Origin of the sequence: Streptomyces sp. NPDC058674, assembly GCF_042716505.1 — a bacterium.
GTDB lineage: Bacteria > Actinomycetota > Actinomycetes > Streptomycetales > Streptomycetaceae > Streptomyces.
In genome coordinates, this window is record NZ_JBHXSC010000004.1 from 57,672 (window position 1) to 173,014 (window position 115,343).

103 protein-coding genes and 2 pseudogenes (1 of these 105 only partly in view) are annotated in these 115,343 nt (G+C 72.2%); 75 read left to right on the forward strand and 30 right to left on the reverse strand.

All coding sequences use genetic code 11. The annotated features are described in order from the left end of the window. The first annotated feature begins 49 nt into the window (after positions 1–49). Together ACFWU6_RS03520 and ACFWU6_RS03525 are read left to right on the forward strand one after the other, a co-directional pair. Positions 50–346 carry a DUF4193 domain-containing protein gene (locus ACFWU6_RS03520; protein WP_150517447.1) on the forward strand — a complete coding sequence of 99 codons (297 nt, stop codon included), beginning with the start codon at positions 50–52 and terminating at the stop codon, positions 344–346. Positions 347–358: 12 nt separating this feature from the next. Further along, positions 359–1,285, forward strand: coding sequence for a hypothetical protein (locus ACFWU6_RS03525; RefSeq protein ID WP_383978099.1), 927 nt, complete (start codon positions 359–361; stop codon positions 1,283–1,285). Positions 1,286–1,316: 31 nt separating this feature from the next. Here ACFWU6_RS03525 and ACFWU6_RS03530 read toward each other — a convergent pair whose 3' ends face one another. After that, complete coding sequence (locus tag ACFWU6_RS03530) at positions 1,317–1,772, reverse strand: DUF3093 domain-containing protein (RefSeq protein ID WP_383978102.1); 456 nt, start codon at positions 1,770–1,772, stop codon at positions 1,317–1,319. Between the two features lie 57 nt (positions 1,773–1,829). Between ACFWU6_RS03530 and ACFWU6_RS03535 the strand changes: the two genes are divergently transcribed. The 7 genes from ACFWU6_RS03535 (at position 1,830) to ACFWU6_RS03565 (ending at position 8,513) form a co-directional block, all read left to right on the forward strand. Next, complete coding sequence (locus ACFWU6_RS03535) at positions 1,830–2,414, forward strand: PaaI family thioesterase (RefSeq protein WP_383978105.1); 585 nt, start codon at positions 1,830–1,832, stop codon at positions 2,412–2,414. Continuing rightward, a complete protein-coding gene (dut, locus tag ACFWU6_RS03540) occupies positions 2,414–2,947 on the forward strand; it encodes a dUTP diphosphatase (RefSeq protein WP_383799497.1) in 534 nt (177 codons plus the stop codon). Before ACFWU6_RS03535 ends, dut begins: the two co-directional genes overlap by 1 nt. 1 nt (position 2,948) lies before the next feature. Beyond that, positions 2,949–3,731, forward strand: a complete 783-nt coding sequence (locus ACFWU6_RS03545; RefSeq protein WP_383799494.1) for a DUF3710 domain-containing protein — start codon at positions 2,949–2,951, stop codon at positions 3,729–3,731. A 232-nt stretch (positions 3,732–3,963) separates the two neighbouring features. Continuing rightward, complete coding sequence (locus tag ACFWU6_RS03550; RefSeq protein ID WP_383813138.1) at positions 3,964–6,624, forward strand: DUF4118 domain-containing protein; 2,661 nt, start codon at positions 3,964–3,966, stop codon at positions 6,622–6,624. After that, positions 6,621–7,307, forward strand: coding sequence for a response regulator (locus ACFWU6_RS03555; protein WP_383813140.1), 687 nt, complete (start codon positions 6,621–6,623; stop codon positions 7,305–7,307). Before ACFWU6_RS03550 ends, ACFWU6_RS03555 begins: the two co-directional genes overlap by 4 nt. A gap of 24 nt (positions 7,308–7,331) precedes the next feature. Then, on the forward strand, positions 7,332–7,751 hold the full coding sequence (locus tag ACFWU6_RS03560; RefSeq protein ID WP_383813142.1) for an OB-fold nucleic acid binding domain-containing protein: 420 nt from the start codon (positions 7,332–7,334) through the stop codon (positions 7,749–7,751). A gap of 3 nt (positions 7,752–7,754) precedes the next feature. Next, positions 7,755–8,513, forward strand: coding sequence for a DUF3159 domain-containing protein (locus tag ACFWU6_RS03565; protein WP_383813144.1), 759 nt, complete (start codon positions 7,755–7,757; stop codon positions 8,511–8,513). A 118-nt stretch (positions 8,514–8,631) separates the two neighbouring features. Here ACFWU6_RS03565 and ACFWU6_RS03570 read toward each other — a convergent pair whose 3' ends face one another. Further along, positions 8,632–9,297, reverse strand: coding sequence for a potassium channel family protein (locus ACFWU6_RS03570; RefSeq protein WP_383806457.1), 666 nt, complete (start codon positions 9,295–9,297; stop codon positions 8,632–8,634). Beyond that, positions 9,294–9,962 (reverse strand): potassium channel family protein, encoded by a 669-nt coding sequence (locus ACFWU6_RS03575; protein ID WP_383806459.1) that lies wholly within the window; start codon positions 9,960–9,962, stop codon positions 9,294–9,296. The genes ACFWU6_RS03570 and ACFWU6_RS03575 overlap by 4 nt, the downstream gene beginning before the upstream one ends. Positions 9,963–10,215: 253 nt before the next feature. Here ACFWU6_RS03575 and ACFWU6_RS03580 point away from each other — a divergent pair, with 253 nt between their 5' ends. The 13 genes and pseudogenes from ACFWU6_RS03580 (at position 10,216) to ACFWU6_RS03640 (ending at position 25,244) form a co-directional block, all read left to right on the forward strand. Continuing rightward, positions 10,216–12,267, forward strand: a complete 2,052-nt coding sequence (locus tag ACFWU6_RS03580; RefSeq protein WP_383806462.1) for an APC family permease — start codon at positions 10,216–10,218, stop codon at positions 12,265–12,267. Positions 12,268–12,363: 96 nt separating this feature from the next. Beyond that, positions 12,364–13,695: a class I SAM-dependent RNA methyltransferase gene (locus ACFWU6_RS03585; protein WP_383806463.1), complete on the forward strand. Its 1,332-nt coding sequence runs from the start codon at positions 12,364–12,366 to the stop codon at positions 13,693–13,695. A gap of 347 nt (positions 13,696–14,042) precedes the next feature. Continuing rightward, a pseudogene (locus ACFWU6_RS03590) lies at positions 14,043–14,294 on the forward strand (iron transporter); the annotation flags it as partial. 196 nt (positions 14,295–14,490) lie between these two features. After that, on the forward strand, positions 14,491–15,885 hold the full coding sequence (locus ACFWU6_RS03595) for an alanine racemase (protein ID WP_383806466.1): 1,395 nt from the start codon (positions 14,491–14,493) through the stop codon (positions 15,883–15,885). A 50-nt stretch (positions 15,886–15,935) separates the two neighbouring features. After that, entirely contained in the window at positions 15,936–16,916 is a 981-nt protein-coding gene (locus tag ACFWU6_RS03600) for an ornithine cyclodeaminase (protein ID WP_383806469.1), read from the forward strand. Continuing rightward, positions 16,913–18,355, forward strand: coding sequence for an MATE family efflux transporter (locus ACFWU6_RS03605; protein ID WP_383978108.1), 1,443 nt, complete (start codon positions 16,913–16,915; stop codon positions 18,353–18,355). Before ACFWU6_RS03600 ends, ACFWU6_RS03605 begins: the two co-directional genes overlap by 4 nt. Then, the gene (gene hisC / locus ACFWU6_RS03610) at positions 18,352–19,494 is read left to right on the forward strand and encodes a histidinol-phosphate transaminase (protein WP_383806476.1); all 1,143 of its coding nucleotides are present in this window, start codon (positions 18,352–18,354) and stop codon (positions 19,492–19,494) included. The genes ACFWU6_RS03605 and hisC overlap by 4 nt, the downstream gene beginning before the upstream one ends. Beyond that, a complete protein-coding gene (locus ACFWU6_RS03615) occupies positions 19,491–20,474 on the forward strand; it encodes a PLP-dependent cysteine synthase family protein (RefSeq protein ID WP_383978111.1) in 984 nt (327 codons plus the stop codon). The genes hisC and ACFWU6_RS03615 overlap by 4 nt, the downstream gene beginning before the upstream one ends. Before the next feature lie 196 nt (positions 20,475–20,670). Further along, positions 20,671–21,690 (forward strand): ABC transporter substrate-binding protein, encoded by a 1,020-nt coding sequence (locus tag ACFWU6_RS03620; protein ID WP_383978115.1) that lies wholly within the window; start codon positions 20,671–20,673, stop codon positions 21,688–21,690. 82 nt (positions 21,691–21,772) lie between these two features. Next, on the forward strand, positions 21,773–22,801 hold the full coding sequence (locus ACFWU6_RS03625; protein WP_383806554.1) for a FecCD family ABC transporter permease: 1,029 nt from the start codon (positions 21,773–21,775) through the stop codon (positions 22,799–22,801). Then, on the forward strand, positions 22,801–23,616 hold the full coding sequence (locus ACFWU6_RS03630; protein WP_383978118.1) for an ABC transporter ATP-binding protein: 816 nt from the start codon (positions 22,801–22,803) through the stop codon (positions 23,614–23,616). Before ACFWU6_RS03625 ends, ACFWU6_RS03630 begins: the two co-directional genes overlap by 1 nt. A gap of 342 nt (positions 23,617–23,958) precedes the next feature. Further along, positions 23,959–24,345, forward strand: coding sequence for a hypothetical protein (locus tag ACFWU6_RS03635; RefSeq protein ID WP_383978276.1), 387 nt, complete (start codon positions 23,959–23,961; stop codon positions 24,343–24,345). A gap of 239 nt (positions 24,346–24,584) precedes the next feature. Further along, a complete protein-coding gene (locus ACFWU6_RS03640) occupies positions 24,585–25,244 on the forward strand; it encodes an HAD-IC family P-type ATPase (protein WP_383978121.1) in 660 nt (219 codons plus the stop codon). Between the two features lie 52 nt (positions 25,245–25,296). Here the strand turns inward: ACFWU6_RS03640 and rpsR are convergent, their stop codons facing one another. The 7 genes and pseudogenes from rpsR to ACFWU6_RS03675 all read right to left on the reverse strand — a co-directional run bounded on the left by rpsR (position 25,297) and on the right by ACFWU6_RS03675 (position 27,841). Beyond that, on the reverse strand, positions 25,297–25,533 hold the full coding sequence (gene rpsR, locus ACFWU6_RS03645; RefSeq protein WP_383978124.1) for a 30S ribosomal protein S18: 237 nt from the start codon (positions 25,531–25,533) through the stop codon (positions 25,297–25,299). A 41-nt stretch (positions 25,534–25,574) separates the two neighbouring features. Beyond that, entirely contained in the window at positions 25,575–26,684 is a 1,110-nt protein-coding gene (locus ACFWU6_RS03650) for a CobW family GTP-binding protein (protein ID WP_383978279.1), read from the reverse strand. A 26-nt stretch (positions 26,685–26,710) separates the two neighbouring features. Beyond that, positions 26,711–26,959: a type B 50S ribosomal protein L31 gene (locus tag ACFWU6_RS03655; RefSeq protein WP_383978127.1), complete on the reverse strand. Its 249-nt coding sequence runs from the start codon at positions 26,957–26,959 to the stop codon at positions 26,711–26,713. A 25-nt stretch (positions 26,960–26,984) separates the two neighbouring features. Further along, positions 26,985–27,149: a 50S ribosomal protein L33 gene (rpmG, locus tag ACFWU6_RS03660; RefSeq protein WP_007267663.1), complete on the reverse strand. Its 165-nt coding sequence runs from the start codon at positions 27,147–27,149 to the stop codon at positions 26,985–26,987. 141 nt (positions 27,150–27,290) lie between these two features. Then, complete coding sequence (locus ACFWU6_RS03665; RefSeq protein ID WP_383978282.1) at positions 27,291–27,596, reverse strand: GTP-binding protein; 306 nt, start codon at positions 27,594–27,596, stop codon at positions 27,291–27,293. Positions 27,597–27,620: 24 nt separating this feature from the next. Continuing rightward, positions 27,621–27,764, reverse strand: a pseudogene (locus ACFWU6_RS03670) (DUF6177 family protein); the annotation flags it as partial. Next, positions 27,707–27,841 (reverse strand): hypothetical protein, encoded by a 135-nt coding sequence (locus ACFWU6_RS03675; protein ID WP_383978297.1) that lies wholly within the window; start codon positions 27,839–27,841, stop codon positions 27,707–27,709. The pseudogene ACFWU6_RS03670 and the gene ACFWU6_RS03675, both read right to left, overlap by 58 nt. A gap of 103 nt (positions 27,842–27,944) precedes the next feature. On the opposite strand from ACFWU6_RS03675, the gene ACFWU6_RS03680 reads away from it, so the two are divergent. The 9 genes from ACFWU6_RS03680 (at position 27,945) to ACFWU6_RS03720 (ending at position 40,718) form a co-directional block, all read left to right on the forward strand. After that, on the forward strand, positions 27,945–29,036 hold the full coding sequence (locus tag ACFWU6_RS03680; protein ID WP_383978130.1) for an ornithine cyclodeaminase family protein: 1,092 nt from the start codon (positions 27,945–27,947) through the stop codon (positions 29,034–29,036). A 13-nt stretch (positions 29,037–29,049) separates the two neighbouring features. After that, positions 29,050–30,006: a 2,3-diaminopropionate biosynthesis protein SbnA gene (gene sbnA, locus ACFWU6_RS03685; RefSeq protein WP_383978133.1), complete on the forward strand. Its 957-nt coding sequence runs from the start codon at positions 29,050–29,052 to the stop codon at positions 30,004–30,006. Beyond that, positions 29,996–31,324 carry a hypothetical protein gene (locus ACFWU6_RS03690; protein ID WP_383978136.1) on the forward strand — a complete coding sequence of 443 codons (1,329 nt, stop codon included), beginning with the start codon at positions 29,996–29,998 and terminating at the stop codon, positions 31,322–31,324. Before sbnA ends, ACFWU6_RS03690 begins: the two co-directional genes overlap by 11 nt. Before the next feature lie 38 nt (positions 31,325–31,362). After that, the gene (locus ACFWU6_RS03695; protein ID WP_383978139.1) at positions 31,363–32,754 is read left to right on the forward strand and encodes a hypothetical protein; all 1,392 of its coding nucleotides are present in this window, start codon (positions 31,363–31,365) and stop codon (positions 32,752–32,754) included. A gap of 80 nt (positions 32,755–32,834) precedes the next feature. Beyond that, positions 32,835–33,800, forward strand: coding sequence for a TauD/TfdA family dioxygenase (locus ACFWU6_RS03700; RefSeq protein WP_383978285.1), 966 nt, complete (start codon positions 32,835–32,837; stop codon positions 33,798–33,800). A gap of 10 nt (positions 33,801–33,810) precedes the next feature. Continuing rightward, positions 33,811–36,828: an AMP-binding protein gene (locus ACFWU6_RS03705; RefSeq protein WP_383978142.1), complete on the forward strand. Its 3,018-nt coding sequence runs from the start codon at positions 33,811–33,813 to the stop codon at positions 36,826–36,828. A 58-nt stretch (positions 36,829–36,886) separates the two neighbouring features. Further along, positions 36,887–37,660 carry an alpha/beta fold hydrolase gene (locus ACFWU6_RS03710; protein WP_383978144.1) on the forward strand — a complete coding sequence of 258 codons (774 nt, stop codon included), beginning with the start codon at positions 36,887–36,889 and terminating at the stop codon, positions 37,658–37,660. A 95-nt stretch (positions 37,661–37,755) separates the two neighbouring features. Continuing rightward, on the forward strand, positions 37,756–39,141 hold the full coding sequence (gene lat / locus ACFWU6_RS03715) for an L-lysine 6-transaminase (RefSeq protein WP_383978146.1): 1,386 nt from the start codon (positions 37,756–37,758) through the stop codon (positions 39,139–39,141). Further along, on the forward strand, positions 39,141–40,718 hold the full coding sequence (locus tag ACFWU6_RS03720) for an aldehyde dehydrogenase family protein (RefSeq protein ID WP_383978149.1): 1,578 nt from the start codon (positions 39,141–39,143) through the stop codon (positions 40,716–40,718). Before lat ends, ACFWU6_RS03720 begins: the two co-directional genes overlap by 1 nt. 28 nt (positions 40,719–40,746) lie before the next feature. On the opposite strand, the gene ACFWU6_RS03725 is transcribed toward ACFWU6_RS03720, so the two are convergent. Continuing rightward, positions 40,747–41,652, reverse strand: coding sequence for a LuxR family transcriptional regulator (locus tag ACFWU6_RS03725; protein ID WP_383978152.1), 906 nt, complete (start codon positions 41,650–41,652; stop codon positions 40,747–40,749). Positions 41,653–41,947: 295 nt separating this feature from the next. Between ACFWU6_RS03725 and ACFWU6_RS03730 the strand changes: the two genes are divergently transcribed. From ACFWU6_RS03730 to ACFWU6_RS03765, 8 genes are all read left to right on the forward strand, one after another. Next, positions 41,948–42,178 carry a hypothetical protein gene (locus tag ACFWU6_RS03730; protein WP_383978156.1) on the forward strand — a complete coding sequence of 77 codons (231 nt, stop codon included), beginning with the start codon at positions 41,948–41,950 and terminating at the stop codon, positions 42,176–42,178. Continuing rightward, positions 42,175–43,452 carry an MFS transporter gene (locus ACFWU6_RS03735; protein ID WP_383978159.1) on the forward strand — a complete coding sequence of 426 codons (1,278 nt, stop codon included), beginning with the start codon at positions 42,175–42,177 and terminating at the stop codon, positions 43,450–43,452. Before ACFWU6_RS03730 ends, ACFWU6_RS03735 begins: the two co-directional genes overlap by 4 nt. Before the next feature lie 84 nt (positions 43,453–43,536). Continuing rightward, complete coding sequence (gene gntD, locus ACFWU6_RS03740; RefSeq protein ID WP_383978162.1) at positions 43,537–44,535, forward strand: guanitoxin biosynthesis L-enduracididine beta-hydroxylase GntD; 999 nt, start codon at positions 43,537–43,539, stop codon at positions 44,533–44,535. Positions 44,536–44,572: 37 nt separating this feature from the next. Further along, complete coding sequence (locus tag ACFWU6_RS03745) at positions 44,573–46,450, forward strand: non-ribosomal peptide synthetase (RefSeq protein WP_383978165.1); 1,878 nt, start codon at positions 44,573–44,575, stop codon at positions 46,448–46,450. Then, positions 46,443–47,828 carry a condensation domain-containing protein gene (locus ACFWU6_RS03750; RefSeq protein ID WP_383978167.1) on the forward strand — a complete coding sequence of 462 codons (1,386 nt, stop codon included), beginning with the start codon at positions 46,443–46,445 and terminating at the stop codon, positions 47,826–47,828. Before ACFWU6_RS03745 ends, ACFWU6_RS03750 begins: the two co-directional genes overlap by 8 nt. Further along, positions 47,825–48,931 (forward strand): capreomycidine synthase, encoded by a 1,107-nt coding sequence (gene vioD, locus ACFWU6_RS03755; RefSeq protein WP_383978170.1) that lies wholly within the window; start codon positions 47,825–47,827, stop codon positions 48,929–48,931. The genes ACFWU6_RS03750 and vioD overlap by 4 nt, the downstream gene beginning before the upstream one ends. A gap of 80 nt (positions 48,932–49,011) precedes the next feature. Beyond that, positions 49,012–49,914 carry a RimK family alpha-L-glutamate ligase gene (locus ACFWU6_RS03760; RefSeq protein ID WP_383978173.1) on the forward strand — a complete coding sequence of 301 codons (903 nt, stop codon included), beginning with the start codon at positions 49,012–49,014 and terminating at the stop codon, positions 49,912–49,914. Next, on the forward strand, positions 49,907–50,854 hold the full coding sequence (locus ACFWU6_RS03765; protein ID WP_383978176.1) for an aspartate carbamoyltransferase: 948 nt from the start codon (positions 49,907–49,909) through the stop codon (positions 50,852–50,854). Before ACFWU6_RS03760 ends, ACFWU6_RS03765 begins: the two co-directional genes overlap by 8 nt. A 255-nt stretch (positions 50,855–51,109) precedes the next feature. Here the strand turns inward: ACFWU6_RS03765 and ACFWU6_RS03770 are convergent, their stop codons facing one another. Beyond that, complete coding sequence (locus ACFWU6_RS03770) at positions 51,110–52,339, reverse strand: flavin-containing monooxygenase (protein ID WP_383978179.1); 1,230 nt, start codon at positions 52,337–52,339, stop codon at positions 51,110–51,112. Between the two features lie 316 nt (positions 52,340–52,655). Here ACFWU6_RS03770 and ACFWU6_RS03775 point away from each other — a divergent pair, with 316 nt between their 5' ends. From ACFWU6_RS03775 to ACFWU6_RS03790, 4 genes are all read left to right on the forward strand, one after another. Then, positions 52,656–53,291 carry an ABC transporter ATP-binding protein gene (locus tag ACFWU6_RS03775; protein ID WP_383806491.1) on the forward strand — a complete coding sequence of 212 codons (636 nt, stop codon included), beginning with the start codon at positions 52,656–52,658 and terminating at the stop codon, positions 53,289–53,291. Continuing rightward, positions 53,288–54,091, forward strand: coding sequence for a hypothetical protein (locus ACFWU6_RS03780; RefSeq protein WP_383978182.1), 804 nt, complete (start codon positions 53,288–53,290; stop codon positions 54,089–54,091). Before ACFWU6_RS03775 ends, ACFWU6_RS03780 begins: the two co-directional genes overlap by 4 nt. A 77-nt stretch (positions 54,092–54,168) precedes the next feature. Next, positions 54,169–54,642 carry a MarR family winged helix-turn-helix transcriptional regulator gene (locus ACFWU6_RS03785; protein WP_383806497.1) on the forward strand — a complete coding sequence of 158 codons (474 nt, stop codon included), beginning with the start codon at positions 54,169–54,171 and terminating at the stop codon, positions 54,640–54,642. Positions 54,643–54,703: 61 nt separating this feature from the next. Then, entirely contained in the window at positions 54,704–56,290 is a 1,587-nt protein-coding gene (locus tag ACFWU6_RS03790; RefSeq protein ID WP_383978186.1) for an MFS transporter, read from the forward strand. 49 nt (positions 56,291–56,339) lie between these two features. Here ACFWU6_RS03790 and ACFWU6_RS03795 read toward each other — a convergent pair whose 3' ends face one another. From ACFWU6_RS03795 to ACFWU6_RS03825, 7 genes are all read right to left on the reverse strand, one after another. Beyond that, positions 56,340–56,786, reverse strand: a complete 447-nt coding sequence (locus ACFWU6_RS03795) for a hypothetical protein (RefSeq protein WP_383978189.1) — start codon at positions 56,784–56,786, stop codon at positions 56,340–56,342. A 17-nt stretch (positions 56,787–56,803) separates the two neighbouring features. After that, a complete protein-coding gene (locus ACFWU6_RS03800) occupies positions 56,804–57,886 on the reverse strand; it encodes a hypothetical protein (RefSeq protein WP_383978192.1) in 1,083 nt (360 codons plus the stop codon). Continuing rightward, positions 57,883–59,886 carry a hypothetical protein gene (locus ACFWU6_RS03805; protein ID WP_383806509.1) on the reverse strand — a complete coding sequence of 668 codons (2,004 nt, stop codon included), beginning with the start codon at positions 59,884–59,886 and terminating at the stop codon, positions 57,883–57,885. Before ACFWU6_RS03805 ends, ACFWU6_RS03800 begins: the two co-directional genes overlap by 4 nt. Continuing rightward, a complete protein-coding gene (locus ACFWU6_RS03810; RefSeq protein WP_383978195.1) occupies positions 59,883–60,641 on the reverse strand; it encodes a toll/interleukin-1 receptor domain-containing protein in 759 nt (252 codons plus the stop codon). Before ACFWU6_RS03810 ends, ACFWU6_RS03805 begins: the two co-directional genes overlap by 4 nt. Before the next feature lie 14 nt (positions 60,642–60,655). Continuing rightward, positions 60,656–61,948 (reverse strand): helix-turn-helix domain-containing protein, encoded by a 1,293-nt coding sequence (locus ACFWU6_RS03815; protein WP_383978198.1) that lies wholly within the window; start codon positions 61,946–61,948, stop codon positions 60,656–60,658. A gap of 369 nt (positions 61,949–62,317) precedes the next feature. Beyond that, on the reverse strand, positions 62,318–63,793 hold the full coding sequence (locus ACFWU6_RS03820; RefSeq protein ID WP_383978201.1) for a hypothetical protein: 1,476 nt from the start codon (positions 63,791–63,793) through the stop codon (positions 62,318–62,320). Between the two features lie 228 nt (positions 63,794–64,021). Continuing rightward, entirely contained in the window at positions 64,022–64,471 is a 450-nt protein-coding gene (locus ACFWU6_RS03825; RefSeq protein WP_383806519.1) for an Lrp/AsnC family transcriptional regulator, read from the reverse strand. Positions 64,472–64,608: 137 nt separating this feature from the next. On the opposite strand from ACFWU6_RS03825, the gene ACFWU6_RS03830 reads away from it, so the two are divergent. Further along, positions 64,609–65,610 carry an asparaginase gene (locus tag ACFWU6_RS03830; protein ID WP_383978288.1) on the forward strand — a complete coding sequence of 334 codons (1,002 nt, stop codon included), beginning with the start codon at positions 64,609–64,611 and terminating at the stop codon, positions 65,608–65,610. 183 nt (positions 65,611–65,793) lie between these two features. On the opposite strand, the gene meaB is transcribed toward ACFWU6_RS03830, so the two are convergent. The 4 genes from meaB to ACFWU6_RS03850 are packed head-to-tail and all read right to left on the reverse strand — an operon-like array spanning position 65,794 to position 72,127. After that, the gene (meaB, locus tag ACFWU6_RS03835; RefSeq protein WP_383978204.1) at positions 65,794–66,846 is read right to left on the reverse strand and encodes a methylmalonyl Co-A mutase-associated GTPase MeaB; all 1,053 of its coding nucleotides are present in this window, start codon (positions 66,844–66,846) and stop codon (positions 65,794–65,796) included. A 12-nt stretch (positions 66,847–66,858) separates the two neighbouring features. Beyond that, positions 66,859–69,048, reverse strand: a complete 2,190-nt coding sequence (gene scpA / locus ACFWU6_RS03840; protein ID WP_383806526.1) for a methylmalonyl-CoA mutase — start codon at positions 69,046–69,048, stop codon at positions 66,859–66,861. Further along, entirely contained in the window at positions 69,045–70,901 is a 1,857-nt protein-coding gene (locus ACFWU6_RS03845) for a methylmalonyl-CoA mutase family protein (protein WP_383978207.1), read from the reverse strand. Before ACFWU6_RS03845 ends, scpA begins: the two co-directional genes overlap by 4 nt. Then, the gene (locus ACFWU6_RS03850; protein ID WP_383978291.1) at positions 70,898–72,127 is read right to left on the reverse strand and encodes an ROK family protein; all 1,230 of its coding nucleotides are present in this window, start codon (positions 72,125–72,127) and stop codon (positions 70,898–70,900) included. The genes ACFWU6_RS03845 and ACFWU6_RS03850 overlap by 4 nt, the downstream gene beginning before the upstream one ends. 816 nt (positions 72,128–72,943) lie before the next feature. Here ACFWU6_RS03850 and ACFWU6_RS03855 point away from each other — a divergent pair. The 6 genes from ACFWU6_RS03855 (at position 72,944) to ACFWU6_RS03880 (ending at position 78,933) form a co-directional block, all read left to right on the forward strand. Beyond that, the gene (locus ACFWU6_RS03855; protein WP_383978210.1) at positions 72,944–73,885 is read left to right on the forward strand and encodes a TauD/TfdA dioxygenase family protein; all 942 of its coding nucleotides are present in this window, start codon (positions 72,944–72,946) and stop codon (positions 73,883–73,885) included. Positions 73,886–74,029: 144 nt separating this feature from the next. Then, the gene (ssuE, locus tag ACFWU6_RS03860) at positions 74,030–74,611 is read left to right on the forward strand and encodes an NADPH-dependent FMN reductase (protein WP_383806535.1); all 582 of its coding nucleotides are present in this window, start codon (positions 74,030–74,032) and stop codon (positions 74,609–74,611) included. A 42-nt stretch (positions 74,612–74,653) separates the two neighbouring features. Then, on the forward strand, positions 74,654–75,688 hold the full coding sequence (locus ACFWU6_RS03865) for an ABC transporter substrate-binding protein (protein ID WP_383978213.1): 1,035 nt from the start codon (positions 74,654–74,656) through the stop codon (positions 75,686–75,688). A gap of 5 nt (positions 75,689–75,693) precedes the next feature. After that, complete coding sequence (locus ACFWU6_RS03870) at positions 75,694–76,518, forward strand: ABC transporter ATP-binding protein (RefSeq protein ID WP_383806540.1); 825 nt, start codon at positions 75,694–75,696, stop codon at positions 76,516–76,518. Next, entirely contained in the window at positions 76,515–77,549 is a 1,035-nt protein-coding gene (locus ACFWU6_RS03875; protein WP_383978216.1) for an ABC transporter permease, read from the forward strand. The genes ACFWU6_RS03870 and ACFWU6_RS03875 overlap by 4 nt, the downstream gene beginning before the upstream one ends. A 52-nt stretch (positions 77,550–77,601) precedes the next feature. Beyond that, positions 77,602–78,933, forward strand: coding sequence for an LLM class flavin-dependent oxidoreductase (locus tag ACFWU6_RS03880; protein ID WP_383978218.1), 1,332 nt, complete (start codon positions 77,602–77,604; stop codon positions 78,931–78,933). A gap of 96 nt (positions 78,934–79,029) precedes the next feature. Here the strand turns inward: ACFWU6_RS03880 and ACFWU6_RS03885 are convergent, their stop codons facing one another. Then, a complete protein-coding gene (locus tag ACFWU6_RS03885; RefSeq protein WP_383806559.1) occupies positions 79,030–79,950 on the reverse strand; it encodes an NADP-dependent oxidoreductase in 921 nt (306 codons plus the stop codon). A 47-nt stretch (positions 79,951–79,997) separates the two neighbouring features. Further along, positions 79,998–80,744: a DUF2470 domain-containing protein gene (locus ACFWU6_RS03890; RefSeq protein ID WP_383978221.1), complete on the reverse strand. Its 747-nt coding sequence runs from the start codon at positions 80,742–80,744 to the stop codon at positions 79,998–80,000. Positions 80,745–80,906: 162 nt separating this feature from the next. Between ACFWU6_RS03890 and ACFWU6_RS03895 the strand changes: the two genes are divergently transcribed. The 11 genes from ACFWU6_RS03895 to argF all read left to right on the forward strand — a co-directional run bounded on the left by ACFWU6_RS03895 (position 80,907) and on the right by argF (position 93,212). Further along, complete coding sequence (locus ACFWU6_RS03895) at positions 80,907–81,302, forward strand: cell division protein SepF (RefSeq protein WP_383806551.1); 396 nt, start codon at positions 80,907–80,909, stop codon at positions 81,300–81,302. Positions 81,303–81,807: 505 nt separating this feature from the next. Continuing rightward, positions 81,808–82,962: an ATP-binding protein gene (locus tag ACFWU6_RS03900; protein ID WP_383978294.1), complete on the forward strand. Its 1,155-nt coding sequence runs from the start codon at positions 81,808–81,810 to the stop codon at positions 82,960–82,962. A gap of 5 nt (positions 82,963–82,967) precedes the next feature. After that, positions 82,968–83,336 carry a nucleotide pyrophosphohydrolase gene (locus ACFWU6_RS03905; RefSeq protein ID WP_383813258.1) on the forward strand — a complete coding sequence of 123 codons (369 nt, stop codon included), beginning with the start codon at positions 82,968–82,970 and terminating at the stop codon, positions 83,334–83,336. A 123-nt stretch (positions 83,337–83,459) separates the two neighbouring features. Continuing rightward, positions 83,460–83,945, forward strand: coding sequence for a DUF6099 family protein (locus ACFWU6_RS03910; RefSeq protein WP_383978224.1), 486 nt, complete (start codon positions 83,460–83,462; stop codon positions 83,943–83,945). Positions 83,946–84,137: 192 nt separating this feature from the next. After that, positions 84,138–85,061 (forward strand): LLM class F420-dependent oxidoreductase, encoded by a 924-nt coding sequence (locus tag ACFWU6_RS03915; RefSeq protein ID WP_383810518.1) that lies wholly within the window; start codon positions 84,138–84,140, stop codon positions 85,059–85,061. Positions 85,062–85,076: 15 nt separating this feature from the next. Then, positions 85,077–86,021, forward strand: a complete 945-nt coding sequence (mmuM, locus tag ACFWU6_RS03920; protein ID WP_383978227.1) for a homocysteine S-methyltransferase — start codon at positions 85,077–85,079, stop codon at positions 86,019–86,021. A 38-nt stretch (positions 86,022–86,059) separates the two neighbouring features. After that, on the forward strand, positions 86,060–87,559 hold the full coding sequence (locus ACFWU6_RS03925) for a 3' terminal RNA ribose 2'-O-methyltransferase Hen1 (RefSeq protein WP_383810523.1): 1,500 nt from the start codon (positions 86,060–86,062) through the stop codon (positions 87,557–87,559). After that, positions 87,556–90,153, forward strand: coding sequence for a polynucleotide kinase-phosphatase (locus tag ACFWU6_RS03930; RefSeq protein ID WP_383978230.1), 2,598 nt, complete (start codon positions 87,556–87,558; stop codon positions 90,151–90,153). The genes ACFWU6_RS03925 and ACFWU6_RS03930 overlap by 4 nt, the downstream gene beginning before the upstream one ends. 225 nt (positions 90,154–90,378) lie before the next feature. Then, on the forward strand, positions 90,379–90,837 hold the full coding sequence (locus tag ACFWU6_RS03935) for a hypothetical protein (RefSeq protein WP_383810530.1): 459 nt from the start codon (positions 90,379–90,381) through the stop codon (positions 90,835–90,837). 55 nt (positions 90,838–90,892) lie between these two features. Continuing rightward, complete coding sequence (locus ACFWU6_RS03940) at positions 90,893–92,119, forward strand: arginine deiminase (RefSeq protein ID WP_383810532.1); 1,227 nt, start codon at positions 90,893–90,895, stop codon at positions 92,117–92,119. An 82-nt stretch (positions 92,120–92,201) separates the two neighbouring features. Then, positions 92,202–93,212 carry an ornithine carbamoyltransferase gene (argF, locus tag ACFWU6_RS03945; protein WP_383810535.1) on the forward strand — a complete coding sequence of 337 codons (1,011 nt, stop codon included), beginning with the start codon at positions 92,202–92,204 and terminating at the stop codon, positions 93,210–93,212. Here the strand turns inward: argF and ACFWU6_RS03950 are convergent, their stop codons facing one another. Further along, complete coding sequence (locus ACFWU6_RS03950; protein WP_383810537.1) at positions 93,213–93,635, reverse strand: ATP-binding protein; 423 nt, start codon at positions 93,633–93,635, stop codon at positions 93,213–93,215. It abuts the gene before it with no gap. A gap of 232 nt (positions 93,636–93,867) precedes the next feature. Between ACFWU6_RS03950 and ACFWU6_RS03955 the strand changes: the two genes are divergently transcribed. Continuing rightward, positions 93,868–94,695, forward strand: a complete 828-nt coding sequence (locus tag ACFWU6_RS03955) for an enoyl-CoA hydratase family protein (protein ID WP_383810540.1) — start codon at positions 93,868–93,870, stop codon at positions 94,693–94,695. 4 nt (positions 94,696–94,699) lie between these two features. After that, complete coding sequence (locus ACFWU6_RS03960; protein ID WP_383978233.1) at positions 94,700–97,036, forward strand: bifunctional salicylyl-CoA 5-hydroxylase/oxidoreductase; 2,337 nt, start codon at positions 94,700–94,702, stop codon at positions 97,034–97,036. Between the two features lie 40 nt (positions 97,037–97,076). Here the strand turns inward: ACFWU6_RS03960 and ACFWU6_RS03965 are convergent, their stop codons facing one another. Continuing rightward, on the reverse strand, positions 97,077–97,877 hold the full coding sequence (locus ACFWU6_RS03965) for a PaaX family transcriptional regulator C-terminal domain-containing protein (protein WP_383810546.1): 801 nt from the start codon (positions 97,875–97,877) through the stop codon (positions 97,077–97,079). 4 nt (positions 97,878–97,881) lie between these two features. After that, positions 97,882–99,552 (reverse strand): AMP-binding protein, encoded by a 1,671-nt coding sequence (locus tag ACFWU6_RS03970; protein WP_383978236.1) that lies wholly within the window; start codon positions 99,550–99,552, stop codon positions 97,882–97,884. 120 nt (positions 99,553–99,672) lie between these two features. Between ACFWU6_RS03970 and ACFWU6_RS03975 the strand changes: the two genes are divergently transcribed. Then, a complete protein-coding gene (locus tag ACFWU6_RS03975) occupies positions 99,673–100,971 on the forward strand; it encodes an acyl-CoA dehydrogenase family protein (RefSeq protein WP_383978239.1) in 1,299 nt (432 codons plus the stop codon). After that, entirely contained in the window at positions 100,968–101,366 is a 399-nt protein-coding gene (locus ACFWU6_RS03980) for a RidA family protein (protein ID WP_383810555.1), read from the forward strand. Before ACFWU6_RS03975 ends, ACFWU6_RS03980 begins: the two co-directional genes overlap by 4 nt. A gap of 77 nt (positions 101,367–101,443) precedes the next feature. Here the strand turns inward: ACFWU6_RS03980 and ACFWU6_RS03985 are convergent, their stop codons facing one another. Further along, positions 101,444–102,817, reverse strand: coding sequence for an aminopeptidase P family protein (locus ACFWU6_RS03985; RefSeq protein ID WP_383978242.1), 1,374 nt, complete (start codon positions 102,815–102,817; stop codon positions 101,444–101,446). Positions 102,818–102,988: 171 nt separating this feature from the next. Here ACFWU6_RS03985 and ACFWU6_RS03990 point away from each other — a divergent pair, with 171 nt between their 5' ends. The 9 genes from ACFWU6_RS03990 to ACFWU6_RS04030 all read left to right on the forward strand — a co-directional run bounded on the left by ACFWU6_RS03990 (position 102,989) and on the right by ACFWU6_RS04030 (position 113,365). Continuing rightward, positions 102,989–105,379: a collagenase gene (locus tag ACFWU6_RS03990; protein WP_383978245.1), complete on the forward strand. Its 2,391-nt coding sequence runs from the start codon at positions 102,989–102,991 to the stop codon at positions 105,377–105,379. Between the two features lie 79 nt (positions 105,380–105,458). Then, entirely contained in the window at positions 105,459–106,607 is a 1,149-nt protein-coding gene (locus ACFWU6_RS03995) for an NAD(P)/FAD-dependent oxidoreductase (protein WP_383978248.1), read from the forward strand. A gap of 109 nt (positions 106,608–106,716) precedes the next feature. Beyond that, positions 106,717–107,031, forward strand: a complete 315-nt coding sequence (locus ACFWU6_RS04000) for a (2Fe-2S)-binding protein (RefSeq protein ID WP_383810573.1) — start codon at positions 106,717–106,719, stop codon at positions 107,029–107,031. Further along, complete coding sequence (locus ACFWU6_RS04005; protein ID WP_383978251.1) at positions 107,012–108,541, forward strand: NAD(P)/FAD-dependent oxidoreductase; 1,530 nt, start codon at positions 107,012–107,014, stop codon at positions 108,539–108,541. Before ACFWU6_RS04000 ends, ACFWU6_RS04005 begins: the two co-directional genes overlap by 20 nt. A gap of 126 nt (positions 108,542–108,667) precedes the next feature. Then, the gene (locus ACFWU6_RS04010; protein WP_383978254.1) at positions 108,668–109,594 is read left to right on the forward strand and encodes a dihydrodipicolinate synthase family protein; all 927 of its coding nucleotides are present in this window, start codon (positions 108,668–108,670) and stop codon (positions 109,592–109,594) included. An 18-nt stretch (positions 109,595–109,612) separates the two neighbouring features. Further along, positions 109,613–110,617: a proline racemase family protein gene (locus ACFWU6_RS04015; protein WP_383978257.1), complete on the forward strand. Its 1,005-nt coding sequence runs from the start codon at positions 109,613–109,615 to the stop codon at positions 110,615–110,617. Further along, positions 110,614–111,639: a proline racemase family protein gene (locus ACFWU6_RS04020; protein WP_383978260.1), complete on the forward strand. Its 1,026-nt coding sequence runs from the start codon at positions 110,614–110,616 to the stop codon at positions 111,637–111,639. The genes ACFWU6_RS04015 and ACFWU6_RS04020 overlap by 4 nt, the downstream gene beginning before the upstream one ends. Further along, on the forward strand, positions 111,636–112,598 hold the full coding sequence (locus ACFWU6_RS04025) for an ornithine cyclodeaminase family protein (protein WP_383809300.1): 963 nt from the start codon (positions 111,636–111,638) through the stop codon (positions 112,596–112,598). Before ACFWU6_RS04020 ends, ACFWU6_RS04025 begins: the two co-directional genes overlap by 4 nt. A 56-nt stretch (positions 112,599–112,654) precedes the next feature. Continuing rightward, positions 112,655–113,365, forward strand: a complete 711-nt coding sequence (locus ACFWU6_RS04030; protein WP_383809297.1) for a GntR family transcriptional regulator — start codon at positions 112,655–112,657, stop codon at positions 113,363–113,365. A 39-nt stretch (positions 113,366–113,404) separates the two neighbouring features. On the opposite strand, the gene ACFWU6_RS04035 is transcribed toward ACFWU6_RS04030, so the two are convergent. Beyond that, positions 113,405–114,328, reverse strand: coding sequence for an NADP-dependent oxidoreductase (locus tag ACFWU6_RS04035; protein ID WP_383978263.1), 924 nt, complete (start codon positions 114,326–114,328; stop codon positions 113,405–113,407). A 328-nt stretch (positions 114,329–114,656) separates the two neighbouring features. Between ACFWU6_RS04035 and ACFWU6_RS04040 the strand changes: the two genes are divergently transcribed. Then, positions 114,657–115,343, forward strand: partial view of an ABC transporter substrate-binding protein gene (locus tag ACFWU6_RS04040; protein ID WP_383809292.1) — the start only. It continues 1,059 nt past the right edge of the window; only the first 687 of its 1,746 coding nucleotides appear in the window; it begins with the start codon at positions 114,657–114,659; its stop codon lies beyond the right edge, outside the window.

Sequence of the window (115,343 nt, forward strand, 5' to 3'; positions counted from 1 at the left end):
CGTTACGTGCGCTGAGACACCGCTAACACCCAGAGGGGGAGAGCGAACAATGGCAACGGACTACGACACCCCACGCAAGACCGACGACGACGTCGACAACGACAGCATTGAAGAGCTGAAGGCCCGACGCAACGAGAAGTCGTCCTCGTCCGCCGACATGGAGGAGTACGACTCGGTCGAGAGCATGGAGCTCCCCGGGGCGGACCTCTCCAACGAGGAGCTCGCCGTCCGGGTTCTGCCCAAGCAGGCCGACGAGTTCACCTGCATGAGCTGCTTCCTGGTGCACCACCGCAGCCAGCTGGCGCGTGAGAAGAACGGTCAGCCGATCTGTCGCGACTGCGACTGAGAGGCGTCGGCCGTGGCTGGCTCCACACCGTTCCGGAAGCGTCGCTTCCGGAAGGCCGGTGAACCGGCGGAGACGCAGGTGGCGATCACGGGCCCGGAGACGGGTCCTGGAGTTCCCGGCGGCTCCGCCCCAGAGGCGGCAGCCGTGCCCGCCGACACCGCTCCCGCGGTGCCGTCGGACACCGAGACCGACGAGGGGTCCCGGCACAGGTCCGGGGCTCGTCGGCTGCTCTCCGTCAAGAGCGGTGTGCGCAGGGGCGGCGAAGGCCTCAGGGGCGTCGTCCTGTACATCGCCGAGCGCATCATCGAGAACGCACCGCGCGTTCCGGTTCGGGACCTCGCGACCCTGCGCGCGCAGTTCCCGGGCCTCGGCCCCGACCAGCTCGCCGACAAGCTGATCTCGGGCGCCGCCAACGCCACCTCGACCGTCGGCGCGGGCATCGGAGCGGCGGCCATGCTCCCCGTCCCGCCCGCCATGCCGGCCGAGCTGGCCGCCGAGGTCACCGGGGTCGCCGCGATCGAGCTGAAGCTCATCGCCGAGCTCCACGAGGTCTACGGCCAGCGGCCCCCCGGCACGCTCAAGGACCGCAGCCTCGCCTACCTGACCGCGTGGACGGAGGAGCGCGGCGTCGACCTGACCAAGCCGACGACCTTGAACGCGGCGCTCGGCGGGCAGATGAAGCGCGAACTGCGCCAGCAGATCATGAAGCGGATGTTCCGCAACCTGCCGAACCTCATGCCGTTCATGGTCGGCGCGGCCGTCGGAGCGGTCATGAACCGCCGCGACACCCGCAAGCTCGCCGACAAGGTGCGTAAGGACCTGCGCGACCGCGCCGTGCCGTGGAGCGCCCTGGAGGACCTCCCGCCCCTGGAGCGCCCCACGGAGCCCCTTCCCGAGGCCACCAGGGCCGCACTCGAGGGCCCCGCGGCGGAGGGCTGAGCGGGCGGGCGCCCCCGGGGCGCCGGCGGAGCTAGGCCTTCGCCGCGCGGATCGCCGAGGCCAGTGCCTGCGGTTCGCGGGTGGAGACGTAGACGTACGGCGTCGGGTCGGCGGGGTCGGTCACCTCGACGCGCACCGCCGTCGGCACGTAGCTGCGCATGAGCATGAAGGCGCGGGTGTCGGCCTTGTACGTGCGCCAGGCGCGGGACTCCTCCGCGTCCAGGACCTCCGGCTCGCCCAGGGCCGCCACCGGGATGCGCGCGTCCCCTACCGCCAGCGCGCCGTTGACCACGCGCACCCGCGCGGAGCCGTACGAACTCACCAGCAGTCCGGCCAGCGCGGTGCCCCCGACCAGACCGGCCAGCAGCGGCATCGTGCCCAGCGGCAGCAGCATCAGCGCGCACGCCAGGCCGACGAGCACGGCGATGCCCCACCAGGAGCGGGGGGCGGTCAGACGTTCGTCGTGGTGCGCGGAGGAGAGCTGCATGGTCCAAGCCTGCCACGAGGCGACCGGCGGGTAGCCGCGCGGGTAAGGTCTGCGGCTGTGAGTGGACGAAACACAGCGTTGACGCCCCCGGCCGATGCCGCCGCACCGGTCCGGCACCCCGGGGCCCCGGCGCCCGGCGAGCTCCTCGGCGCGCACTACGAACACTGCTTCGGCTGTGGCGGGGGCCAGCCGCACGGACTCCATCTGGAGGCCCGGGCGGGCGAAGGCGTGCGCGTCACCGCCGAGTTCACCGTCCGGCCCGCCCACCAGGGCGCTCCCGGCCTCGCCCACGGCGGGGTGCTCGCCACCGCGCTGGACGAGACGCTGGGCTCGCTGAACTGGCTGCTGCGCGTCATCGCCGTGACGGGCCGGCTGGAGACCGACTTCGTGCGGCCGGTGCCCGTGGGCACGGTGCTGCACCTGGAGGCCGAGGTCACCGCCGTGGCCGGGCGGAAGATCTACTCCACCGCCGTCGGCCGGATAGGCGGCCCGCAGGGCCCGGTCGCCCTGCGCGCCGACGCCCTCTTCATCGAGGTGAAGGTCGACCACTTCATCGACAACGGACGGCCCGAGGAGATCCAGGCGGCGATGGCCGACCCGGACCAGGTCAGGCGCTCGCGCGCCTTCGAGGTGAATCCCTGATGTCCCAGAACGACGCCACCGTCGACGTGCTGATCCGGCGCGTGGACCCCGAAGTGCCCCTCCCCGCCTACGGCCACCCCGGCGACGCCGGCTGCGACCTGGTGACCACCACGGCCGCCGAGCTCGCCCCCGGCGAGCGGGCCGTGCTGCCCACCGGGGTGTCCATCGCCCTCCCCGACGGGTACGCGGCCTTCGTGCACCCCCGGTCGGGCCTGGCCGCCCGCTGCGGCCTCGCCCTCGTGAATGCCCCGGGGACGGTGGATGCCGGGTACCGTGGAGAGATCAAGGTGATCGTGGTCAATCTCGACCCTCGCGAGAGCGTCCGGTTCGAGCGTTTCGACCGCATTGCCCAGCTGGTTGTCCAGCGGGTCGAGAAGGTGCGCTTCCACGAGGTCGCGGAACTTCCCGGCTCGGCCCGGGCCGAGGGGGGTTTCGGCTCCACCGGCGGTCATGCGGCCGTGGCCGGATCCGGCACTGGTCAGCAGGGTGGGAATGGCTACGCTTCGGTCGTAACCGACCGGGAAGGACAGTGACGTGTTCGGACGTCGCAAGAAGAACGACTCCGCCCAGGACGGCGGCGCGGCCGAGCAGGTCGACGGCGCGGGCGTTGATGAGCGTGACGACGCCGACGAGCAGGACGGCGCGGTCACGCCGCGCCGGATGAACCTGCCCCCGGCCCCCCGGCCCGACGGCCCCTGGGACGTCTCCGAGGTGCTCGGCAACCCGGAGGACGGCCGCGTCGACCTGGGCGGCATCCTCGTGCCCGGCGTCGAGGGCATGGAGCTGCGCGTCGAGGTCGCCGGTGACGCGATCGTGGCCGCGACGGTGGTGCTGAACGACAGCGCCGTACAGCTGCAGGCCTTCGCGGCGCCGAAGAAGGAAGGCATCTGGGGCGAGGTCCGCGACGAGATCGCCACGGGCATCACCCAGCAGGGCGGCATCATCGACGAGGTCGAGGGTCCGCTCGGCTGGGAACTGCGCGCACAGGTGCCCGTACCGCTCCCGGACGGCCAGACCGGCGCCCAGCTGGTGCGCTTCGTCGGCGTCGACGGCCCGCGCTGGTTCCTGCGCGGCGTCATCTCCGGCCAGGGCGCGGTGCGCCCCGAGTCGGCGGGCGTGCTGGAGCAGATCTTCCGGGACACCGTCGTCGTCCGCGGTGACGGCCCGATGGCCCCCCGCGACCCGATCGTCCTCAAGCTGCCGAACGACGCCCAGATGGTGCCGGACGGCGTGCAGACCGACGAGCAGGAGGGCTCCCGCTTCGGCGGCGGCATGGGCCAGCTGGAGCGCGGACCGGAGATCACCGAGGTCCGCTGAGCCGGAGGCCCCGTCGCGGACGGGGCAGGCGCACGTACGGCCGGTGGGCCCCGCTCCTTCGCGAGCGGGGCCCACCGGCCTTCTGCGGGTACCGGCCCCGTGCGGCCGGGGCGCGGAGCCGGCCTCGGTGACGGGGCGGGTGCGTCAGGGATGCGTCAGGGTTGCGTCAGGGATGGGCGCCCGGCCCGCCATCGGTGCGTGAACTGCGCGGACGTCCCCGAGAATGGGGCCCATGGGACGCGGCAAGCTCAGGATCTACCTCGGCGCGGCGCCCGGTGTGGGCAAGACGTACGCGATGCTCTCCGAGGGCCACCGGCGGGCCGAGCGGGGCGCCGACGTCGTCGTCGGCTTCGTCGAGCACCACGGCCGGCCGCGCACCGAGGTCATGCTGCACGGCCTCGAGGAGGTGCCCCGCAAGGAGCTGGCGTACCGGGGCGCGGCCTTCACCGAGATGGACGTGGACGGACTCCTCGCCCGCGCCCCCGCCATCGCGCTCGTCGACGAGCTGGCGCACACCAACGTGCCCGGCTCGCGCAACGCCAAGCGCTGGCAGGACGTGGAGGAGCTGCTGCGGGCCGGCGTCGACGTCGTGTCCACCGTCAACATCCAGCACCTGGAATCGCTCGGCGACGTGGTCGAGTCGATCACCGGAGTGCGGCAGCGCGAGACCGTACCCGACGAGGTGGTCCGGCGGGCCGACCAGGTCGAGCTGGTGGACATGTCCCCGCAGGCCCTGCGGCGCCGGATGGCGCACGGCAACATATACAAGTCCGACAAGGTCGACGCGGCCCTGTCCAACTACTTCCGCCCCGGCAACCTCACGGCGCTGCGCGAACTGGCCCTGCTGTGGGTCGCCGACCGGGCCGACGAGTACCTCCAGCAGTACCGGGGCGAGCACGACATCCGCTCCACCTGGCAGGCCCGCGAACGCATCGTCGTCGGGCTCACCGGCGGGCCGGAGGGGCGCACGCTGATCCGGCGGGCCTCCAGGGTGGCCGCGAAGGGCTCGGGCAGCGAGATCCTGGCCGTGTACATCGCCCGCAGCGACGGTCTCACCGCCGCCTCGCCGAAGGAGCTCGCGGTCCAGCGGACGCTGGTCGAGGACCTCGGCGGAACGTTCCACCACGTGATCGGCGACAACGTCCCCGACGCCCTGCTCGCATTCGCCCGCGGGGTCAACGCCACCCAGATCGTGCTCGGCTCCAGCCGCCGCCGCTCCTGGCAGTACGTCTTCGGGCCCGGTGTCGGCGCGAGCGTCGCCCGCGACTCGGGACCCGACCTCGACGTGCACATCGTCACGCACGAGGAGGTCGCCAAGGGGCGCGGACTGCCCGTGGTCCGCTCGGCGGCCCGGCTCGGACGGCCCAGGATCGTCGCGGGCTGGATCGTCGGCGTGCTCTTCCCCGCCCTGCTCAGCCTGGTGCTGACCCATGTCGACGCGGACCCCGGGCTCGCCAACGACATGCTGCTCTTCATGGCGCTGACGGTCGCGGCGGCGCTGCTGGGCGGGCTCTGGCCGGCGCTGGCCTCGGCCGCCGTGGGCTCGCTGCTGCTGAACTACTACTTCGCGCCGCCGCTGCACCGCTTCACCGTCTCCGATCCCAGGAACATCGTCGCCATCGCCGTCTTCTTCGGGGTGGCGGTCTCCGTCGCCTCCGTGGTGGATCTGGCCGCCCGGCGCACCCACCAGGCCGCGAGGCTGCGGGCCGAGTCCGAGATCCTCTCCTTCCTGGCCGGCAGCGTGCTGCGCGGGGAGACCCGGCTCGACGCGCTGCTGGAGCGGGTGCGCGAGACCTTCGCCATGGAGTCCGTCGCCCTGCTGGAGCGGGCGAACGACGTCGAGCCCTGGAACCGGGCCGGCAGCGTCGGCCCGTCTCCGGCCGCCCGGCCCGAGGACGCCGATGTGGACATGCCGATCGGGGACCACATGGCGCTGGCCCTGTCCGGGCGGGTACTGCCCGCCGAGGACCGCCGGGTACTCGGCGCCTTCGCCGCGCAGGCCGCCGTGGTGCTCGACCGGCAGCGGCTGGTCGGCGAGGCCGAGGAGGCCCGCCGGATGGCGGAGGGCAACCGGATCCGGACCGCGCTGCTGGCCGCCGTCAGCCACGACCTGCGCACGCCCCTGGCGTCCATCAAGGCCTCCGTGAGCTCCCTGCGCTCCGACGACGTGGAGTGGTCCGAGCAGGACCGGGCCGAGCTGCTGGAGGGCATCGAGGCCGGCGCCGACCGGCTCGACCACCTCGTGGGGAACCTGCTGGACATGTCCCGGCTCCAGACCGGCACCGTCACCCCGCTGATCCGGGAGATCGACCTCGACGAGGTGGTCCCGATGGCGCTGGGCGGCGTACCGGAGGACAGCGTGGTGCTGGACGTGCCCGAATCGCTGCCGATGGTGGCCGTGGACCCGGGCCTGCTGGAGCGCTCCGTGGCCAACGTCGTCGAGAACGCCGTCAAGTACAGCCCGGCGGGACAACCGGTCCTGGTGGCGGCCAGCTTCCTCGGCGACCGGGTCGAGGTCCGGGTCGTCGACCGGGGGCCCGGCGTCCCCGACGAGGCCAAGGACCGCATCTTCGCCCCCTTCCAGCGGCACGGGGACGCGCCGCGCGGGGCGGGCGTGGGCCTCGGGCTCGCGGTCGCCCGCGGTTTCGCCGAGGCCATGGACGGCACCCTGGCCGCGGAGGACACCCCCGGCGGCGGACTGACCATGGTGCTCACCCTGCGCGCGGTGACGCGCGACCGCGGCGCCCCGGCAGGCGCCGGCGGGGCGGCTGCCGCGGGGGCCGGGGCGGCCGCAGGGGGCGGGGCCGATCGGGCCCGGGGGAGCGCCGTCACCGACCCAGTGGACAACGATCACGACCGTGATCGGACGCGACAGGAAGCAGGACCTCAATGACCCGGGTGCTCGTGGTGGAAGACGAGCCGCAGATCGTCCGAGCCCTCGTGATCAATCTGAAGGCGCGCAAGTACGAGGTCGACGCCGCGGCCGACGGGGCGACCGCCCTGGAGCTCGCGGCCGCCCGCCACCCCGACGTGGTCGTCCTCGACCTCGGCCTCCCCGACATGGACGGGGTCGAGGTGATCAGGGGACTGCGCGGCTGGACCCGCGTGCCGATCCTGGTCCTGTCCGCCCGCCACAGCTCCGACGAGAAGGTCGAGGCCCTCGACGCGGGTGCCGACGACTACGTCACCAAGCCCTTCGGCATGGACGAGCTGCTGGCCCGGTTGCGCGCCGCGGTCCGGCGGGCCGAGCCGGCCGCCGGATCCGGCGGGGACGAGGTGGTCGTGGAGACCGACGGCTTCACGGTGGACCTCGCGGCCAAGAAGGCCGTACGGGAAGGACGCGACGTCCGCCTCACGCCCACCGAGTGGCACCTCCTGGAGGTCCTGGTCCGCAACGGCGGCAAGCTCGTGAGCCAGCGGCAGCTGCTCCAGGAGGTGTGGGGGCCTTCCTACGGCACCGAGACCAACTACCTGCGCGTGTACATGGCGCAGTTGCGCCGGAAGCTGGAGGCCGACCCCTCGCACCCGCGCCACTTCATCACCGAACCGGGCATGGGGTACCGCTTCGAGAGGTAGCCGGGGCGCCGGTACGCTTCCTGTATGAGTGCTGAACCGCGTCCCGAGAAGCCCGTGAAGCCGGTGAGGCCGGCGGGCCGGTTCCGCCGGATGATAGAGCGGCTGTCCACCTCGCAGGACGAGCTGCATTCGGCGGAGCTGCAGGAGGACGCAGAAGCCGCGGGCTGCCTGCGGATCTGCGACTGTTCCGACCGCCAGATAGTCAAGGTGACCGGCACCCTGCGTACGGTCACCCTGCGCCCCCGGGCGGGCGTGCCCGCGCTGGAGGCGGAGCTGTTCGACGGTTCCGCCGCCCTGGACGTGGTCTGGCTCGGCCGTCGCTCGATCGTGGGAATCGAGCCCGGTCGCCGCATGATCGCCTCCGGACGCGTTTCCATGTCCCATGGCCGTCGGGTGCTCTTCAACCCGAAGTACGAACTCCGACCGCTCGGACAGGAGCACTGACCGGTGACGTCTTTCGACAAACCGACCACCCCAGAGCCCGCCGGCCCCCCTGCCACGCCCCCTCCGCCCTCCGAGGACCAGAGTGCGGTGACCCAGGCGGCGCTGTTCGACGCCTTCGGGGGCATCCGGGGCACCGTGGAGACGATGCTCCCCGGGCTGCTCTTCGTCATGATCTACACGATCAACAAGGACGTGAAGCTGTCCGCCATCGCGGCCGGCGCGCTCGCGGTCCTGCTCGTGGTCGTGCGGCTGCTGCGCAAGGACACGGTGAAGCACGCCTTCAGCGGCGTCTTCGGCGTGGGCGTGGGCGTGGCCTTCGCCCTCTTCACGGGCAGCGCGAAGGGCTTCTACCTGCCCGGCATGATCTACGGCGTCGGCCTGGGCGCGGCCTTCACGATCTCGGCGCTGGTCGGCTTCCCGCTGCTGGGCGTGATCCTCGGGCCCGTCTTCAAGGAGAACCTGTCCTGGCGCACCCGCAACCCGGGCCGCAAGAAGGCGTACGTCAAGGCCAGCCTGGCGTGGGGCCTGATCTTCCTCGCCAAGTACGCGATCCTCTTCCCGCTGTACTGGTGGGGTGACGCGACGCAGCTGGGCTGGGTGCTGATCGCGCTGAAGCTGCCGCCGATGGTGCTCGCCGTCTACTTCACCTGGCTCTTCCTGGCGAAGGCCCCGCCGCCGATCAATGTGATCGCGGAGTGGGAGGCCGAAGAGCAGGCCGAGAAGGCCGCCAAGGCCGCGGCGGCCCGGGAGCGCGGGGTCTGATCCCGGGCCCGGGGCGCGCGTACGGCACGACGAACCCGGGCGCGCGTACGGCACGACGAAGGGGTGGGACGGCCGGTCGGCCGTCCCACCCCTTCGTCGTACGCGCGGCCCCGGGGGGCTACGGGCGGCGGGCCTGGAGGAGGATCTCCAGCTGCTCCTCGCGGGCCTGGGCGGCCACGAAGAGCAGCTCGTCGCCGGGCTCCAGGGTCTCCTCACCGTGCGGGGTGAGGACCCGGTTGCCCCGGATGATCGTGACCAGCGAGGTGTCCTCGGGCCAGCTGATCTCGCTGATCTGGGTGCCCGCGACCGAGGAGTCGGGCGGCAGGGTCAGCTCGACGAGGTTGGCGTCGCCGTGGCTGAAGCGCAGCAGCCGGACCAGGTCGCCGACACTGACGGCCTCCTCGACCAGGGCGGACATCAGGCGCGGCGTGGAGACGGCGACGTCGACGCCCCAGGACTCGTTGAAGAGCCACTCGTTCTTCGGGTTGTTGACGCGGGCCACCACGCGGGGGACCCCGTACTCGGTCTTGGCGAGCAGCGAGACGACCAGGTTGACCTTGTCGTCGCCGGTCGCCGCGATGACCACGTTGCAGCGCTGGAGCGCCGCCTCGTCCAGCGAGGTGATCTCGCAGGCGTCGGCCAGCAGCCACTCGGCCTGCGGGACCCGTTCCACCGAGATGGCGGTCGGCGCCTTGTCGACGAGGAGCACCTCGTGGCCGTTCTCCAGCAGTTCGGCCGCGATGGAGCGGCCCACCGCGCCTGCGCCGGCGATCGCGACCCTCATGCGTGTGCCTCCTCAGGCCCCTCGGCGAAGGCCGCCTCGACCTTGTCGATCTCGTCCGTGCGCATCATCACGTGGACGAGGTCGCCTTCCTGGAGCACCGTCGCGGACGTGGGCAGCACGGCCTCGCCCAGGCGGGTGAGGAACGCGACACGGACGCCGGTCTCCTCCTGCAGCCTGCTCACCTTGTGCCCGATCCACGCGGCGGAGGCGTGCACCTCGGCGAGCTGTACGCCGCCGCTCGGGTCGCGCCACAGGGGTTCGGATCCCGACGGCAGCAGCCGGCGGAGCATCTGGTCGGCGGTCCACCGCACCGTGGCGACGGTGGGGATGCCGAGGCGCTGGTAGACCTCGGCGCGCTTGGGGTCGTAGATGCGGGCGGCGACGTTCTCGACGCCGAACATCTCCCGGGCCACGCGGGCGGCGATGATGTTGGAATTGTCACCGCTGCTGACGGCGGCGAAGGCGCCCGCGTCCTCGATCCCCGCCTCTCTCAGGGTGTCCTGGTCGAAGCCGACACCGGTGACGCGGCGGCCGCCGAATCCGGCTCCCAGACGGCGGAATGCGGTGGGGTCCTGGTCGACGACCGCGACCGTATGCCCCTGCTGTTCCAGGGTCTGCGCGAGGGCGGAGCCCACTCTTCCGCAGCCCATGATGACGATGTGCACGGCCGTCCTTCCGGCTGTCAGCGCTCGCTGGTTCCCAGCCTCATTGCATGCTCTGGCATAACAGGGTCTCAGACCATGGCCCAAGCTACACACGGGCGGTCACGAGTGTGACCTCTTGCGGTGCGGTCGGGGTCGCAGGTGGGCGCGGCCGCAGGTGCGGTCGGAGGTGCGGTAGGGGAGGAATTGCGGCGGGATTGCGGACGGAGGGGGTGGGGGTTCGTCAGCCGGATTCGGAACGCTTACGATCCTCTCCGTGTCCAAACTGACCGACGTGCCCAAACGGATCCTGATCGGCCGGGCGCTACGCAGCGACCGCCTCGGGGAAACCCTCCTTCCCAAGCGGATCGCCCTACCCGTCTTCGCCTCCGACCCGCTTTCCTCCGTGGCATATGCCCCGGGTGAAGTCCTGCTGGTCCTGTCGATCGCGGGCGTGTCGGCGTACCAGTTCAGCCCCTGGATCGCCCTCGCGGTCGTCGTGCTGATGTTCACCGTGGTGGCCTCCTACCGGCAGAACGTCCACGCCTACCCGAGCGGCGGCGGCGACTACGAGGTCGCCAACACCAACCTCGGGCCCAAGGCGGGTCTCACCGTCGCGAGCGCCCTGCTCGTCGACTACGTCCTGACGGTCGCGGTCTCGATCTCCTCCGGAGTCGAGAACCTCGGCTCGGCGGTCGATTTCGTCATCGAGCACAAAGTGCTCTCGGCGATGATCATGATCGTGCTCCTCACACTGATGAATCTGCGCGGCGTGAAGGAGTCCGGAAATCTCTTCGCCATCCCGACCTACGTGTTCGTCGGCGCCGTCTTCGTCATGATCGCCTGGGGCGCTTTCCAGGGCATCGTCCTCGACGAGACGATGAAGGCCCCCACCGCGGATCTGGAGATCAAAGCCGAACACGAGGGCATCGCCGGCTTCGCGCTGGTATTCCTGCTGTTGCGGGCCTTCTCCTCCGGCTGTGCGGCCCTGACCGGCGTCGAGGCCATCAGCAACGGCGTCCCGGCCTTCCGCAAGCCCAAGAGCAAGAACGCGGCGACCACCCTCGCCCTCATGGGCGCCCTGGCCGTCACCATGTTCTGCGGCATCATCGGCCTGGCCATGGCCACCGACGTGAAGATGGCCGAGAACCCCGCCACCGACCTGCTCGAGAACGGCGTCGCGGTCGGCGCCGACTACGTCCAGCACCCGGTGATCTCCCAGGTGGCCGAGGCCGTCTTCGGCGACGGCAGCTTCCTCTTCATCGTGCTCGCCGCCGCCACCGCGCTGGTCCTCTTCCTGGCGGCCAACACCGCGTACAACGGCTTCCCGCTCCTCGGCTCGATCCTCGCGCAGGACCGCTACCTCCCGCGCCAGCTCCACACCCGCGGCGACCGGCTGGCCTTCTCCAACGGCATCGTGCTCCTCGCGGGCGCCGCCATGCTGCTCGTGTGGGTCTACGACGCCGACTCGACCAAGCTGATCCAGCTCTACATCGTCGGCGTCTTCGTCTCCTTCACGCTGAGCCAGATCGGCATGGTCCGGCACTGGAACCGCCACCTCGCCACGGAGCGCGACCCGGTCGCCCGCCGGCGCATGCACCGCTCCCGCGCGATCAACACCTTCGGAGCCTTCTTCACCGGCATGGTGCTGGTCGTCGTCCTTGCCACCAAGTTCACCCACGGCGCCTGGGTCGCCCTGCTCGGCATGGTGATCTTCTACGGGACGATGTCCGCGATCCGCAAGCACTACGACCGGGTCTCCACCGAGATCGCCGCCGCGGACGGCCCCAGCGACGACAGCGTGCGCCCCTCCCGGGTCCACTCGATCGTCCTGGTCTCCAAGGTCCACAAGCCCACGCTGCGCGCCCTCGCCTTCGCCAAGCTGACCCGCTCGGACACCCTGGAGGCGCTCAGCATCAGCGTCGACCCGGCCGAGACCAAGGCCCTGCGCGAGGAGTGGGAGCGACGCGGGATCAACGTCCCGCTCAAGATCCTCGACTCCCCGTACCGGGAGATCACCCGCCCGGTCATCGAGTACGTGAAGGGCCTGCGCAGCGAGAACCCGCGCGACGCCGTCAGCGTCTACATCCCGGAGTACGTCGTCGGCCGCTGGTACGAGCACCTGCTGCACAACCAGAGCGCGCTGCGGCTCAAGGGCCGGCTGCTCTTCACGCCCGGCGTGATGGTCACCTCGGTGCCCTACCAGCTGGAGTCCTCCGAGCTCGCCAAGCGGCGGGCCAGGAAGCGCCAGGACTGGAACGCCCCCGGAGCGGTGCGCCGCGGCCCCGTCGACACCCCGCGCCCGCCGAAGAAGCCGACGGCGAAGTAGCGGCCCGACGGGTTGGCGAACGGCCGGACGAGATCCACGTAAACTGGTGGGTCGGTCGTCCGGCCGTTCCCTTTTCATTATTGGAGTCTCCCCACCATGACCGAGCAGATCGAGAAGCAGTCACTGGTCGGGGAGGAGTACGAGGTCGAGGTCGGCCCCGTCGCACACGGCGGCCACTGCATCGCCCGGACCGCCGAGGGCCGGGTCCTGTTCGTCCGCCACACCCTGCCCGGCGAGAAGGTCGTCGCGAAGGTCACCGAGGGCGACGTCGACTCGCGGTTCCTGCGCGCCGACGCGATCACCGTGCTCGACGCCTCCAAGGACCGCGTCCAGGCGCCGTGCCCGTACGCCGGCCCCGGCAAGTGCGGCGGCTGCGACTGGCAGCACGCCAAGCCCGGCGCCCAGCGCCGCCTCAAGGGCGAGGTCGTCGCCGAGCAGCTCCAGCGGCTCGCCGGGCTGACCCCGGAGGAGGCCGGCTGGGACGGCACCGTCATGCCGGCCGAGGGCGACAAGCTCCCCGCCGGAGAGGTCCCGCAGTGGCGCACCCGGGTGCAGTTCGCCATCGACGAGGACGGCAACGCCGGTCTGCGCAAGCACCGCTCGCACGACATCGAGCTGATCGACCACTGCATGATCGCCGCTCCCGGCGTCAGCGAGCTGGGCATCGAGAAGCAGGACTGGCCCCAGATGGCGTCGGTCGAGGCCATCGCCGCCTCGGGTTCGAACGACCGCCAGGTGGTCCTCACCCCCCGGCCCGGCGGCCGCCTCCCGCTCGTCGAGCTGGACAAGCCGGTCTCGGTGCTGCGCGTCGAGGAGAAGGACGGCGGGGTCCACCGGGTCCACGGCCGCCCCTTCGTGCGCGAGCGCGCGGACGGCCGTACGTACCGCGTCGGCATGGGCGGCTTCTGGCAGGTCCACCCGCAGGCCGCGGACACCCTGATCAAGGCCGTCATGCAGGGCCTGATGCCGCGCAAGGGCGAGATGGCCCTCGACCTGTACTGCGGCGTCGGCATCTTCGCGGGCGCCCTGGCGGAGCGGCTCGGCGAGACGGGCGCGGTGCTCGGCATCGAGTCGACGAAGCGCGCGGTGGAGGACGCCCGCCACAACCTGGAGGACTTCCCCCGGGTCCGCATCGAGCAGGGCAAGGTCGAGCAGATCCTGCCGAAGACCGGCATCACGGAGTGCGACCTGGTCGTACTGGACCCGCCCCGCGCGGGCGCGGGCAAGCAGACGGTCCGCCACATCGCGGGCCTCTCGGCCCGCCGCATCGCGTACGTGGCGTGCGACCCGGCGGCGCTGGCGCGGGACCTGGGCTACTTCAAGGAGAACGGCTACAAGCTCCGCACGCTGCGGGTCTTCGACCTGTTCCCGATGACCCACCACGTGGAGTGCGTGGCGATCCTGGAGCCGGTGGCAAAGAGCTCCTGACCCGCAGGCTTGTCGGTGCGCATCACGTGCACTACGGGCGTTACGGGCGATATCTTGACGCTCGTGGCGCTCGCCCGCCCTGCCTCCTGACGCGACGTCAGCGGTGTGGAGCCGTCTCCTGAACCATTCTGTGCAACCGGTCGAGGCGCCCGCACCGCCACCCAAGGCGGCTTTCTGTACGGGGTGGCGGTGCCGGACGCCAGCCTTGGCGGCGCGAAGTCAGAACTGTTCGGCGGTCACGCCAGGTAGTGACCCTTGGTGCGGCCACAGGTGATCGTCCTCGCCTCAACCGGTCAGGAGGACAGCACCTGCCCCGCCAGCCGATGTCTCGCCCCCTCCGTAGCCACAGCTGGGCGACGGTGGGCTGGGAGACGGTGGTCGAACGTGACCCCGAGGTGATCGTGATCAACGACTACGGGGACACCACCGCGGACCAGAAGAGGACGTTTCTGAAGTCCTATCCGCCGCTCGCCGGCGTCTCGGCCGTCAAGAACGACCGGATCGTCGTCCCCAACTACGCCGAGCTGGTGGAAAGCCCGCGCAATCCCGCGGCCATCGCCTCGCTCGCCGCGGACCTGAGGGCATTTTCTCGCGGCTGACCAGCAGAGTGACGTCGGCCGCCGCCGCCGCAGCAGCAACAGCACGCGGGCCGCGGTGCCGGCCAGCCTCTGGATCGGCCCGCACCGGGCCAGGTGCCTGATATGTAGCAGCTTCTTGCCGTTTGCACCCCTGTTGCGTGGGGCTCTCCACGGGCAGCTATTGAAAATGAGTGTCATGTTCGTATAGAAATACTGGGTGCTCATCTCACGACAGGTGCTGGAGCGCCCGATGGCCGGAGTCCGGCCCTTCGCGCTCACCGCACTCCGACATCCCACGGTCTCCACGCTGCTGGCGGATCACCGAGCCCTGCTGGCCGACCTTCTCGACGGCCTGGGGTCACCGCTGCATGTAGTGCTGCCCGAGATCTTCGAGGAGAACGTCGTCCGACTCCGCCGGGCGTTCGCCGAGGCGGGCGCAACCGCCGACATCCTGTTCGCCAAGAAGGCGAACAAGGCTGACTGTTATGTCACTTCGGCCGCTGCCCTCGGTGTCGGGATGGACGTGGCCAGCACCCCCGAACTGGTCAAGGCCCTGGCCGGCGGAGTGCCTGGACACCGGATCGGCATATCCGGCCCGGAGAAGGACGACACGCTGCACGCTCTCGCGGTTCAGCACGGCTGCCTGGTCGCCGTCGACTCGATCAGCGAACTCCGTCGGCTCGCGGCCACCGCGCGGTTCGCGCGGCGGCAGGCCGCCGTGCTGCTGCGGTCCCGGACGGTCGGCCAACCGGGAAGCCGCTTCGGACTGTCCGCCGCTGACCGGGAGGCCGCTGTCGGTCTGTGCGCGGAACTCGCCGCCCACATCAGTCTCCGGGGATTCTCCTTCCACCTGAACGGCTATTCCGCGGCGGAACGTGCGACGGCGGCGAACGAGATGATCGAGCACTGCCTCGACGCCAGGCGGCGCGGCTCGCTCCGCGCGGAACTGGTCGACATCGGCGGCGGGTTGCCGGTCCGCTACGTCGAGCCGCGGCTCTGGGACGAGTTCCTCGAACAGAACGAGCCGGCCCACTACCACGCGGCCAGGGACTTCAAGGACTTCTATCCGTACGGCGGGCAGTCCGCGACCCAGGCGGTGCAGGCGATCATGGCGCACCCGGTCGACGGTGGCGAGAGCCTGTCGGCGAAGGCGGGACGCAACGGCATCCGGTTCGTCGTCGAGCCGGGCCGGGCCCTGTTGGACCAGGCCGGATTCACCATGTACCGCGTACAGCAGGTCGACGACCGACGGGACACCGACGGGTACGCGATCGTCACCGTCGCGGGCAGCAGTTTCAGCCTCTCCGAGCAGTGGTTCAACAGTGACTATCTCCCCGACCCGCTGCTGATGTCCGCCCAGCCCGCCGCCGACGAGATGTTCCCGGCCTGCGTCGCAGGCTCGACCTGCCTGGAAAGCGACCTGGTGACCTGGCGGAAGATCGGCTTCCCGCGGCCCGTACGGCGCGGTGACCACCTGCTCTACCTCAACACCGCCGGCTACCAGATGGACTCCAACGAGTCACCGTTCCATGACGCCGCACTGCCGTTGAAGGCCGTTCTCCGGATCGGTGGCGACGGGGCCCCGCCGCGCTGGCGTCTGGACGGCATCTGATGCGACCTCGAACCAATCTGATACGACCGCCGACGAAGGAGAAGCCTCGCATGTCACAGAGTTATGCCCCACCCGGGCAGTTGTGGTTGTTGCCGCAGTCCCAGCAAGAAGGACTGGACCTCGACAACCGACAGGTGATCACGGTCGTCGAGCAGGCCTACCGCGCGTTGGCCGAAGGCGGATCGAACAACCCGGTCAAGACGATCATCGACGATCCCGACCACCACTCGCTGAGCTATTCGATGGTGGCCAGGGACGCCGGCAGCGGCACCGTCTGCTTCAAGGCCGTCTACGAGTTCGACCCGCGCCGCAACCGGGACGGTTACCGGTTCCACTCGTTCGTCTTCCTCGTCGACGACACCACCGGGGCACCCATCGCACTGATGGACGTGGTGAAGCTCGGACCGCTGCGGTCCTCGGCCACCACCGCGCTGTTCGCCCGCGCGGCCTGCCCCGACGCACGAACCGCCCTGGTCGTCGGCACCGGCGTCCAGGGGCAGGCGGCACTGCCGATGCTGCTCGCGGCCTTGCCCAAGTTGGAGCGGTTGCAGGTGTTCGGCAGCTACCCCGATGGTCTGCGCGCCGTCCAGGAAAGCGTCGACGGCCGCGAGGTCGAGATCGTGAAGGACCTCCGGCAGGCCGCCGGTGAGGCGGACATCGTGATCGGCGCCGCCGGCCTGTCCGTCACGAAGGAGGTCCGGCGTGACTGGATGAAGCCGGGCTCGGTCGCCGTACTCCTCGGGTACGGCGTGCACGCCGACGTGTGCCACGGCGCGGACTACAGGATCGCCACCGATACCGCCCAGATGCACGCCACCTGCGACGACCTGCGGGGCGCGGACGGCAGCCTGCCGTCGGTGGACGCCCAACTGCCGGACATCCTGCTCGGCCTCGCACCTGCCCGCCGCCATCCGGACGACGTGGTCTTCGCCTACAACAGCGGTATGGCCGTCACCGACGCCGCTCTGGGCCGGTACATAGCCGATCTCGCGCTGGCGGGCGGGCGCGGGGAAAAGGTCAGATTCTGGTGAATACCGAAACGACCGACACGACCGACACGACGGGCACGACGGAGACCGGCGTCCGCTGGTGGGTCAAGAACTCGCGGACGCTGCTCAAGCTCGCGTTCCCGCTGATCCTGACCAACTTCGCCTACGTCGCTCTGACCACGGTGGACATCGTCATGCTGGGCAGGCTCGGCGCGGTCGAGATCGCCGCCGCCGGTCTGGCCATCGCACTGTTCAACCAGCTGCGTACCACCGGGACGGGCCTGGTCACCGGAGTCAGCAACCTGGTGGCCGAGGCGCGGGTGCGGGGCGACCGGGAACGCGTCGGCGCGCTGCTGTTCGCGGGGTTCTTCTGGGCGACCGTGTGCGGTGTGGTGTTCTGCGCGGTACTCCTGCTGATCGGCCCGCTGCTCGTCCTGCTGGGTCAGGACCCGGCGGTGGTCGACAAGGCAGGCGAGTTCCTGATGGTCCTGGCACCGGGCATGCTGCCCTGCCTGTGGTTCCAGAACTTGCGGCACTTCACCACCGGGCTCAAGCGGCCCGGCCCGCTCCTGGCCATCACGCTGGCCTCGATCGGCGCGACCATCGGCCTGAACTACATTTTGATCTACGGCGAGTTCGGCCTGCCCGCCTTCGGATTCGTCGGCGTCGCGATCGCCACCGTCACGGTGTTCCTCCTGTCCTTCCTGGCGTTCGTCGCGGTGATCCTGCGCGACAGCGTCCTGCGCCCGTACCTCACCTCGCCCGACGCGTGGCGCTGGAACGGGGACGCGGTCCGGTCCGTCTGGCGCCTCGGCCTGCCGATCTCGGGTACCTACGCCTCGGAGGCCGGGTTCTTCAGTGTGCTCACGCTGGTCATCGGCTCCCTCGGCGTCGGCGCCCTGGCCGCCCAGACCGTGCTGAACCAGATCGTCTACATCGTCTTCATGATCTCCGCCGGTCTGTCGCACGCGGCGTCCATCCACATCAGCGAGGCCGACGGCGGCAGGGACTATGTGACGGCACGCAGAATGGGGCTCCTCGGCACGGCCTGGGGCGTGGTCGCGACGCTGGTGGTCGCCGTCGTGTACCTGGCCATCCCGAACACGATCGTGTCCCTGTTCATCTCGGCGGAGCACGCCGGCAACTCGGACATCGTCGCCCTGGCCGTGACCGGACTGCTGATCGCCGCCCTCATGCAGGTCTTCGACGCCATGCAGAACATCGGCAACGGCATCCTGCGCGGCATCGGCGACACCGCCGGGCCGTTCCGGATCTCCCTCGTCGGGTACTGGCTGATCGGGCTGCCCGCGGGCTACCTGCTCGGGGTGAGTGCCGACTGGGGCGTCGAGGGCGTCTGGATCGGCCAGACCATCGGCCTCGCGGCCACCGCCGCCATCCTGCTGTTCGCCTTCCTGCGCCGCGTCGACCGGCTCCACCGAGCGACGTCCAGCGCACCCGCCCCGGAACCGGAGTCGTCATGAACCATGCCCTCGCACCGGCCGCTTCGGCCTCCCTGATACGCAGGGAAGTGGCGGGCCTGCCCCTCTACGATCCCGGCGCCGACCCGGCCGAGGTGGCCGCCCTCAGCGGCTCCTCCCGCGTGATCAAACTCTCCAACAACGAGAGCCCCTTCGGTATCTCTCCGGCGGTCGCCGAAGCCGTGCGCCTGGGCCTGGCCGACGGCGTCTCCCGCTACCCCGACCCCACCGGCAAACGTCTGGCCGAGGCCATCGGCAAGAGCCTGGACGTGCCTGCCGAGCGTGTCGTGCTCGGCAACGGCTCGGAGAACATCCTGGAGCTGCTGTGCCGGGCCGTACTCGATCCCGGTGACCTGGTGGTCACCCAGGCGCCCGGGTTCAGCCTGCACGAGACCTTTCCCCGCGTCATGGGCGCCCGGGTCGAAAAGGTACCGGTCACCGCCGAGTTCGGGTTCGACGCGGACGCCTGGCGTGACGCGCTGGCCGCAGGCCCGAAACTCGTCTTCCTCGCCAACCCGTGCAACCCCACCGGCGCGATGCTCAGTGCCGGCCAACTGGAGCACGTCGTGGCCTCCACCCCGGAATCGGCCCTGCTGGTGCTGGACGAGGCGTACGGCGAGTTCGCCCGCTCCAACCCGGAGTACCCCGACGGGCTGGAGGCCCTGCGCGGCCGGGACAGGCCGTGGATCGTGCTGCGCACCTTCTCCAAGGCCTACGGTCTGGCAGGGGTCCGGGTGGGGTACGGCATCGCCTCCGACCGTGCCCTGATCCACGCACTGGACCGGGTTCGTACTCCGTACAACGTCAACCAGCCGGCCCAGGAAGCCGCCGTCGCCGCGCTGGGCGACCACGCGCACCTGGCGAACACGGTCCGCCGGACCGCTCTGGAGATCGCCAGGGTCACCGACCGGCTGCGCGGCGCGGGACTGGGCGTGGTCCCGTCCTCGACCAATTTCCTCTTCATCGACACCGGCTGCCGCTCGGACCGGGTCGCCCGGGAGCTGCACCGAGCCGGAATCATCGTCAAGGCGTGGCGCGAGCCGGGATACGAGAACTACATCCGAGCCTCACTGTCGACCCCCGCAGACAACGACGTCTTCGTGCGGTGTCTGACGGAGACATGCGCGAAGGACAAGCCGTGATCAAAACCAAGATGTCTGACCTGATAGGGCGAACCCCCCTTCTCAAACTGCAAGTCGTGGAAGGCGGGGCAACCGTCCTGCTCAAGATGGAGCAGTGCAACCCCACCGGCACCGCCAAGATCCGGATGGCCAGGAACATGGTGGACGAGGCGGAGGCGGCAGGGCTGCTCACCTCCGGCGGGTGGCTGGTCGAGTCCACCTCCGGCAACACCGGACTGGGCCTGGCCCTCATCGCCGCCGAACGCGGATACAAGTTCACCGCCGTGGTGGACAACCACTCCAGTGCGGACAAGCTGCGCGGCATGCTCGCCTACGGTGCCGACATACTCAACGTCGCCGGGGACGAGGAAGGGCTCGCCACCGCCGAACGCGACCTCGTGGCCGAGCGGCTCGCGGCCGACCACGGCGCGTACTGGACCGCGCAACACCGCAATCAGGGGAACCCCAACGGCTACCGGCCGCTCGCCCGCGAACTGCACGACGACCTGGGCGACGACATCCACTACCTGTACGGGGCCGTCGGCACCGGTGGTTCGCTCTGCGGAACCGGCCGTGTCCTGCGCGAACGCATCCCGAACCTGCAGATCATCGGCGTCGAGCCGGTGGGGTCCGTCGTCTTCGGCGGCAAGGGCGCGCCTTACCACCAGTCCGGCACTGGTACGCCCGAAGGCTCGGAGATCGGCGGTGTCGTTGACTACGACCTGATCGACGAGGGTGTCAAGGCCAGTGACTCCGAAGCCTTCGAGACCTGCCGCTACCTGGCCAGGAACTTCGGCATCCTGATCGGCGGTTCGGCGGGGGGCGTGGTCTACAAGGCCCTGGAGCAGGCGCAGAACGCGGGGCCCGAGACCACCATCGTCGTGCTGGTCTGCGACGGCGGCGACAAGTACCTGGACACCGTGTTCAACGACGACTGGATGGCGGCCAACGACCTGTTCGACGCTCATGTCGTCCACCGGCTCGCCGCGATGCTGCGGTAGCGCCCGACCCGACCGAACGGCCGGCATGCCTGGCGCATCCGGTCGGTCCCACCGAAGTGCGGTCCGCGACGCTTCGCGGCCGCCGCCGCGACGCGCCGTCCCTCCTGCGACGTGCCTTCGACCGGCTCCGCCAGGCGGTCTGCCTGAGCTGCCAGGACCCTTCTGCCCTCTCTCATGAACTGGTATCTTCTTGCTAATGAAAACGATAACCATAACGATGACGGCCTTGGCGGTGCTCGCAGTTGCGGGGTGCACGGCCGATACCGCCACCGATGCCGGCGAGCGGGCAACGACGACGGGGACGGGTGCGACGACCTATCCGTTCACCCTCAAGAACTGCGGCACCGATGTGACCTACAAGGCCGCACCGAAGAAGGTCGTCACCCTCAACCAGACCGCCGCCGAGATCCTCATCCACCTGGGCGTGGGTGACCGGATCGTCGGGTCGGGCTACGAGATCGAGAAGACGCCGGACGCGATCGCCGAGCAGTACAAGAAGATTCCGCGCCTGTCCCCGCCCGGGCAGGAGATCAAACACGAGAAGCTGCTGGAAGCGCAGCCGGACTTCGTCTACGGCTCCTTCGCGAGCATGTTCACCGCCGAGCAGTCCGGCGATCGGAAGCAGCTGCACGACCTGGGCGTGCCGACCTACCTGACCGAGTTCGACTGCTCGTCCCACGAGAGTGTGGCGGGCGCGAACTTCGAGATGATGCACGAGGAGTACCGCCGGCTGGGCAAGATCATGGGCGTGCCCGCCGCCGGGGAGAAGCTGGCGACCGAACAGCAGGCCGTGGTGGACAAGGCGCTGGGCGCCGTAAAGAAGCGGGACACTCCGCTGAAGGTGATGTGGTTCTACTCCACCTACGAGGGGACTCCATGGGCAGCGGGCCCCGGTGGTCTGCCGCAGCACATCTCGGACCTCGTCGGTGTCCAGAACATCTTCGCCGACGCGAAGACCAAGTGGGCCGAGGTCAGCTGGGACGAGGTCGCCGCCCGGAATCCCGACGTCATCATCCTGGCCGACCTGACCCGAGGCGAACCCAACGACACCGCCGAGGAGAAGACCGACCTGCTCAAGAAGGACCCCCTCACCAGCAAGCTCGGCGCGGTGAAGGGCGACCGGTTCATCTCCATCCCCGGCTCCCACATGGATCCCGGCTACGGCAGTGCGTCCGTGGTTCCCGCGCTGGTCGACGGCCTCAACAGGCTCGGCTGACCCGCCGACCACCATGACGACTCATTCACACAAGCCCGCAGCGCCCACCGGGAACACGATCACCGGCCGTGAAACCGTTCCGGTGCGCCGGCGGCGCGCCCCGACGGGGGTGCTCTTCTTCCTGGCCGTGTCCGGACTGCTGGTGTCGGTCGTGGCCGCATCGCTGTTCGGGAGCGCGGACATCCGCCCCCTGGATGTCGTCTCCACGATCCTCCGGCATGTCGGTCTGGGGAGTATCGCCCCCACCCCGCCCCTGCCGGGGCTGCTCGACGCCCTGATCTGGGAGTCGCGCTTCCCGCGGGTGCTGCTGGCCGCCGCCGTCGGCATGGCCCTGGCGGTCTCGGGTACGGTCCTGCAAGCGGTCACAAGGAACCCCCTGGCCGACCCCTACCTGCTGGGAGTCTCCTCCGGCGCCTCCACAGGCGCGGTCGCCGTGCTCCTGCTGGGCATCGGCGGAAGCATCTCCCTGTCGACCGGGGCCTTCGTCGGCGGCCTGGTCTCTTTCGGCCTGCTGCTGCTCCTGCTCGGCGGAGGGCGCGTCGCCAGCCCGTCCCGCGTGGTGCTCACCGGCGTACTCGTGTCCCAGTTCTTCGCCGCGGTCACCTCGGTCATCCTCATGGTCAGCGGGGACGCGAACTCCACCCGCGGCTTCACCTACTGGCTGCTCGGCACCCTCGGCGGCGCCCGGTGGGAAGGGGTGACCGTCACCGTCGTGATCATCCTGATCGGGGTGGTCGCCGTCCAGTTCTTCGCGCCCGCCCTCGACGCCTTCACGTTCGGGTGGGACTCCGCCGCCGCCCTGGGGATCAACGTCACCGCGGCCCGCATCTGGCTGATGGTGCTGACCTCGGTCATCACGGCGGCCGCCGTGGCCGCCTCCGGCGCGATCGGCTTCATCGGGCTGCTCATCCCGCACGCTGTCCGCATCCTGACGACCCCGACGCACCGCACCCTGCTTCCCCTGTCCGCGATCGTAGGCGCCATCTTCCTCATCTGGGTGGACGCGTTCGCGCGGACGGCGTTCTCGCCCCACGAACTGCCCGCCGGCGTCATCACCGCACTTCTCGGCGCGCCCGCCTTCGCGCTGATCCTGAAGCGTCTGGAGTCCTGATGGGCCGCATCACCACCTCCCAGCTATCCTGGTCGGTCAAAGGCCACCGGCTGCTGGACACCATCGAGATGGCGGCGGGCGACGGAAAGACCGTCGGCCTCCTCGGCCCCAACGGCTCGGGCAAGTCGACACTGCTGCGCCTGCTCGCCGGACTGCGGCGCCCCGACACCGGAACCGTCCGCTACGACGACACCGGTCTGCACGACCTCGGCCGCAGGGTGCTGGCCCGACGGCTCGCCGTCGTCGAACAGGACGTGTCCGCCCACAACCACGTCAACGTCCGCCAGGTCGTGGAACTCGGCCGCACACCCTTCCGCGGCCGCTTCGACGCCCTGACCGAGCGCGATCGACGGATCGTCGACGCGGCGCTGGAACGCACCGACATCACCGACAAGCAACACCAGAGCTGGCACACCCTCTCCGGAGGGGAGAAACAGCGCGCCCAACTCGCCCGCGCCCTCGCGCAAGAACCCCAGGAGATCCTGCTCGACGAACCCACTAACCACCTCGACATCCGCCACCAGCTCGAACTCCTCGACCTGCTGACATCACTGGACGTCACCTGCGTCGTCGCTCTGCACGACCTCAACCTCGCCGCCCGGTACTGCGACCACATCGTCGTCCTCGACCACGGACAGGTCGCGGCAGCGGGCGCCCCGGAGGCCGTGCTGACCCCGGACCTGATCCGGTCGGTCTACGGCGTCAACGTGCTCGTCGACCGCGAACACACCACCGGCGCCCTCCGCATCACCTACCTGGCTGCCACAGCCACGCGCACGACTGCCGCACAGGCGGTGCGACTCGACGCTCCGTAGAAGCCGGTTCCCTCAACCCTGGCCAGCTGTACCACTCGCAAGGAACCCTTCCCGGTCCCTGCCCGACACCTCCACCGGAGAGGTGGCCCGGCTGGTGGTCGGCGGAGCGGTCCTGGCCTTCGTGGCACTGCGGCGCCTGCTGGGCCGGCCCCGGATCACCTTCGGATCCTCCGGACTGCTCGGCGTGGTGACCGTCTTCACGGGTCTGCCGTTCTTCCGGGGCGCCCTGCGCACGTTGCGGCCGCAGCAGCCCCGGCACGGACACACTGGTCACGGCGGCGACCGTCATCCCCCTGGTCCTCCGGGAGAACGTGGTGGCCCTCACCGTCCTGCCGGGCCCCGATCCAGACCGTCGCCACCCGCTTCACCCAGCGCTTCGTCCCGGTCTCCTTCGCCTTGGCCGCGCTCACCTACGTCGCCACCCGCGACGCACGCAGCGCGATGACCATGCTGCTGATCGCCTGCCCCTGCGCGGCCGGGCTGGCCCCCCCGACCGCGATCAGCGCGGCCATCGGCAACGGCGCCCGCCGCGGCACCCTCATCAAGGGCGGCACCCATCTGGAGGGCATCGGCCGGGTCACCGCGGTCGTCTTCGACAAGACCGGCACCCTCACCTTCGGCAAGCCGCTGGTCACGAGCGTGGTGACCCTCAGCGAGAGGGACACCGCCGACGAGGTGCTGAGCCTGGCAGCCTCCGGCGAACTGCACGCACGCCACCCCCTCGCCTAGGCCATCGTCGCCCGCACCGAGGAACAGCACCTCCACGTGCCGATCCACCAGGCGTGCGAGGTCGTCCTCGGCATGGGCATGCGGGCCGAACTCGACGGAACCCGCCTCCTCGTCGGCAGCCCCGCCCTCCTGCGCCAACACGGAGTCGACCTCACCGAAGACGCCCGGAACTGGACGGACCGGCTGCGCGCCGGGGTGAGACCGTCATCTGCCTTGCCCGCGACGAGGACCTCATCGGCATGCTCGGCGTTTCCGACGCGGTACGAGCCGGCGCGGAAACCGTCGTTCAGCAGCTGCGCGACCTCGGGGTCTCCCGCCTGATCCTGCTCACCGGCGACGCACAGGAGACGGCCCAGGTCGTCGCCGACACCCTCGGGATCACCGAGGTGCACGCCCACGCGCTCCCGGAGGCCACACTCCAGCTCATCCGCGACCTGCAGGCTGAAGGCCACACCGTGGCCATGCTGGGTGACGGCACCAACGACGCCCCGGCTCTGGCGCTCACGGACGTCGGCATCACGATGGGCGAGCACTCCTCCCACGTGGCCCTGGAGACCGCCGACATCGCCCTGGCGGGCAACGACCTGCGCCAGGTCGCCGCCGTCGTGGAACTGAGCCGTCACACCTTGCGCGTCGTACGTCAGAACTACGGGCTCGCGATAGGAGTCAATCTCCTCGGCCTGGTCGCGGGCGCCGGAGGTTCCATGAATCCCGTTCTCCCGGCCCTGCTGCACAACACCAGCAGCATCGCCGTGGTGGGCAACTCCGCCCGGCTGGTCAACCACACTCCGCACCTGCCCCGGGTGGGTGACGACGTCCTGCGGCGGGCCCCGCTGGAGGAGCGCCGCGTAGCCCACGGGGATCCGGCAGGGCGAGCCGACGACGAGCCTGAACCGTAAGGTTTCGCCGATCCGGCCGTCCCGCGACTCCTCGGCCCGACGTGGCTGTGCGCTATCGGCTGGCGTACGGGAGCAGGGCCATCTCGCGGGCGTTCTTGATGGCCAGGGCGAGCTGGCGCTGCTGCTGGGCGGTGACGCGGGTGACCCGTCGGCTGCGGATCTTGCCGCGGTCGGAGATGAACTTGCGCAGCAGGTCGGTGTCCTTGTAGTCGATGTACGTGATCTTCGCTGCGTCCAGCGGGTTGGGACGGGACTTCAGGGGCTTGCTCGGGGAAGGGCGCCGGGCCATCGGTGTTCCTCAGGGGTGTGGGACGTGAAGGGGGCGGTCGGTCAGGCGACCGAGTCGAGCAACGGACCAAAGGCGGCGGGGAGTTGTTTCCAGCCTTCCCGTCCGGCTGTGTACTCGGCTTCGGTCAGGAGGCAGGAGTCCAGGAGCTGTTCGATGCCGTCGCGGTCGAGGCCCGGTGAGGTGAAGACGAGGTGCTGGCAGCAGTCGCCGTGCTCCGGGTGCCAGTCGAGGGCCGCCGCGGCCTGACGCATGGCGGGGACCAGGTCCCAGGCGGCGTCGGGGAGGGAAGCCAGCCAGGGACCGGCGCTCTCCACGCACAGCGCGCCGCCTGCCGCGTCCCACGCCAAGAGGGTGTCGGGCCGGTCGGCGAGCCAGAACCGGCCGCGGCTGCGGGCGGCAGCGCAGCACAGGTCCTCCAAGGCCGCGTAGAGCCGCTCGGGGTGGAACGGCCGACGGCGCCGCCAGACCAGCGTGGTGACTCCGGCTTCGTCGGCGTCCTGGGGAAGGAGCGCGCAGGCGGGATGCTGGGCGGCTGCGGCGCTCTCCACGTCGAAGCCGGCGAACGCCAGGCGGGTCAGTTCGCTGGAGCCGGTGGGCACCTGGCGGGCGGTCGGGTGCAGTTGGGCGAGCAGGGCGCGGTCCTCGTCGTCGGCCTCCTCGCTGTCGGCGATCGCGAGGACCGGCGCGTACTCGAGCTGGCGGGCCCAGGTGTCCCCGACGGTCCGCCGGTCGGTGGCCGCGGCGGAGAGTCCAGCCTCGCTGAGGTCGTCCCCGTTGCCGAGGCAGGGCAGGACGAGCGCGGGGTCGACTGCGGTGATCACGTTGGTGAGTTCCAGTGCGTCACCGGCGTGGGCGGCCACGACCTCGGCCATCGCCCGGGGCTCGACCGAGTCCCACAGTTCCACGACGGCCAGGGTCAGCCCGCCGGCGGCCAGCCGCTCCAGCTCGGGGACCAGGTCCTCGCGCAGTGCGCAGCAGGCGCAGTCGTTGACGAGCGGAGTCTCGTCGGCGGATATCGCGCCCCCGGAATCGCGCAGCGTGCGCAGCACCGTACCGCCGGGAGCGGAGGTCAGGTCGTGGTGCAGGGCGATGCTCCCGGGCACGGCGCGCAGCAGGTGCTCGACGGTCTCCTTGCGCGCGTCGGCGTGCATGCCGCCGACGATCACGACGGGGAGGGTCACTTGGGCCCTCCGTAGCGGCGCTCGAAGCGCTCGACGCGGCCGGCGGTGTCCAGGACCCGCGCGGTGCCGGTGTAGAAGGGGTGGCTCTGTGAAGAGATCTCCACGTCGATGACGGGATAGGTGTTGCCGTCCTCCCACTCGACCGTCTTGTCACTGGAGGCGGTCGAGCGCGTGAGGAACGCGAAGTCGGCGGCCTTGTCGCGAAAGACGACGGGGCCGTAGGAGGGATGGATTCCAGGCTTCATGGGGTCGCTCTCTCTGGGGGCTTGCTCAGCGCTCTTCGCGGAAGTCGACGTGCCGGCGGACGACCGGGTCGAACTTGCGCAGCACCATCCGGTCCGGGTCGTTACGCCGGTTCTTGCGGGTGACGTACGTGTAACCAGTGCCGGCGGTGGAGCGGAGCTTGATGATCGGGCGTACTTCGTTGCGTGCCATGGCAGCAGTATACGGAAATGGGAATCATTTTCAATAACAACCCGACTCTCCCCTGGGGGAGGGGCGGACCCGCGAGTGATGTGCCCATGAGAGGCCGGGCCGGACGGTGCCGTGGCTGCGACCACCGTCCGGCCCGGAGTTTCAGGCCGCCTGAGGGGCGGCGGCTTCGTGCTCGCAGACGTCGTCGATCCCGTACGTCTCCCAGTCCGGGAAGTCGTCCCCGGCGGGCACGGCCTCGCCCGGGGAGAGCAGGCAGGCTTCGAGCGCCGCCCGCAATGAGTCGGCGCGCAGGCCCGTGCCGATGAAGACGAGCTCCTGGCTCTGTGCGGTGTCCGGCCCGCGGGCGCCCGAGGGCTCGAAGCGGGCGACGGCGCCGGCCTGACGGGCGTCGCCCCGCGCAGGTGGCGCAGGAGCTGCTCGAGGGCGGTGCAGCTGTCGGACGACCACCGTCCAGGTGGAGCGGGGGGCGCGCTCGTAGGCCAGCTCGGTCAGCTGTCGCCGCGACCAGGTCGCACCGGCGGGCTCTGATGTTCCCCAGCCGGTCGGCGGTCCGCCGGTCAGTGCCTGCCAGGCGGCTTCCAGCGCGCCGCCGAGGAGGGCAGGGAGAGGCGGCAGTGCGGCGGGGTGACGATCTGCAGGGACCGGTCGCTCTCCACGGTGGCCCGGCGAGGCTGGAGGGCGCCGGTGCTCATGTTGTTGCGGCGCACGTTGGTGGCCAGCGAACGCCATGGACGCAGGGCATTTCACCGGAGAGGCTGATCGCATGGTCGGCAAGACGAATCCGGGGGCAAGTTGATGGAGCATCACATCAAGGGTGGGAAAGGGCATTCGGAAGGTTCCGGATTCCACAGCTCTCATACGCTCTTCTATCTGACCCGTGCCGAGGTCGCGCAGGCGCTTGAGCAGATCGATGTGGTTTCCGTCGCGGCCGACACGCTGCGGGCGCACGGCCGGGGTGACACCACCGTGCCGGACGAGGCCTATATGGGCTGGACTACTCGAGATGGCCACAGTGCTCGGAATCTCAACATGCCCGGATTTATTGACGGTCCGGAGCAGGCCATCGGAACGAAAATCATCAATGCGTCCCTTGGAAACATCGCGCGGGGGATACCGCGTGCCGACGGCATCACGCTTCTCTTCGATCCAGAAACCGCGCACCCTTACGCGATGATGGACGCCGCCCTGATCAGTGCGACCCGCACGGCTGCCGTGTCCGTGGCCGCGATCGAGGCGCTGGCGCCCCGGCCGGTCGAGGTTCTGGGGCTCATCGGCTGCGGGACCCAGAGCGACACGCACCTGCGGCTCCTGCTGTCCCGGCATGCAGCCCTGCGTACCGTCCAGGTCTACGACCGGGACCCGTCGTACGCCGCTGCCTTCGCGGAACGCCACGGTGCCGTCGCCGCCGCGCACGGCGTGAAGATCACTGTCATGTCCGACGCCGAACATGCGGTCCGCGGCGCTGACGTGGTCATTCCCCTCACCACGGTGACCGAAGGGTACATCCGGCATGCCTGGTTGCGGCCCGATGCCGTCGTCGTCCACGTGTCCCTCGACGACCTGCTCCCCGAAGTGGTGCTCCAGGCGTCCCGCCTGGTCGTCGACGACTGGAACCTGGTTCGCAGTGACCCCCGCCGCCTGCTGGGCCGCATGTACCGGCAAGGCTCGCTCTACTGGCACGGCGACACGCCTCCCGGTCCTGCTGCGAAGGCCGTGGACGGGGAGCTGGGTTCCTATCTGAACGGTGAGGTCCCGTCCGGCGGCCGTCCCGGTGAGGGCGTAACCGTCGTGAACCCGTTTGGAATGTCGGTCCAGGACGTCGCCCTCGCGCACCGCGTGGTCGCGGCTGCCCGGGAACTGGGTTCCGGTACCCATCTCGCCAGGTAAGTGTAGGGGACTTGTGATACACGCATCCATTGCCGACGCGGTCGGCAACACTCCTGTTGTGCATTTGGCGCGCATGTTCCGCGAGGAGCATTACGAGGTATACGCCAAACTTGAATACCTCAACCCGCTCGGCAGTATGAAAGACCGGGCCGCCCGCCACGTCATCGAAGCCTGGCTCGGTGACGGCACAGTGAAGCCGGGCGGCCACATCGTGGAAAGCTCATCAGGGAATTTCGGAATTGCCCTGGCCGCTCTCGCCCCGCTCTACGGCATCCGCGTCACCTGCGTTCTGGACCCGAACGTCTCCTCCGTCAACCTGAAAATTCTTTCCAGCCTCGGCGCGCGCATCGACATGGTGTCGGCGCGGGACCGGATGGGCGGCTTCCTGGAGACCAGGCTAGCGCGCGTCCGGGAACTCACCGTCGAGGATCCCAGTGCCGTGTGGGTCAACCAGTACGCGAACGACCTCTGCTGGCAGGCGCACTACGCACACACGGCACGGGAGATCATCGAGCAGGTCTCCGGGCCGCTGGACGCACTCGTCATCGCAGTGAGCACGACCGCGACCCTCCAAGGAGTCTCCCGCAGGCTCCGCGAGCAGTGGCCCGACCTCAAGGTCATAGCGGCCGACGCCTACGGATCGGTGGTCTTCGGCGGGACTCCGGCACCGCGCCACCTCCCGGGGCACGGCTCCAGCATGCGGCCGGAACTGGCCACCCGGTTCGACCCGGACGACGTGGTCCACGTACGCGAGGAGGACGCCGTCGCAGGGTGCCGTGCGCTGTTGCGGACCGAAGGCATCCTCGCCGGCGCCTCGTCGGGCGCCGTGGTCAGCGCGATCCGCACGGCGGGACCCGCGCTGCCCGCCGGCTCACGCGTTCTGACGATCCTGCCGGACCGCGGTGAACGCTACATGGACCTCGTCTACTCCGATGACCCGACTCCCCCCTGGACCGGCCATGTTGCCTGACATCGCGTCCCCGTCCCCGCTGTGGTCCGGCCCGGACTTCCAGCCCGAAGAGCAGGCGGAACGGGTCTCCGACGCGCTCCGTGGCCTTCCGTACACCAGTGCCGAAAGCATCGCTCTGCACCCGGTCGTCGTGTCCACTGAGGAACACGACTCCCACTATCGCGTCGTGTCGCAGTTCACCCGGCTGCTGGAGCGCACCTGCTGGGAGGGCGGCACCACTCCGTACGACCTGTTGAACCGGCTCGGTGCTGTCCCGGAGCGGCACCGACTGCTGACGGACAGCCCTCGGGAGCGCGACTGGGCGGCCTGCATGTCGCGCACGGACGCCGTCGTCAGCGGTGGCGTACTGCGCGTCCTGGAGTGCAACATCGGCGGTGCGATCGGCGGACCCCCGCACATCCAGATGATGACGGAGTGCCACCGCGACGCCTTCCGCGGGCCGCAGGGCGCCCCGCTGTACGACGCTCCCGAGCCCTTCGCGGCCCGCCACGCGCTCTACGCCCGAGCCTGCTCGGAGTTTCCCGGCGGTCCGCCGGGGGTGGCACTGCTCGGCAGCATGCGCGACCCCGACTACCCCGGGCGCCGGTTCTTCGACCTGGAAGTGGACTACCTGCGCGCCCGCGGGATGGCGGCGGACTTCGTGGAACCTGAGCAGCTGCTGGGTCCTGACGGCGGGTTGCGCCACACGGTGGTCCTCAGTCACTTCATGCAACTCGACTGGGACCGGCTGGGCATCGGCCTGGAGCCGGTTCTCGAGGCGCAGCGCAGGGGAGCGCACCTGTTGGCGCCCGAATCGGCCTTCCTCCTCCAGAACAAGACGGTCCTCGCGTGGATGTCGCGCGGACGCCCCTGGATGAGCGCCGAAGACCGTGCGTTCCTCGACCGGCATCTGCCCTGGACCCGGGAGGTGGCAGACGAGCCGGCTCGTTACCACGGTGAGGCGGTCGACCTGCCCCGCCTGTTGCGCGAGCGCCGGAACGAGTTCGTCCTCAAGCCGGTAGCGGACTACGGCGGCCACGGGGTGGTCATGGGGTGCGAGAGCACCCAGCCGGACTGGGACCGGGCCGTGGACCGGGCTCTCGCCGAGGGCGGACACGTCGTCCAGGAGTACGCGCGTCCCGACTCGGTAGTGGTGCCCCATTACCGAACCTCGCTACGCCGTCGCCAGGACGTCTCCGTCCGGCCGGTGTACGGCTTCAACCTCTTCGACGGCAAGCCCGCCGGTTGTCTGGTCCGCCATGCGCCCGACGACGTCGGCGGGGTGGTCAACGCCGGCCTCGGCGCCTCCATCAACGTCCTGATGCACGCGGCGAATTGAACTCCCCGACGATCACCCCCTACAGATGGACGGAGCGGATGGATCTGATCGCGACAGACGTCGCGCGCACGCTCGACGACACGTTTCTCGCCACGAGCCGCTCGCGGCGGGAGAGCCACGAACGTGCCGAGCGCCTGGACCGCCACATGGGCATGGACGCGGACAGCACGGAAGGGACGTATCGGCATCCGACCGCTCCCGTCCCGCTGCGGCCGGTCCTGCTCACGCAGCAGGCGGCCGGCGCCATGGTGGCCGCGACCCGACGCCTCGTACGGCTCATCTCAGAGGTCGGCGAACGCCGTGCCCCGGACTTCCCGGCCCTGGTGGAGCGGCTCGGGTACCGGCGCCCGCCGTGCAGCGTGCTCACCCACCGCGATTCGTGGAACCGCTGGGCCTTCTCCATGGCCAGGCCCGACATCGTGGTCAGCGGCGGCCGCCCTTGGTTCGTCGAGTGCAACCTCGACAGCGCCGTCGCCGGCATCGAGCACCTGGCGGCGATGGACGGCTTCTACTGGAAGGAGTCGACCTTCGCGCCGCTCGCCCGCCGAATGGGCCTGACGTCGATGGACAACTTCGGGCCGCGCAGGGAAGTGGTGCTGCGTGCCACGCGTTCGCGTGGCCGGCCCAAGCCCTCGGTGGCCGTCCTCGGGCACCGGCGCGGACCGGGATTCGGCGGGGAGGAGTACTTCGACGACGTCATCACCGATTTCGCCCGCCACGGACTGCCCTGCCGGTTCGCGGTCCCCGACGAGCTGGAGCACGACTCACGCGGGCTGACCTTCCAGGGCAGCCCCATCGACGTGGCCCTGCGCATGTTCACGATCGTCAACGCCCACGAGGACCCGGTGGACGTCACCGCGATGCGGGAGGCCGTCCGGCACGACACCACGCTGATCCTCGCGCCCGAGGCCGGCGCCGTCTACACGAGCAAGAAGATGCTGGCCTGGCTCAGCGAGGACGCGGACCTGCTCACCGCCCGCGACGGCGCGTTCGTGCACCGCACGGTGCCGTGGACCCGGGAGCTGACCGACGGCGCGGTGTCCTGGCAGGGGAAGCGGAAGCCCCTGCTCGACCTGGTGCTCGAGGAACGCGAACGGTTCGTCCTCAAGCCCGCCGACCAGTTCGGTGCGCGCGGCGTCGTGGCCGGGCGCGATGCCACCGAGTCCGAATGGCACTCGGCCGTCTCGGAAGGACTCGCCGACGGAAACCACGTGGTTCAGGAATTCCATGCACCGGACCCCTTGCCGCAGTCGGTTCGGCTGCCCGGCTCAGAGGAATCCGGCGTGATCCGGACGGCAGGCGTGTTCAGCCCGCTGGTCATGGGAGGGAAGGGGGCCGGAATCCTCGTCCGGCAGAGCCCCGACCCCTCCACCGCCATTGTCAACACCCCTCGCGGAGGCGTGATGAACACCGCCTTCGTCTGCCCATGAGCATCGAAGAACGACGGAGAGCAACCGTGATCTCGAGCAAGTTCGCTGGCCTGGTGTCACCCGCAGGTGAACCCGTGGAGATGCCGGAACCGGTCCGCAGGACCGTCTACAACAAGGAGCAGCTGCCCCTCGTCTTCGAGGCTACTCCGGAGACCGACATCAACGCGTGGATCAAGGAACACCGGGAGGAACTCCGGGAGGACCTCCACCGCCACGGCGCCCTGCTGTTCCGCTCCCCGGTCCGCCCCGATTTCGACGGACTCGTGGACGCCTTCGGCGGCCGAGCGGTGGAATACCAAGGTGGCGCCGCGATCCGCAGCCGGGTGAGCGAGAACACGTACACGGCGAGCGAATACCCCGAAGAACTGGACATTCGCCTGCACAGCGAATTCTGCTATTCCAACGACTGGCCGATGCTGCTCTTCTTCCAGTGCGACATCGCGCCCTCGGACCGGGGCCAGACGCCGCTCGCGAACAACCGCGCGATCCTCCGTGACCTTCCGGAGGACATACGCCGGCAGTTCGCGGAGCGCGGGCTCCTCTACGTCCGGGGATACGGCTACAACCGTACGTGGCAGCGCTCCTACGAGACCGCCGACCGCGAGGCCGTCGAGAAGCTCTGCGCGGACGAAGGCCGGCGCGTGGAGTGGATCGGCGGGGACCAGCTGCGCACGTACGAGAACCGGCCGGCCATCGCCAGCCACCCGTACACCGGCGAGGACGTGTGGTTCAACTACGCGCACGGATTCCACATCTCCCGTATGGACAGCGGCATCCGCGAAGCGCTCTCCACCTCCCCGGACGACTCCGATGAGCAGCTTTGGCCGAATAACGTGTTCTGGGGGGACGGCTCCGAGATCGACGCCGAGACGATCAGCGTCGTCAACGACGTGGTGGAGCGCCACTCGGTCCAGTTCGACTGGGAGGTCGGCGACACCCTCGTCGTGGACAACATGCTCAGTGCCCACGGCCGCCGTCCCTTCAGCGGGCCGCGCCGCATCCTCCTCAAGACCGCTGAGTCCTACCTCTCCCTGCGAAAGAACTGAGGCGCCGACCGTGACGGAACTCCCCGGCGTCCTCGCCCACGACGACACCGCAAAGGCCCCCCTGTACGAACTGGGCCCCTTCCAGCAGGCAGCGCTCGGTACGGCCGACCGCGAGCTCGCCCTGCACGTCCGCGTGCCGGGCGCCACGGTGGCCGGCCTGCGTGACTCCCTCTACCGTGCTGCGGCCGGCAACCCGGTCCTGACCGCACGCCACGAGTGGCCGCAGGACACGAGCACTCCCCTCCAGCGCTCCCACCGCATCACCCGACGGCAGACCGCCGAGGGCCACGGCTGGGAACTGTCCGGAGGCACCCTGAGAATCCGCATCAGCGGAGGCTGGGACGGGCCCGAAGTCAAGATCACCTGCTCGACTGGCTTCGCCGACGCTGCCTCGCTCGGACTGCTGATGGCCGACGCCGAGGCCTTGCTGGCCGGCGGCCCGGCCCAGGCAATCGCCCGTGCCGACTACCTGGCGGTGGCCCAGCGGCACCGGTCCATGGTCCGCCGCGGCGAACTCGCCCAGGAGGAGCAGTACTGGGCCGCCCGACGCCCCGCAGAGAACGCCGGCAGGCCCGGCGTGACGGACCTCGTTCCCGGCGGGACCGACGAGTCCGCAACCGACCGCGCCAGCGAACGGTGCGTACTCGACCGGCAGACGTACCAGGCGATGGAGAAGCTCGCTGCGGACGCCGGATGCAGCGTCTCCGACGTGGCCTGCTTCGCGCTTGCCGTCGTCGTCCACCGCCTGGGCATCGACCCGGACGAGTTCGGCATGGCCGCGGACGCACGCGAACTCCTCGGACTGGGTGAGGTCGCCGGCCCGTTCGGCCAGGTGTTCAGGCTCGGCGGAGTCATCGATCCGCACAGCAGCGGGGCCGCGGCCCTGCACCGCTGGGCACAGCGCCTGACCGAGGCCCGCTCCATGCTCGGGGTTCCGGCGCTCGCGCAAGGATCCGGCCGGCCCCACCTCGTCTTCGACGCCACCGAAGAGCCCGCGCTCCCTGACGGCTGGTACCAGGCGTCCTGGTTCCACCCGGCCGGTGACACCCTGACCTGCTCGCTGCGTCTGGCCCCTGGCGGCGGCGCGCTCCAGATCGACTCCACCGCAGCTGCGCCGCGGATGCGGCTGACCGCCCTGCTGCACGCCTGGAGCGGGCTCCTTGCCGACCTCGCCGCCCGGCCGGACGTCGACCTGTCCCGGCTGGCCCTGGTCCCGGCAGCGATGCAGGAGCAGATGGCGGAGGGGATGGCGCGCCGGCTCCGCCGCCGGGCGGCCCAGCCGCTCGCCGAGCGCTTCCGGCAGCACGTGAGGGAGACCCCGGACGCCACTGCCTTCCGCAGAGGAGCGGAGCAGGCCAGCTACCGGGAACTCGGCGCGCGTGTCGCCGCCGTGGCCGAGGCGGTCGGCCCCCTGGGGCAGGGCGCCGTGGTCGCGGTCCTCGCCGAAGCCGAGCCGGATCTGCTGGCCGCGCTCCTCGCGGTGGACGCACTGGGCGGGGCGTTCCTGCCGCTCTCACCTCACGAGCCCGTGGCCCGTCTGGCTGAAGCGATGCGGCACGCCGAGGCCGGTGTGCTCCTGACCGGCTCGGGCGCGCCGGACATCGAGGTGCCGCAAGGGTGCCGAGTGCTGGCGCTCGCCGATGTCACGGCCGAAGCCGCCGCAGACGGCCGGCCCGGCCCGGCCGGTCCCCGGATCGACAGCCAGGCGCCGACGGCAGGCCCCACTGACCCCGCTTACCTGCTGCGGACGTCGGGCTCCACCGGAGTACCGAAGCTCGTGGAGATCAGCAGGAGCAGCCTGGCCAACTACCTGCGCTGGTCCGCGGAGGAGTTCCTCCCGCAGCGGACCGTGCTACCGGTGCTCTCCAGCCCGGTGTTCGACGCGTCACTGAAGCAGACACTGGGCGTGTTGTACGGCGGCGGGTGCGTCACCTTCCTCGCCGCCGACCGGCTCGACCTGGATGCCGTACGCGACGAACTGCGCACCTACGACGGCCAGGTGGCACTGAACTGCGTACCCAGTTACGCGTCTGCTCTGTTGAGCGCCTTCGAGTCGGGCGCGCCTCGGGTGCTTCCGGAAATCGCCCACTTCCTCCTCGGCGGCGAACCGCTCGACGCCAGTTTGGTCCAGCGCATCACCGCGCTCTTCCCGGGCGCCCAGATCTGGAACCTGTACGGGCCGACGGAGACCACGGCCACCGCCACTGCCGGACGCGTCCACCCGGGCCGGACCGTGCACGTAGGCACCGCCATCGCCGGCGCGGCCATCGCGGTGGTCGACGAGCAGGGCCTCCCACTGCCGTACGGGGTGCGCGGCGAGGTCGTCATCGGCGGCCCCGGGGTGGCCCGGGGGTACCGGACCGGGGCGGCCGGGACATCGCCCTTCAGCCACCTCGACCTGGCCCGCCAGGTGTTCCCCGTCTACCGCACGGGCGACATCGGGGTGCTCGACGAGGACGGTACGCTGCGGGTGTCCGGACGCCGGGACAACCAGATCAAGGTCAACGGCTGGCGCATCGACCTCGGTGAAGTGGAGCGCGTGGCGCTCGGTGCCGAGGGAGTGCGCGAGGCAGCAGTGGTGCTGGACGCCCGCGACGAACCGTGCCTGCGGGCGTTCGTCACCGGCACGGCCTCGGCCGACCTGGTCCTCGCGGCGTTCCAGAGGCACCTGCCGCGCCCGATGATTCCCAAGTCCGTCACGGTGCTGCCGGCCTTCGACATCCTTGTGAACGGGAAGACCGACCGCAAGGCGCTGCTCCGGCGCGCCGAGCGGCACGAGGAGGCCGTGCCCGAGGAGTACACCGCGGAAGAGCGCATCGTCGCCGGAGCCTGGCGCGAACTGCTCGACCAGGGATGGCCGCGGCCGGACGACGACTTCTTCAGCGTCGGCGGGCACTCGCTCCTGCTGGCCCGCCTCGTCAACCAGCTGCGCTCCCAGGGCCATGTGGAGCTCTCGCTCCAGCAGGTCGTGCGGCAGCCCACCGTGACGTCCATCGCCCGGCTCATCGACGCGTCGCGCCGTGGGTGAGTCATCGCTGCGGACACGGGGCAGCCTGGTCCGACTCCGTGACGGAGCGGGCAGCCCCGTGCTCTTCATCCACCCGTCGAGCGGCAGCATCGGTGGTTTCCGCAGGCTGCTGCCGCACCTGGCAGCCGGCTATCCGGTGGCGGCGTTCGAAGCGAGCGGGTCCGGACCGGCCGACGGGTGCACGGTGACCGAGCTGGCCGAGGCATACCTGGCCGAAGCGGCCGAGGCGGCCATGGCGGACGGCGCCACCCTGGTCGGCTGGTCCTTCGGGGGCGCCGTCGCCGTGGCGATGGCCGGCCTCGCGGAACGGGCGGGCCGACCTGTCCGGGGCGTGGTGCTCCTGGACAGTGCGACGCCCGACGTCCTCAAGGCGCGGCCGCGTTCCACGGTCGAGGAGTATGCGGGCCTCTTCGGGGTGGCCCCGGAGTTGCTCGAAGGCGTGACGGAAGGCGATCCTGCCGACCGCGTGCTCGAAGCCGTCGCACGTGCCCTTTCGCCCCGGGGCGGGATTCCGTACACGGCCGACGACCTGAGGCCGTACGCGGAGCTCCACACCCGGCACGTGCGCACGTTGCACTGCGGTCCACCGCTGCGCCCGTGCACCGCGCCGGTCACGCTGGTCCGAGCGGCAGCCGAACAGGGCTGGGGCACCGCACCCGGTGACCTGGGCTGGTCAGCGCTCCTCGGCCGTCCCGTACGAACGCGCTGGACACCCGGCACGCACCAGTCGATGACCGAACCGGACCACGCCGCCGGACTCGCAGCGCTGCTCCACGAACTGTTCACCGGGCAGCGCGGCGCACTGCCCGGTGGACCTCCGGGCGGGCCGTAGCCGACATGGCTGCCGCCCGAATCCCTGCGCTTTTGCGCCCATTGCCGTCCCCACCGGCCGCCTCGCCCCGAGCCGGTTTTCGAAAGGAACGCTCGATGCTGGATGTTTCCGCACCCGTGGCAGACACGACCGCCAGGGCGGCCGTCCGCCCGCAGGACGTGCACGCCACCCTGGACCGTCACATGCTGACCGACGGCTTCTCCTTCCCCCTCGACCTGGAACGAAGCCACGGCTGTTGGTTGGTGGACGCCGCCACCGGTGAGTCGTACCTCGACCTCTACACCTTCTTCGCCTCCAGCCCGCTGGGACTCAACCCGCCGCAGCTGGTGAACGATGCCGAGTTCATGCAGCAGTTGGCGGCCGTCGCAGTGAACAAGCCGGCCAACTGCGACCTGTACACCACCCACCTCGCGGAGTTCGTCGAGACCTTCGCCCGCGTCCTCGGTGACCCCGAGCTGCCGTACCTGTTCTTCGTCGAGGGCGGTGCGCTAGCCGTGGAGAACGCACTGAAGTGCGCCTTCGACTGGAAGAGCCGGCACAACGAGGCCCGTGGACGCTCCGCGTCCTTGGGCACGAAGGCGCTCCACCTGACCCGTGCCTTCCACGGCCGCAGCGGCTACACGATGTCGCTCACCAATACCGACCCGGACAAGACGGACCGCTTCCCGAAGTTCGACTGGCCGCGGATCGACGTGCCCGCAATCCGTTTCCCCCTGGATGCACAGGAAGAGGCGCGCCTGGACGCGGCGGAGGCACACGCCCTCGCCCAGGCCGAGGCCGCGTTCCGTGCCCACCCGCACGACATCGCGTGCTTCATCGCCGAGCCCGTCCAGGGCGAGGGCGGTGACAACCACATGCGGGCCGGGTTCCTCCAGGCCATGCAGCGCATGTGCCACGACCACGACGCGCTGTTCGTCCTCGACGAGGTTCAGACCGGGGTCGGCGTGACCGGCAGCGCGTGGGCCCACCAGCAACTTGGCCTGGCCCCGGACGTGGTGGCGTTCTCCAAGAAGGCCCAGGTCGGTGGCATCATGGCCGGCCGCCGTGTGACCGAGGTGGCCGACAACGTCTTCGAGGTCAGCAGCCGGATCAGCTCCACGTGGGGCGGAAACCTCGTCGACATGGTCCGCTCGCGACGACTGCTTGAGGTCATCGAGAGCGAACGGCTCATCCCGCGGGCCACCGCCCTCGGCGAGCACTTCCTCACCGGCCTGCGCAAGCTCGCCGACCGCCACCCCCGATGGGTGTCGGCAACCCGCGGCCGGGGACTGCTCTGCGCGTTCGACATGCCCAGCACCGGTGAACGCGACGAACTGCTGCGGCGACTGCGGGACGACGAGCGGGTCCTGATGCTGGCCGCCGGTCCGCTCGGAGTGCGGATACGCCCGTCGCTCGCGGTCACCGAAGCCGAACTCGACCTCGCGTTGAGCGCCCTGGACCGGGTGCTGGACACGATGAACCCCCTGGAAGGATCAGAATGATGGCGGACCTGCCGAACGAGGCCCTGACGTCGGTGGTGGCCGGGCAGCGCGCGAGCGCCGGACCGGCAGGGGCCGGAGCGCGCACATACCGGTCGGTGAACCCGTCCCGGCTCGACGAGACCGTGGCGCAGGTGGACCTTGCCGACGCGCCGTACTTCGCCGGTGCCTGCAAGGCTGCCCGTACCGCGCAGGAGCGCTGGGCCGATGTGCCCGCTCCGGTGCGCGGCAAGGTGGTCGCCGCCATGGGGCGCCTGGTGGAGGCGAACGCGGATCGGCTCGCCGCTCTCGTGACCAGGGAGACGGGCAAGCCGTACGCCGAGGCGCTCGGCGAAGTGCAGGAGATCGTCGACACCTGCGACTTCTTCGTCGGTGAGGGGCGCCGCCTCTACGGGCAGACGGTCCCGAGCGAGATGCCGGACAAGCAGCTGTTCACGTTCCGCGAGCCCCTGGGAGTGGTCGCGGTGATCACCGCGGGCAACTTCCCGGTCGCCGTACCGGCCTGGTACATCATCCCCGCCCTGCTCTGCGGCAACACCGTGGTCTGGAAGCCCGCGGAGTACGCGGCTGCCACCTCGGCGGCGCTCTTCGACCTGCTCGTCCACGCCGGAGTGCCGGACGGCGTACTGAACCTGGTCTTCGCCGACGGCGAGCAGACCTGGAACGGTCTGGAACAGGCACTCGAGGCGGGAGACCTGAACAAGATCGGGTTCACCGGATCGACCGAGGTCGGCAGCAGGATCGGAGCGCTGGCCGGCCGGTACCTGCAGAACCCTTGCCTGGAGCTCGGCGGCAAGAACCCGCTCGTGGTCGCCGAGGACGCGGATGTGGAGCTCGCCGTGACAGGCGCGCTCTTCTCCGGGTTCGGCACGGCCGGCCAGCGCTGCACCTCTCTCGGAACGGTGCTGGTGCACTCGTCCCTGCATGACCAGTTCCTGAGCCGCTTCACCGCCGCCGTCGCCTCGTCCACGATCGGCGATCCACGGCGCGACGTGCTCTACGGCCCTCTGATCGACCAGCGCTTCGCGGACCGCTTCGAGCAGTACCTGGGCTGGCTCGAACCGCACCACACCCCCTGCGGATCCACGGACCTGGGCCGTATCACCGCGGCCCGGCCGCGCGATGGTTTCGTCGGAGACCTGGAATCCGGTCTGTACTACCACCCGACGATCGTCGACGGGGTTCGGCCGGACGACCGGATCTTCCAGGAGGAGACGTTCGGCCCGCTGGTCGGCGTCATGAGCTACGACCGTCTGGACGAGGCGATCGAACTCGCCAATGCGACCGGCTACGGACTCTCGGCCGCGATCTACACCAAGGACGCCGCGACCGCGTTCCGCTTCCGGCGCGGTGTGCGGGCCGGGATGGTCAGCGTGAACAACTCCACGTCCGGTGCCGAGGCGCATCTGCCGTTCGGTGGCAACGGCCGCTCGGGCAACGGTTCGCGGCAGTCGGGCATGTGGGTCCTCGACCAGTTCACCCGCTGGCAGGCGCTCAACTGGGACTACTCCGGACAGCTCCAGCGGGCCCAGATGGATGTCACGGACATCACCGGCGATCCGGACTTCCGCCTCGGCTGACGGCCGGGCGTGCGGGGAGCTGCCACCGTCAAGGCTGGGAGGGGGCGTCAGCCGTGGCCGCAGGTGCGCCGGCGGGCCTGCGCTGGAGCCCCATGGACCAGCCGAGCTGGAAGCGGCTCGTGGCCCCCGTCTCCTGCATGATCATGGCGATGTGCTTGCGCAGTGTCCTGACGGACATGCCCAGACGCCGGGCGGCGACCTCGTCCTTCAGCCCGTCGGCGAGGATCTCGACGATCCTGACGTGGATCTCCTGGGTGTGGGTGTGCACGTTCAGGTAGCCGTCAGCCGTACCGCTGTACGGCTGTGCCCCGTTCCAGAACCGGTCGAAGAGTCCGAGCAGGAAGGCCACCATGGCCGGCTGCCGGACGATAAGGGCCGACGTCGGATCGTCCGGCGCGGCGAGGAAGCAGATCTCGCGGTCGAAAATGATCATCCGCTCGAAGAACTCGGGCATCGTCCGTACCTCGGCCCCGAGGCGGGACACCTGCTCCACGTACAGCTGAGTGGAGGGGTCGAACCGAGTCGTGTGCTGGTACAGGTTGCGCACCTGGACACCGCGGCGCAGCAGTTCGAGATCCCGCGGCAGCGCTTCGGTCAGTACGTGGGCCGGCTGGGCACCACCCGGCTGGGCGGTGAGGACTTCGAGCGTGCACTCCCGAGCGGCGGCCGAGATGTGGGACAGCACGGTGTCGAGGTCGTCGACCCACTCCACCTGACCGTCACTGCTCTGTTCGCGGCGACTGTCAGTGAACACGCCTGACAGCTCGTCGAGTTCGGCGCGGAGGGTCTCGATCTCCCGTTCCTGGCGCCGGAGCGCCGCTTCGGCGGGTCCGAGGAGCCGGGCGGTCGCGAGTTTGGGGTCTGCGGCGACCACGACTTCGTCGTCACCCACGGTGCAGTTGCGCAGGAGTCGCAGGGCGAGGAGGTCGGCCACCAAGGTCCCTGCCTCGTGCGAACTCAGCCCGGTGTCCCGAACCAGCCATTCCGGATCATAGCCACCCCTATTGAGGATGGAACGGTACGCGGCAGCGTGGGCGTCGCTCCATGCCGGAGTAAGAAATGTCCCTTCCTTATCCTTCTGCCCCGGCATATTCCCCCCACATTTTCTGACGTGCAGCTTGCTGATCACCAGCATACGTGGCCAGCACACGCGTTCATCGAGCAGTCTTTTCTCATCACCAAAACGAACGACAGGGGCCCGTCCAGGCCCTTGCAAGGGGGACCACTCCATGCCCACCGACCGTAGGTCTCGCCCCACCCAGGGCCTTCTCTTCCTCATTGCCGGCGCCGTCGCACTGGCAATCACGGGTACTTCTGCCCTCGTGCCGTCGTTGCGCACCGTCACCGCGGAGACCGCGACCTCCCGCACCACACTGGCTCACACCGGATGGGGCTACTCCGCTTCCGTGGTGGACCCGGTGGTCTCCGGGCCCGAGGACCACACGGGCTGGGGCAGGTGACCCAACCCGCGAGGCCGCGGGAAATCGAGGAGGAGACCGGGCGGCAGCGGGGTGCTCCGGCCCCGCGCCTGTGGAGGGTCATCGGGCCGTTCGGAGTCTCCTTCCTCGCGGACGGGCTCGCCACCGTGACGCTGCCCCTGCTGGCCTTGAACGCAACCCGGGTACCGATCGCGGTGGGGCTCGTCGCCTTCTGCCGCAGTGCTCCGTGGGCCTTCATCGCGCCGTTCGCAGGAGTCCTGGTCGACTACTGGGACCGGCGCAGGGTGCTCGTCCTGGCGAGCGCGGTGCGCTGCGCGGTGCTGGTCTGCGTCGCCGCGATGCTCGCGTCCGGCAGCGCGGGGCTGTCCGCGGTCATCGTCACGGCCCTGGTGCTCGGGATCTGCGAGGTCGCCTACGACACGGCCGCGCAGACGGTCCTGCCCTCGGTCATGCCGGGGGACCGCCTGAGCCGTGCCAACGCCAGACTTTCCGCGGTCGAAACGGTGAGCGCCCAGTTCGCCGGTCCTGCGCTCGCGGGAATCCTCGCGGCGCTGGCATTGGCTCCCCTCACCCTGAGCACTGCCGTGGTCTATGCGGCGGCGCTGCTCCTCGTACGAGGGCTGCGCATTCCGCGCCAGGACGCCCCGGCTGGCGCGAAGGTCCTCCCGGCCATCCGCGAAGGCTTCAGGTTCCTCTGGGACCACCGTGCCCTGCGCACACTGACCTGGGGGACCGCGCTGGGCGCGACGGCGTTCGCGGGGTGGTTCGCCCAGTTCACGCTCTACGCCGTCGCCCCCGGGCCAATGGGCTTGGGTACCCGCGAGTTCGGCCTGGTCCTGGCCGTGTCGGCAGCCGGCAGCCTGGCCGCCGCACTGGCCGTCCCCGTGCTCCATCGGCTGATCGCCGCACGGTTCCTGCTGACGATCGCCATCGTCTTCATCGCGACGGGGATGCTGCTTCCCGTGTGCCTCCCGGGACCCGTGGCCGCTGCCGCGGGCCTGGCCCTGTACGGCGCAGCCGTCGTCGTCTGGAACGTCCTCAGCGTGACCTACCGGCAACAGCAGGTGCCCGACCGGCTGCTGGGCCGGGTCACGGCGGCGTACCGGACCCTTGCGTGGGGTGCGGCGCCGCTGGGTGCACTGGCCGGCGGTGTGATCGGGCAGTACTTCGGTGTCCGCACCAGTCTGGTCGTCTTCGGATTGATGCCGTTGTTCCAGATTCCCGCCCTCCTGATCCTTCCCCTGGGCCGGGCCGAGAGGCAACTCGCCCCGGCACCGGACGACGCGAGGCTCTGAGGCCCTACCGCCCCTCGCGTGCGGTCCGTGCCCCGTTCTTTCCTTCCTCCTTCACGTCCTTCCCTCGCGCCACTTGGAGACCGCGTGCCCAAGCTCGTACTCGACCCGCAGGAACTCGACGAAGTCAACGCACTCGCGCGACGCACGCTCGACCGTTACGGAGCGGCGGACGACGTCGAGTTCCTGGTCGACGCGGCAGCGATCGCCGCCGAACTGCCTGCCAGCATCCACCACTTCCTCAACCGCTTCCGCCGAGAGGAACTCGGTACGTGCATCATCGGCGGTCACGAAGTCGACGGCGCCGGGATCGGACCGACTCCCGCTCACTGGGACCACGGGGGAGACCCGCGGCGGACCGAGGTGTTCGACACGCGGCTGGTCCTGTACTCGGCCGTCATCGGGGAGGTCTTCGGCTGGGCGACCCAGCAGAACGGCCGCATCATCCACGATGTCCTGCCCATCCGGGGCAACGAGCACAAGCAACTGGGCTCGGCCAGCAAGTCCGTCCTCGAGTGGCACACGGAGGACGCCTTCCACGAGCACCGCCCCGACTTCGTGGTGCTCGGCTGCCTGCGCAACCCCGACGGCGCTGAGACCACGGTCGCGGACACCGTCGGCCTCGACCTGGACCCCGACCACGTAAAGGTCCTGTTCGAGGAGCGGTTCACCATCCAGCCCGACGAGTCGCACCTGCCGGCCAGCAACACCGTCCAGGCCGACCAGGACTTCGCGCGCATCGAGGCGATGCTGCACCGTCCCAAGCCGCTCGCCGTCCTCTTCGGCGACCCCGAGCGGCCCTACATCCGTGCGGATCGGTCCTTCTGGGCGCCGGTCGAAGGGGATGACCAGGCCGCCCGCGCGCTGGAGGCGCTCACCGAGGCGATGGACGGCCGCCAGCGTGACGTCACGCTGGAGCCGGGGGACTACTGCTTCATCGACAACCACGTCGTCGTGCACGGCAGGAAGCCGTTCACCGCCCGCTACGACGGCACCGACCGCTGGCTCAAGCGCGTATGCGTCACCCGGGACCTGCGCACCTCGCGTGAGGTGCGCAGCAGCCTGCTGAGCCACGTCGCTCACTGATCGGGTCGCGACAGGAAGAGGGGAAGGAAGGCAGGCCATGGACACGAGTGACGCCGCAGTGGCCGGCGCGCAGGACGTGCTCGCCGGATTCGCTGCCCAGGTGGCTGCGCAGCCGTCCGCTGTCGCGCTCGACGGGGGCCCGTCCCGCCGCATGACGTACGGCGAGCTGTACGGTGCCAGCGAGGCCCTGGGACGACGGATACTCAAGGCCGGTGTGGTACCCGGACAGATCGTGGGCCTACTGTTCGATTCGGGGCTCGATTTCACCGTCGCGGCCCTGGCCGCCCTGAGGGCCGGCGCCGCCTTCCTGCCTCTGGACCGCAGACAGCCCGCGGAGCGCCTGGCAGCGGTTCTCGCCGAAGCCGCCGCGGAGGTGGTGATCTGTGATCCCGGGAACGGGGCTTCGGTCCCGGACGGCTGCCGCATCCTCCGCAACGACGACGGCGTCACGGAACCGGACGCCGCAGAGGTGCCCCTTCCCGAGCCTGACGGGGCCGCGCTGGCCTACGTCTTCTACACCTCGGGGTCGACCGGGCGGCCCAAGGGCGTGGCCGTCGGACGCGCGGAACTCGCGGCCTTCGCCCGGGCCTTCGCCGACCGGCTGCCCCTGCGGGGCGACGACGTCGTGCTGCAGATCGCCGCTCTCGGCTTCGACGTCGTCATCGAAGAGATATTTCCCGCCCTGATCGCCGGTGCCACGATCGCGTTCGCCCACGAGAACGGCCCGCTGGCCCCCCACGAGCTGACGCGCCTCATGGAGCAGCGCGGTGTGACGTCCGTCGAACTGACGACGACGTACTGGCACGAATGGGTGCGCCAGCTATACGAAGACGGCCGCCGGCCCCCGGCGGCACTGCGCCGCGTACTCGTCGGCAGCGACAGGCTCGACCGCGGCCTCATCGGCCGGTGGCTGCACTGGGGAGTCCCCCTCATCCATGTGTACGGAACCACCGAGACGGTCGTGACGAACACCATGCACGTCGTTGGCGGCGAGGCCGTCAGCGATCCGGACCGCCCGGTACCCGTGGGCACGCCGCTCGCCCACAGCGCGGTCCACGTCCTCGGCAGTGACCTGCTGCCCCTCGGGTTCGGCGAAACGGGGGAGATCGCGGTGAGCGGCGCCCTGGCGCGCGGGTACCTGGACGCGCCCGAGCTCACCAGGGACCGCTTCGTCGAGATCAGGACCGGGCCCGAGGGAGCCGGCACGCGCGTCTACCGCACGGGTGACCGCGGACGGCTCCTCCCCGGCGGAGTGCTGGAGTTCCTCGGACGGGAAGACGCACAGATCAAGATCCACGGCTACCGGCTCGAACTGGGCGAGGTCGAAGCCGTCCTGGAGCGGCTGCCCTGGGTCGAGAGGGCCGTCGTCGTCAAGGCGGCCGGAGCGGAGGTCCCGCGCCTCCTGGGATACGTCAAGCGGGCCGGAGCCCCAGATGCGCGTGCGCTGACCGCGCGGGAGAGCGGGCAGCTGGCCGACCACTGCCGCGGCGCCCTGCCGCCCCATGCCGTCCCTGCGGAGTTCTTCGCCTGCGGCACCTTCCCGGTCACGGTCAACGGAAAGGTCGACCGCGTCCTGCTGGCCGAGACGGACGCCGACCGCGCCGCCGTGAGCGTGAGCGCATCGCCCCCGGACGGCCCGCTGCTGGATCCCGTCTGTGCCGACGTGGTCCGAGCCTGGCAGGACGTGCTAGGCCGCACCGGCCTCGACCCCGGCCGGGGGTTCATCGCGCAGGGCGGAAGCTCCTTGGCCGCCATGCGGGTCATTGCCAAGCTGCGGGCCCGGTTCGGGGTGGCCGTGCCGCTGACCCGGCTGCTGCGCGCACGTTCCGCCGGCGAGCTCGCCCGCTTCATCGAGACGGAGCAGGCCGCCGGCACCGGCGGCCCGACCAAGGAGCTGACGGAACACCGTGGCTAGTCAGGCAGCACCGCTGTCCACCATCCAGGAACGCCTCTGGTTCCTCTGGCAACTCGATCCGTCCGCCACGCACTACAACATCAGCTTCGGCTGGCGCTGCGCGGGACGGGACGCCCGTGCCGTCGAGCACGCCGTACGCGCGGTCTTCGCACGCCACGAGGTGCTGCGCGGCGCGTACCGTACGAACGCCACGGGGGTCCCGAGCCGGTTCACCCTGCCTGCCGACCAGGTCCCCCTCAGGACCGTCACCCTGCCCGACGGGGCGGCGGCTGCAGCGGCCGTCGACGCACTGATCGCGGCGAACCACGCCGAACCGTTCGATCTCGGCGTCTCATCGGCCAGGATCGTGCTCGCCACCGAGCCCACCGGCGCCTCGCACGTGCTGTGGACCTGTCATCACATCGCCGTCGACGCCTGGTCCATCCAGCTGATCGGGGCCGACCTCGCAGCACTGCTGGGACCGCATCCGCAGGAGCTGCCCGCACTGCCCGCCACGTACGCCGAGTTCGCTCACTGGGAGTCCTCGGTACGCAGTGACCCGGCCGCCACGTCCGCGATCGCGCGCCGGGCCCGCACTGCGGTGGCGGGGCCCGCGACGACGCCCTGGGGGACACCGCAGGCTCCCGATGCGTCCGGGGCACCCGCAGGCGAGGTGCACGCGACCGTCGGGGGGCAGGACTTCGCCAACCTCACCGCACGCGCTTCGGCCGAGGGCATCACCCTGTACGGGCTGGGCCTGGCCGCCTGCGCGATCGCCCTGTCGGAGTGGTGTGCCACCGACGAAGTGGTCGTCGGCGCGAACATCGCCAAGCGGCACCTTCCCGGTCTGGACTTGGTGGTCGGCATGTTCGTCGACCCCGTGGTCCTCCGGCTGCCCATCGACCGGCACGGCTCCCTGAGGGACGCCGTGGAGGGTGTCTGGGACCGCTTCCTCGATCTGGTGGAGGACTCCGACGCCTCCCACCTGGACGTGGTGCGCACAGCGGCCGGGATGCGCGTGGACCGGCATGGTCCGCTGTTCGACGTCATCGTGACCTCCTCCGAGGAAGAGCAGTCCCTGCAACTGCCGGGAATCGTCCTGGAACCGACTCCCGCGCCCCCGCCGACCGCGGTCAAGTTCGGGCTCAGCGTGGAGTTCGTCGTCTCTTCCGAACGGCTCCGCATCCACCTCATCCACCCGGACACCGGCCGCGAGGCGCCCGCCGCGGCCCGGTTCGCCGACCGGGTGTGCAGCCTGCTGCGCGCCATGGCGGCGATGGGGCCGGACACCCCGGTCCCCTACCCTCCGGCACCGACGCGGGCCGGCGGTCGCTTCGCCGCACTCGTCGACGAGCCGGTGTCCCGGGCAACAGCACCGACCGAAGGGATCACTCCGTGAAGCTCCGCCGCGCCCCACTCGAGGACTGGCTGCGCGACCACTACTTCGACGCCCGGATCGACATCAGCTCGAGTGGGGTCGAGCCGTACGCCATGACCGATCTCTTCCGGTTGACGGCACTCGAGCCCGAGGACCTCGCCGACGTGGCGTTCCGGGACAGCAGGTCCTGCGGCGCCCCGGAACTGCGCGCCGCGATCGCGGATCGGTGGGGCGACCGGGACCCCGGCAGGGTCATGGTGACCTCAGGCTCGGGCGAGGTCCAGTACATGGTGCTCACGACCATCCTGCGCCCCGGTGACGAAGTGGTCGTCGTCGAGCCTGCCTACCACACGCTGGTGGGCATCGCGGAAGCGATCGGCTGCAAGATCGTTCCCTGGAAGTTGCGTTGGGAGGACGGCTTCGCACCGGATCTGGACGATCTCGCCGGGCTGGTGACGCCCCGGACCCGAGCCGTCATCGCCAACTTCCCGCACAACCCGACGGGGATCGGCGTCAGTCCGCAGGAACAGAGCCGCATCGTCGAGATCGCCCGGGTACACGGCGCCTACCTGATCTGGGACTCGGTGTTCGCGGACATGACGTACGACCACGCGACACCCCCCAATCCCGCGATGTCCTACGCACGTGCGATCTCCTTCGGGACGCTGTCGAAGGGGCTGGGCCTGCCCGGCCTGCGGGTCGGCTGGTGCTTCGCCCCCGAGGAGCTCATCGAGGAACTCGTGGTCCTGCGCGACTACACGACCCTGGCGCTGTCGCCCCTGGTCGAGACGGTTGCCCTGCACGCGGTGCGGGGCGCGGAGGCCCTGCTGGAGCCGAGGATGCGCCTCGTGCGCGAGAACGTGGAGCGGGTCGCCGCCTGGGTGGACGATCACGAGGACCACGTCGGCTGGGTACGTCCGCACGGAGGCGCCGTGGCCTTTCCCCGGCTGCACGGAGTCGACGACGAGGTCTTCTGTGACCGGCTCATGCGAGACCACGGCGTCCTGCTGGTCCCGGGCAGCTGCTTCGGTTCGCGGGGCCACGTCCGGCTGGGTTTCGGCGTCCCGGCCGACCAGCTCGACGACGGTCTCAGTGCCATGTCCAGCCTCCTGCGGCAGGGCTAGGGCGTGGTCATGCGACAAGCCGCTCCCGGCCCCGGCTCCCGCAGGCCCCCAGCACCTCAGCGAGATCAAGGAGTCCGCCCATGACGGACAGCACCTTCGAAGCGGTCGCCTGTGTCACCTCGACACGCGATCCGGACCTGTGTGAAGACGACAGGGTCCTGCTCGCGGCACTCCGGGCCCGCGGCATCGAGCCGGCGATCCTGCCCTGGGACGACCCCACGGCCGACTGGAGTTCGTTCGCCCTGGTGGTCGTCGTATCGCCCTGGGACTATCCGGACCGTTCGCCGGGGTTCTTGAAGTGGTACGAGCAGGTGTCCGCGGCAACGGCGATCGCGAACTCGGTCGCAGCCGTCCACGGCAACCACCACAAGGGCTACCTGGCGAAGCTGGCGGAGGCCGGCGCTCCAGTCGTACCCACCGTGGTGGTCCGGGACCCGGCCGAGGCCCGTGCCGTTGCGGAGCGGCACGGCTGGTCCGAAGGCGTGGTGAAGCCCGCCACGGCGCTGGGGGGACGCGGCGTGGCCTTGCTGTCGTCCGTCCGGGCGACCCACTTCGGTGAGGCCCCGGGCACGGGCGAGTGGTGTCTGCAGCCGTTCCTCCGCAGTATCCGCACCGAGGGCGAGTTCTCCGTCGTCTGCATCGACGGCCGACTCAGCCACGCGCTCGTCAAGCGTCCACCCGAGGGCGACATACGGGTGCACGAGGGCTACGGGGGTACGCACGAGCCGCATCTGCTCACTCCGGAGCTCAGAGAGGTGGCGCAGGCCGTGATCGACGCGGCGGACTGCCGTGACGAGCTGTACGCCAGGGTGGACCTGATCCGAGCGGACGACGGACGGCTCCAACTGATCGAGCTGGACCTGACGAGTCCGTGCTTGTTCTTCTGTCACCGGCCCGAGGCCGCAGACGACTTCGCGGACGCCGTGGTCCGCAGGATCACTCAACACGGTCGGACCAGGGATGGCGGGAAGAACGATGACTGACACTCTCAAGCAGGCAGACCTCCTCTCCATGCGCCAGTTCGGGCGGGCGGAACTCGAAGGCTTCTTCGAGCGCGTCGCCATGGTGGCCAGGCGCTCGCGCCGGGAATCGCTGCGTTCACTCGAAGGACGCATCCTGGTGAGCGCCTTCTACCAGAACAGCACGCGCACCCGGCTCTCCCACGAGTCCGCGATGCTGCGCCTGGGCGGTCGGGTTGCAGGCTTCGCCGACCCGGCTTCGACCAGAGCGGGAGACCATTTCCAGGAGTCTTTGGGCGACATCGCCACGATGCTCTCCAACTACGGCGACGTCATCGTGCTGCGGCACCCGCAGACCGGAGCAGCCGAGTCGTTCGCCGCTCACGCGAACGTGCCGGTCATCAATGCGGGCGACGGCTGGGGCGAGCACCCCACCCAGGCGCTCGCGGACCTGTACACGGCCCGCGAACACTGCGGCCGGCTCGACGGAACGACCTGGATCCTGAGCGGTGATCTCCGGATGCGCACGATGCGATCGGTGTTGCTCGGCCTGCGGCACTACGCGTGCACCGTGCTGCTCGCGCACCCGGACGACATGAGCCCGGACCCCGCGCTCATCGAAGAGGTGAGGGCCTCCGGGTGCACGGTTGAAAGGATCTCCTCGATCGCGGAGGGACTGCCGCGGGCCGATGCCGTGTACATGGAGCCCGTGGTGCAGCCCGACTACGGCGTGGGGCGACACCTCGCGGAGGCTGACAAGCCGTCGACGCCCGCCGCCTACAAGGTCGACCGCGCGATGCTCGAAGCAGGTGCCCGCCCCGAACTCCTGGTACTGCACTCGCTGCCACGCCTGGACGAACTGTCGCTGGACGTGGACGCCACTGCGCACAACGGGTACTGGCGGGAGGCGACGAATGCCGTCCACATCAGGATGGCGCTGCTGGAGGAGATTCTGGGCGGGTGACCGGTCCCGGGCTTTGACGAAGCCTGTTCTGATGACGCACCACGTGGAGTGCGCGGCGATCCCGGAAGCCGCTCCACAAGGGCTCTGATCTGCAATCTGCCTAGGCCGATCGGGTGCCTCCGGCGCGCCCGACGTGTTTCCCGGCATACACGACGCGGCCCTGGGCGTCGGACGGCTCCGGCCCGGCCTGCCGCAGTGGCGGAGCCGGGTTGACGCCTGCCGTCAGGGGCCGGTGGACCGAGCGCCGAGGCCCCGTCAGCTCGGAGCGTGTCCTCTGTGGAGCGTGTCGGCGGTGCGGTCGCCGACGCGGGGGGCGGGGAGGGGGGCCCGCGCCGTCTCGCGTCGTAACGCGTGGGCGATGGCGCGCGCCTCGATGCCCGCCTGGCGAAGGACGCCGGTGAGGGGATTGGTGTATCCGGCGAAGTACAGGCGTGGGGCGTCGGGGTGGGTCTGTGCCCCTACGGCGAGGGGATGCCCGTCCTCGTCCAGTACGCCCAGGGGCCCGACCAGGTCGTGCAGGTGGGGCCGGTACCCGGTGGCGGCGATGACCGTGTCGGGTCGCAGCAGGGTGCCGTCGGCCAGTACCACGTCGGGGCCGTCGAACGCCCGGACGGCCGCGACCGGCTCGATCCGCCCGGACCGGACGGCGTCCACGAAGCCGTGGTCGAGCACCGGGTTGACCCCTTCGCGGGCATTGCGGGTGTACAGGCCCGTGCGGGGCCGCGGCAGTCCCCGTGAGGTCAGGTCGGGCACCGCGAGGCGTTGTGTGAGCAAGGAGGTGCGGTCGCGCCATGCGAGCGGGAGGACCTCCGTCAGCCGGCCGACCGCATGCCATCGGGCGCTGGAGCGGGGCAGGATGTTGGGCGGGGTGCGGACTGCGATCCGCACCCGTCCGGCTCCGGCCCCGGCCAGGGAGCCGGCGATCTCGGTACCGCTGTTGCCGGCGCCGACCACCAGGACGTCCCGCCCGCAGTAGGGGGCCGGAGACCGGTAGTGGGCCGAGTGCAGCAGCGTGCCGGTGAACGTCGAACGCCCGGGCCAGCCCGGGACAGTCGGGGTGTGGCAGCGGCCGGTGGCCACCACGACCGCACCAGCAGCCACTGGATCGTCGGGAGTGTGGACCAGCCACTGTGCTCCCGAACCCGGCTCGGCCCGCTCGATGCGCTGCACCGGGGTGGTCACCCGGACCGCGAGTCGGTGGTGGGCGACGTAACCCTCCAGGTATCGCACGTAGTCGTCCCGGCTCACCCACGGACCTGCTTGGCGCGGCACCGACAGCCCGGGGAGGCTCGAGGTGCCGGGGGTGGTGTGCAGGCGCAGATGGTCATAGCGCTGCGCCCAGCTCGCTCCTACCCGGTCCGACCGTTCCAGGATCACGGCCGGAATGCCGGAGCGGCGCAGTAGCGCGGCGGCCGCAAGACCGTGGGGGCCGGCTCCGATCACGATCGTGGGAGCGCTGATGTCGTGCTGCGGTGTCGGGGGCATCGCCTCCTACAACGGCGGACTGCGGCTCGCGTCACGCTCGACGGGGAGGTGCGATGCCTGTGGAGCGGCGACGTCCGCTGTTCACCGGAACAGCGGGTGGCCGCCGTTACACGGCTGGTACGGGCTCGTTGAACACCGGGCAGCAGCGTGCCGCCCTGCGCAGGGGGCCGCCGCCCAGAGCCCGGATCGTCCGGCCCAGCGCAGCTGAGCGGCCATGAGCCGGACAGGCCAGGGGACATGAACCTGCGCGGCCCCGGCCCCTGGGTGGGCTCCGGGCGGGCTCGCTCCGACTTGTCCGATCTTTCGAGGGGCTCATGTGCAGGCAGTAACGACGCGCCACCCGCCACGGCTGCACATCAGCGGAGTCTGCAAGGAGTACGGCGGCAGGCAGGTCCTGCGCGACGTCGACCTCGACGTGCCCGCCGGGACGCTGGTGGGAGTCGTCGGCGAGAACGGCGCGGGCAAGAGCACTCTGCTGCAGATCGCCGTAGGAAGCCTCGCGCCCGATCGCGGAACGGTGACAAGGACCGGGGCGGTCGGCTACTGCCCACAACGGGCGGTACTCAATGATGCGTTCACCGTCGGACAGCATCTTCGGTTGTTCCAGCTGGCCTACCGGCTGCCGACGCTGGAGCGCGTCGGGGAGCTGATGGAGCTGCTGGCGCTGACCGGCTGCCGGCGACAGCCGGTCGGCGAACTCAGCGGCGGAACGCGACAGAAGCTGAACCTCCTGATCGCTCTCATGCACGATCCGCAGTTGCTGGTCCTGGACGAGCCCTACCAGGGCTTCGACTGGGACACCCATCAGCGGTTCTGGTCTCTGGCCGCCGATCTGCGTGATCAGGGCCGGTCGATCGTCGTGGTGTCACACCTGCTGCACGACCTGCACCACTTCGATGCGATCGCTCATCTGCGCCAGGGCCGTCTGCACTTCGAGGAAGCCGACCGTTGAGACTTTCCTGGACGGCGTTCACCGAACTGCTGCGCTGCACCCTGCTGGGCCACCTGCGCAACCGGCTGGCCCTGGTTCTGGCGGTCGCGTTCATCCCCCTGTGGATCGCCGTGGCACGCCTGTGCACCTCCGACCAAGTGGTGCGCATCTGGCTGGACGCCATCAGCGCACCCGTCTCCGCTCCGGCCAGCCAGTTGGGCCAGGTGGCCAGTGCGCTCGGCGCCATCACCATGGTCGCCGGCTTCATCACCTTCACCGAGACCTTCCAGTCCCGGCAGATGGACCGCCGTCTGCTGCTGGCCGGATACCCCCGGCTGCCGATGCTGCTGGCCAAACTCGCTGCCGTCGCCCTCACCGCCGCGCTGCTGGCCCTCTACACGACGATCCTGCTGTGGATCTCCCTGCCCGTACGCCACGCAGGTCCCCTGGTGCTGGCCCTTGCGGGTGCCGGCCTCGCCTACGGCGGCATCGGGCTTCTGCTCGGCTCTCTGGTCCGCGGCGAGCTGGAGGGCTTCTTCCTCATCATCATGCTCAGCCTGGTCGACACCGGCCTGCAGAATCCCGTCTTCAACACGCTCATGGATGTGGCAGGCGTGTCCGCGCTCCCCCTGTACGGCGTGAACCAGCTGGCGCTGAGCGCAGCCCTCACCCCACACGTCCCCTGGTCCCACGGGCTGCTCTCCCTCACCTGGTCAGCAGCGACGGGCGCCCTGGCGCTGCTCGTCCTCCACACCCACCGCCCTTCCCGCTCCCCGCGGTCCCGCAGGACACGGGTCCAGGCGTCGTCGTCCGCTGGGTAGGCCCGCTCCGTGAGGGGAGGCGGTCGAACCATTGGGTATCTTGACATAGCTATATGGTCATACTTATACTGCTCGGTATGGCCACCCCCAGCGCGTCCGAACAGGACATCCGGCAGATCGCGTCCGCGATGTCGGCCGTCCTGCCCGCGCTGCACCGGGCACTCGACCGGCGGCTCGCCCAGGACTTTCCGCACCCCAAGCCGCCCGAGAGCCAGCTGGCGCTCCTGCGGCTCGTCGGCGAGCGGGACGGCGTCACGGTGCGCGAGGCCGCCGACGTCCTGCTGATGAAGCCGAACAACGTGAGCGCCCTGGTCACACAGCTGGCCGGCCAGGGGCAGCTGGAGCGCAGGCAGGACCCCGAGGACAAGCGGGTCGCGCATCTGCACCTGACGGCCGAGGCCCGGCTCCGGCTCGCCGAGGTCGGGAGCCTGCTGGACGGGTATGTCGTGGAGGCGCTGCACACCCTCACCGACGGGGATCTCGACGCCATCGGGTCCGCCCTGGGCGCCCTCCAGAGCCTGGCGCGGCACATTCACCCCGCAGCCCACTGACGGCCGGCGCGTACCCCCCGTCCGTCACACGCTCGTCTTCACGAGGAAGCAAGGCACCTCCATGTCCTCCACTGTCGCGGACAGCTCACCCCTGCCCGCACACAGCCCGTCCGCCGCTCCCGCCGGCCGCCGTTCCAACCCCTGGCTGACGCTCATCGCCGTCGCCTTCGGTCTCTTCATGGTCGGTCTGGACGGCTCCGTCGTCTCGATCGCGAACCCCGAGATCGGCCGGGACCTGAACGCGTCCACCGCCGACCTGCAATGGGTCACCAACTCCTACCTGCTGGCCCTGGCCGCCGCGCTGATCCTCGGCGGGAAGCTCGGTGACCGCTTCGGCCGGCGCACCTTCTACCTGGTCGGAGTCGTAGGCTTCACGCTCGCTTCGGTCGCCATCGGCCTGGCCGGGTCGATCGAGGGCGTCATCGCCTTCCGAGCCGTACAGGGCCTCTTCGGCGCGCTGCTGATGCCCAACACGCTCGGGCTGCTGCGCGCGGTGTTCCCGCCGAAGAAGTTCGGCATGGCCGTGGGCATCTGGGCGATGGTGTCGTCCGTGTCCACCGCGCTCGGCCCCATCGTCGGCGGTCTGCTCGTCGAGCACGTCAACTGGGAGTCCGTCTTCTACATCAACGCTCCGATCGGTGCCGTCGCGCTCGTCTTCAGCGCACTCGTGCTGCCGCAGAGCAAGAACGCCTCCGGCGACCAGCGCTTCGACGTCCCCGGTGTGATCCTGCTCGCGCTCGGCCTGCTCGTCGTGGTGTTCGGCGTGGTCAAGGGCGAGACGTGGGGCTGGAGTTCCGGCTCGACGCTGGGGGCGCTCGCCGCCGGCCTCGTGATCCTGGTGGTGTTCGGCTGGTACGAGACGCGCGTGGAGCATCCGCTGCTGCCCATGCGCCTGTTCCGCAGCCGCGCGCTGACCATCGGCACGATCATCACCGCGATCAACTTCTTCGTCCTGCTCGGCGTGATCTTCTTCGTGATGCTGTACCTCCAGAACGTACGCGGCTTCACCCCCGTCGAAGCCGGCGTGCGCACCCTGCCGCTGAGCCTGGCGTCCGTGGTCGCCTCGCCGCTGGGCGCGAAGCTCACCGAGAAGTTCGGCGCCGGGCTGACCATGCCGCTCGGCATGGTGCTGCAGGCCGGCGCCGCCTTCGGGATGCTCACGTGGGGTGTGCATTCCCCGTACACCGCCATGTGGCCGCCCTTCATCGCTCTCGGCCTCGGCGTGGGCATGGTCATGGCCGCCTCGTCCGACGCCATCGTGGGCAACTCTCCGGTGGAGGACGCCGGTGTGTCGGGAGGCCTGCAGGCCACCGCGCTGCAGATCGGCGGGGCCCTGGGCACCTCGGTACTCGTGTCCCTGATCAGCAGCCGGGTCGGCTCGACCCTGCCCGGCGAACTCGGCTCCGCCGGGGTGCCGGCGCCCCTCGCCGAGGGCCTGTACGAGGCCAAGGACGCGGTGGCCATGGGCATCTCGCCGGTCTCCGCCGACATGCCGGGGCAGCTGAGGACCGCGGTGATCGAGGGCAGCGGCCAGGCCTTCATCAACGGCGTGCACACCGCCGCGCTGGTCACCGGAGTGCTGTGCGTGATCGGTGCCGCTCTGGCCGCGGCCGGCGTACGGCGCAAGCCCGAGGGCGCGTCGCACTGAGAACGACGGGGCAGGCGCCGGCGCCGCCCCTGTTCGGCGAGGCAGCGGCTCAGTCCTGCACGGGGAGGCCGGGGCTGTGGACATGGAAGGCGAGCCCGGTGATCCGGCCTGACTGGATCACCGGGCCGTGCTGAACTCCGCCGTTGATGTTGTTGTGTACGGGGACCGGAAGGACTGCGGGCACGTTGACGAGCTGCTGGAGAGAGGTCAGCACGTCGCGCAAGTCGTCGCTGGTGGCGGAGCCCGTCTGCAGAAGCCGGTGCAGGTGGACGTGCCATCGGTCTGTGATCTCACGGGTGGTCTGCGCGTCGTCGGCACCGCCGGCAAGCAGTCTGGCCCGTGCGGTGTCCAGGTCGGCGATCGTGGCACCGCCCGCACCGGTACGCGAGAAGAGCCGTCCGACGAGCTCACGCGCCTGCACCCAGGAGTCGGTGACCATGAGTGAGACCAACGTGCTCGCTCCCGACGCAGCGAGAGCAGCGATCTCGGTGTCCATAGGATTCCCCCTGAGGGTCAGGTGCCGGGTGTGGGCCGGGTTGCGCCGCCGGTGCTGTCCTGCGGCTCTCCGTTGTCCGGGGTGAAGGCCGCCGGCGGGTCGAATCGGCGCACCAGGTCGTCAGCAGTCTCCTGCTGGTCCTGGTCCCTGATGGCGTCCGCGATCTGTTTGGCCAGCAACCTGCGCTGGGTGTCCCCGTCCTCGAAGCCGAGGGCGTTGAGTGCCTCCGCGAGGTGGTCCGCTGCCGTCGGCGCCCGCTCGAAGGCGGCCGCCCGCCAGTCCGAGGGCTCTGTGCCTCCCTGCTCCTCACGCGGCTCAGCGATGAGGTCCCGCAGTCGTTCAGGCACGTCGGTGTCGTTGACCGCGGACGTGAGCCGGGCGAGCAGGCCGAGGTCTTCCACGGTCCTCTCCACCTGTTCGTCGTTCTTGGCGAGCCACCAGACCACCGCGCTGCCGGTGTCCTTGAGTACGTCTTCGCCCAGGTATGTGCGCTTGCTCTGCTCGTACTTCCGCTGGTGTTCCCAGACTGCCTGGTCCTTGCGTACCCCGGCGAGGCTGTCCAGGCGCTCCTGGTCGTGTTCGTGCAGGGTGAGCCGCACATCCTCCGCCATGGCCTGGAGCTGATTCGTGCTGTCGGGCAGCAGCGAGCTGAGCGCACCGCTGAGCTCATGCTGAACCAGTGAAACCCGCCCGGGCTCGCGCTGCTCGGTGATTGCTCGGGCACGGTCCAGTACGGCTTCGACGGCGAGGCCCGCCGGGTTCAACACGCGGCCGTGACCGGACGCGTCGGGGGCGTACCAACGAACGGTCGCGGAGAACAAGAAGTCGTAGTCGGCCCATTGACTGGGCATTGCCACACGGCTGACGTGCTGTTCGGTGCGCTCGATGGGAGGCGCGGTGAGGTGTTCCTCGAAGGCGACCGGCACGGAGCTACGGCGCAGCGCGGCGACTTTGAAGGCCACGGCCGGGGCCACGACGAGGACCACCATCAGGGTCGGCCATGCCCACAGGGGCCACTGTTCCGTCAGCCCGAGGATGGTAAGCACCAGTCCGCACAGGATGGTGAGGAAGACGGTTGTCGTCTTGCGGCCGGTGGTCACAGTTCGGTCCCCCTGGATGGTGCCGCCTGCGGCGGCGTGAACGGCCGGCTGAGGCTCTGAGCTGAGCAGATCTTCTGCAACAGCAGGTCGGTGGTGAGCGCGGCGCGCGAGGACCCGCCCGGCGCAGTGCGTTCGGCGTCGCGAGCGCTCGTGTACAGCGCGGCGAAGGCCGCGCCGCGCCGTCCCTCGCACTGGTCGGCGGCGCCGACGAGGAGGTCGAGCAAGGAGTCACCCCGGTGTCCGGCATCAACCGCCGTGTGGATCCAGCGTTCCGCGTACGGTTGCCATGTCGGCCGCGGCAGCCCGTCCAGCACGGCGCGCCAGCAGGTGGTCAAGGAGGACTGCACTCCCTTCTCGTCCACCAGGGCGCGTCCGTTGTCGTACGGCTCGGTCAGCGCCCCGGCGACGCCGACCCGCAGGAAGATGTCGAGGTCGGCCCGGGAGAGTTCGGATCGCGCCAGGCGGTGGAGCAGTCTGCGGCGCAGTCGGTGACTCGTCCCGACCAGGTCACTCAGCGCCTGCAGCGCACCGGGGGTGGCGGGCTCGCGGTGCGCCAGGTAGTACAGCCGCAGCATGGCTTGGTCGGGGTGGCCGGCTGCAATGACGTCGGCGCAGACCCGGACCAGGACCTGGGCATACTCTCCCTTGAGCTGCTTGTTGGCGCACCACTGGTAGATCCAGCCGCGGAAGTTCCTTGCGTGTGCGGGATCGCCGAGACCGCAGGTGAGTGCTTGGACGGCGGCCTCCAGCCCGGCCCTGCTCGTGGCCGTCGAGCCCCAGACCTCGGCCAGCGAGGCCAGACCTTCCGCGCGCCCGGTCCGCAGATATTCCCCAGCCAGCTTGGCCACCAGGTCGTCGCGCAGTTGCTGGGTGATGTGCGGGCCGCTCAGGGCCACGCTGCGCGCGGTCCAGGTGCCCAGATGCTGACGCAGGTCGGGCAGGTGGTCCCAGAAATGGGTTCGGACCGCAGAGTCGTAGTCGAGCTCCCTGAATCGCACGTGACCGTCCGGTCCGGCACCGGCGGAGATCTCCTCCAGGCGCTCGGCGAGATCCTTGCGCTGGAGCAGGGGAAGCTCGTCGGGTGACGGCCCGACGGTGCGCACCAGGAGTTGAGCGGTGTGGTGGACGACGTCGGCGTGAGCGCCGTGGAGCATGGCGACGGTGATCAGCAGTGCCCGCTGGGAACTCTCACGTAACGTGGCGACGAGGCCGGCGACCTCATTCCGCCGGTCGGACTGAGCCTTTCGGGCAGTTGCGCACCACTGAGTGAATCCGTCGCCCGGCGCGGCGGCCTCGCGGGCCCGCCGTACCAGGTCGGCGAAGTCCGCGATCTCCCGCAGCGGTCTCTGCTCCTGCACGAAAGCCGTGACCGTGGGATCAGGAGTCAGATACTGCTCGCTCGGCACACCATGCATGCGAAGGTGCCGCCGCAGAACCGACTCACGGCACGGCTGCTGGATCTCGACCCTGTAGTGCTGGAGGTCGGAGTCAAGGCTTCCGCCGTGAGGCATGACGACCACGAGATGTGCGCGCTGCTCGTGCACGGCCTTGCGGAGGGCGGAGAGGTCCGCCCGGGCGGCGGCCCATCGGACGGCGTCGGCAGCCGACAGATCCAGCAGCAGCCGGTCGCCGGCGCCGACCAGCTCCGGGTGCGTGAGGGGAAGTTCGCCCTCCTCGCCCGGCAGGAGTTCCCGGAGGGAACCCATGGGCTTGTGGTGTTCGCGCAGGAGTACACGGGCCGCGCACGTCCGTCCGCTGCCGGGTGGGCCGTCCAGGATCACGGTTCCGGTGTCGGCCAGTTCGGAGCGGGCCTTCCCCATGCCGGTGGGGGCGACCAGCACGCGCCGCAGCCACGCGAGCTGGTCGTCGGCGACGCGCCGGAAGGAGGACCTGCCCGAGCCCCGCTGGTCGGCGCCGATGGTGATGTACATGTCCCCGGTCCCGTTGTGCAGGGGGCCGTTCGTGCCGGTGACCCACGTGGTGCCGTTGCGCTCGCTCACCGGCCGCCGCCCTCGTGCTCGTCGGGTTCACCGAACCGGTGTCGGATGTCGCCCTGGTGGTTGCCCTCGAAGTACGTCATGCCGTTGCCGGAGAAGTGCCGGCCACCCGACTCATGGCGGGAGTTCTGGTAGATGTCGCCCAGACCCGCGTGGACGGGACCGCTGGAGCCCTTGACGACGGCGCCGCCCACGTCTCCGGTGAAGTCACGGCTCTGTACGGCGGTTCCGCCCACGTCCCCGATCGAGTTGGTCACGGAGCCCGCCGCAAGTGACCGGGTGGTGTCCCGATCCACGTCGCGCAATCCCGGGACCAGGTCGGCCACCACGTCATCGAGGCGTTTGAGACCTGCCTGGGTGTCTTGCGTACTGAACGGGACGGACTGGATCTCTGCGAGCCGGGCCAGTTCGTCAGGCAGATCGCCCTTGGTCAGGCGGTCGGTCTTCCTCCCGTCCAGTACGGGGACGACGGGAAGCTCACAGGCGAACGCCTCCAGGATCTCTTTGCGTACCCAGTCCTCGGGATCGCGCAGCCGGGTCTGGAAGTTCGTCCAGTCCGGGCCGATGACAGCCAGGAGCACCGCGCTGCGACGCAGACCGGCCAGCAGTTCATCGGGATAGACCTGGCCCGGAGCGATGGACTTCGATGCGCGGAAGATCTGGTCGCTGCCGAAGCGGCGCGAAAGCTCTTGGTCGATCAGTGCGGCGGTCTTCTCGCCGTCCCCTGTCCGGTAGTTGATGAAAACGTCGTCAGCCATTTCGGAGCCTCTGTTCAGGAAGGGAAGGGGCACGTCAGGGTGCCGAGCCGCGGAGCAAGCCGGCGTACGGCAGGGTGATTCCGATGCCTGGCCAGGAGGCGGGCGAGGCGCTGGAGATCGGTCGTGACGGTCGCGGACCGGACTGCGGCCACGCCGTCGAGAAGCGGAGCCGTCAGCGCACTGGCGTGGCTGATCTGACCGTCCGACGCATAGGCCAAAGCCCGGCGTACGCCGAACCGCACCTGGGTGCGGATCGCGTCGTGGGAGACCAGGGCGAGCTGCCGGTCCAGCTCCTCGGCGGCCTCCCGCGGGCGACCGAGGTCGACCAGGCACCAGCCGGTGACCATGCCGACCGAGTCGGGCAGGTGCATGCTGCCGATCACCGGTGCGTCGGCGCGGCCGTCCTGGTGGGCGAGGAGCGTACGGGCGCGGTCCAGAGCACGCAGGCAGGCGTCACGGTCGCCGGCCAGCGCATGGCCTTGAGCCTCACGTTGCGCCGCCAGTCCGCGGATCCGTGGCGGCAGCGTGCCGCTTTGGGCCCGCTGCGCGAGGGCGATCGTCTGCGCCGCGTCGTCCTGGTACAGCGTGATCAACGCTCTGCGGACCAGTGCGTAGCCGCCCAGCGTGCGGTCTCCGCCGGCACGTGCCAGCTCCACCGCGCGCTGTGTCCACCACAGGGCCGCACGCTCGTCCCCTGTCTCCTGCATCAGCCAGCCCACGTATTCGGCATACCGGGAGCCGAGCGCCAGTAAGTCCCGGCGGGTGCCGTCGCCGGCGTGCGCGGACAGTTCCCGCAGCGTGTGGGTTTGTGCGATCAGGCCGGGAAGCAGGAACGCGGGCTCGACGCTCTGCCCCAGACGCCGGTAGTGCGTGAAAAGGGAACGGGAGGCTTCCAACATGCCCGCTCCCGCCGCCGGGGCGACCGGTCCCGCGCCGTCCATGCGCCATCTCATCAACGAGGCGGCGCCGGCCCCCACGACCTGTCGTCGTCCCACGGCCTGGAACCAGCTCGGGCCGTCCGGTGACAGCTGCATGGTCCACTCCTCCTCACTGATTCCGTCGGGCGTTTGCGCAGGCGGCGTGTCGGCAACGGGTGTGGTGGCCAGGGCGACAAGTGCTCCGTCGGCCCGTAGGGCGGCGTCGCACAATCGGACGAGGTCGCGGCTGGGTGCCTTGATGCCCCGTTCGACCTTGCTCAGCTGCGCCTTGCTGTAGTGCACGGCGGCAGACAGTGCGGTGAGGCTGAGTCCCGCGGCCAGACGACGCTTCCTCAGCTCCTCGCCCAACCCGGTGAACGGCTGTGGCACGGAAACCTCCCAAACCGTCCGGCCAGGTGCGGGCGTTCACAGAAAGCGTGCGGCAGCCCCAGCCGGACGGACAAGGTGATCGGTGATGTTTCCCGTTTCCTTCTCCGCAGGTGAGGCTGGCTACTCCCGTGCAGCGGATCCCGTTCGGGGATGCCCACGCGCGATGTGCGCAGCCCGTGACGGGCATGCCGGCTGGTCTGCGTTGCCTGGCCGAGGGGGACGAGTGCCCGCTGAGCCTGCGGCTCCCCGCGCCCTGGGCACGGGGAGCCGGTGGGCAGCCGCAGCCGCAGTTGGAATTGGCGGTACCCGTCGGTCATCGGGTCGGTTCGCCTCGTGGAACGGCGTACCGGTAGCGGTGTTCCGCCGGGTTCAGCCCGGGGCCGGACCGGGGACGGGCTTCCTGCGCCGACGAGCCGCGGCCGAGGAGAGGAGGACTGCCGAGGCGACGGCAACGGCCCAAGGGGCGCCACTCGTCGAGTGGGCCGGGTCCGCGAGCATGCTCGCTGCGGTCAGCGCCAGGAACGCGCCGGCAGCCAGCGGGCCGCTGCCGGGCGGCATGGGGTCCGCAGTGCGCCAACGTCGGCGCGGGACCCACAGGCGCACCAGCTCCGCGGCCATGGCCAGGGCGGTGCAGCGGGTCGCGAGCCTGAACCACGAGGGGGCCGAGGCATCCACCTCGCCCACTCCCATGACCGCGGTCATCCCGAAGAACACGATCGGCACGAGCCAGCCGAGGCTTGCCCTCGCACCCGCGGGCCTCGGGGCGTCCATGCCGGTGGGGCCGGTCGGCCTCGGCTCGGGAGCGTAGGTGGATTTCGGGGAGGCGGCGGATTCCGGCGTGCGGGGGGCCGGGACCGGGGCGGTTTTCGGCAGTGGGGCGGGGGCCGGGGGCCGGACCGCGCCGAGGGCGCGGGACTGGGCGCGCCGGGCGCGCAGGCCGCCACCGCCGTACCGCTCGATGTGGGCGGCCAGTTCCGCCTGGAGGGCGAGCAGCCGCTCGGCCATGGCGTCGAACTCGGCCCTGCGCAGCGCGGCTCCCCGCGCCGAGTCGCGTGCGGTGGCGGCGAGCCGCGCCAGGCTCTCGGTCAGGATCTCTTCCGCCTCCGCGCACTCGGCTTCGGCGGTGCGCGGGACCTCGGCCGCCTCGCTGCGGAGCCGGTTCCGCTCGCTCTCGATGATGTCGCCCACGCGGCGCCGCTCCTGCGGCGGCAGTTCGCGCGGGGCGCCGGCCTCCGCGCGGGCGAGGGCGGCTCGCCTCCACTCCATCAGCGGTCGCCCGCGGTGCTCACCGATGCCGTTGATGTGGACCTTGGGCCCCTGGGAGCGATGGATGTGGAGCACGTCGCCGCCGCGACCGTTGGGGGCCTTGCCCCAGGACACGCGCTCGAAGTCGGCGGCCGTCCGGACGCCCTGCGCCGAAAGGGCTCCGATCAGGCCGCTTCCGATGCCGTTCACCTGGCCCGGCGTCAAGCGGGTCTGTCGGAGCGCTCGCTGGATCGACTCGCGGCGCAGCACGGCGAGCGCCACGCGCTCCCGGTGTTCCCTCTCGCCGTCCAGGGCCTTCAGCCCGCGGGAGAGGGAACGCTCCTTGCGGATGCGCCGCTCCTGGGCCCGTTGCAGGGCCCTGCCGTGCCGCCGCTCGGCGCGGCCGCGTTCCCGGGCCTCGCGGTTCAGCCGCCGCCGGTCGGCGGTCTCGAACGACCGGCGCTGAGCCAGTAGCCGTCGGTGGGCGCGGATCGATTCGATGAGCCGGCGCCGCTCGGCGCGGGTCGCGGCGGGCGCGGGGTCGTCCTTCGGCGGGCCGGCGGGGGGCCGTGCCCGCCGGGCGGTCGTACGCTCTGTCAAGGGAGGCTCACTCGGAGACGGGGTGCCCGGGGCCTTGGCCCGGCGGGAGTGTGGGGACGAATCGTAGTTCGCCCCGCAGCCGGTGGGCTCACCGGGCCGATACCGGCAGTTGCCCCGGCGAGAGACCGCGTCCGTCCCTTGGGTGGTGGCGCCGCGGGGGCCGAGTTCCGTCATGTACGGCTCGAGGCGCCGGCTGCGCCGGCAGGTGTCGCGGCTCGTCCTCCGGCATCAGACCGGGAGCCCCGTCGGCTCCTTGATGCGTTTCATGATGATCTGGGAGTTGACCTCGGTGACCCCGGAGAGGGCCGTCAGCTGCTCGATCCACAGGCGTTCGTACGCGCGCAGGTCCGCGACCGCGATGCGGAGGAGGCAGCCGGGGCTGCCGAAGAGGCGGTAGGCCTCGATGACGTCCGGGATGTCCTGGAGGGCGGCCTCGAAGCCCTCGACCGCCTCGCGGTCGCGGCGGACCTCGACGGAGACCAGGACCTCGAAGCCGCGGCCGACCGCCTGCGGGTCGATCACCGCACGGTAGCCCTGGATCACGCCGTCCTGTTCCAGCTGGCGCACGCGGCGCATGCAGGGCGAGGGGGTGAGCCCCACGCGCTGGGCGAGCTCCTGGTTGCTGAGCCGGCCGTCGGCCTGGAGCTCGCGCAAGATATCTCTGTCGATCGCGTCCATTGCGCAATTATCATGCAGTCAATGTGACAGGAGCGGTCAAAGCGGCAATCGCATTGCGCGTAGATCCTCCTATCATTGCTCACACTGAGACGTATGTGCGAAGCGCCATGCGCGGACGAGGGAAGGCGGCCACGGCCATGGGACGGATCGTCGTCATCAGCACCGGCGGGACCATAGCCAGCCGCTGGCAGGGCTCCGGCTTCGCCGCGGACGCCGACGGCAGCGAGGTCGTCGCCACCGCGCCGCTGCCCGAGGGCGTCACCGTCGAGCTGGTGGACCTGTTCAGCGTGAACAGCCCGCGGCTGACCACCGCCCACCAGCTCACGCTGCTGCGCACCGTGCACGAGGTGCTCGCCGACCCGGATGTGGACGGCATCGTGGTCACCCACGGCACCGACACCCTGGAGGAGTCGGCCTTCCTCGTCGACCTGCACCACCACGACGGGCGGCCCGTGGTGTTCACCGGGTCGCAGCGGCCCATGGGGACCGCGGACGGGGACGGTCCGGGGAACCTGTACGACGCCCTGCTCGCCGCCTCGACCACGCGCGGGCTCGGTGTGCTCGTCGCCTTCGCGGGCCGTGTGCACGCCGCGCGGGGGACCGTGAAGACGCAGGCCGTTGCGCTGGACGCCTTCGCCGATCCGTCGGAGGAACTGCTCGGGAAGGTCGGCTTCGGCAAGGTCACGGTGCTGCGGAAGCCGGAACGGCCGCGGGCGCTGCCGCTCCCGGCGATGCCGGAACTGCCGCCGCGCGTCGACATGGTCATGCACCACGCCGACGGCGACCCGGTCCTGCTGAACGCCGCCGTCGAGGCGGGAGCGCGCGGCATCGTGCTGGTCGGGACCGGGGCGGGCAACGCGACGCCGGAGATCGTGGAGGCGGTCGCGGCCGCCGTCGCGCGCGGGGTGCTGGTCGCGCTGACCACGCGGGTCGCCGCCGGGCCGGTCACCGAGATCTACACGCACGGCGGAGCCGTCGACCTGGTCGCGGCGGGCGCCGTGCCGACCGGCACGCTGCGGGCCGGGCAGGCGCGGATCGCGGTGCTGTCGGCGCTGCTGGGCAGTGACGATGCCGCGGAGCGGACCGGGCTGCTGCGGCGGGCGCTGGGGGCCGCCGGGTCGGTGCTGGTGGGGGCGTAGCCCCTGCCCTCGCCGGGCCGGGGCCGGGTCTTCGGGGCTCCGCCCCGGACCCCGCGCCTCAAACGCCGGCGCGGCTGGGTGTGGGGCCCCTTGCGTGATGCCGCGGCGTCGTTGCACGGGGCTCCGCTCCGGACCGCGCGCCTCAAACGCCGGCGCGGCTGGAAGTGCCCCCGGGCCGTCGGATCAGCCCCGGGGCGGTGGATGTGACGCCATGTGCTCGGACTGCCCCGAGCGGGGCTCCGTCGCGGGCGAGGGGCCGCCGAAGGCCGACAGGATGCGGTCCGCCGCCGAGGTGGCCGTCACCTCGCCCGCGCGCACCGCCGCTTCCAGGGCCGGGGCCAGCTCCCGTACCGCCGGGTCCGCGCGCAGCCGCTCCAGCAGTTCCTCGCGGACCATCGACCAGGTCCACTCCACCTGCTGGGCCGCCCGCTTCGCCGCCAGCCGCCCGCCCGCCTCCAGCAGCGTCCGGTGCTGCTCCAGGCGGTTCCACACCTCGTCCAGGCCCGCCGACTCCCGGGCGCTGCACGTCAGTACCGGCGGGGTCCACGCCGCGTCGGCGGGGTGCATCAGCCGCAGAGCGCCCGACAGTTCGCGGGCGGCGGCCTTCGCTTCGCGCTCGTGCGGGCCGTCCGCCTTGTTGACCGCCAGGACGTCCGCCAGCTCCAGCACGCCCTTCTTGATGCCCTGGAGCTGATCGCCCGTACGGGCCAGGGACAGGAGGAGGAAGGAGTCCACCATCCCGGCGACCGTGGTCTCCGACTGGCCCACCCCGACCGTCTCGACGAGGACCACGTCGTACCCCGCCGCCTCCATGACGATCATGGACTCGCGGGTGGCGCGGGCGACACCGCCCAGCGTCCCCGCGGACGGCGAGGGGCGGACGAACGCCGCCGGGTCCACGGCGAGGCGCTCCATCCGCGTCTTGTCGCCGAGGATGGAGCCGCCCGTGCGCGTCGAGGACGGGTCGACGGCCAGGACCGCGACCCGGTGGCCCAGCCCCGTCAGCATCGTGCCGAACGCGTCGATGAACGTGGACTTGCCCACCCCCGGCACCCCGCTGATGCCGATCCGGCGGGCACGGCCCGCGTGCGGCAGGAGCTGAGTCAACAGCCGCTGCGCCAGGGCCCGGTGGTCCGTCCGGGTGGACTCGACGAGGGTGATGGCGCGCGCGACGTACGCCCGCTTCCCGTCGAGCACGCCCTTCACGTACGCGTCGATCTCGATCTTCGGCGGCATGCCCCCGGCCGCCTACAGCTCGTGGCCCAGGTCCGCGGCCAGCCGCGTCACCAGGTCGTGGGCCGCGTCCGGGATGACCGTGCCGGGCGGGAAGACCGCCGTCGCGCCCATCTCCAGCAGCGTGGGCACGTCCGCCGGCGGGATGACCCCGCCCACGACGATCATGATGTCCTCGCGGCCCTCCTCCGCCAGCTGCTCGCGCAGCGCCGGTACGAGGGTCAGGTGACCGGCCGCCAGCGACGAGACGCCCACCACGTGGACGTCCGCCTCGACGGCCTGGCGGGCCACCTCCGCCGGGGTCTGGAACAGCGGGCCGACGTCCACGTCGAAGCCCAGGTCGGCGAAAGCCGTGGCGATCACCTTCTGGCCGCGGTCGTGCCCGTCCTGGCCCATCTTGGCGACCAGGATGCGCGGACGCCGTCCCTCCGCCTCCTCGAACCGGTCGACGAGCGCGCGCGTGCGCTCCACGGACGGGGACTCGCCTGCCTCCATGCGGTACACACCCGAGATCGTACGGATCTGGCTGGCGTGGCGCCCGTAGACCTTCTCCAGGGCGTCGGAGATCTCGCCCACGGTCGCCTTGGCGCGGGCCGCGTCCACCGCCAGCGCCAGCAGGTTGCCCTCGCCGCTGCCGGCCGCGTTCGTCAGCGCCCGCAGGGTGTCCTGGGTGAGCGCCTCGTCGCGCTCCTCGCGCAGCCGCCGCAGCTTGGCGATCTGCTGCGAGCGCACGGAGGAGTTGTCGACCTTGAGGACGTCGATCTGCTCGTCGGTCTCCACGCGGTACTTGTTGACGCCGATCACCGGCTGCCGGCCGGAGTCGATGCGCGCCTGCGTACGGGCCGCGGCCTCCTCCACGCGCAGCTTCGGGATGCCCGCGTCGATGGCCTGCGCCATGCCGCCGGCCGCCTCGACCTCCTCGATGTGCTGCCAGGCCCGCCGCGCCAGGTCGTAGGTCAGCTTCTCGACGTACGCGCTGCCGCCCCACGGGTCGATGGACCGGCAGGTCCCCGACTCCTGCTGGAGCAGCAGCTGCGTGTTGCGGGCGATCCGCGCCGAGAAGTCCGTCGGCAGCGCGAGCGCCTCGTCCAGGGCGTTGGTGTGCAGCGACTGGGTGTGGCCCTGGGTCGCCGCCATCGCCTCGACGCACGTGCGCGTCACGTTGTTGAAGACGTCCTGCGCGGTCAGCGACCAGCCCGAGGTCTGCGAATGGGTGCGCAGCGACAGCGATTTGGCGTTCTTCGGATCGAACTGCTTGACCAGGCGCGCCCACAGCAGGCGGGCGGCGCGCAACTTCGCGACCTCCATGAAGAAGTTCATGCCGATCGCCCAGAAGAACGACAGGCGCGGCGCGAAGGCGTCCACGTCCAGCCCGACGGCCTGCCCCGCCCGCAGGTACTCCACGCCGTCGGCGAGGGTGTACGCCAGCTCCAGGTCGGCCGTGGCCCCGGCCTCCTGGATGTGGTAGCCCGAGATGGAGATCGAGTTGTAGCGCGGCATCTTCTGCGAGGTGAAGGCGAAGATGTCGGAGATGATCCGCATCGAGGGCTTGGGCGGGTAGATGTAGGTGTTGCGGACCATGAACTCCTTGAGGATGTCGTTCTGGATGGTCCCGGCGAGCTTGTCGGGGGAGACCCCCTGTTCCTCCGCCGCCACGATGTACAGCGCGAGGACGGGCAGCACCGCGCCGTTCATCGTCATCGACACCGACATCTTGTCCAGCGGGATTCCGTCGAACAGCTGCCGCATGTCGTAGATCGAGTCGATCGCCACGCCCGCCATGCCGACGTCGCCGGTCACGCGCGGGTGGTCGCTGTCGTAGCCGCGGTGCGTCGGCAGGTCGAAGGCGACCGAGAGCCCCTTCTGGCCGGAGGCGAGGTTGCGCCGGTAGAAGGCGTTCGACTCCTCGGCCGTGGAGAAGCCCGCGTACTGCCGGATCGTCCAGGGCTGGTTCACGTACATCGTCGGGTACGGGCCGCGCAGGTACGGGGCCACGCCCGGGTAGGTCCGCAGGAAGTCCAGGCCCTCCAGGTCCCGCCCGGTGTACAGCGGCTGTACGGCGATGCCCTCGGGGGTCTCCCACAGCAGGTCGCCCGGGGCGGTGCCGGTTGACTCCTTCACGGACGCCCGCCACTGCTCCTCGGAGCCGGCCGAGGGGCCGGCGCCGTCCAGTGCGAGCCCGGAGAAATCGGGGATGCTGCTCAAGACGTCACTCCCATCCGGTCGAGTACCGAGGACAGCACGGCGACCGCGTCGCAGCCCGCGAAGACGTACGCGTCCACGGCCTCCGCGGCGGTGCCGGGCTTCCCGGCGAGGAACACCGTCGTGGCGCCCGCGGCGCGGAGTGCGGCGGCCACCGCCGCGGCCTGCTCTTCGTACAGTACGTCGCTGGAGCAGATCACGGCCGTGCCGTCGGCGCCGCTCGCCGCGTAGGCCGCGGCGGCCGTCTCCGGGGTGACCGACACGGGGTCGTGCACCGGCTCGACGCCGCCCGCCTGGAAGAGGTTCGAGGCGAAGGTGGCCCGCGCGGTGTGCGCGGCCGCCGGGCCCAGCGCGGCGAGGAAGATCCTCGGCCGGGCGCCGGTCGCGGCCAGGTGGGCGTCACTGCGGGCGCGCAGCACCTCGTACGCCTCGTCGCGCCGGACGCGGGGCAGCCCGCCGGCCGGCACGGGGGGCGCGCTCTCGCGTACGACCGGCTTCTCCGACAGCAGCGGGAACTCGCTGACCCCGGTGATCGGCTCGCGCCGGGTGGCCAGCTTCTCGGACCGCGCTGCCCAGGTGGCGGCGAGCCGGTCCGCGACCAGACCGGAGCGCAGGGCGGCGGCCTGCCCGCCCGCCTTCTCCAGGGTCTGGAAGAACTCCCAGGCGGCGTGAGCCAGTTCGTCGGTGAGCCGCTCCACGTAGTAGGAGCCGCCGGCCGGGTCGACCACGCGGGCCAGGTGCGACTCCTCCAGCAGGATCGTGGAGGTGTTGCGGGCGATCCGGCGCGCGAACGCGTCCGGCAGGCCCAGCTCGTGGTCGAAGGGGAGCACGGTGACCGAGTCCGCGCCGCCCACGCCCGCCGCCATGCAGGCGACGGTGGTGCGCAGCATGTTCACCCAGGGGTCGCGGCGGGTCATCATCACCGGCGAGGTCACGGCGTGCTGGCGCTGGGCGCCCGCGTCGCGGGCCCCGCAGGCCTCGGCGACCCGCGCCCACAGACGGCGGGCCGCGCGCAGCTTGGCGATGGTCAGGAACTGGTCCGCGGTGGCGGCGTAGCGGAACTCCAGCTGGCCGAGGGCGGCCGCGGTGTCCAGGCCGCCGTCCGTGAGGGCGCGCAGGTACGCCACTGCGGTAGCCAGGGACAGGCCCAGCTCCTCGGCGGCCGAGCCGCCCGCCTCGTGGTAGGGCAGCGCGTCCACGGTCAGGGCGCGCACGTCGAGGTAGCCGGAGGCCTCCCGGGCCAGCTCCACCGCGCCGGCGGCGTCCAGGACCTCACCCGTACGGGCCTCGTGGCCGAGCGGGTCGGCGCCCAGGCGGGCGCGGACGTCCCCGGGGGCCACCCCGCGCTCGGCGTACAGGTCCAGCAGCGCGCGGGCGGCCCCGGCGTACGCGGCGCCGGCGTCGAGGGAGACCGGCGCGAGGTCGAGGTAGACCCCCTCCAGGGCGCGGGGGAGCGCCTCGGCGGGGATGCCGCCGGGTCCCATGGCGAGCCAGAGGGAGGTGACCCCGTTCTCCAGGTCGCCGAGGATCGCCTCGTTCACCCGTACGGGGTCGGTGCCCAGGTGCCGCTGGCGCACGTCCCAGCCGTTTGCGGCGTTCCCCTCGGCCCTGCCTCCCCGTACGAAGGGGGCGAAGCCGGGGAAACCGGTGTCGGGTGCCGTCTCGGGCGCGGTGTACAGCGGACGGGTGGTGAGCCCGTCCTGGAGCGTGGTGGACAACGCGTCTTCCGCTGCCTCGCCGGAAACTTCCTTGCCCGACTTGCGCAGCACGCCCTCTACCAGGCGCTGCCACTGCTCATGCGTCGCGTCAGGGAATTCGGCGGCCAAGGAGAGCCCGTCATCAGGCAGGACCGTCATGGCTCGAATGCTAGGGCGGTGCTGTGTGAACGACCAGAACCACCGGATGTGATCTCCCCCTCCCATGTGAGCCGGGAGGGGTCTCGAAAGAGCGGACCGAGCAGTACGGTCGCGGCCGCACCCGGCAGTACGGCGGGCCCCGCGTGCGGCGGGACGATCCTGCCGGGATCGCCCGGGACGCGGGAAAGGACGGCGGCGGCGTCGCGGATCTCGTCGAGGTAGCCGTCGTGCAGCACGCTGGACAGCTCGGTGACCACCATGACGGCCGGGTTGAACACGTCGAGGAGCAGCGCTGCGGCCCGGCCGACGTGCCGGGCGCGCTCGCGCAGCAGCCGGTCGGCGCGGGGGTCGCCGGCGGCGGCCGCGTCCACGAGCAGCGGCACGGAGGGGTCGGGGACGATCCCGCGGCGGACGGCCTCGGCGCCGAGCGCGGTGTCGGAGGCGGTCGCCTGGAGGCAGCCGGTACGACCGCAGGCGCAGGGCGCCTCGGAACCGGGGACCGGGAGGTGCGCGACGTCGCCGGCGGCGGCACCCGGGCCCTGGTGCACGGTGCCCTCGATGCCGAAGGCGGCGTCGACGACGTTGCCGATGAAGAGGTGGACGAGGCTGCGGCGGGCCTCCGGGCGGCCCAAGAGGATCTCGGCGTGGGCGACGGCCCGGGCGTGGTTGTCGACGGACACGGGCAGGCCGAGGGCCTCGGAGAGCTCGGCGGCGAGGGGGCGGTCGCGCCAGCCGAGGGCTTCGTGGCGGACGACGGTCCCGTCGCCGGGGCGGACCCAGCCGCCCAGCGCCGCGCCGACGCCGAGGAGGGGTCGGCCGGTGCCGAACTCGCCGAGGAAGCGGGAGAGCTGCGCGGCGATGTCGCGGGGCAGGCCGGGGGAGCGGGGGTCGCGGTGGGGGAACGCGTGGCGGGCGAGGAGGCGGCCGCGCAGGTCGACGAGGCCGAAGGTGGAGAGGGGCACTCCGATGTGCAGGCCGGCGGCGACCGGGCCGCCGACGGCTCCGGTGTGCAGGTCGAGCGGAATCCGGGGGCGGCCCACGCCGTCGGCGGGGCCGGGCAGCTCGCGCAGCAGACCGGTGCGCAGGAGGCCGGTGGTCTGCCGGGACACGGCGGCGGGGCTGAGGCCGCTCAGCCGGGCGATGCCGCCGCGGGCTACCGGCCCGTGCGCCAGCACCGTGCGGAGCACGGCGGAGGCATTGTCGGAGGCCCGGCTGTCACCGGCCATGTGGGTCACGCAGGTCTCCTCGGTCGGGATGGGGTGACGGGCCGACGGCCCGGGGGCCGGGGCCCGCGGGGCAGGGGGGCACCCCCCCCCGATGATGCCGGAGCTGCGGCGCGCGGCGGGTGCGGTGCGGTTCCGTGCGGTTCCGGGTCGGTGGGTGGGGCGGGCGGAGGCGGGGTCCGAGGGCCGGGAGGTGTGCGGGGGCGTGGCGGTCGCGTTGCGGGACCGTGAAATCAGGCCACGGGTTTCGGCCGCCGGGGGCGGGCTGCCGCCGGGTCGGTGGGACGTAAAAGGCAAGGTCAGAACTGATGGGAGGGGTGTCCGAGGGGAGGGGGGTGGGTCGCCCGGCGGGGTCGTCGACGGGGGTTGACCGTCGGCGGGGGCGCTGACAGGCTCCGAGCCATGACCGCGATCGAGCACCTCGTCCCGCGGCTCCACACCCCCGGCCGCTGTACCGCGCCGGGCGAGTGTCCGGGCCGCTGTCCGGCCCCGCGCCGAGCCTGAGCTCCGCCGCACCCCTCCGCCGCCGTGTGCCACGGACCCGTTCTCCGGGGTCGCGCCGCACCCGTCCGCCGCCGTGTGTCACGCCCCGCTCCACGGGGCTCCGCCGCACCCGTCCGCCGCCTGCGCCACGGCCCCCGGGGCCTACCGCGGCGGGCGCTCGTGACGTCGTGACCCCCGCCGGGGGGCCGCCGCGTCTCCCCGGTACCCGACGCCCGCGTCCCCGGCTCCTGCGACCGCCCCGTTGTTCCCGCCCCACGCGTACCCCCATTTCTTCCCCTGCGGAAATAAATACGCCGCCCTGCCCGAGGAGTCCCCATGGCCACCGCCACCCAGACCACCACCGTCACCCGGATCGGCGGCCGCATCGGCGCCGAGATCGGCGGCGTGCGCCTCGGCGGCGACCTGCCCGCCGCCACCGTCGCCGAGATCCGCTCCGCGCTCCTCGCCCACAAGGTCGTCTTCTTCCGCGGCCAGGACCACCTCGACGAGGCCTCCCACGAGGCCTTCGCCCAGCTGCTCGGGGCGCCGGTCGCGCACCCCACCGTGCCGTCCGCCGACGGCCGCTACGCCCTCGGGATCGACTCCCACCACGGCGCCCGCGCCAACCAGTGGCACACCGACGTCACCTTCGTCCCCGCCTACCCCGCCTTCTCCATCCTGCGGGCCGTCACGATCCCCCCGTACGGTGGCGACACCCTGTGGGCCAACACCGCCACCGCCTACAGCGGTCTGCCCGAGCCGCTGCGCGCCCTCGCCGACGGCCTGCGCGCCGTCCACTCCAACGAGTACGACTACGCCGCCCTCAGGCCCGACGCCCTCCCCGAGGCCCTGGCCCAGTACCGCGAGGTGTTCACCTCGACCTCCTTCCTCACCGAGCACCCGGTGGTCCGCGTCCACCCGGAGACCGGCGAGCGGACCCTGCTCCTGGGCAACTTCGTCCAGCGCATCAGCGGCCTCACCGGCCGTGACTCCAAGGTCCTCCAGGACCTCTTCCAGGCCCACATCGAGAGCCCCGAGAACACCGTGCGCTGGCAGTGGCGCACCGGGGACGTCGCGATCTGGGACAACCGCGCCACCCAGCACTACGGCGTGGACGACTCCGACGACCACGAGCGCACCCTGCGCCGCGTCACCGTCGACGGCGACGTCCCGGTCGGTCCCGACGGCGAACCCTCCCGCCTGATCAGCCCCGAGGCGGTGCCGGCCCCCGCCTTCGGCATCCCCTCCGGCGCCTCCGCCGCCCAGTCCGCGCTCTGACCGGCCGCGACCGCCGCCGCCGCCGAGCCCGTCGCCGAGCCCACCGCCGAGTCCGCGGCCTGACCGGCGACCGCCCGCCACCCGCCGCCGTACCGCCCCACCGCCCCACCGACCCGCTCCCCGTACGACGCCCAAGGAGCCCCCGTGCCCCAGTTGCTCGCCATCACCGGCAGTCCCTCCGTCAACTCCCGCACCGCCGTCGTCGCCGACCACGTACTGCGCCGCCTCTCCCACTCCGGCTTCGAGACCGCGCACCTCTCCGTGCGCGACCTCCCCGCCGCCGACCTGCTCGCCGCCCGCCGCGGCGAGCCCGAGATCCGCCGGGCCGTCGACGCCGTGGCCCGGGCCGACGGCATCGTCATCGCGACCCCGGTCTACAAGGCCTCGTACACCGGCCTGCTGAAGGCCTTCCTCGACCTCCTCCCGCAGGACGGTCTGGCCGGAAAGACCGTCTTCCCGCTGGTCACCGGCGGCAGCCTCGCCCACGTCCTGACCATCGACTACGCCCTGCGCCCCGTGCTCGCCGCCCTCGGCGCCCGCCACGTCACCGCCGGCCGCTTCGTCCTGGACTCCTCCGTCGAGCGCGGGGCCGGCCCCGACCGGCTGCGCCCCGACGCGGAGCTGGACCTCTTCCAGGCCGTCGACGAGTTCGCCCACGCCCTGCGCAGCGCGCACGGCGCCCCCCTCACGGCCCCCCTCACCGCCTCCCTCACCGCCACTCCGTAACGACGCGACCCCCTCCGCACCCCGCACCGACAAGGACCCGCCATGCCCGCAGCCCTCACCTCCACCACCACCTCCCGGCGCCAGTTCCTGACCCTGCTCGGCATCTCGGCGGCCGCGGTGAGCTGCGGCACGGCCACTGCCGAAGGCGGCGGTTCGGGCCCGCAGGTCACGTCCCTGAAGTACCAGGGGTCGGTCGGCGCGGTCTCGCTGCCCGAACTCGCCGCGGACCTCGGCTTCCTCGGCAACGTGACCCTGGACTGGGTCGGCAACACCATCAGCGGCCCCCAGGACATCCAGTCCGCCGCCACCGGCCAGACCCACTTCGGCAGCGCCTTCAACGGCGCGGTGATCAAGCTCGCCGCCAGCAAGGCCCCCATCAGGGCCGTCATCTCCTCCTACGGCTCCGACCAGCACTCCTACGGCGGCTACTACGTCCTGGAGGACAGCCCGATCCGCTCCGCCCGGGACCTGATCGGCAAGAAGGTCGGCATGAACACCCTGGGCGCCCACTACCAGGCGCTGCTCGACATCTACCTGAGCCGGGGCGGCCTCTCGAAGGCCGACGCGGGCAAGGTCGAGCCCCTGGTCGTGCCGCCCGTCAACACCGAGCAGTCGCTGCGGCAGAAGCAGATCGAGGTGGGGGTGCTCACCGGCGTGCTGCGCGACAAGGCCCTGGCGACCGGCGGCATCCGCCCGCTGTTCACCGACGTCGGGCTGCTCGGCCCGTTCAGCGCCGGCACCTACATCATGACCGAGCGGTTCATCAAGCAGAACCCGGACACCGTACGGACCTTCACGACCGGCGTGGCCAAGGCCATCGAGTGGTCGCGCACCACCCCGCGCGAGGAGGTCATCGCCCGGATGACGCAGATCGTCAAGAAGCGCGGCCGCAACGAGGACACCGCGACCCTCCAGTACTGGCACTCGTACGGGGTTGCCGAGACGGGCGGCCGGATTGCCGACGCGTCCTTCCAGCTCTGGCTGGACTGGCTCGGCGAGCGCGGCGAGGTCAAGCCGGGCCAGCTCAGGGCCGCCGACCTCTACACCAACGAGTTCAACGGCTTCGGGAAGGGCTGACCGGCATGGCGAAGATCGTGTTCGAGGGAGTGGGCAAGACCTTCCGGACCAGGCAGAAGGGCCGCGGGGAGGCGGAGTTCACCGCCCTGGACGGCATCGACCTGGAGATCGAGGCGGGGGAGTTCGTGGTCGTCGTCGGCCCCAGCGGCTGCGGCAAGTCCACGCTCCTGGACCTCCTGGGCGGGCTGAGCCGGCCGAGCTCTGGTCGCATCCTGCTCGACGGCGAACCGGTCACCGGGCCGGGGCTCGACCGCGGCATCGTCTTCCAGCAGTACGCGCTGCTGCCCTGGCGGACGGCGCTCGGCAACATCGAGTTCGGCCTGGAGGCCACCGGCGTACCGCGCCGCGAACGCAAGGCCCGGGCCCGCGAGTTCCTCGACCTGGTCGGGCTGACCGGCTTCGAGGACCGGCATCCGCACGAGCTGTCCGGCGGCATGCGCCAGCGCGTGGCGATCGCCCGGTCCCTCGCGTACGACCCGGACGTGCTGCTGATGGACGAGCCGTTCGCGGCGCTGGACGCGCAGACCCGCGAGTCCCTCCAGGACGAGCTGCGCCGCATCTGGCAGCGCACGGGGAAGACCGTCGTGTTCATCACGCACGGCATCGAGGAGGCCGTCTACCTCGGGCAGAAGGTTGCCGTCATGACCTCCCGCCCCGGCCGCGTCAAGGAGGTCGTCCCGGTGGCCTTCGGCGACCGCGGCGCCGGCCTCCAGGGCGAGGACCTGCGGTCCAGCCCCGAGTTCGCCCGCTACCGCCACGAGATCTGGACCCTGCTCCACGACGAGGTGGCCCGCGCCCAGCAACTGGAGAAGGAGGAGGCGACCGTATGAGCACCGCAGCCACGACCACCGCCGACCAGGACACCGCCACCCCCGCCGGCACCGAAGCCGACACGACCACCCCCGCCACCCCCGCCGCCCCGGCCACTGCGGCGGAGACGGCCACCGGCACCGCCCCCGCCGAGCAGGAGGCGGTACGGTCCGCCGCGCCGCCGGACGCGACACCCGCCGGGGCCGCACAGGCACAGGGACAGGCACAGGCACAGGCACCCGCTCCCGTCCCGGCCCCCGGGGCCCCGCGGCCGCGCCCGGCCCGGGCGGCGGCGCGGTGGCTGCGCGCCGCCGCCCTGCGCTCCGCGGCGCTCCTCGCCCTGCTCGCCGTCTGGGAGACGGCGCCCCGGCTCGGCCTGGTCGACGCGACCTTCCTCCCGCCGGTCAGCGAGGTCGCCGTGGCCTGGTGGGAGCTGCTGGGCAACGGCCAGCTCGGCACGCACGTGTCGGCCAGCCTCGTCCGCTCCTTCGGCGGCTTCGGGATCGCCGTCGCCGTCGCCGTCCCGCTCGGCCTGCTCATCGGCTGGTACCGCCCCGTCGCCGCGCTGCTCGGCCCGCTGCTGGAGGTGTTCCGCAACACCGCGGCCCTCGCCCTGCTGCCCGTCTTCGTGCTCCTGCTCGGCATCGGCGAGACCTCGAAGGTGTCGATCGTCGTCTACGCCTGCGTGTGGCCGATCCTGCTCAACACCATCAGCGCGGTCTCCAACGCCGACCCCACCCTCGTCAAACTGGCCCGCTCGATGGACCTGTCCACTCCGAGGCTCTTCCAGAAGGTCATCCTCCCGGCCTCGGTACCGGCGGTGTTCACCGGCATCCGCCTCGCCGGAGCCGTCTCCATCCTGGTCCTCGTGGCCGCCGAGATGATCGGCGCCAAGGCGGGCCTCGGCTACCTCATCAACGCCTCGCAGTTCAACTTCGCCATCCCGCAGATGTACGCGGGCATCGTCACCATCTCCGCCATCGGCGTGGCCTTCAACCAGCTGCTGGTCACCATCGAGCGCCGCCTCAGCGTCTGGCGCGTCCCGGCCTGACCCCCCCGCCCGACGGAACGCCCCGCGCCGCAGACGAACCCAAGGAACAGACATGACCGCATCCCGGACCCTGCACCTCAACGCCTTCCTCATGAACGCCGGCCACCACGACGCCGCCTGGCGCCACCCCGGCAGCACCCCCGAGCGCGTCACCGACCTGCGCTACTTCCAGGAGCTCGCCCGTACCGCCGAGCGCGGCAGGCTCGACTCGATCTTCTTCGCCGACGGCCTCGCCCTCTGGGGCAAGGCCCGCTACAACGCCCTCGGTGGATTCGAGCCCCTGACCCTGCTCTCCGCCATCGCGGCCGTCACCGAGCACATCGGGCTCATCGCGACCGTCTCCACCACCTTCAACGAGCCCTTCCACACCGCGCGGAAGTTCGCCTCCCTGGACCACATCAGCGGCGGCCGGGCCGGATGGAACATCGTCACCTCCGGCACCGTCGACGAGGCCCGCAACTTCAACCAGGACGAGCACTTGGCGCACAACCTCCGCTACGACCGCGCCCGCGAGTTCCTCGACGTCGCCACCAGGCTCTGGGACAGCTGGGAGGACGACGCGATCGTCCTCGACAGGGAACGCGGCGTCTACGCCGACACCGACAAGCTCCACCCCGCCGCCCACCGCGGCGAGTACTTCGGCGTCGCCGGCCCGCTCAACGTGCCGCGCTCCCCGCAGGGGCACCCGCTCCTCGTCCAGGCCGGATCGTCCGAGGACGGCAAGGAGTTCGCCGCCCAGTACGCGGAGGCCGTCTTCACCGCCCAGCAGACGCTGGCCGACGGCCAGACCTTCTACAAGGACCTCAAGTCCCGCCTCGCCCGGTACGGCCGCGCCGAGGGCGACCTGCTCGTCCTGCCCGGCATCGCCCCCGTCATCGGGTCCACCGAGGCCGAGGCGAAGGCCCTGGAGCAGCAGCTCACCGACCTCCAGGTGCCCGAGTACGGCCTCGCCCAGCTCTCCGGCATGCTCGGCACCGACCTGACGGGGCACCCCCTCGACGGCCCGCTGCCCGAGCTCCCCGAGGAGCGGGACATCAACGGCAACAAGAGCCGCTTCACCCTCGTCGCCGAACTGGCCCGCCGCGACGGGCTCACCCTGCGCGAGCTGATCGCCCGCCTCGGCGCCGGCCGCGGCCACCGCGTCTTCGCCGGCACCCCCGAGCAGGTCGCCGACCAGCTGGAGCTGTGGTTCACCCAGGGCGCCGCCGACGGCTTCAACATCATGGCCCCCGTCCTGCCCACCGGTCTGACCGACTTCGTCGACCACGTCGTACCGATCCTCCAGCGCCGCGGCCTCTTCCGCACGGAGTACACCGGCCGCACCCTGCGCGAGAACTACGGACTGGCCCGCCCTGCCAACCGGTACGCGCGGGAGGCCGTATGAGCGAGCGCGCCCCCGACGCATCCCTCGCCGGCGACGGTTGACGGGGCCCGCGCCCACCCCTCCTGCGGAGGGCGGGCGCGGCAGCCCGTCAGTCCGTCAGACGGTGAGGACGATCTTGCCGCGGGTGCGCCCCTTCGCGCTCAGCTCCCACGCCTCGGCGGCGTCCGCGAGCGGCAGGGCGTGCGCGATGTTGACCGTCAGCCTGCCCGAGTCGGCGAGCTCGGCCAGGAAGGTGAGGTCGGCGGTGTCCGGACGCACCCACAGCTGGTGCGCGCCCTTGGCCGCGGCGTCGTAGTCGGCGATGGACACCACCCGGCTGCGCTCCTTGACCAGCGACTGGAGCAGCTCGATGACGTCGTCGCCGTGGAAGTCGAGGCCGGCGTCCACGCCTTCGGGCGCCAGCTCGCGAATCCGGTCGGCCATGCCCTCCCCGTACAGGACCGGCTCGGCGCCGAGCGAGCGCAGGTAGTCGTGGTTGTGCGCGCCCGCCGTGCCGATGACGCGCAGGCCGAGGGCGACCGCGATCTGCACGCCGAAGGAGCCGGTGCCGCCGGCGGCGGAGTGGATGACGACGGTCTCGCCGGCGGTGAGGCCGACGCGGGTCAGTGACTGGTACGCGGTGAGCCCCGCCAGCGGGAGGCCCGCGGCCTGCTCGAAGCTGAGCTCGCGCGGCTTGCGGGCGAGGGCGCGGACGGGGGCGGAGACCAGCTCGGCGTAGGTGCCGAGCTCGACCCACTCCTTGCGGAGATAGCCGTACACCTCGTCGCCCACGGCGTGGTCGAAGGTGTCGGGGCCGACGGCCTCGACGGTCCCGGCCACGTCCCAGCCGGGTATGACGGGGTGGCGGACCTCCAGGATCGGGTCGAGGTATCCGGCGGCGATCTTCCAGTCCACCGGATTGACCCCGGCGGCCTTGACGCGGACGAGGACCTCGCCCGGCCCGACCTTGGGCTCGGGGACGTCAACGAGCTTGAGATGCGGGGCGGTTCCGTATGCGTCGTACGTGATGGCCTTCATGATCCCCGGCAACAGCGCGTCGCGCGCCGCTATTCCCGGGGCACGTCTCAGGCCGGGAGGGTGTTGCGGTGCGAGCGCCGCCGGGCCGCGCTGAAGAGCGCCTGGATCTGCGTGCCGGACTGCTCGACGCGGTCCAGCGGGGAGGGGAAGGGCAGCCGTACGTCGTGGTGTCCGCGCCGCTCTTCGAGCCGCAGGGTGATCCCGTAGCGGTCCATGGCCACCGGCAGGGCGCGCAGTACCGCGGCGCTGGGCAGCCGATCGACCAGGCGCAGGAGCAGGGTGACGAGGTCCCCGTGGTCGTCGAGGAGGTGAGTGAGCATGCCGGCCTCGTACGGGGCGAGGGGGTCGGGGCAGGCCGCGTCGAGTTCTTCGAGGCCGATGTACGAGAAGCCGTCCGGCGTCTCCAGGACGGCCTGGCCGTACTCCACGCAGGTGCTGTCCCCGGTGGCCGTCTCCGCGTAGGGGGTGAGCAGCCGCCCGAGCACGGTGACCCGGGCGCGCACCCGGTCGCGTACGGGAATGGGGGCCACATCGGTGAACTCCAGGCGAATCCGCGGCCGTTCGTCCTCCAGAGCGGTGAGCGGGCCGCCCGTGGCGGGGGCGGCGGGGTGCAGGTGCAGCCGGCCCAGGACGTCCGTGCCGTCGAGGTGGCGCACCTCGGTGCGTCGGCCGTCGACGACCACGGTCATGGAGTGGGCGGCGGCCAGGATCGAGCGGACCCGCTCGGCGTCGGTGGGCCGGGTGGCGGGCGCGGGGTGGACGGCCGGGTGGGCGGGTGCACCGGAGTTGCGCATGCGGATCTCTCCATTGTCCCGAGGCGACTTGGTTAGGTATGCCTAACCTAACCTAACTCGACTCGGGGGTGTATCGGGTGCAGTCGTGTCGTTGTTGGGCTGAACGGGTGAAACGCGAGAGGATGGGGGGATGCACATGAAGCGCAGGGCCGAGGCGGTCCGGTGAGCAGGTACGACGTCACCGACGAGCAGTGGGAGGGGCTCGCGCAGGTGGTCCCCCTGCGCAGTCGCAACGAGTGGCCCTCGCGGGTGGACCACCGGACGATCCCCGCGGCGCCCGGGACGTCCGCGGCGGAGCAGCGCCGCTTCGTGGTGATCCGGGTGCAGGTCTTCGCGGATGCCAGAGAGGTGGCCGAGTACCTGATCGCGCAGATTCCGGTGCTGCTGGACCTCACCGGTGCCGACGGCGAAGTGGCCAAGCGCATCCTGGACTTCAGCAGCGGCGTGGTCTTCGGACTGGGCAGCGGGATGCACCGGGTGGACCGCAACGTCTTCCTGCTGGCCCCCGTCGGGACCGAGGTCGAGGGGATCGCGGCCGCCGCCGTCCCCCGATCGTAGGAAGGTCGCCGCGACGTAACGGTTCGCCGGGCCCCCGGGGGGTCCGGCGGCCCGTACCGTCCGGCGCATGGACGCCACCCTGTACCCGGCGCCGGGCCCCGCCCCGGCCGCCGAAGCGCCACCCGCCACCCCCACCGCCGCTCCCGGGCCCGCCGCAGACGTCGGGCGTGCCGCCGCCCCGGCGGCCGTTGCCGGGTCCGCCGCCGCCGCGGCCGGGCGTGCCGCCGACTGGGCGGCCGCCCCCGGGCCCGCCGTCGCTGCCACTGCCGCCGGGCCCTTAACCGGCCCCGCCGCCGTCGGGACTTCGCCGGCCGGGGGTGTGGCCGCCCCCGTGCCCGCTCCCGCTCCGGCTCCCGCCGCCGTCGCCCCCGGAGCGCCTGTCCGCGCCGCCCTGCCGGCCGGCGGGGCGTCCGCCGGGGTGGAGCGCCCCGCGGAGGAGGCGGGACCCGTTCCCGCGGTGCCCGCGCAGGGCGGGCCCCGGGACGGCGGGGGCGGGGCCCGGGCCGTGCCCGGCGCCGCGGGGGCGGGCACGGGCGTCCGGCACCGGCCCGTGCTCACCGAGCTGCGGCTCTCCGCCTTCGGTTCGCACCGGGCGGCCGCCTTCCCCCTCGGACCCGTCACCCTCTTCGCCGGTCCCAGCGGCAGCGGCAAGTCGCAGGTCCTGGCGGCCTACGCGGCCTTGGCCGCGCTCGGCTCCGGAGCCACGCTGGACGAGGCCTTTCCGGACCCCTCCTCCCGGGTCCCCGAGCGAGCCGTGCCGGACGCCCAGCAACGCCTCGGTTTCCGCGTCGGCTGCACGGTGGACGGCCCCGTCGGCCCGGTCCGGCTCGACCTCGCCGTCCAGGCGGAGCCCGCGCTGCGGATCGTCGGCGAACGGCTTTCGCAGGACGGGCGGATCCTGCTGTCCACCGCCCTGCGCGACCCCGCCCGGAGCTCCGTGCAGGCGGCCTGGCTGACCGGCGGCGCCATCGGCGTCACCCGGGCCCCGCTCCCCGACGACCGCCTCGGCACGGCGCTGCTTCCGCTGCGCGTCGCCGGCTCCACCGCCGGCCAGCGGCAGGTGCTGGCCGCCGCCGAGCAGGTGGTGGTGGCGCTGCGCTCGGTGTTCCCCTGCGACCCCCGCCCGGACCGGATGCGCGCGGCCGTCCCGTCCGGGGAGGGCCGGCTGCTGGGCGACTGCGCGAACCTGGCGGACGTGCTGCGCCGCACCCGCCACGAATGCGGCACCCGCCACGCGCTGTTGGCGGGGGCGGCCCGGGCCGGCTGCGCGGGGCCCGTCTCCGGACTGGAGGTGAAGGCCCGCGCGGACGGGCGCCTCACCGCCGTGCTGGACCGGGGCCCGGACCGCCGCCCCACCGAGCTCGGCCGCCTCGGCTCGGGCGAGCTGCGCTTCCTCGCCCTCGCCCTCGTCCTGCTGACCGGACCCGGGGTGCTCGCCATGGACCCGGCCGCCGAACTGCTCTCCGCCCGGCAGGCGCTGACCGTGCTGGCCGATGACCTCGACCGGGGGCTGGACCGCCGCCAGAGCGCCGAACTGCTGCGCTTGGCCCTGCTGTCCTGCGGCCGGGGCCACGTCCGGCTGGTCGGCGCCGTGGGGGAGTCGGCCGCCCCCGGGGCCCGTGGGCTCGACGGCGTCTCGGTGGTAGACCTGACCCCATGAACGACATGCCCGAGCCGCACGACGACGAGCGGCTGTACCGGCTCCAGCGACAGCTGGCCCGCTTCGCCGCCGCCCGGAACTGGGGCCCCTACCACACGCCCAAGAACCTGGCCGTGGCGCTGAGCGTGGAGGCGGCGGAGCTGGTCGAGATCTTCCAGTGGCTGACGCCCGAGCAGTCCGCGAAGGTCATGGAGCAGCCGGACACCGCCCACCGGGTGGCCGATGAGGTCGCGGACGTGCTCGCGTACCTCCTGCAGTTCTGTGAGGTGCTCGGGGTGGACGTGCTGGACGCGCTCGCAGCGAAGATCGAGAGGAACGAGCTCCGCTTCCCCGTGACGGGCCCTCAGATGCCAAATCGTCACTCTTCGGAGTGATGGACTCGTCCACAATCACGTTTCTGTCCACAATTTCCGAATACCCCTGGCTTTACTGGCCCGTTGCCCTCACTCTGGGTAGTGATGGGAACGGCGGGATGTCGTGCGGACGGGGGACGGCATATGGATGCGGTACGGCTCATCGCGGCCGGCCGGCACGCGCTGGCACAGAGTGGGGCTGCGTGGGACATCGTGGGCGAGGCCTGGCAGGCCCAGGCACTCGCGCAGGGCGTGGGAGGCTACTTGGCGGTCACCGGACCGCCGGAGATGAGAGCGGAGGCACGAGGACTGGGTGAGGCGGGGAGCAGAGGGTGCGGGGTGCTCGACCGGGCCGCGCTGCAAGGTGAGGGCAGCGCCCCCGAGCAGCCGCCGAGGGCGGCTCAGCTGACCGGGGTGGTGGATGTCCGGCAGGCGCTGCTCGGGCTCCAGGCCCTGCTCGGAGAAGTGGGCATAGCCCTGGTCGGGGTGGCCTGCGGGACGGACGACGAAACCCTGTACTGGCAGTGCATCGAGTCGATCGACGCGGCCGACGAGTCGAGCGACCGGGTCCGGGCGATCCTGCGCCGGATGACGGTCCGGGAGCGGGGCTCCGCCTCGGGCGTGGCCTGAGGCGACCACCCCGGGCCGCCCGCACAGGTCCCGCCGCGCGCGGCGGGACCTGTGCGGTGTGGTCAGTGCGACCAGCCGGGGGTGCTCCGGCCGTCCGCGGTGCGGTCCGTGCCGGGCTGAAGGTCGGCGTCGAGCTGCGACAGGTCGGCGTCGAAGATTCACCCGGCCGGGCGGGAAGGGCAGGATGGGGGCATGGATCTTCGCATTTTCACCGAGCCCCAGCAGGGTGCGAGCTACGACACCCTCCTGACCGTCGCCAAGGCCACCGAGGACCTGGGCTTCGACGCGTTCTTCCGGTCCGACCACTACCTGCGCATGGGCTCGGCGGACGGGCTGCCCGGCCCCACCGACGCCTGGATCACCCTCGCCGGCCTGGCCCGCGAGACCGAGCGCATCCGACTCGGCACCCTGATGACGGCCGGGACCTTCCGGCTGCCCGGCGTGCTCGCCATCCAGGTGGCCCAGGTCGACCAGATGTCCGGCGGCCGGGTCGAACTGGGGCTGGGAGCAGGATGGTTCGAGGAGGAGCACAAGGCGTACGGCATCCCCTTCCCGGCGGAGCGCATGTCCCGGCTGGAGGAGCAGCTGGCCGTCGTCACCGGCCTGTGGGCCACCGAGGTGGGCTCGACCTTCGACTACGCGGGCAGCCACTACCGGGTGGAGAACTCGCCGGCGCTGCCCAAGCCCGCGCAGGCCAAGGTGCCCGTCCTCATCGGCGGCCACGGCGCCAAGCGCACCCCGCGGCTCGCCGCGCGCTACGCGGACGAGTTCAACATGCCGTTCGCGTCGATCGCGGACACCGAGCGGCAGTTCGGCCGGGTCCGGGAAGCCGCGGAGGAGGCCGGCCGCAAGCCCGAGGACCTCGTCTACTCCAACGCCCTCGTGGTGTGCGTGGGCAAGGACGACGCCGAGGTCGCCCGCCGCGCCGCCGCCATCGGCCGTGACGTGGAGGAGCTGAAGGCGAACGGCCTGGCGGGCTCCCCGGCCGAGGTCGTGGAGAAGATCGGCGCCTACGGCGCCGTCGGCTCCTCCCGCGTCTACCTCCAGCTCCTCGACCTCGACGACCTCGACCACCTGGAGCTGATCTCCGCCCGGGTCCTGTCCCAGCTGGGCTGAGGGGGGACGGCACCGATGACGCGCGCGTCCGGCCCCCTCGCCGAGGCACTGGCACGGCGGACCGTGATCCTGGACGGCGGGCTGGGCAACCAGCTCGCCGCCCAGGGCTGCGACCTGTCCGGGGGGCTGTGGACGGCCCGGGTGCTCGCCGAGCAGCCGGACCAGGTGGCGGCCGCCCACACGGCGTACGCGCGGGCCGGCGCGCAGGTGCTGACCACCGCGAGCTACCAGATCGGCTACGAGGCCTTCGCCGCCCGGGGGTACGACCGCGGCGCGACCACCGCGCTGCTGCACCGCAGCGTCGACCTCGCCGCCCGCGCGGCCGAGGCCGCCGACCACGACGTGTGGGTGGCCGCCTCGGTGGGGCCGTACGGGGCGGTGCTCGCGGACGGCTCCGAGTACCGCGGCCGGTACGGGCTGACCGTGCGCGAGCTCGCCGCCTTCCACCGCCCCCGCGTCGAGGCCCTGCTCGCCGCCGGGCCCGACGTCCTGGCGCTGGAGACCGTCCCCGACCCCGACGAGGCCGAGGCCCTGCTCACCGTGCTCGCGGAGACGGGCGCCCCGGCCTGGCTGGCCTACACGGCCGCCGGCGGCCGCACCCGCTCCGGCGCGCCCCTGTCCGGGGCCTTCGCGCTCGCCGCCGGGTCGCCGCAGGTCATCGCGCTCGGGGTCAACTGCTGCGACCCGGCGGAGGTCCTGCCCGCCCTGCGGACGGCCGCGGCCGCGGCCGGGGCGGCTGCCGGGGCCGTCCGGACGCCGCTCGTGGCCTATCCCAACGACGGATCGGTGTGGGAGGCGGCCACCGCCACCTGGCACGCCCCGGCCGTCCCCGCCGGCTGGTCCGCGGCCGCCTGGCACGACGCCGGAGCCCGCCTCATCGGCGGCTGCTGCCGCATCGGACCCGACCGCATCGCCGAGCTGTCCGCCCGCCCGCCCGGAATCCGGGACCGCGGAAAATAGCAGGCAGACAGGGACGGCCACCGGCAACAATCGGCCGTGTGTTCCTGACGATCTCCACCACCGGCTCCCCCGAACGACCCGCCACCGACCTGGGCTTCCTGCTGCACAAGCATCCCGGCAAGGTGCAGGCGTTCTCCACCTCCCACGGCACCGCCCACGTGTTCTACCCCGAGGCCACGGCCGAGCGGTGCACTGCGGCCCTGCTGCTGGAGGTGGACCCCGTCGCGCTCGTGCGGCGCGGTCAGGGCAAGGGTCGGGGCGGAGCGCCCGACACCGCACTGGCGCAGTACGTCAACGACCGGCCGTACGCCGCCTCCTCCCTGCTCGCCGTCGCGCTCGGCGGGGTGTTCCGTTCCGCGCTCAACGGCCGGTGCACCGCCCGGCCGGACCTTCCGGAACAGACCAGGCGGCTGCGGATCGAGATCCCGGTACTGCCCGCCCGCGGCGGCGCCGACCTCGTGCACCGGCTGTTCGGTCCGCTCGGATGGGACCTCGTACGGGCCGAGCCGCTGCCGCTCGACGAGCGGTTCCCCGAGTGGGGGGACTCCCGGTACGTGCGGCTCGTGCTGGAGGGGGAGCCGGCGCTCGCGGACGCCCTGCGCCAGCTCTACGTGCTGCTGCCGGTGCTCGACGACGCCAAGCACTACTGGATCGCCCCGGACGAGGTCGACAAGCTGCTGCGGGCGGGGGAGGGCTGGCTCGCCGCCCACCCCGAGAACGCCCTGATCAGCTCCCGCTACCTCGCCCGCCACAAGCGGTTGACCCGGGACGCGCTGGAGCGCCTGGAGCTGGTCCGGCTCGCCGAGGCCGACGGCAGTGAGGTCGAGGACCTCGACAACGCCGTCGATGAGGACAGGGACACGGAGGAGCGGCCCGTCCCGCTCGCCGTGCAGCGGCGCGAGGCCATCCTCGCGGCCCTGCGCGGTGCGGGTGCCCGGCGGGTGCTGGACCTCGGCTGCGGCCAGGGCCAGCTGGTGCAGGCGCTGCTCAAGGACCCCGCGTACACCGAGATCGTCGGTGTCGACGTCTCCGTGCGGGCGCTGAACCTCGCGGCCAAGCGGCTGCGCCTGGAGCGGATGGGGGAGCGGCAGAGCTCCCGCGTCCGACTGGTCCAGGGCTCGCTCGCCTACACCGACAAGCGGCTGGCGGGCTACGACGCGGCCGTGCTGAGCGAGGTCATCGAGCACCTGGACCTGCCCCGGCTCCCCGCCCTGGAGTACGCCGTCTTCGGCTCGGCCCGTCCCCGCACGGTCCTCGTGACCACGCCGAACGTCGAGTACAACGTCCGCTGGGAGACCCTGCCCGCCGGGCACGTCCGCCACGGCGACCACCGCTTCGAGTGGACCCGCGAGGAGTTCCGGGCGTGGGCGGGGCAGGTCGCGCAGCGGCACGGCTACGGGGTCGGGTTCGTCCCCGTCGGCGACGACGACCCCGAGGTCGGACCGCCGACCCAGATGGCGGTCTTCACCCGGTCCGACACCGGAACCGACAGCACCGCGACCGGCACCGACACCCCGAAGGAGGGCGAGGCAGCATGACCGACACCACCGACACCACCGGCACCACAGACACCACCGACACCTCCGCGGACACCGCCCGGCACCGCGTACTTCCCGTCCCCGACCTGTCCCTCGTCGTCCTGATCGGGGCCACCGGATCGGGGAAGTCCACCTTCGCCCGCAAGCACTTCAAGGCCACCGAGGTGATCTCCTCGGACTACTGCCGCGGCCTGGTCGCCGACGACGAGAACGACCAGGGAGCGAGCAAGGACGCCTTCGACGTCCTGCACTACATCGCCGGCAAGCGCCTGGCCGCCGGCCGCCTCACCGTCGTCGACGCCACCAGCGTCCAGGCCGAGGCGCGGCGGCAGCTGGTCGGGCTGGCCCGCGAACACGACGTGCTGCCCGTCGCGATCGTCCTCGACCTCCCCGAACAGGTCTGCGCCGAGCGCAACGCGGCCCGCCCCGACCGGGCCGGCCTGCCCCGCGCCGTCATCCAGCGGCACCGCCGCGACCTGCGCCGCTCGCTGCGCGGCCTGGAGCGCGAGGGCTTCCGCAAGGTGCACGTCCTGCGCACCGTCGAGGAGGCGGAGACCGCCGAGGTCGTCCTGGAGAAGCGGTTCAACGACCTCACCCACCTCACCGGTCCCTTCGACATCATCGGTGACGTCCACGGCTGCGCCTCCGAGCTGGAGACCCTGCTCGCCAAGCTCGGTTACGAGGACGGCGTCCACCCCGACGGGCGCACCGCCGTCTTCGTCGGCGACCTCGTCGACCGCGGGCCGGACAGTCCGGGCGTCCTGCGCCGCGTCATGGGCATGGTCGCCTCCGGCGCCGCCCTGTGCGTGCCCGGCAACCACGAGAACAAGCTCGGCCGCCACCTGAAGGGCTCCACCGTCCAGCGGACCCACGGACTGGCCGAGACGATCGAGCAGCTGGAGCAGGAGCCCCCGGAGTTCGTCGAGCAGGTGCGGGAGTTCATCCGCGGTCTCGTCAGCCACTACGTGCTCGACGGCGGCCGGCTCGTCGTCTGCCACGCCGGCCTGCCGGAGAAGTACCACGGCCGGACCTCCGGCCGGGTCCGCTCCCACGCCCTGTACGGGGAGACCACCGGGGAGACCGACGAGTTCGGCCTGCCCGTGCGCTACCCGTGGGCCGAGGACTACCGCGGCAAGGCCGCCGTGGTCTACGGCCACACCCCGGTCCCGGACACCGCCTGGATCAACAACACGATCTGCCTCGACACCGGAGCCGTCTTCGGCGGGAGGATGACCGCCCTGCGCTGGCCCGAGCGCGAACTGGTCGACGTACCGGCCGAGAAGGTGTGGTACGAGCCGGTCAAGCCGCTCGCCGCCGAGGCGCCGGGCGGCCACGACGGCCGCCCGCTCGACCTGGCCGACGTCCACGGGCGCCGGATCGTCCAGACCCGGCACCTGGGCAACGTCACCGTCCGGGAGGAGAACGCGGCCGCCGCCCTGGAGGTCATGAGCCGCTTCGCGGTGGACCCCCGGCTGGTGCCGTACCTGCCGCCGACGATGGCGCCGACGGCCACCTCGCGCGAGGAGGGGTACCTGGAGCACCCGGCCGAGGCCTTCGCCCAGTACCGCAAGGACGGCGTCGCCCAAGTGGTCTGCGAGGAGAAGCACATGGGCTCCCGGGCCACCGTCCTGGTCTGCCGGGACGCCGGCGCGGCGCGCGAGCGGTTCGGCGTCGACGGCCCGACGGGTTCCGTGTACACCCGTACCGGGCGGGCCTTCTTCCGCGAGCCCGAGGTCACCGAGGAGGTCCTCGCCCGGCTGCGCGCGGCGGTCACCGACGCCGGGCTCTGGGAGGAGCTGGACACCGACTGGCTGCTGGTCGACGGTGAACTCCTGCCCTGGTCGCTGAAGTCGGGCGGCCTGCTGCGCAGCCAGTACGCCGCCGTGGGCGCGGCCTCCCGCGCCGTCTTCCCCGACGCGATCGGCGCCCTGGAAGCCGCGGCCGGCCGGGGCGTCGACACCGGCGTGCTGCTGGAGCGCCAGCGCGGCCGGGCCGCGGACGCGGCCGCCTTCACCGAGGCGTACCGCCGCTACTGCTGGAGCACCGACGGACTGGACGGCGTACGGTTCGCGCCGTTCCAGCTGCTGGCCGCGGCCGGCCGCTCGCTGGCAGCCGTGCCCCACGACGAGCAGCTGTTCTGGCTGGACCGCCTCGTCGCCGCGGACGAGGCGTCCGGGACCGGGCTGCTGCGCCGCACCGGACGCGTCCTGGTGGACACCGGGGACGAGGAGTCGGTGCGCGCGGGCACCGACTGGTGGTCGCGGCTGACGGCAGCCGGGGGAGAGGGCATGGTGGTCAAGCCGCTCCAGGCGTACGCCCGGGACGGCAAGGGCCGGCTGGTGCAGCCCGGGGTCAAGGTGCGCGGGCGCGAGTACCTGCGGATCATCTACGGTCCGGAGTACACGCGCCCCGACCACCTGGAGCGGCTGCGCGAGCGGTTCCTGGGCCACAAGCGCTCCCTGGCACTGCGGGAGTACGCGCTCGGGCTGGAGGCGCTGGACCGGCTGGCGGCCGGGGAGCCGCTGTGGCGGGTCCACGAGGCGGTCTTCGCGGTGCTCGCCCTGGAGTCGGAGCCGGTCGACCCCCGGCTCTGAGCCGGAGCGCCCCGCCGGGCCGTGCTGGACAGCACCTGCCGTAAAGCAAGGACCCCCGTACGGCCGTGAATTAGGTCGTATGGGGGAACTTTCGCGGAGAACTCCGGGAAAACCACCGGCGGGATCGTTCATCCAGCACAGCGGAATGTCCGCAGACCCTGGAAGGACGGAACGTCACCTATGAAGATGACCGCGCGCGGAAGCATTGCGGCACTCTTGACCTGTATGGCCGCGGCCGGCGCGGCCACCCCGGCCGTGGCCGACTCGGTCCCGGTCGGTGTCCCGCTGGAGGCAGTCGAGACGACGCTGGGCGTGGACGCCCCCCGCGTCGCGACCGGCGTGCCGGTGCCGGTCGTCGGGGCGCCCGACGTCCCCCGGCACCACACGGGGGACATGCTGCCGACCCCCCTGCTCCCGACGATCCCGCTCGGGACCGAGCTCGGCAACACCCTCGTCACCTCGCCGGTGCCCAACCTGCTGGGCAAGCCCGAGACGGACGGCGAAGGTTCCCTGGACGCGCCGGCGACCACCATGCGCGCCCGTACCCCCGGTCTCGTGGCCGGTTCTCCGCTGACCATGCCGGACGCCTCCAACTCCGGGCTGCCGAACCTGACCGTGCCCAAGCTGGGTGTGATCGCCCCCGAACTGACCGGCGCCCCGACCGCGCTTCTCGGCCTTCGCTGAGGCTGCCCGGCCGACGCCACGTCAAAGAGCCGCCCGGTCTGGGAACGTGTACGGCATGGGATTCCACGTCGACTCCGAGACCGGGCGGCTGCGCCGCGTCATCCTCCACCGGCCCGACCTGGAGCTGAAGAGGCTCACGCCGGGCAACAAGGACGCGCTCCTCTTCGACGACGTGCTGTGGGTGCGCCGGGCCCGCCAGGAGCACGACGGGTTCGCGGACGTCCTGCGCGACCGGGGGGTGGCCGTCCACCTCTTCGGCGACCTGCTGCGCGAGGTGCTGGAGATCCCGGAGGCCAGGCGGCTCGTCCTGGACCGGGTCTTCGACGAGAAGGAGTACGGTCCGCTCGCCACCGACCACCTGCGGGCGGTCCACGACGGGCTCGGCTCGGCGGAGCTGGCCGAGGCGCTCGTCGGCGGGACGACCAAGCGGGAGTTCCTGGAGCGGCACGCCGAGCCGGTGTCGGTGCGCTTCCACGCCATGGAGCTGGACGACTTCCTGCTGGGGCCGCTGCCCAACCACCTCTTCACCCGGGACACTTCGGCGTGGATCTACGACGGGGTGTCGGTCAACGCGATGCGCTGGCCGGCCCGGCAGCGCGAGACCGTCCACTTCGAGGCGATCTACCGGCACCACCCGCTCTTCACCTCCCGCGGCCCCTTCCCCTACTGGTCGCGGGGGCAGGAGGACTACCCCTCGACCATCGAGGGCGGGGACGTGCTCGTCATCGGCAACGGCGCCGTGCTGATCGGCATGAGCGAGCGGACCACACCGCAGGCCGTGGAGATGCTGGCGCGGGGCCTGTTCGCGGCCGGATCGGCGACCGCCATCGTGGCCCTCGACATGCCCAAGCGGCGGGCCTTCATGCACCTGGACACGGTGATGACGATGGTCGACGGAGATACGTTCACCCAGTACGCGGGGCTCGGCATGCTCCGCTCCTACACGATCGAGCCGGGCGCCGGCGCGCAGGAGCTCAAGGTGACCGACCACCCGCCGGAGCACATGCACCGGGCCATCGCGGCGGCCCTCGGGCTGGACTCGATCCGGGTCCTGACCCCCACCCAGGACGTGCACTCGGCGCAGCGGGAGCAGTGGGACGACGGGTGCAACGTGCTGGCCGTGGAACCGGGGGTGGTCGTCGCCTACGAGCGGAACGTGACGACCAACACCCACCTGCGCAAGGAGGGCATCGAGGTCATCGAGATCCCGGGCAGCGAGCTGGGCCGCGGCCGGGGCGGCCCGCGCTGCATGAGCTGCCCGGTCGAACGGGACCCCGTCTGAGACCACCCCGGGCCTGTATATCAATACAAGGCGTCGTATAGACTTCCAGCATTCCCTGTTATCGTCACGCTGGAGCGACGCCATGGCCACCGACCTCGTCGGCCGCAGTTTCCTGAAGGAGCTCGACTTCACCGCCGCCGAGTTCCGCGGTCTGATCGAGCTCGCCGCCGAGCTCAAGGCGGCCAAGAGGGCCGGCGTCGAGCAGCGCCGGCTCCAGGGCAGGAACATCGCCCTGATCTTCGAGAAGACCTCCACGCGCACCCGCTGCGCCTTCGAGGTCGCCGCCGCCGACCAGGGCGCCCACACCACCTACCTGGACCCGTCCGGATCGCAGATGGGCCACAAGGAGTCGGTGAAGGACACCGCCCGCGTCCTCGGGAGGATGTTCGACGGGATCGAGTACCGGGGTGACAGCCAGCGCGCCGTGGAGGAGCTCGCCGCCCACGCCGGCGTGCCCGTCTTCAACGGCCTGACGGACGACTGGCACCCCACCCAGATGCTGGCCGACATCCTCACCATGACCGAGCACAGCGCCAAGCCGCTGGAGCGGATCGCCTTCGCCTACCTGGGCGACGCCCGCTTCAACATGGGCAACTCCTACCTCGTCACCGGCGCGCTGCTGGGCATGGACGTACGGATCGTCGCGCCCGAGGCCTACTGGCCGGCCGCGTCCGTGGTGGCCCGCGCGCACGAGCTCGCGGCCGCCAGCGGGGCGCGCATCACCTTGACCGAGGACCTGGCCGAGGGGGTCGCCCAGGCCGATTTCGTCGCCACCGACGTGTGGGTGTCCATGGGCGAGCCCAAGGAGGTCTGGGACGAGCGGATCTCGGCGCTGTCCCCGTACGCCGTCACCATGGACGTGCTGCGCGCGACCGGCAACCCGGACGTGCGGTTCCTGCACTGCCTGCCCGCCTTCCACGACCTCGGCACGGAGGTGGGCCGCGGAATCCTGGAGCGGCACGGGCTCGATTCCCTCGAGGTCACCGACGAGGTCTTCGAATCGGTGCACTCCGTCGTCTTCGACGAGGCGGAGAACCGGCTGCACACCATCAAGGCCGTGCTGGTCGCCACCCTCGCCGGGCCCGCCGCATAGTCATGCCGGCGCGCCCCGCGGGGGCAGGGTGAACCACACGGCCTTGCCGGCCGCGGTACGGCGGTGCCCGCAGGCGGAGCTCAGGGCGCGGATCAGCAGCAGCCCGCGGCCGTGTTCCTGCCACGGATCGGGAGGGCAGTCGTCCGCGCGGGCCGAGAGACCGCCGGGCGGCTGCGGATCGCCGTCGTGGACCTCGACCTGGCAGCCGCTCGCCAGCAGTTCGACGACCAGCTCGATCGGAGCCCCCGCGGCGGTGTGCTCGACGGCGTTGGCGACCAGCTCCGCCGTCAGCAGCTCCGCCGTGTCGCTGTCGGCCGACGGTTCGGCGAGGTCCGCGAGGGCGGTACGGACGAGCGCCCGGGCCATGGGCACGGCGGCGGCCGTGTGCGGCAGGGCGATCCGCCAGGCGGAGGCGTCGGGCACGGCAGGTCCGTCCGTTCCGTGGGGTCGTTCGGGGAGGGGGCGGGCCCTCCGAAGGGAATGGGTCCGCTTTCAACGATACGAAGTGGAAACGACGGACCGTAGGGCACCCCGTCCGAAACGCGCGGGACCAGGGCGACCGGCCGGACGGGACCTTCGGGGCGCGTGGCGGCCCGCCCTTCACGGTGTCGCGTTTTCGTGACGGCAGTCACGGGGCGGTGATACCGTCGAGCGTGTGAGCCCCTTCACCGGTTCCACGACAGCGACCGAACGGTGGCGCCACCTGCGGGTGACCCGGCAGGACGGCGTGGCCACCGTCACCTTCGACCGCCCCGACAAGCTGAACGCGCTCACCTTCGGCGCCTACGCCGACCTGCGCGATCTGCTGGCCGAACTCTCCCGCGAACGCTCCGTGCGCGCCCTCGTGCTCGGCGGCGAGGGCCGCGGCTTCTGTTCCGGCGGGGACGTGGACGAGATCATCGGCGCCACCCTCGCCATGGACACCGCCCAGCTCCTCGACTTCAACCGGATGACCGGCCACGTCGTCCGGGCCGTCCGGGAGTGCCCGTTCCCGGTGATCGCCGCCGTCCACGGGGTCGCCGCCGGCGCCGGAGCCGTCCTCGCGCTCGCCGCCGACTTCCGCATCGCCGACCCCACCGCCCGTTTCGCCTTCCTCTTCACCCGCGTCGGGCTCTCCGGCGGGGACATGGGCGCCGCCTACCTGCTGCCCCGCGTCGTCGGCCTCGGCCACGCCACCCGGCTGCTCATGCTCGGAGAGCCCGTACGCGCCCCGGAGGCGGAGCGCATCGGCCTGCTCAGCGAGCTCACCGAGGAGGGCAAGGCCCACGTACGGGCCGCCGAACTCGCCGCGCACCTCGCCGCCGGACCCGCCCTCGCCTACGCGCAGACCAAGGCGCTCCTCACCGCCGAGCTCGACATGCCGCTCGCCGCCTCCGTGGAACTCGACGCCAACACCCAGGCGCTGCTGATGAACGGACAGGACTACGCGGAGTTCCACGCGGCCTTCACCGGGAAGCGGCCGCCCCGGTGGAAGGGCAGGTAGCCGGATGACCGGGTACGCCCTGCGGGTCGCCGTCGCGGGCGGGGGACCGGGCGGACTGTACGCTGCCGCACTGCTCGCCCGGCAGGGGCACCGGGTGGAGCTCTGGGAACGACGCGCGCCCGAGGACACCTTCGGCTTCGGCGTGGTCCTCTCCGACGAGACCCTCGGCGGCATCGAGCGGGCCGACACGGCGGTCCACGCGGCCCTGAGCGCCGAGTTCGTCCGCTGGGACGACGTGGACGTCGTGCACCGCGGGCGGACGCTCACCTCCGGCGGCCACGGATTCGCCGCCCTCGGCCGGCGCAGGCTCCTGGAGATCCTGCACGAGCGCTGCGCCGACCTCGGCGTCCGGCTGCGCCTGCGCACCGACGCCCCCGACGCCCGCACCCTGTGCGCCGGGTACGACCTGGTGGTCGCGGCCGACGGGGTGCACAGCGCGATCCGCGCGGCCGGGGCCGCGCACTTCCGGCCGACCGTGACCGCCGGCCGGTGCCGCTACGTCTGGCTGGCCGCCGATTTCGCCCTCGACGCCTTCCGCTTCGAGATCGCGGAGACCGAGCACGGCGTCATGCAGCTGCACGCCTACCCGTACGCCCGCCCGGCGCGGGGCCGCCCCACGGCGGCGGACCCCGCCGGACCGCACGGCCGGTCCGGCGCCTCCACCGTGATCGTCGAGATGCGCGAGGAGGTCTGGCGGGCGGCGGGACTCGACCGGTGCGACGAGGACGAATCGGCCGCCCGCTGCGCCAAGGTCTTCAGCGAGGCCCTGCGCGGGCGACCGCTGCGCGGGAACCGGTCCGCGTGGACGCGGTTCCCCACGGTGACCAACGCGCGCTGGTCGCACGGCAACGTGGTGCTGCTCGGCGACGCCGCCCATACCGCGCACTTCTCCATCGGCTCCGGCACCAAGCTCGCCGTGGAGGACGCGCTCGCCCTCGCCGAGGCGCTCGGCGCGGCCGGGGCGGGGGCCGCCGGCCCGGACGTACCCGCCGCGCTCGCCGCCTACGAGGCCGCGCGGCGGCCGGCCGTCGCCAGCACCCAGCGCGCGGCCGCCGCCAGCATGCGCTGGTTCGAGGAGCTCGCCGGGTACACCGGCCAGCCGGCCCGGCAGTTCGCCTTCAACCTCCTCACGCGCAGCCGCCGGGTCACCCACGGCAACCTGCGGCTGCGCGACGAGCGGTTCACCCGCGCCGTGGAGCGGGACTTCGGCTGCCCGGACGGGAGCCCCCCGCAGCCTCCCACCCCGCCGATGTTCACCCCGTTCACCCTGCGCGGGCTGACCCTGCGCAACCGCGTCGTCGTCTCGCCGATGGACATGTACGCCGCCCGGGACGGGGTGCCCGGCGACTTCCACCTGGTGCACCTGGGCGCACGGGCGCTCGGCGGCGCCGCCCTCGTCATGACCGAGATGGTCTGCGTCAGCGCACGGGGCCGGATCACCCCGGGCTGCGCCGGGCTCTACACACAGGAGCAGGCCGACGCCTGGAAGCGGATCGCCGGCTTCGTCCACACCTCCGCGCCCGGCACCGCGCTCGGCGTCCAGCTCGGCCACGCGGGCCGCAAGGGCTCCACCCGCGTGATGTGGGAGGGCATGGACGATCCCCTGCCGGAGGGCAACTGGCCGCTGGTGGCTGCCTCCGCGCTGCCCTACCGGCCCGGCGTCTCGGCCGTCCCGCGGGCCCTCGACACCGCCGGCCTCCACGCCGTGCGCTCCGACTTCGAGACCGCCGCCGCCCGCGCCGCGGACTGCGGCTTCGACCTGCTGGAACTGCACTGCGCCCACGGCTACCTGCTCTCCGGGTTCCTCTCACCGCTGACCAACCACCGCACCGACGCCTACGGCGGCCCCCTGGAGAACCGGCTGCGCTTCCCGCTGGAGGTCTTCGACGCCGTGCGCGCCGTCTGGCCCGCGGAGCGCCCGATGACGGTCCGCCTCTCCGCCACCGACTGGGCCCCCGGGGGCACCACCGACGAGGAGGCCGTGGAGATCGCGGCCGCCTTCGCCGCCCACGGCGCGGACGCCGTGGACGTCTCCACCGGCCAGGTGGTCGCGGACGAGAGCCCCGAGTACGGGCGTTCGTACCAGACGCCCCACGCCGACCGCATCCGCAACGCGCTCGGCGTCCCCGTCATCGCGGTCGGCGCGATCTCCTCCTGGGACGACGTGAACTCCCTGCTGCTGGCGGGGCGGGCTGACCTCTGCGCGGTGGGCCGGCCGCACCTGTACGACCCCCACTGGACCCTGCACGCGGCCGCCGAGCAGTCCTACGGGGGACCGGCCGCCCCCTGGCCCGCCCCCTACCGGGCGGGCAGCCGCCCCCCGCCCGCGGGACGCGGCTGACGCCCGGCCCCCGCGCCCGGGTGCGGCGCCGGACCGCCGCTCACGGCTGCGCGTACCGCGCGCCCGCATCCCGCAGCCGCGCGTGCAGCTCGGCGAAGACGGCCGCCGCCCGGTCGCCCGGCCAGTCCGACGGGAGCAGCTCGCGGGGCAGGCCCGGGTCCGCGTACGGCAGGCGGCGCCAGCTGTCCAGGGCGAGGAGGTAGCCGCGGTACGCCTCCTGCGGCGTCGGCTCGGAACCCGACTGGATTGCCCGCAGGGCCGGTTCGTGCAGGTCCAGGAATTCCTCGTGCTGCTTGGCGAGCGCCGCCAGGTCCCACCAGCGGGCCACGGCCTCGGAGGTCGGGGCGAAGCCCAGGTGGTCGCCGCGGAACAGCTCCACGTACGGCGTCAGGCGCAGCCGGTCCAGGGTGTGCGCCGTCTCCTCGGCCAGCCCGGCGGGGGCGATCCACACGCCCGGCGCCACCGCGCCGAAGCCGAGCCGCGCCAGCCGGGAGCGCAGCAGGTGCCGTTTGCTCCGCTCCTGCTCCGGCACCGAGAAGACCGCCACCAGCCAACCGTCGGACGGCGCGCCGCCGCCGTAGATCCGCCGGTCGCCGTCGTCCAGCAGCTGCCGGGCCTCCTCGGACAGCTCGTACGCCGCCGCGCCGCCGCCCGCGCGCGCGGGCAGCAGGAAGCCGCGCCGCTTCAGCCGGGACACCGAGGAGCGGACCGACGGGGCGTCCACGCCGGCCGCGCCCAGCAGGCGGACCAGCGCGGACACCGGGACCGGGCCCTCGAAGGCCCGCCCGTAGGCTCCGTAGAACGTGACGATCAGGGATCGCGGGGTGTGCTGCTCGACCACGGGTTCACTCTAGGACCTGTCCGGCCCCTCCGGTCGGGCCGGGCCGCGGCGGCGGGCCGTCCCCGCGCAGCCGGAACCGCTGCAGCTTGCCCGTCGCCGTACGGGGGAGCACGGGCAGGAAGACGAAGACGCGGGGGCACTTGTGCGGGGCCAGCTCGGCCCGCATGAACTCCCGCAGCGCCTCCTCGGACAGCACCGCGCCCCCGCGCGCGACGGCGTACGCCACCACGATCTGCCCGCGCCGCTCGTCCGGGCGGCCCACCACCGCGGCCTCGGCCACGTCCGGATGGCGCAGCAGCGCCTCCTCGACCTCAGGGCCCGCGATGTTGTGGCCCGATGAGATGATCATGTCGTCGGCGCGGGCCACGTAGCGGAAGTAGCCCTCCTGGTCCCGGACGTAGGTGTCACCGGTCAGGTTCCAGCCGTCCCGCACGTACTCCGTCTGCCGCGGATCGGCCAGGTACCGGCAGCCGACCGGGCCCCGTACCGCCAGCAGCCCGGGCCCGCCGTCCGGGACGGGCCGCCCGGCGGGGTCCACCACGCGGGCCTGCCAGCCCGGCACCACCCGGCCGGTGGTACCGGGCCGGATGTCCTCGTCGGCGGCCGAGATGAAGATGTGCAGCAGTTCGGTGGCCCCGATGCCGTTGATGATCCGCAGCCCGGTCCGCCGGTGCCAGGCCAGCCAGGTCGCGGCCGGCAGGTTCTCCCCGGCCGACACGCAGCGGCGCAGCGCGGAGAGGTCGTGGGCGCCCACGTCGTACGGGCCCAGGGCGTCCAGCATCGCCCGGTACGCGGTGGGGGCGGTGAACAGGACCGTCACGCGGTGCTCGGCGAGCGCGGGCAGCAGCTGCCGCGGGCCCGCCTCCTCCAGCAGCAGCGCACAGGCGCCCGCCCGCAGCGGGAAGACGACCAGTCCGCCGAGGCCGAAGGTGAAGCCGAGCGGCGGACTGCCCGCGAAGACGTCGTCCGGCCGCGGGCGCAGGACGGCGCGGGAGAAGGTGTCGGCCACCGCGAGCAGATCGCGGTGGAAGTGCATGCAGCCCTTGGGCCGCCCGGTGGTGCCCGAGGTGAAGGCGATGAGGGCGACGTCGTCGGCGGAGGTCTCCACGGCGGGGAAGGGCGCCCCCGCGTGCCGCTCGGCGAGGCGCAGCAGGTCGTCCGGCTCCTCGCCGCCGTACGCGGTGATCCGCAGCCCCGCCACCTCGGCCTTGACCAGGTCGTCCAGTACGCCCGCGTGGCACAGGGCGTGCCGCACCCGGGCCAGGGCGCACACCGTGGCCAGCTCCCGGGCCCGCTGCTGGGGCAGGACGGTCACCGCGACCGCGCCCGCCTTCACCACCGCGAGCCAGCAGGCGGCGAGCCAGGGGCCGGTGGGGCCGCGCAGGAGCACCCGGTTGCCGGGGACGACCCCGAGGTCGACGGTGAGCACGTGGGCGAGGCGGCCCACGCGTTCGCGGAGCCCGCCGTACGTCCACACCTCGCCGGAGCCGCCGCGGAAGGCCGGGCGGTCGGGTCCGAACCGGTCGATGGTGGCGTCCAGCAGTTCGGCCGCGCAGTTCAGGCGGTCGGGGTAGGCCAGTTCGGGCAGCTCGAAGAGGAGTTCCGGCCAGCTGTCGGCGGGCGGCAGGTGGTCGCGGGCAAAGGTGTCGACGTGAGCGGATGGCTTGAGGTCCAAGGCGGGTTCGCCCCCTTGCGACGGTCCGGATGTGGATGGAGCCGGCCGTGCGGTCGCGCCACGAGCGTATCGTGATGGTGACGGCAGTCAACAGGACGCGATAGATGCGGGGATGTTCGAATGACCGGATTCGCGCTCGGGGTGGACCAGGAGGAGTGGTGCGGGCAGTTGCGCGCACTGTCGGCCGAGCGGCTGCGGCCGCTGGCCGAGAAGGGGGAGCCGGGGCGGGTCAACCGCCCGCTGCTGGCGGCGCTCGGTGAGCTGGGCCTGCTGGAGCGGGTCTTCACCGCGGGCGCGCTGGAGCTGTGCCTGCTGCGGGAGTCCCTCGCCTACGCCTGCACGGAGGCCGAGACCGCGCTGGCCCTCCAGGGGCTCGGGGCCCACCCCGTGCAGCGGTGGGGCAGCGCGGAGCAGCGGGAGCGGTGGCTGCCGGGGGTGCGCGCCGGACGGACGGTGGCGGCCTTCGCGCTCAGCGAGCCGGGGGCGGGCTCGGACGCGGCGGCGCTGACCCTGACGGCCACGCGGGAGGGGGCGGGGGCCGGGTCGGGGCCGGGGGCCCGGTCCGGGTCCGGACCGGGGAGCGGGTCGGCGGCCGGGGGCGGGTCGGGCGGCGGGGCCGGTTGGCGGCTGGACGGCCGGAAGTGCTGGATCTCGAACGCCCCGGAGGCGGATTTCTACACCGTGTTCGCCCGGACGGGTGAGGGGCCGGGCGCCAAGGGGGTGTCGGCGTTCCTGGTCCCCGCGGACCGCGCCGGCCTCGCCGGCGAGGCCCTGGACATGCTCTCCCCGCACCCCATCGGCACCCTGGCCTTCGACGGGGTGCGGGTCGGGCCGCGGGACCTGCTGGGCGAGCCGGGGCGCGGATTCCGGGTCGCGATGGACACGCTGAACCTCTTCCGGCCGAGCGTCGGCGCGTTCGCGGTGGGGATGGCGCGGGCCGCCCTGGACGCGACGCTCGCGCACACGGCGGGCCGGACCGCCTTCGGCGGGACGCTGAGCGACCTCCAGGCGGTGGCGCACCGGGTCGCCGAGATGGCCACCCGCACGGAGGCGGCCCGGCTGCTCGTCTACGCGGCGGCCGCAGCCCACGACCGGGGCGCCCCCGACGTCCCGCGCCGGGCGGCGATGGCGAAGCTGCTGGCGACCGAGACGGCGCAGTACGTGGTGGACCACGCGGTCCAGCTGCACGGGGCGGTCGCCCTGCGCCGCGGCCACCTGCTGGAACACCTCTACCGGGAGGTGCGGGCACCGCGGATCTACGAGGGGGCCAGCGAGGTGCAGCGCACGATCATCGCGAAGGAGCTGTACCGGGACCTGCCGGCCGGGCCCGGAGGTCCGGCGGGTCCGGCGGCGCCGGACGGTCCGGGCGGCCCGGACCGCCGCCCGGCCGCCGCGGCCGGAGGGGTGGCCGCGCGGTGAGCCCGGAACGGATCAACCCGGCGGAGCTGTCGCCGCCGACGGGCTTCTCGCACGCCGTGGCGGCGACCGGCACCCGGATCGTGTTCCTCGCGGGCCAGACCGCGCTCGACGGAGCCGGCCGGGTGACCGGGAAGACCCTGCCCGAGCAGTTCGAGCGCGCCCTGTCCAATTTGCTGGCCGCCCTCGCCGCGGCGGGCGGGACCCCCGCGGACCTGGCCCGGGTGACGGTGTACGCGGCGGACGTGGCGGCGTACCGGTCCCATGCGGCCGAACTGGGCCGGATCTGGCGCCGGTTGGCGGGCCGCGACTACCCGGCGATGGCCGTCGTCGGCGTGGTCCGCCTCTGGGACGAACAGGCCATGCTCGAACTCGACGGGGTCGCGGTCCTGCCGTAGGCAGGCCGCCCGCGCCCCGAAGGCGCCCCTGCCCGCCCTCGGGCAACCCGCTTCGGGCCGGTCGCGGGCGGGCGTAGTCAGCGTGTTTCCAGCAGCCGTCCCATCCACTCCTCGATGCCGGCCACCGTGCGCGGCAGCGCGCCCGACATCAGCCGGGCGCCGGTCGCCGTGACGACCAGGTCGTCCTCGATGCGCACGCCGATGCCGCGCAGCTCCGGCGGGAGGGTCTCGTCGTCCGGCTGGAGGTACAGGCCGGGCTCCACCGTCAGGACCTGGCCCTCCTCCAGGACCCCGTCCAGGTACGTCTCCGACCGCGCCTTCGCGCAGTCGTGCACGTCCAGGCCCAGCATGTGCCCGCTGCTGCACAGGGTGTAGCGCCGGTGCAGGTCGCCCTCCGCGTGCTTCAGGACGCCCCACTCCGCCAGGCCCTCCGCGATCACCCGCATGCCGGCCCGGTGGAAGTCCCGGAAGCTCGCGCCCGGACGCAGCGCGGCGATGCCCGCCTCCTGGGCCGCCAGGACCAGTTCGTACACCTGCCGCTGGACGGGGGAGAAGCGGCCCGACAGCGGGAGGGTGCGGGTGATGTCCGCCGTGTAAAGGGAGTCGGTCTCCACCCCCGCGTCCAGCAGCAGCAGGTCGTTCCCGTCCAGCCGGCCGTCGTTGCGGATCCAGTGCAGCACGCAGGCGTGGGCGCCCGAGGCCGCGATCGTCTCGTAGCCGGTGCCGTTGCCCTCCGCACGGGCGCGCAGGCCGAAGACCCCCTCGATCCACCGCTCCCCGCGCGGGTGCGCCAGGGCCCGCGGCAGTGACCGGACGACGTCCTCGAAACCGGCCGCGGTGTGGTCGACGGCCAGCTGGAGCTGTTCCACCTCCCAGGCGTCCTTCACCAGGCGCAACTCCGAGAGGGCCGAGGCCAGTACGGTGTCGCGGGCCGCGTCGCGCCCGGTCGGCGCGCCCAGCCCGTCCAGGTGTGCGCAGCGGATGCCGGTGAGGCGCTCCGCCTCGGCGAGGTCCGGCCTGCGGCCGACCCAGAACTCCCCGTACCGGCGGTCGCGGTAGAACTCCCCGTGCCCGTCCGCCCGCGGAGAGCGCGGCCGCAGGTACAGCACCGCCTCGTGGGCGTGCGGGCCGGCCGGTTCCATGACCAGGACGTGGCCCGCCTGGTCCTCGCCGGTCAGGCCGGTCAGCCAGGCGTACGCACTGTGCGGGCGGAAGCGGTGGTCGCAGTCGTTGGAGCGGACCGTGAGCTCGCCGGCCGGGACGATCAGCCGCTCGCCGGGGAAGCGCGCCGAGAGCCGGGCGCGGCGGGCCGGAGTGACGGCGCGGGCCGGGACGTGTGCGGGGCCGGGCAGCGGCGAGGCGGCCCAATCCCCTGCCATGAACCGGGACAACTCCGCTGATACGGGCAGGTCGTGGCTGCCGGTGTGGAGTGGGGAGGGGGTATCGGTCACGGGGGCTCCCTCGGGGAGAAGTGAACTGGTGTGCGCTGAGGGCTTGTCAGTGCAATTTCACATTACTATGTTACAGCTCACACCGCGCCACGTGAATTCCCGTCAAACGCCGTGTGCGGCAAGGCAGCCACGCACCACGTCCCCCACCTCCCCTCCCCCCAGGAGTCCTTGGTGTTCCAGCACAGAGCTGTGCGCACGTCCCTCCTCTCCGCCGCCGTGGCGGTCACCCTCCTCGCCACCGCCGGACAGGCCGTGACCCGGGCCGCCGACCGGGGGACCCCCGCCACCGCGGCCGGGGCCCCGGCCGCCGGCACCTTCTCCTCCGGCGCCCCCGCGGTGAACCCGTTCGACGAGGTGGACCGCCTCGCCAACGCCCGGGACAACGCCCCGGCGCCCGCGCCCGCCCCGGGCGGAACGGCCCTCACCGGCCGGGTTCCCGGCACGGTCACCGCCGCTCCGGCGCCGTCCGTGCGCAGTGAGAACAACGCCCGGTCGGCCGCGCAGGCCGCGCCGACCGCGCGGAGCCTCGCCGTCGCCGTCCCCTGCACCCTCGACGGGATCACGAACCTCACCCCCGAGCAGTTCGCCGACTTCCTCGGCGACCCGGCGGTCCTCGCCGACGGCTGCCTGCGGAGCCTCGTCTGGACCTGGGACGCGCGCCTGGCGCCCGTCATGTCCGACGCGCACGTCCAGGCCGTCTCCCGCCGGATATCCGCCCTGGCCGCCGACCACGACGGCCGCAACTCCTCCCACCTGGAGGAGATGTTCACGTACCTGCACGCCGTCGCCTACCACGACCACTCCCGCGGCGAGATCGACGTCACCGACGCCCCGACCGTCGACGCCATGCGCCGGGCGGTCGCCGACTTCGGCAACGCCGCCCGCACCTTCGACGCGACCCCCGCCAACGCCAGGACCCTGCGGGAGGCGCTCTACGCCGCCAGTGCGCCGGGCCTGCGCCAGCACCAGCTCGGCCTGATCAAGAAGGTCCTCGCCACGATGGACCCGGCCCATCCGGCCACCCACCTCGACGCCGGCTGGGCGGGCGCCGCCCTGGCCGCCCTGTCCGTCAACTACCTGGGCGTCTACCCGGGCAACCAGGACGCGGCCTTCCACGCCGCGGTCGCCGCGGACCCCGACTACCGGGCCGCCTTCAAGGCCTTCGCCGGCTACGTCCACCTCAAGGGCACCGCCAACGCCTGGGTGGCGCGCGACGCGCTGGGCGAGTACGGCCGCTTCGGCGAGGTCGCGGGCCTGCGGGACCGGATCACCGCCGACCTGGGGGCCATGCTGGAGCCGGTCAAGGCCGCCTTCGGCAACGGCAGCCAGCCCTGGGCCAAGCTCGTCGGCTGGCTCAACTACTTCCAGGCCTGCAAGCCGTACGGGGTGTGCAAGGAGGACATCGAGAAGCAGATCTTCCCGTACACCTACACCTACGACAACGGCGCCATCAAGGTCCGCACCGGCCTGGACCGCGCCACCGTCGACCAGCTCTACTACGCGAGCAAGCAGGTCAAGGCGCAGTACCACCGCGTGCTCGGGACCGACACGCCGCTCGCGGACGATCCCAACACCACGCTGACCACCGTGCTCTACGCCTCCCGCGCCGACTACGAGAACTACCACCCGATCCTGACGGGCTACGACACCGACAACGGAGGCATCTACATCGAGAACGGCGCCACCTTCTACACCTACCAGCGCCGCGTCCCGCAGGACTCCTCCCTCACCCTCGAGGAGCTCTTCCGCCACGAGTACACGCACTACCTCAACGGCCGCTACGCGGTGCCCGGCTTCTTCGGCGAGGGCCCCTGGTACGAGGGCGACCGCACGACCGCCATGGACGAGGGCACCGCCGAGTTCTTCGACGGCGCCACCCGCGACAACGGCATCGCCGTCCGCAAGTCCCTGGTCAAGAGCGTCATCGCCGACACGGCCGGCGGCGGGCCGCGCATGACCGTCGAGCAGCTGCTGAACGCCACCTACGGCGGCGACGGCTTCCGCTTCTACAGCTACGCGGGCACCTTCTTCGAGTTCCTGTGGACCGAGAAGCCCACGCTGCTGCGCGAGATGTACACCCACCTGCGCGCCAACGACGTGGCCGGCTACGACTCCTGGCGGTACCGGATGGGCGCCGACGCCTACCTGCAGCGCGACTACGACCGCTTCCTGACCGCCCAGATCGCCAAGGTCGACCAGCTCCACGTGCCGAACACCTCCTTCACGCCCAACGACCGGCTGCGCGACGCGGCGCTCGCCTCCGTGAAGTCGGCGTTCGCCACGGCCACGTACAACACCCCCGACTGCGTGGAGAACGGCGACGCCGGGAAGCGCCGCTTCACCTGTACCGGCCGCATCACCGCGAACCTGAAGAACTGGCGCAGCGACGACCAGAACTTCAAGGACATGTCCGAGACGGTCGACTACTTCCTCCTCGACCGGGCGGGCGCGGCCTCCAACAACCTGGCCGACATGAACTGCTCCTTCGGCCCGGTGGAGATCTGGACCAACAAGGTCGCCGGGACCTCGTCCTACAGCTGCGAGGGCCCGCTCCGCAGCTGATCCGGCCGGCCCGTCCCGCGTCCCCGCCGGGGCGCGGGACGGTCTGGGCAGGCCCTAAAGAATGTGACATATTACTGCCGTGCTCAAGACCCATTCCCTGGACGCCGTGATCATCGGCGCGGGCGTCGTCGGAGCGGCCTGCGCGTACTACGCGACCCACGCCGGCCTCCACGTGGCCGTGGTCGACCGGGGCTCCGTCGCGGGCGGCACGACCGGCGCGGGCGAGGGCAACCTCCTCGTCTCCGACAAGGAGGCCGGACCCGAGCTGGACCTGGCCCTCCTCTCCGCCGGCCTGTGGCGCGAACTGGCCGCGGCGCTCCCCGCGTCCGTCGAGTACGAGGCCAAGGGCGGCCTCGTCGTCGCCCCCGACGAGAGCGCCCTGAAGGCGCTGCGCACCTTCGCCGAGGGCCAGCGCGCCGCCGGGGTCGAGGCGGTCGAACTGGCGGCGGACGATCTGCCCGGCCTGGAGCCCCACCTGGCCCCGGGCCTGGCGGGGGGCTTCCTCTACCCCCAGGACGCCCAGGTCCAGCCCGCCCAGGCGGCGGCCCGCCTGCTCGCCGCCTCGGGAGCGCGGACGTACCCGGGGGAGGAGGTGACGGCCGTCCTGCGCGACACCTCGGGCGCCGTACGGGGCGTGCGCACGGACCGGCGCGAGCTCCGCGCCCCCGCGGTGGTCAACGCGGCGGGGACGTGGGGCGGCCACATCGCCTCCCTGGCCGGAACGGCCCTGCCGGTCCTGCCGCGCCGCGGCTTCGTCCTGGTGACGGAACCGCTGCCGCGCGTCGTCCGGCACAAGGTCTACGCGGCCGACTACATCGCCGACGTCGCCAGCGGCTCCGCGGCCCTCCAGTCCTCGGCCGTGGTCGAGGGAACCCCCTCGGGCCCGGTCCTGATCGGCGCCACCCGCGAACGGGTCGGCTTCGACCGGACTCTGTCGGTGGAGGCCCTGCGGCGCCTGGCCGCGCAGGCGGCGGCGCTCTTCCCCGTCCTGGCGGAGGTCCGGGTGCTGCGCACCTACCACGGCTTCCGCCCGTACCTGCCCGACCACCTCCCGGCGATCGGCCCGGACCCCCGCGTCCCCGGACTGCTGCACGCCTGCGGGCACGAGGGCGCGGGCATCGGCCTGGCCCCGGCGACGGGCGCACTGATCGCGGCCGCCCTCGCGGGAGCCCGACCGCCCCTCTCCCCGGCCCCGTTCCGCCCGGACCGCTTCGCGGAGGCCCGATGACGGGGGCGGGCCGGGGCGCGCGCCCACCGAGGCGCAGCCGGCCCGAAAGCCCGGCCCCCCGCCGCCCCGAACGGCCCCGTCCCCGCACCGACCCCAGAGGAGGGACCCCCTGATGCGTACGCCCCGCTCACTGGTCGGCGGTGATCCGGCCCCGGCGCACACCGTCACCTTCGACGGCCGTGAACTCCCCGCGCAGCCGGGCCAGTCCGTCGCCGCCGTGCTGTGGGCCGCCGGCATCCTCGCCTGGCGGACCACCCGCGGGACCGGTGCCCCGCGCGGCGCGTTCTGCGGCATCGGGGCCTGCTACGACTGCCTCGTCACCGTCAACGGCCACCCGAACCAGCGCGCCTGCCTCGTCCCGGCCCGCCCGGGGGACGCCGTCACCACCCAGGAGGGGACCGGACATGCCGACCTCGCCGTCTGACCCCCGCGCGACCCACCCGCCCGAGCCTGCCGGCCCCGCCGGCCCCGCGGGGGCGGGCCGCACGGGGGCGGTCGTTGTCGATCTCGCCGTCGTGGGGGCCGGGCCCGCCGGGCTGGCCGCCGCCGTCACCGCCGCCGGGCTCGGCCTACGGGTCGCGCTCCTCGACGCGGGGGAGCGGCCCGGCGGCCAGTACTACCGCCACCCCGCGCCCGGTCTCGGCGCCGCCCGCCCCGAGGCCCTCCACCACGGCTGGGCGGACTTCGCCACCCGCGAAGCCGCCCTGCGCGCCCACGTGTCGGCCGGCCGGATCACCCACCTGCCCGGGCACCACGTCTGGACGGTGGTCCCGGACGGCGGCACCTGGACGCTGCACGCCGTCGTGGGCCACGGTCCCGAGGAGCGCGCCGCGGCGGTCCCGGCCCGCGCGGTCCTGATCGCCACCGGCGCCTACGAGCGGCAACTGCCCTTCCCCGGCTGGACCCTGCCCGGTGTCGTCGGCGCCGGCGGGGCCCAGGCCATGCTCAAGGCGGGGCTCGTGCTGCCGGGCAGGCGCGTCGTCGTCGCCGGGAGCGGGCCGCTGCTGCTCGCCGTCGCCGGCTCCCTCGCCGCGGCCGGAGCCGCGGTCCCCGCGGTGGTGGAGGCCGCGGCGTACACCGCGTACGCCCCCCACACCCGTGAGCTGCTGCGCAACCCCGGCAAGCTCGCGGAGGCCGCCGTGCACGGCGGCGCCCTGCTGCGCCACCGCGTCCGCCTCCTCACCCGGCACGCCGTCACCGAGGCCCACGGCACCGACCGCGTCGAGGCGGTCACCGTGGCCCGGCTCGGCCGTGACTGGAGCCCGGTGCCCGGAACCGCCCGCCGCATCCCGTGCGACGCGCTCGCGGTGGGCCACGGGCTGGTACCGCAGCTGGAGCTCGCCACCGGCCTCGGCTGCGCCACCCGCCGCACCGCCGACGGGGGCGTCGCCCTGGAGGTGGACGCCGGCCAGCGCACCTCGGTGCCCGGCATCTGGTCCGCGGGGGAGACCGGGGGCATCGGCGGCGTCGGACTCGCCCTGACCGAGGGGGAGATCGCCGCCCGTACGGTCGCCGGCCGGGCCGTCCCCCCGGCCCTGCTCCGCCGCCGCGCGCGGATGCGCGCCTTCGCCGACGCCATGGGCGCCGCCCACCGCCCCGGCGCCGGGTGGACCGGCTGGCTGCGGGACGACACCCCCGTCTGCCGCTGCGAGGAGGTCCCGGCCGGGCTGGTCCGGGAGTCCGTCCGGGACCTCGGCGCGCGGGACGCCCGTACGGTCAAGCTCCTCACCCGGGCCGGAATGGGCTGGTGCCAGGGCCGGATGTGCGGTCCCGCCGTCGCCGCCCTCGCCGGCGGGGAGCCGACCCCCGACCGGCGGCCGCTGTCGTGCCCCGTCCCGCTGGGCCGCCTCGCCGAGCTCCCGGACGGGGCGTCCGGCGGCGAACCGCCGGACGCGGGCCGGCCGTCCGGTCCGCCCCGGCCCACCGGCCGCTGACCGGGCGACCCCTGACCGGGCGGCCACTGATCCGGCGGACACGCCGCCGATCCGAGGGGCACGGGCCCTTGTGGCCGCCTCACACCCACTAGTAAAATGTCACACACCACACGAGGGAGTCACCCCATGAACCTTGCGCCCACCCCCGCGCCCCGCAGCGACACCCGCACCCGCCCCTGGCACGGAATCATGGTCGCCACCGCGCTCCCCCTGCGCGAGGACCTCACCGTCGACCACGACGCGTACGCCGAACACGTGGCCTGGCTCATCGCCAACGGCTGCGACGGCGTGGTCCCCAACGGCTCCCTCGGCGAGTACCAGACCCTGACCGACGAGGAGCGGGCCCGCGTCGTGCGCACCGCCGTCGAGGCCGCCGGCGACGGCAGGCGCGTCATGCCCGGCGTCGCCGCCTACGGCAGCGCCGAAGCCCGCCGCTGGGCCGACCAGGCCGCCGAGGCGGGCGCCGGCTCGGTGCTCCTCCTGCCCCCCAACGCCTTCCGCGCGGACGAGGACGCCGTACGCGCCCACTACGCCGAGGTGGCCGGCGCCGGCCTGCCCGTCGTCGCCTACAACAACCCCGTCGACACCAAAGTGGACCTGACCCCGGCGCTCCTCGCCCGCCTGCACGCCGACGGATCGGTGGTCGCCGTCAAGGAGTTCAGCGGAGACGTCCGCCGCGCCTACGAGATCGCCGAGCTCGCCCCCGGCCTCGACCTGCTGATCGGCGCCGACGACGTCCTCCTCGAACTGGCCCTGGCCGGAGCGGTCGGCTGGATCGCCGGCTACCCCAACGCCCTGCCGCGGTCCTGCGCCACCCTCTACCGGGCCGCGGCCGCCGGAGACCTCGCCACCGCCCTGCCGCTCTACAAGTCCCTGCACTCGCTGCTCCGCTGGGACTCCAAGACCGAGTTCGTCCAGGCCATCAAGCTCTCCATGGACCTGGCGGGCCGCCCCGGCGGCCCCACCCGCCCGCCGCGCCTCCCGCTCACCGGGGAGACCGAGGCCGCCGTCCGCGCCGCCACCGAGAAGGCCCTCGCCGAGGGCCTCGCCTGACACCCCAGGGGGGACCGAATGCGCACGCGCCACGTCTACCACGCGGTCGACTCGCACACCGAGGGGATGCCGACCCGCGTGATCACCGGGGGAGTCGGGGTGATCCCCGGCGCCACGATGGCCGAGAGGCGGCTCCACTTCATCGAGCACACGGACCACGTCCGGACCCTGCTCATGTACGAGCCGCGCGGCCACTCCGCGATGAGCGGCGCCGTCCTGCAACCCCCCACCCGCCCCGACGCCGACTTCGGCGTCCTCTACATCGAGGTGTCGGGCCTGCTCCCCATGTGCGGCCACGGCACCATCGGTGTCGCCACCGTCCTGGTCGAGACCGGCATGGTGCCGGTCGTCGAACCGGTCACCACCGTCCGGCTCGACACCCCGGCCGGGCTGGTGAGCGTCGACGTCCGCGTCCAGGACGGGGCGGCCACCGCCGTCACCCTCACCAACGTCCCCTCCTTCAGCGCCGGACTCGACCTGAAGGCCGACGTCCCCGGCTTCGGCACCGTCACCTACGACCTCGCCTACGGCGGGAACTTCTACGCCTTCGTCGAACTGGAGTCCCTCGGACTCCCCTTCGACCGCGCCCGCAAGGACGACCTGCTCGCCGCCGGCCTCGCCGTCATGGACGCGGTCAACGCCTCCGACGACCGGCCCGTCCACCCCGAGGACCCCTCCATCGCGGGCCTCAAGCACGTCTACCTCGCCGCCCCCGGCTCCGACGCCCGCCGCTCCCGGCACGCCATGGCCATCCACCCCGGATGGTTCGACCGCTCGCCCTGCGGTACGGGCACCAGCGCGCGCATGGCGCAGCTGCACGCCCGCGGGCTCCTGCCGCTGGACACGGACTTCGCCAACGAGTCCTTCATCGGCACCGAGTTCACCGGCCGGCTCGTCGGCGAGACCACCGTCGGCGGACTCCCCGCCGTCGTCCCCACCGTGACCGGACGCGCCTGGATCACCGGCACCGCCCAGTACTTCCTCGATCCGGCCGACCCCTTCCCCGGAGGCTTCCTCCTGTGACCGTCCCCCCGGTGCGGACCACCGACTACCACGCCGCCGGCGAACCCTTCCGGATCGTCGACCTCACCCGGGAGCCGGTGGTGCCCGTGCCCGGGGACACCGTCGCCGAGCGCTGCGCCACGGCCATCGGCCCCGGGGGCTCCGGGACCGCTCCGCGCCGGGGCCCGCTGGAGGACGTACGGCGCATGCTCGTCCAGGAACCGCGCGGGCACGCCGGGATGTACGGCGGGTTCGTCGTGCCGCCCGACGACGACGGGGCCCACTTCGGCGTGCTGTTCTGGCACAAGGACGGCTACTCCACCGCCTGCGGGCACGGCGCCATGGCGCTCGGGGTCTGGGCCGTGGACACCGGCCGCGTGGCCGCCCCGGACGACGGGGACGCCCGGGTGCGCATCGACGTGCCGTCCGGGCGGGTCACCGCCACCGTGCACCGGGCGGGGGGCCGCACCACCGGGGTCACCTTCCGCAACGTCCCGGCCCGGGTGGCCGCCCGGAAGGTGCCCGTCGCCACCACCCTCGGCCTCGCGGAGGTGGACATCGTGCACGCCGGAGCCTGCTACGCCTCCGTCGCCGCCCGCGACCTGGGCCTGGACGTCTCCCGCGAGGCGCTGCCCGCGCTGGTGCGGGCCGGGCGGGAGATCCGGGCCGCGCTGGCCGGCCATCCGGCCACCTGGCACCCGGGGGGAGCGCTGCTGTCCGGCGTCTACGGGGTGGTCCTGTACGCGGAGCTGCCCGACACCCCCTTCGGGCCGCACCAGCGCAACGCCACCGTCTTCGCCGACGGGCAGGTCGACCGCTCGCCCTGCGGCTCCGGGACCTCGGCGCGGCTCGCGCTGCTCGCGGAGGACGGACGGCTGGGCCCGGGGGAGGACCTCCTGCACGAGTCGGTCACCGGCACCGTGTTCACCGGCCGGATGCTGCCGGGCGCCGTCACCGAGGTCACCGGCACCGCGTACCGCACCGGCGAACACACGTTCCTGGCCGATCCGCACGACCCGCTCGGCACCGGCTTCCTGCTGTGAGCCGACTCGACGCGCCGGGGATCGCGCAGCTGGGCGCCGAGGAGACGGCCGCTCTGCTCACCCCGGCCGGGGCGGTCGAGGCGCTGGCGGCCGCCCTGCGGGCCGGGCTCGACCCCGAGACCTGTGCGCCGCGCACCGCACTGGCCGTGCCCGGGGGCGAACTGCTGCTGATGCCCGCCGCGTCGGGCGCGTACGCCGGGGTGAAGGTCGCGGGCGTCGCGCCGGGGAACCCCGCCCGCGGACTGCCCCGGATCACCGGCTCCTACCTGCTGCTCGACGGCCCGACCCTGCGGCCGCTCGCCCTGCTCGACGGGGCGGCCCTCACCGCCCTGCGCACCCCGGCGGTCTCCGCCCTCGCGGTGCGCCACCTGACCCCCGCGCGCCCGCTGCGGCTGGTGCTCTTCGGGTCGGGCCCGCAGGCGTACGGGCACCTGGAGGCGGTCCTCGCCGTACGGGAGCTGGCCGGGGCGGTGGTCGTCGCCCGCGATCCGGCGGGGGCGGGCCGGCTCGCCGCGCACGCCCGCGCCGCGGGCGTACCCGCCCGGACGGGTGGTCCCGGGGACGTGGCCGACGCCGACCTCGTGGTCTGCTGCACCACCGCGCGGGAGCCGCTCTTCGACGGGCGGCTGGCCGGTCCGGGGTGCACCGTGGTCGCGGTCGGCTCGCACGAGCCGACGGCCCGGGAGACCGACACGGCCCTGGTGCGCCGGGCGGCCGTGTACGTGGAGTCGCGCGCGGCGGCCCTGCGGGAGGCGGGGGACCTGCTGATCCCGGAGGCCGAGGGGGCGATCGGACCCGGCCACATCACCGGCACCCTCGCCGACCTGGTCTCGGGGCGGCTGCCGGCCGGGGGGCCGCCGGGTTGTCCACAGCTCTTCAAGAGTGTGGGCATGGCCTGGGAGGATCTTGCCGTGGCGGCCGCGGTGTTCGCGGCCGCTGGAGCGAGCAGCGCAACGTGACATTGTACGCTGGTGCCCTGCTCGTCGGTGGCGTCGGGTGTCTCGGAGGAAACGCAATGGGTGACCTGAAGCAGCACAGTCTCATCAAGGCCCAGGAACGGCTCCGGGACCAGGTCGGCCACGCCCTGCGAGCCGCTCTGATAGCGGGTGAACTGCGGCCCGGGAGCGTCTACTCCGCCCCCGGCCTCGCCGCCGAGCTCGGCGTGTCGGCCACCCCGGTGCGGGAGGCCATGCTCGACCTGGCCCGCGAGGGCCTGGTCGAGCCGGTGCGCAACAAGGGCTTCCGGATCACCGAGGTCAGCGAACGCGATCTGGACCAGTACACCGAACTGCGCACGATGATCGAGGTCCCGACCATCGGCCGGATCACGAAGATCGCCACCGCGGAGCAGCTGGAGGCCCTGCGCCCCATCGCGGAGGAGATCGTCACCAGTGCGCGCGAGCACAACCTCATCGGCTATCTGGAGGCGGACCGCCGCTTCCACCTCACCCTGCTCGGCCTCGCGGGCAACGACCGCCTGGTGGAGACCGTCGGCGACCTGCGCAAGCGGTCCCGGCTCTACGGGCTCACCGGCCTCGACGAGGCCGGCAAGCTGGTGTCCTCGGCGCAGGAGCACATCGAACTGCTCGACCTGATGCTCGCCGGTGACGCGGCGGCGGCCGAGGCCTGCATGATCCGCCACCTCGGCCACGTCCGCTCGCTCTGGGCCCAGGGCCGCGACGAGCCGGTGGGCCGCGTTCCCGGCGGACTCGGCTCGGGCCTCTGAGCCGCCCCCGCACGGCCGCCGCGCACGGCCGCCGCGCCTTCAGGCGCCGGGCCTGATGACGACCTTGCCCTGAAGGTGGCCGCTCTCACTGCGCCGCTGCGCGTCGGCGGCCGCGTCCAGGGGGAAGACCGAGTCGATCGGCATGCGCACGCGACCCGCTTCGACGAGCGGCAGGACCTCGGTGACGGCTTCCGCGAGCGAGCCGGCCTCGCCGGTGAAGCGGACTCCGTGCTCGGCCGCGCCGCCCGGGTCGGCGATGGTCACGACCCCGTCCGCGCTGCCGGTCAGCTCGACGGAGTCGGCCAGCTCGCCGCGGCCGGAGGCGTCGAGGACGGCGTCGATGCCCTGCGGAGCCATGGCGCGCACCCGGTCGACGAGGCCTTCGCCGTAGAGGACGGGGCTGATGCCGACCTCACGCAGGAAGGCGTGGTTCCGCGTGGCCGCCGTGCCGATGACCGTCGCGCCCCGGGCCCGGGCGATCTGGCCGGCGAGCAGGCCGACACCGCCCGCGGCGGCGTGGATCAGCAGGGTCTGTCCCTTCCGTACGTCGAGCAGGCGCAGGGTGCGGTAGGCCGTCTCGGTCGCCACCGGTAGCGCCGCGGCCTCCTCGAAGCCGAGCCAGTCGGGCTTGGCGACGAGCTCGGAGGCGACGGCGAGGTCGTACTCCGCGGCGGCGCCGCGGTCGGCCGAGCCGCCGAAGACCGCCTGGCCGGTGCGCCATCGGTGCGCCCCGGGGCCGACCGCGTCCACGACGCCCGACAGCTCCAGGCCGGTGCCCATCGGCGCGGACAGGGGCGCCCCGCCGCTGAGGAGGCCCCGGCGGACCTTCCAGTCGAGGCCGTTGACCCCGGCGGCGGCCACCTTCACGCGGACCTGGCCCTCACCCGGCTCGGGCAGCGGCACCTCCTCCACGCGCAGGACCTCGGGGTCGCCGTACTCGGAGAAACGGATGGCCTTCGGCATCGGGGAGCTCCTGGGGAGTCGGTGATCGGGGACCGGCGCGGGAATCCAGGGTGCGGGACGGGCCGTCCCCCGCCGGTACGCCACGCGCCGCCCGACGGACGCCCTGAACGCCGGCCGGCCCCCGGCCCGTCCGCCGTCCCCACGCGCCGCCCCGTCCTGCCCGCCCCGCGCGCCGTCACGCCAAGCCCCGACGCGCCCGGCGCGGGGACGGGGCCGCAGCCTTCGGACACGGCTGGATAACGGCGGGACCAACCCCTTGTCAGTGCAATTTCACATTACTATGTTACCCGTCACATCCTATGAGCGCGGCCCTTCACTGGAGTGACCCATGACCAAGCGCACCCAACTCGCCCTCGCCACCGCCCTGGTGGCGGCTCTCGCACTCGGCGCCTCGGGTTGCTCCGGCACCGCGAAGAAGAGCTCCGGGGGCAAGGGCGCCGCCAACCCCGCCGCCGCCGGCAACGGCAAGATCCTCGGAGGCACCCCGGTCAGGGGCGGCACCCTCACCGTGCTGTCCAACCAGGACTTCGCCCACCTCGACCCGGCCCGCAACTGGGTGATGCCGGCGATGGACTTCGGCACCCGCCTGCTCTACCGCACCCTCGTCACCTTCAAGGCCGAGCCCGGCAAGGCCGGGAGCGAGCTGGTCCCCGACCTCGCCACCGACCTCGGCACCCCCTCCGACGGCGGCCGCACCTGGACCTTCACCCTCAAGGAGGGCCTCGCGTACGAGGACGGCTCCCCGATCAGGGCCCAGGACGTCAAGTACAACGTCGAGCGCTCCTTCGCCCCCGACCTCACCGGCGGCCCCGACTATGCGGCCCAGTACCTCGCCGGCACCGAGGGCTACAAGGGACCTCTCCAGGGCAGGCACCTCGACTCCGTGAAGACCCCCGACGACCGGACGATCGTCTTCGAACTGAAGCGCCCCGTCGCAGAGTTCTCCGCGACGGCCACCCTCCCGACCTTCGCGCCCGTGCCCCCGTCGCAGGAGAAGGGCACCCAGTACGACGCC

Excerpts from the sequence above, each read along its gene's own strand:
- ACFWU6_RS03520 (WP_150517447.1), top strand. The coding sequence starts at position 50 with ATGGCAACGGACTACGACACCCCACGCAAGACCGACGACGACGTCGAC.
- ACFWU6_RS03530 (WP_383978102.1), bottom strand. The coding sequence starts at position 1,772 with ATGCAGCTCTCCTCCGCGCACCACGACGAACGTCTGACCGCCCCCCGC.
- dut (WP_383799497.1), top strand. The coding sequence starts at position 2,414 with ATGTCCCAGAACGACGCCACCGTCGACGTGCTGATCCGGCGCGTGGAC.
- ACFWU6_RS03550 (WP_383813138.1), top strand. The coding sequence starts at position 3,964 with ATGGGACGCGGCAAGCTCAGGATCTACCTCGGCGCGGCGCCCGGTGTG.
- ACFWU6_RS03555 (WP_383813140.1), top strand. The coding sequence starts at position 6,621 with ATGACCCGGGTGCTCGTGGTGGAAGACGAGCCGCAGATCGTCCGAGCC.
- ACFWU6_RS03560 (WP_383813142.1), top strand. The coding sequence starts at position 7,332 with ATGAGTGCTGAACCGCGTCCCGAGAAGCCCGTGAAGCCGGTGAGGCCG.
- ACFWU6_RS03570 (WP_383806457.1), bottom strand. The coding sequence starts at position 9,297 with ATGAGGGTCGCGATCGCCGGCGCAGGCGCGGTGGGCCGCTCCATCGCG.
- ACFWU6_RS03585 (WP_383806463.1), top strand. The coding sequence starts at position 12,364 with ATGACCGAGCAGATCGAGAAGCAGTCACTGGTCGGGGAGGAGTACGAG.
- ACFWU6_RS03600 (WP_383806469.1), top strand. The coding sequence starts at position 15,936 with ATGTCACAGAGTTATGCCCCACCCGGGCAGTTGTGGTTGTTGCCGCAG.
- hisC (WP_383806476.1), top strand. The coding sequence starts at position 18,352 with ATGAACCATGCCCTCGCACCGGCCGCTTCGGCCTCCCTGATACGCAGG.
- ACFWU6_RS03620 (WP_383978115.1), top strand. The coding sequence starts at position 20,671 with ATGAAAACGATAACCATAACGATGACGGCCTTGGCGGTGCTCGCAGTT.
- ACFWU6_RS03630 (WP_383978118.1), top strand. The coding sequence starts at position 22,801 with ATGGGCCGCATCACCACCTCCCAGCTATCCTGGTCGGTCAAAGGCCAC.
- ACFWU6_RS03640 (WP_383978121.1), top strand. The coding sequence starts at position 24,585 with ATGCTCGGCGTTTCCGACGCGGTACGAGCCGGCGCGGAAACCGTCGTT.
- rpsR (WP_383978124.1), bottom strand. The coding sequence starts at position 25,533 with ATGGCCCGGCGCCCTTCCCCGAGCAAGCCCCTGAAGTCCCGTCCCAAC.
- ACFWU6_RS03650 (WP_383978279.1), bottom strand. The coding sequence starts at position 26,684 with ATGCACGCCGACGCGCGCAAGGAGACCGTCGAGCACCTGCTGCGCGCC.
- ACFWU6_RS03655 (WP_383978127.1), bottom strand. The coding sequence starts at position 26,959 with ATGAAGCCTGGAATCCATCCCTCCTACGGCCCCGTCGTCTTTCGCGAC.
- rpmG (WP_007267663.1), bottom strand. The coding sequence starts at position 27,149 with ATGGCACGCAACGAAGTACGCCCGATCATCAAGCTCCGCTCCACCGCC.
- ACFWU6_RS03675 (WP_383978297.1), bottom strand. The coding sequence starts at position 27,841 with ATGAGCACCGGCGCCCTCCAGCCTCGCCGGGCCACCGTGGAGAGCGAC.
- ACFWU6_RS03680 (WP_383978130.1), top strand. The coding sequence starts at position 27,945 with ATGGAGCATCACATCAAGGGTGGGAAAGGGCATTCGGAAGGTTCCGGA.
- ACFWU6_RS03690 (WP_383978136.1), top strand. The coding sequence starts at position 29,996 with ATGTTGCCTGACATCGCGTCCCCGTCCCCGCTGTGGTCCGGCCCGGAC.
- ACFWU6_RS03695 (WP_383978139.1), top strand. The coding sequence starts at position 31,363 with ATGGATCTGATCGCGACAGACGTCGCGCGCACGCTCGACGACACGTTT.
- ACFWU6_RS03700 (WP_383978285.1), top strand. The coding sequence starts at position 32,835 with ATGCCGGAACCGGTCCGCAGGACCGTCTACAACAAGGAGCAGCTGCCC.
- lat (WP_383978146.1), top strand. The coding sequence starts at position 37,756 with ATGCTGGATGTTTCCGCACCCGTGGCAGACACGACCGCCAGGGCGGCC.
- ACFWU6_RS03720 (WP_383978149.1), top strand. The coding sequence starts at position 39,141 with ATGGCGGACCTGCCGAACGAGGCCCTGACGTCGGTGGTGGCCGGGCAG.
- ACFWU6_RS03730 (WP_383978156.1), top strand. The coding sequence starts at position 41,948 with ATGCCCACCGACCGTAGGTCTCGCCCCACCCAGGGCCTTCTCTTCCTC.
- ACFWU6_RS03745 (WP_383978165.1), top strand. The coding sequence starts at position 44,573 with ATGGACACGAGTGACGCCGCAGTGGCCGGCGCGCAGGACGTGCTCGCC.
- ACFWU6_RS03760 (WP_383978173.1), top strand. The coding sequence starts at position 49,012 with ATGACGGACAGCACCTTCGAAGCGGTCGCCTGTGTCACCTCGACACGC.
- ACFWU6_RS03765 (WP_383978176.1), top strand. The coding sequence starts at position 49,907 with ATGACTGACACTCTCAAGCAGGCAGACCTCCTCTCCATGCGCCAGTTC.
- ACFWU6_RS03770 (WP_383978179.1), bottom strand. The coding sequence starts at position 52,339 with ATGCCCCCGACACCGCAGCACGACATCAGCGCTCCCACGATCGTGATC.
- ACFWU6_RS03785 (WP_383806497.1), top strand. The coding sequence starts at position 54,169 with ATGGCCACCCCCAGCGCGTCCGAACAGGACATCCGGCAGATCGCGTCC.
- ACFWU6_RS03790 (WP_383978186.1), top strand. The coding sequence starts at position 54,704 with ATGTCCTCCACTGTCGCGGACAGCTCACCCCTGCCCGCACACAGCCCG.
- ACFWU6_RS03795 (WP_383978189.1), bottom strand. The coding sequence starts at position 56,786 with ATGGACACCGAGATCGCTGCTCTCGCTGCGTCGGGAGCGAGCACGTTG.
- ACFWU6_RS03810 (WP_383978195.1), bottom strand. The coding sequence starts at position 60,641 with ATGGCTGACGACGTTTTCATCAACTACCGGACAGGGGACGGCGAGAAG.
- ACFWU6_RS03825 (WP_383806519.1), bottom strand. The coding sequence starts at position 64,471 with ATGGACGCGATCGACAGAGATATCTTGCGCGAGCTCCAGGCCGACGGC.
- ACFWU6_RS03830 (WP_383978288.1), top strand. The coding sequence starts at position 64,609 with ATGGGACGGATCGTCGTCATCAGCACCGGCGGGACCATAGCCAGCCGC.
- meaB (WP_383978204.1), bottom strand. The coding sequence starts at position 66,846 with ATGCCGCCGAAGATCGAGATCGACGCGTACGTGAAGGGCGTGCTCGAC.
- ACFWU6_RS03845 (WP_383978207.1), bottom strand. The coding sequence starts at position 70,901 with ATGACGGTCCTGCCTGATGACGGGCTCTCCTTGGCCGCCGAATTCCCT.
- ACFWU6_RS03850 (WP_383978291.1), bottom strand. The coding sequence starts at position 72,127 with ATGGCCGGTGACAGCCGGGCCTCCGACAATGCCTCCGCCGTGCTCCGC.
- ACFWU6_RS03855 (WP_383978210.1), top strand. The coding sequence starts at position 72,944 with ATGGCCACCGCCACCCAGACCACCACCGTCACCCGGATCGGCGGCCGC.
- ACFWU6_RS03865 (WP_383978213.1), top strand. The coding sequence starts at position 74,654 with ATGCCCGCAGCCCTCACCTCCACCACCACCTCCCGGCGCCAGTTCCTG.
- ACFWU6_RS03870 (WP_383806540.1), top strand. The coding sequence starts at position 75,694 with ATGGCGAAGATCGTGTTCGAGGGAGTGGGCAAGACCTTCCGGACCAGG.
- ACFWU6_RS03875 (WP_383978216.1), top strand. The coding sequence starts at position 76,515 with ATGAGCACCGCAGCCACGACCACCGCCGACCAGGACACCGCCACCCCC.
- ACFWU6_RS03880 (WP_383978218.1), top strand. The coding sequence starts at position 77,602 with ATGACCGCATCCCGGACCCTGCACCTCAACGCCTTCCTCATGAACGCC.
- ACFWU6_RS03885 (WP_383806559.1), bottom strand. The coding sequence starts at position 79,950 with ATGAAGGCCATCACGTACGACGCATACGGAACCGCCCCGCATCTCAAG.
- ACFWU6_RS03890 (WP_383978221.1), bottom strand. The coding sequence starts at position 80,744 with ATGCGCAACTCCGGTGCACCCGCCCACCCGGCCGTCCACCCCGCGCCC.
- ACFWU6_RS03905 (WP_383813258.1), top strand. The coding sequence starts at position 82,968 with ATGCCCGAGCCGCACGACGACGAGCGGCTGTACCGGCTCCAGCGACAG.
- ACFWU6_RS03910 (WP_383978224.1), top strand. The coding sequence starts at position 83,460 with ATGGATGCGGTACGGCTCATCGCGGCCGGCCGGCACGCGCTGGCACAG.
- ACFWU6_RS03915 (WP_383810518.1), top strand. The coding sequence starts at position 84,138 with ATGGATCTTCGCATTTTCACCGAGCCCCAGCAGGGTGCGAGCTACGAC.
- mmuM (WP_383978227.1), top strand. The coding sequence starts at position 85,077 with ATGACGCGCGCGTCCGGCCCCCTCGCCGAGGCACTGGCACGGCGGACC.
- ACFWU6_RS03930 (WP_383978230.1), top strand. The coding sequence starts at position 87,556 with ATGACCGACACCACCGACACCACCGGCACCACAGACACCACCGACACC.
- ACFWU6_RS03935 (WP_383810530.1), top strand. The coding sequence starts at position 90,379 with ATGGCCGCGGCCGGCGCGGCCACCCCGGCCGTGGCCGACTCGGTCCCG.
- ACFWU6_RS03940 (WP_383810532.1), top strand. The coding sequence starts at position 90,893 with ATGGGATTCCACGTCGACTCCGAGACCGGGCGGCTGCGCCGCGTCATC.
- argF (WP_383810535.1), top strand. The coding sequence starts at position 92,202 with ATGGCCACCGACCTCGTCGGCCGCAGTTTCCTGAAGGAGCTCGACTTC.
- ACFWU6_RS03960 (WP_383978233.1), top strand. The coding sequence starts at position 94,700 with ATGACCGGGTACGCCCTGCGGGTCGCCGTCGCGGGCGGGGGACCGGGC.
- ACFWU6_RS03975 (WP_383978239.1), top strand. The coding sequence starts at position 99,673 with ATGACCGGATTCGCGCTCGGGGTGGACCAGGAGGAGTGGTGCGGGCAG.
- ACFWU6_RS04005 (WP_383978251.1), top strand. The coding sequence starts at position 107,012 with ATGCCGACCTCGCCGTCTGACCCCCGCGCGACCCACCCGCCCGAGCCT.
- ACFWU6_RS04010 (WP_383978254.1), top strand. The coding sequence starts at position 108,668 with ATGAACCTTGCGCCCACCCCCGCGCCCCGCAGCGACACCCGCACCCGC.
- ACFWU6_RS04015 (WP_383978257.1), top strand. The coding sequence starts at position 109,613 with ATGCGCACGCGCCACGTCTACCACGCGGTCGACTCGCACACCGAGGGG.
- ACFWU6_RS04030 (WP_383809297.1), top strand. The coding sequence starts at position 112,655 with ATGGGTGACCTGAAGCAGCACAGTCTCATCAAGGCCCAGGAACGGCTC.
- ACFWU6_RS04035 (WP_383978263.1), bottom strand. The coding sequence starts at position 114,328 with ATGCCGAAGGCCATCCGTTTCTCCGAGTACGGCGACCCCGAGGTCCTG.